This window comes from Nitrosomonas sp. Nm34, assembly GCF_900113925.1.
Classification (GTDB): Bacteria; Pseudomonadota; Gammaproteobacteria; order Burkholderiales; family Nitrosomonadaceae; genus Nitrosomonas.
The window spans coordinates 1-89,244 of the sequence record NZ_FORD01000013.1 but is presented as its reverse complement, the minus strand read 5'-3'; the positions used below and the strand labels follow the sequence as shown (position 1 = coordinate 89,244).

The following is an 89,244-nucleotide window of genomic DNA, read 5'->3' as shown; positions in this document are numbered from 1 at the left end:
CGTACTGATAAGCATCAGGATAATCGCGAACATCCTGGCGCAATACCTCAAGATCAATCTTGCGTTGGCGAAACCCTTGAGGTTTACGATGGATGCTCTTAACCCAGCGCGTCACGCTTGCCACGCCAACATCAAACCGGGCCGCCACCTCGGCTATCGTAAGTCCTTCTTTCTTTCGGACAGACAGGACTTTACGGCGGAAATCTAATGAATATGCCATCTTTACATTATAATCAAAATTATCTGGTTATGCTATAACAGGGATCGGCACAGGTTCAAAAATCCACCAGATGACGCAAAGCATTACCACTATACCTGTCCAGCAGGCTTTGGCATCCCAGCCGTAGAAACTCATGCTTGCTGCAAGCCCTGCTGCAAGCAGAGGGCCTGCAATGAAGGCCCATTGTCGGTATATGTGCATAATGACCAACTCATTATGTGAGATGAATAGGATTTAGAAATATAGAAAAAAGGAGGAATTCTATTACTTATTCCATTTCTAAATCAAACATGACATTGCCGGCAAGAAGAGCCGGCAATGTCATGTTTGATTTAGCTGGTAGGATGCAATAAGTGTAATCCATTGCACCAGATGGTAAGGTAGCATATACGGCACAATGCCCGATGGTTATTACGCCCTACCGGGTGGCCCTATCGAACACAAATAGGCGCTGTGCTAAACACTGCGTAAACAACTAAACCGTCGATATACTCTTTAAATGCGATACATTCTGAATCGTTCTTAACTGGTTAAGTTATAGCGTCCATGCCTTTATAAAATTGAATTGCATCTTATCGTAACGCTAGCCGACGTATTTATTTACTGCTTAAATCAATTCTCAGTTAGAGTAGCCAGACATTCTTTATTTTCTCTCTAAGCTATTCAAGTATGACTTCTAATGGAACCACGCCTTGCTACTTTTCTTTAATCACCCCATCTTCCAACTCCACTATCCGATCAGCCATATCCAGAATACGATAGTCATGCGTCACCAGCAGAATAGTGGTTTTCGACTCCTTGGCCAATCGTTCCAGTATCGTGACAGCCTCATGTCCACTTTGCTTGTCCAGCGAGGCGGTGGGTTCATCGGCCAGCACGATCTTGGGTTGCCCTACCAGAGCCCTGGCAATGGAGACACGCTGGCACTGCCCCGCCGACAGCTGATCTGGTTTGTAATTGAGCCGCGCACCGAGCCCTACCGCCCTCAGCATTTCTGCGGCATGATCAAGCCTCTGCTGCTCAGTCATGCTGTTTTGCATCTCAAGAGCCATACTGACATTTTGCTGCGCAGTGAGCGATTTAAGCAGATTATGCTGCTGAAAAATGTAGCCGATCTGCTGGCGGATGCTTACTTTAACCTGCTCGCTACTGTTAATTAATTCCTGCTCGAGCACTCTCACACTGCCGTGATAAGCCTGGCGCAGGCCACCGATAATGGTTAAGAATGTCGTTTTACCTGAACCGGAAGGACCCGTCATCAGTACAATCTCACCTTTTTGAATGGAAATGGTGACGTTTTTCAGGACAGGCTGCGTGAGCGCGCCGCTGCCAAAGCTGAAATTCAGGTCATGCACATCAATGACATGGGACATCAGAACATATCGGCTGGGTTGGCTGCTTTCAACTTATGTATTGCAAGGAACCCCGCGGTCATGCACATGGAAAGAATAAACAGGAACACGGTCACGGCTTTAGTAAAAGTCATCGGCATCGGCATAAATATCTGGGATTCAGCCAGGTGATATAAGCCGAGAGAAAAAAGATAGCCGGGAATAAAACCCAGGATAGCCAGAAAGAAGGCCGACGCAAACACCACACGGATAAAATAACCATGTTCATAGCCCATGGCTTTCAGCGTTGCAAACTCATGACGGTGATTGGTGATATCCGTGAACAGGATTTGATAGACGATGACCAGGCCCACTACCAGTCCCATCACCGTGCCAAAACCAAAAATAAAGCCAATGGGGGCCATGTTTGCCCAGTAATTCTTTTCATTTTGCAGTAACTCGTCGTAGGTAAAAATATTGACGAACTCATTCAGCTGACTGATCAGCTCGGTTTGCACCTGTTTTATCGATGCGCCAGCATATAGCTTGATGACCCCTAAATCGATATCATTGCGCGTTCTGTCTGGAAAAATACGCATAAAATTCAGATCACTCGTGACGATATTGCCGTCAGCGGCAAATGAAACGCCCAGCCGGAAAAATCCAATGACGGTGATTTTATAATCATTTACTTCTGTCACATTCCGGCCGGCTTCCAGCAATTGACGCATCGGTCCAAACTCGGGACGGGAATATTCATCAAACAGCACGGTATCTTTGAGCCGCAATGCAGTCCGCTTATTTTTAATCTCTTCGATACCAAAGATCAGGGAATCCGGATCAAAGCCGTAAACCATCAATGTTCTTTTACTACGGGTTTCGATGTTTTTAAAAGGCGCTAGCCCTAGATAGAGTGGATAAACCTCAGCAACTGCTGGATGCCCCAATGCACGCATCAGTTCGCTGCGTTTGAAGCGGACCGGACGCCACATCGCTTCACTTTGTTTATGCATCAGAAACAAATCACCATTTAACTTTACCGGAGCAGAAGCAGCGCTGGCATAGAGCGCATCTCTGAATCCCTGCTGCATGAACACTAGCACACAGGCGAATAACACGCCACAGGTAGCCGCAATCAGTTTGGTACGGTCAAAGATCAACTGCCGCCAGGCCAGGCGTGCTGGAAAATAAATCCACGCAACCAGATTCATGGTGCAATCCGCACCCAGACCTGCCGGAGAATCTGGTGCTGCAACTCAGTCACGGCTTCAGGTTCAAGCGTCAGGCGTACTTCAATGATGCGATTATCCCGGTCTGCGAGCGGATCCGTGTCATTTAAATCATTTTTCCTGACAAGGAATCCGAGTTCTCTAACTTCAGCGTGATAACTCCGCTTGAAACCAGTGGCATGGATGCAGCCTTTCTGTCCTGCCTGGACACGCAGCAGATCGGACTCATAGACTTCGGCAACGACATCGAGCTGGGTTAAATCCGCTATTTCCAGCAAGCCATTCTCTCCGATTCTTTCAGCCGGCCAGGTATGAATCTTTAAAATAGTGCCGGAAATGGGGGCATAAATCAGCATATTTTCCAGTTCTGCTTCGGCGATCTTCTTTTCCGCTTGTGCATTGGCGATTTCGGCCGCCAAGCGTTTAAGATTCGCTTCAGATTGTTCCAGTGCCAAACGTTTGGCATCGGCAAGTGAGGCACTAGCAGCAGAATCCTGCTCAAGTGACTGATAGCGCAAATGTTCCTTTTTATTGAAAGTCAACGCGACCTGCTCGACGATCCGTTGAGCTTCCAGCGACTTGACGCGTGCTCTGGCAGCTGCCACTTCGGCCTTTTTCTTACTATGATCCGAAAGTACTGCGAGCTTGTCACCCGACTTGACCTGATCAGCTTCCTGAAAAAAAAGCTGCTCCACACGAGCGCCTTCCGGGCCCGCATTATGGGAAACCTTGATTACGCGGGAGCGGGGCTCGATGCGGCCTAAAGCGCCAATCCCTGGAGTGTTATCACTAGCCAGGCATTGTGTCTCGGCAAATACGCTAGGGGTCGCACGAATAAAAACTATGATAATGAAAAGAGAATAATGGACCTTATTAAAGTACATGAATCATTTTACAATTCGAGTTAGAAAAAGGGATGGTTATTGAACGGATTCAAGAATCGAATCAGCTGGCTGCAATTCTCACTATTTAACACAAACCCTGCCTGAAAGAAGGCCATACATATATTCCTATATTCTACCTGCGATCCCATAGATTCATTCGGATTTGAAGGAAAGCCCTTCGCAGAAAATATGCAAAATGCGCCATACTGCCAAGATACCGATTACTATACCGGTCACTAAGCCGACAGACTCCTGATGCGTAGCGTACAGCTATCTATCGATAGCCCATACGGCCGGGACAGTTTGCTTTGTGTGCTAGCGCACATACTAACCACACTATTTCTGCAATACTTCAATTGGATTTTTGCGAATATTTGCCTGACTTCGTCAGCCTCCCACCTGATATCAACAAGGCAGTCGAAGTTGCTCGTAATATTATTCTATTGCCAAATCAAATATGACACGAAGGCGAGCCGTAGACAGTATCAATCATGCGACAAGGCAAAGCCGACAACGTCAATTTTGATTTGGCAATGAAATTAAGAAAGTAATATCTGTCAAGAATGTCATGTGAGTCAAGTGACGGTAGATCGCTGCATTGATTAAACGTAGCCATTTATGCACTCTTACAGGAGACTCTATGTTAGATTCTGCTTCATCAAATTGTTGGTATTGCCGGGGAATGGGCGTAAAGATTCCTATCGAAAATGGAGTCCATTTCTAAATGGAAACCAATAACCATGGTTTCTTCCGATATTTGCGCCGACTGAATACGAATTTGCGCGGCGGCATCTCGCTAAAGGATGCCTTCAATGAGCCGCCGTTACGCTCGGAATTGCTTAGCGCAGATCAGATGGAACAGCGCGGCAAGGATCTCGCTGGCATGCATAAAGTGACACAGAAACGCCCGCGCGATTACCTGATAAAGCGGTTGGCGGCAAATGAAGCGGTCCTGATCGACGTCTGCAGACGACTCACAACGGCGGTAAGAGCCAACCAGCAGATCACGCCAGCCAGCGAATGGCTGCTCGATAATTTCTATTTAGTTGAAGAACAGATCCGTACCGCCAGGCGTCATATGCCTAAAGGGTATAGCCGGGAATTACCTCGTTTATTGGATGGTCCTTCGGCCGGGTTGCCGCGTGTATATGATATCGCGCTGGAGATCATTTCGCACGGGGATGGACGAGTGGACTCGGAAAATCTCAATCGTTTCGTCACGGCTTATCAGACGGTTACCACACTCAAATTAAGCGAATTATGGGCTATCCCCATCATGTTGCGACTGGCGTTAATTGAGAACCTGCGGCGTGTTGCCATTCGCATCGCCGCCGATAGAATCGAGCGCGACCTTGCTAGCGCCTGGGCAGAGCAAATGACGGTAGCCGCAGAGACGGATCCGAAGAGTCTGGTGCTGATAATCGCGGACATGGCGCGCTCACAGCCGCCGATGTCGACTTCATTCATATCGGAATTTACGCGTCGGCTGCAAGGACACAGCCTCTCCCTGTCATTACCGTTGACCTGGATCGAGCAGGTCCTTGCCGAATCGGGGCTGACCATCGAGCAGTTGATCCAATCGGGACACCAGCGTCAGGCTGCTGACCAGGTTTCTATTAGCAACAGCATCGGCAGCTTGCGTGTTCTAAGTGGAATGGATTGGCGTGAGTTCGTCGAAAGCATGAGTATTGTCGAGCAAATATTACGCAAAGATCCGAATGGCACCTATGGCAAGATGGATTTTGCCACCCGCGACCATTATCGTCATGCTGTCGAAAAGATTACAAAGCGGAGTTACTTCACTGAAACCGAGATAGCACAAAGTGCAATCCAACTCGCACATGAAGCTCAAGCAGTGCATTCAGATGACAGAGATGACGACAAACGTGCTGCCCATGTCGGCTTCTACCTGATTGACCGAGGTCTACCTAAACTTGAGGCAAAGATACAAGCGCGCTTCTCTGTTGCTGATACCCTCGCGAAAATAGGATCACAGCACGCATTGATCGTGTATCTCGGTCTAATCACGCTGCTAACGCTGCTGTTCAGCGCCAGCCTGATGTCGATCGCTCATACTCAGAATGTGCCGGATGAACTCTCGCTGCTGATCGGTATCCTCGCACTGCTGTCCACCAGCCAGTTGGCACTTACTCTGGTGAATTGGCTGGCAACCTTGTTCGTGCCTCCGCATCTGCTGCCACGTATGGATTTTTCCAACGGCATCCCCGCACAATCGCGAACACTGATCATCGTGCCGACGATGCTCACTAGTCCGCAAAGTGTCGACGATCTGGTCGAGGCACTGGAAGTGTGCTTTCTGGCGAATCGGGACGACAATCTGTATTTCGGCTTGTTGACCGATTTTCGCGATGCACACGAAGAAACGCTCGCTGAAGACGAGCCGCTGTTGCAGTTAGCTCAAGCACAAATCGAGGGGTTGAATGCAAAATATGGCGCTGTGGAAAAGAGTATTTTCTTTCTTTTTCATCGCCCGCGCCGCTGGAATCCGCAAGAGCGCATCTGGATGGGCTATGAACGTAAGCGTGGCAAGCTTGCGGACCTGAATGCATTGCTGCGCGATATCACGCTTAGCCATGCCGGCAACCGTTTCTCACGCATTGTCGGTAATGCCACTTGCCTCACGAATATTAAGTACGTCATCACTTTGGATACAGATACGCAGCTACCGCATGATGCCGCACGGCAGCTTGTGGCTGCAATGTCTCATCCGCTGAACCGCCCGCGCTATGACGAACAACGGCAGCGCGTGCAAGAGGGCTACGGCATTCTCCAGCCGCGCGTCAGCGTAAGCGTGGAAAGGACTAATCGCTCGCATTATGCGCAATTGTATGGGGGTGAAGCCGGCATCGACCCCTATACCCGCGCCATCTCCGATGTCTACCAGGACGTGTTTGGCGAAGGCTCGTTTATCGGTAAGGGCATCTATGATGTGGATATGTTCGAGCGGGCATTAAATGAGCGCTTTCCCGAGAACAAGATTCTCAGCCACGATTTGCTGGAGGGATGTTATGCGCGTGCCGGCTTATTGAGCGATGTACATGTGTATGAGGATTACCCTGCGCACTACAGCGTGGACGTGAGCCGACGTCATCGCTGGATACGTGGCGATTGGCAATTGCTGGGCTGGTTGTTGCCGCGTGTTCCTGGTCCTGATAAACATGAACTGAAGAACCCGCTCTCGTGTCTGTCGCGATGGAAACTGTTCGACAACCTGCGGCGCAGTCTCGTGCCGACAGCCTTGATGCTGTTACTGTTGCTAGGCTGGGTGGTGCTTGCCTCACCCTTGCTCTGGACCCTGGCAGTAATCGGTATACTCCTCATTCCACCTTTGGTCACATCAGGGGCGGAGCTCTTTCACAAGCCGCGTGATGTACCATTACGACAACATCTTATCGCTACACTCGACACGGCCAGTCAACGCCTGGCGCAAGCGGCCTTTACCCTGACATGCCTTCCGTATGAAGCCTGGTTCAGCCTGGATGCAATCGTACGTACAGCGTGGCGTATGCTGTTTACCCACAGACGGCTGCTCGAATGGAACCCGTCGGGTGAAGCCGCACGTACTAGCCGTACGGATTTCGCCGCCGCTTTGCGCATGATGTGGATTGTCCCGTTGATTGCCATAGCTGTGATACTTTATCTGCTGTTATTCAAGCCTGCTGCACTCATAGTAGCAGTACCCATCCTGCTGCTATGGCTAGGTTCACCCGTGATTGTCTGGTGGACCGGCCAACCCCTCGCGCGCCGCGAGGCACGACTGGCGGCTGCGCAGATCGCCTTCTTGCGCAAGATTTCGCGCAAAACCTGGGCATTCTTTGAGACTTTTGTTGGCCCGGGAGATCATTGGCTGCCGCCGGACAACTATCAAGAGTATCGCGGCGCCTCCGTGGCACATCGTACTTCTCCGACCAATATGGGAATGGCGCTACTCGCGAATTTATCTGCATATGACTTCGGCTACATTCCAGCTGGGCAGCTCATCGAACGCACGGCGCATACTCTCGACACCATGCAAACGCTGGAGCGACATCGTGGCCACTTTTACAACTGGTACGATACGCAATCATTGAAACCGCTGCATCCAGCTTATGTTTCGACGGTGGATAGTGGAAACCTTGGCGGCCATCTGCTGACCTTGCAGTCGGGTCTGCTTACGCTTGCCGAGGATAACATCCTCAGCACGCGTTGGTTCTATGGACTCCACGATACGCTCGGAATTCTGGTGGACGCAGCAGGCAACACCCGGTCAGAGCTACTTGCTGCACTGCAGGCGGATGTCGAATCTGCCTATAGCTCCCCCCCCACTACGCTCGCATTGGCATGGCAGCGCCTCGGCCAACTGGTGAAACGCGCGGAGGAGTTTGCCGACAACATAGAAGCTGTCGCTCAGAAACCGCCTCAAACAGGTAGCGCGCTGGCAGCAACCCCAAAAAAACGGGATGCAACAACCGAAGGGTACTTGGAAACAGATGAAGAGTCCACGCACCATCCGATCTTGGATCATGCCAGCTCAGTCATCTCTGAGACAACCTCTGAGAGTGATGTGGTTTGGTGGGCGCATGCACTGGTGCGGCAATGCCGCGCGGCGCTCGACGAGTTGACCTTTCTCGCCCCCTGGCTGGCGCTGCCAGCCGCACCGAGCGGGCTTGACGATAACTTCGGCCTCACCGCAATCCCAACGCTGCAGGAATTGGCTAACATCGAAGATAAATTATTGTCGACAATTGAACATCAACTCGATGCGTCCCTTGTGGACACTATACCATCCGTAGAAAGCGAGTGGTTACACGCATTTAAGCACTGCATCACTCAAGCCAGCTGCCGCGCCACTGAACGAATTGAGACTGTCAAACGGCTTGCCATGCAGTCAAGCGAGCTCGCATGCATGACGTATGACTTTCTGTATGACAAATCATCGCGTCTGCTAGCGATTGGGTACAATGTGGATGAACTAAGGCGGGATGCAAGCTACTATGACTTGCTGGCTTCGGAAGCGAGATTGGTGAGCTTTGTCGCGATCGCACAGGGGCAGGTGCCGCAGGAGAGCTGGTTTGCCCTCGGGCGCCTGCTCACGACTGCTGGTGGCGAACCGGTGCTTTTATCGTGGAGCGGCTCAATGTTCGAGTACCTGATGCCGCTCCTGGTAATGCCCACCTTTGATAATACATTGCTTGACCAGACCTATAAGGGAGCAGTGAGACGGCAGATCGAGTATGGGCGGCAGCGCGGCATACCGTGGGGGATGTCAGAATCTGGCTACAATCTGGTCGACGTCCATCTCAACTACCAGTACCGGGCATTTGGCGTGCCTGGCCTGGGACTCAAACGCGGACTCGCTGAGGACCTGGTCGTTGCTCCGTATGCCACGGTACTGGCGTTGATGGTGGCACCCGAGGCGGCGTGTCTGAATCTGCAGCAACTCGCTGTGATAGGACTGGAAGGAAAGTTCGGCTTTTATGAAGCCATTGATTACACCCCTTCACGTCAACGACGTCGGCAATCGAGCACAGTAGTACGATCTTACATGGCACACCACCAGGGAATGAGTCTGCTCTCCCTAGCCTATCATCTGCTGGATCGTCCAATGCAGAAACGTTTCGAGTCAGTGCCGCTGTTCCAGGCGACTTTGCTGTTACTCCAAGAGCGGATTCCCAGAGCCACGCCATTTTTTCCGAGCGCAGCCCAATTTTCTGACATTCGACTGCCCCCCCAAGCCGAAGAAGCACCCATTCGTGTTTTCAACACGGCTAATACCCAAATGCCACAAGTCCAATTGTTATCCAACGGCCGCTATCATGTCATGGTCACCAACGCCGGCGGCGGCTATAGTCGATGGAAAGATCTTGCGGTCACACGCTGGCGCGAGGACACAACTTGCGACCACTGGGGGTCATTCTGTTATCTGCGCGACGAGCGCAGCGGGGAAATCTGGTCAACTGCCTATCAGCCGACATTGAAACAGCCGCAGCATTACGAAGTGATTTTCTCCGAGGGACGCGCTGAATTTCGTCGCCGCGATGCTATAGACGGTGGCAGTTTCGAAACTTATACCGAGATTGCCGTATCGCCAGAAGACGATATCGAGCTGCGCCGCGTGCGCATCACCAACCGTACCGATAGCCGCCGCACCATCACCATGACCAGTTACGCGGAAGTAGTGCTTGCCGTACCTGCCGCTGATATGCTGCATCCGGCTTTCAGCAAGTTATTCGTGCAGACTGCGATCGACGAAGAACGCCACGCGATCCTATGCACACGTCGGCCACGCTCAGCTACCGAGCAAACATGTTGGCTGTTTCATATGATGACAGGGCACGGAGCAGAAATCGATGCCATCTCTTATGAGACGGATCGCATGCAATTCATTGGACGCGGCCACACCACTGCTAACCCGCAAGCACTGAGCGGTGCATCATCAGAGGCGCTTTCCGGCAGCCAAGGCTCAGTGCTGGATCCGATTGCCGCCATCCGCTATGCCGTTACGCTCGATCCAGAACAAACTATCACTATCGATATAGTGAGCGGTATAGGGGAGGCCCGTGATACCGCATTAGGCCTGATCCAAAGATATCAGGATAGACGACTTGCGGATCGTGTCTTTGATGTTTCCTGGACACATGCCCAAGTGGTGTTACGCCAACTCAATGCGAGCGAGCCCGATGCGCAACTCTATGAGCGTCTGGCCAGTTTTGTTATTTATGCCCACAGCTTGCTTCGTGCCGAAGCCAGTATTCTGATGCAGAATCGTCGCGGGCAATCCAGTTTATGGAGCTATGCCATTTCTGGTGATTTACCTATCGTTCTGCTGCAGATTGGTGACGCAGCCAATATCGAACTGGTGCGTCAACTGGTGCAGGCACACGCCTACTGGCGTCTAAAAGGACTGGTGGTAGATCTGGTGATCTGGAACGAGGACCGTGCCGGTTACCGGCAATCGCTCCAGGATCAAATTATCGGTTTGATTGCAGCAGGCACTGAAGCACATGTCATCGATCGACCGGGTGGTATCTTCGTGCGACGCACGGAACAGATATCGAACGAAGACCGTATTCTGTTCCAATCGGTTGCGCGTGCAATCATAACGGATAACCGAGGAACGCTGGAGGAACAGGTCAACCGCCGCAGCCTGAAGGATGTACAAATACCGCGCTTACGGTCGAGCCAAAGTTACCGTGCGGATTCTCCTGATGGCAGCGTGTTGCCGCAGCGCGATCTCATTCTGTGCAATGGGTTGGGTGGGTTCACGCCGGACGGGCGTGAGTATGTCATCACCACTACAGCCGCACAAGTAACGCCCGCACCATGGGTGAATGTATTAGCAAACCCGCATTTTGGCACAGTCATTTCCGAGAGCGGCCAGGCTTATACCTGGAGTGAAAACGCACATGAGTTCCGCCTCACGCCCTGGCATAACGACCCGGTATCCGATACGAGCGGAGAAGCTTTTTATCTGCGCGATGAGGAGAGTGGTCATTTTTGGTCACCTGCCCCCCTGCCCTGCCGCGGCGCGAATGCGTATGTCAGCCGGCACGGGTTCGGCTATAGCGTGTTCGAACATACTGAAGGCGGCATCGTCTCAGAGGTATGGGTTTATGTGGCTGTGGATGCCGCAGTCAAATTCTCGGTATTGAAAGTGCGTAACGCATCAGGGCGGCCACGGCGACTCTCCGCGACCGGCTACGTGGAGTGGGTGCTGGGCGATTTGCGACCGAAATCGAACATGCACGTGATCACCGAAGTAGATCCCGGCAGCGGTGCGCTGTTTGCCCAGAACCCTTACAATACGGAATTCGCAGGCCGGGTGGCTTTCTTCGATGTGGATGAAGTCAATCGTTCGATCAGTTGCGATCGTGCTGAATTCATTGGGCGTAATGGCTCGCTCAGGAATCCGGCAGCAATGACGCGTACACGGCTTTCAGGCAAGGTAGGGGCAGCATTGGATCCTTGCGCTGCAATCCAGGTAGGCTTCGACTTGGCCGACGGTCAAGAACGCGAGATCATCTTCCGCCTGGGCCAGGCCGGCAGACGTGGGGCTGATGATGCGCGTAATCTGGTGTACCGTTTTCGAGGATCGGCCGCAGCCCATGCTGCACTCGAAGCGGTATGGCAATACTGGAACCATACCCTCGGCACGGTTCAGGTGGAAACCCCGGATCTATCTCTCAACGTACTGGCTAATGGTTGGCTTGTCTACCAAACGCTTGCCTGTCGCCTATGGGCACGTAGCGGCTATTATCAATCGGGCGGCGCCTTCGGTTTCCGCGACCAGTTGCAGGACGTAATGGCGCTGATCCATGCCGAACCGCAACGCGTGCGTGAACATTTGCTGCTGTGTGCGGCACATCAGTTTGTAGAAGGTGATGTACAGCACTGGTGGCATCCGCCGTCGAGCCGTGGCGTACGTACCCATTGCTCCGACGACTATCTCTGGCTGCCACTGGCAGTGTGCCGTTATGTGCTGAGTACCGGTGACACCGGAGTATTGGATGAATCCGTTCCATTTCTTGAAGGCCGCCCGGTCAATCCTGAGGAAGACTCGTATTATGACCTGCCAGGTCATTCTACCGAATCAGCCAGCCTGTACCAGCACTGTGTACGCGCTATCCGGCGCAGCCTGGCCTTTGGCGAGCATGGCCTGCCGCTGATGGGCTCCGGAGACTGGAACGATGGCATGAACCTGGTGGGCATACAGGGCAAGGGTGAAAGTGTCTGGCTCGGTTTCTTCCTGTATAAAGTGCTGACACGCTTCGCAGTACTGGCTCAACAGCAAGGCGACATGCCATTTGCTGAGCAGTGCCGGCACGAAGCCGAGCAATTGCGCCAACGTATCGAACAAAATGCCTGGGATGGCGCATGGTATCGCCGCGCCTATTTCGATAACGGTACCGTGCTGGGGTCGGCCACCAACACCGAATGCCAGATCGATTCGATCTCACAAAGCTGGTCAGTACTCTCCGGCGCGGGCGAGAGCAAACATTCACGCGTGAGCATGGACGCCGTATATACCCGACTGGTGCAGCACGATTATGCGTTAATCCAACTCCTGAACCCACCCTTCGATAAATCAAGTCTGGATCCAGGCTACATCAAAGGTTATGCTCCAGGCGTGCGCGAAAACGGCGGGCAATATACCCATGCCGCTATCTGGGCCGTAATGGCATTCGCAGCCTTGGGTGACAGTCAGCGCGCATGGGAATTGCTGACCATGATCAATCCGGTAAATCATGGAAAATCGGCAGCAGATGTGGCGATCTACAAAGTAGAGCCCTATGTCGTCACTGCCGATGTATATGCGGTCTCGCCGCACGCCGGTCGCGGGGGATGGAGCTGGTACACGGGTTCCGCCGGTTGGATGTACCGCCTCATTGTAGAATCTCTGCTCGGCCTGAGGCTGGATGTGGACAAGCTGCATTTTGCTCCCTGCCTGCCTGTGCCGTGGCAAACGTTCAAACTGCATTACCGGTATCGAGAGACTGTCTACCATATCACCGTGTCGCAAGCGGATGCCGGCAATGCTGCGCAGAGCAGTGTAATGCGCGTGATAGTAGATGGCATCGAACGCCCTGACAAGGTCATTCCGCTGATCGACGATCGCAAGGATCATACGGTCGAAGTAAACATCGTAACCCAGCCCCAGCCACATCAATGATACAGCAGATAAACATGAGCATAGTTCTCACTCGAGGTAATAAACTAAAAGTATTCATGCATTTTTCAGCACTCTGCTTTACTAGCGCAAGGAATTACGACGAACTACATTTTCTCTCTACCCGCTATGCAGGAGGGATGAAGCTAATATCAAATAACATTTTCTGAGGTTTGCATTATGAATAACTATCATCAGCAAGCTGTCACCAGGGCGATTTTCCCAGTCGCTGGTTTAGGAACACGTTTTTTACCAGCCACCAAGGCCTCACCGAAAGAAATGCTGGTAGTCGTGGATAAACCGCTTATTCAATACGCAGTAGAAGAGGCCTATGCTGCGGGCATACGTGAAATGATCTTTGTGACAGGCCGCCATAAACGCGCAATTGAAGATCATTTTGACACGGCTTATGAGCTGGAAGCTGAACTGGCTGCCCACGGCAAAGACGATTTACTCGCGATCGTCAATGCCGTTAAGCCTGCTGACATGGAGTGTGTCTATATCCGTCAGCCCAGGGCGCTCGGTCTGGGGCATGCCGTGTTGTGCGCCGAACACCTGGTGCACGGCGCACCCTTTGCGGTGTTATTAGCCGACGACCTGATGGTAGGCGATCCACCTATCATGCAGCAAATGACTAGCCTTTTCAGTCAACACCGGTGCAGCATTCTAGCGGTGCAGGAAGTACCACAGGATCAGACCGACCGTTATGGTATCGTTCAAGGAGAGGCGCTGACGCGCGATCTTATCAAGATCACCGGTTTGATTGAAAAACCTCACCCCAGTATTGCCCCCAGCAACCTCGCAATCGCTGGCCGCTACATTCTGACCTCAGCGGTATTTGAGCACATTCGTGCACAACTTCGCGGCACTGGAGGTGAGATTCAACTCACTGATGGCATTGCAGCCCTGCTTGGTTCAGAGCAAGTACTGGCTTATCGCTACCACGGCAAACGTTATGACTGTGGCAGCAGGCTGGGATTGCTCCAGGCCAGTGTCGATATGGCATCTGCTCATCCAGAGATGGGCAGAGAGTTCTCTGCCTGGCTGAAAGCCCGGTCAAGCGTTTAATACGGATATTTCATCAGGCTGACCTGCAACATGATGTAAAAGCTGATGAACAAGCGCTTTCAAGCAGATTTACCCAGATCCAATTTGTATCGCCGATCTCTGTGGATAATTTATAATTCCATTTCCAAATCAATCATGGCGCGAAGACGCATCGCAGACAATATCCATCATACGGCAAGATGAAGCCGACCAAGTCAGTTTGGATTTAGCAATGGTATGACAGCAACCGAGATGGTACTTGTCTATTATGCACCGCTATCCAATCCACAGCGTTTTAATATTCACGAACTCACGAATGCCATGATAGGATAACTCCCGCCCAAACCCCGATTCTCTTATACCGCCAAATGGTAAACGCGGATCACTTTTCACGATGCTATTGACGAAAACGCTGCCAGCCTGGATTTGGCGGGCGATCGCCTCACCGCGTGCCACATCGCGTGTCCAGACGCTTCCGCCCAGACCAAATGGTGATTGATTAGCCAGGCGTATCGCTTCCTCAGCATTTTTAACCCGTACCATGACTGCTACCGGACCAAACAATTCTTCATCAAAGGCGGGCATGCCAGGGCGTACCTGATCCAGGATAGTCGGTGCATAATAAGCACCTTGGGTACCGACAAATTCTCCGCCAATCACGAGGGTAGCGCCTATGGCAAGGCTACGCTCAACTTGCGCATGGAGAACGTCCCGCAGATCGGGACGCGCCATCGGCGCAAGGGTAGTCGTTTCTACCCTGGGATCGCCGCTGCGTAATTCACTCACCAACATTTTAAAGCGCTGTACGAATGCATCCGCAATAGTATCCATCAGAATAAAGCGCTTGGCAGCAATACAGCTTTGTCCCATATTCTGGAAACGGGCAGTCATTGCTTGTGCTGCTGTAAATTCAAGATCGGCATCATCAAGTACGATGAAAGGATCCGATCCGCCCAGCTCCAGCACACATTTTTTTAAATGATGACCTGCAATGGCAGCCACCTTGCGTCCGGCCGCATTGCTGCCGGTCAACGTTACCGCAGCAATGCGCTTATCAGCAATGACCGTTTCAGCCTGGTTCGCGGTAATCATCAAGGTGCGGAAAGTATGCGCAGGAAATCCAGCTTCACGAAAAGCTTCTTCCAATGCAAGCGCACAGCGCGGCACATTGGAGGCATGTTTCAGCACCACCGTATTACCCGCCATCATCGCAGGAGCAGCCGCCCGTATCAATTGCCAGAAAGGGAAATTCCACGGCATGATGCACAATAAGGTCCCCAAGGGCTGATAAACGACAAGACTACGGCTGGCATCAGATGCAATGATTTCATCCGCCAGGTAAGTACTGGCATGCTCAGCGAAATAGTCACATCCCCAGGCACATTTGTCGATCTCGGCTCTGGCTTCCTTCAGTAATTTACCCATCTCGTCGGTAATCAGATGGGCGTAAGCATCGCGACGCTGACGAAAAACCTGTGCCAGCTTTCGCATATGAACCGCTCGCTGCTCAATGTGCAGCGAGGCCCAGCCTTTCTGCGCTGATTCCACCTCGCGCAAGATGGCGTTAATAGTATCGCTCTGCCAAGTGGGAAAAGCTTGTATCGTTTGCCCGTTAACGGGATTGATTGAGAGCATGGACATAATGATATTACCCCTTAAAGACGGATTTCAAGTGTCATTTCATTGCTAAATCCAAACTGACTGGGTCGGCTTCACCTTGCCGTATTGTGGATACCGCCTGTGGCGCGCCCTGGCGCCATGTTTGATTTAGCAATGGAATTATTTATCATTATCAGGTAATGTTTTTGCATTGAGTAGAATAATTTCTTTTTACTGATGATCTCCTGGCACAATTTCTGATACATAAACACAATCTTGCTGCATCCCTTTCCAGCGGTTGGATTTTCTGTAGCTAATCCTGAGGCAGGCGGTGAGTTTGAGAGTCTCCTACCACCAAAGAATAAATTATTCTAAAGGCAGTTTCCAAGATGATGTATGCGTTTGCATTATTGCCTGACTATTTGTTATCTCTTACCATAACTGGTAACAAAACTAAACTGGGCTGAATTTTTTTCCGCACCAGCTATCTCCATGAATAGCGCTTTGATAGCGCTTTGCTAATGAGTTTCAATTTTGAAAGGATAAAGGACAGAACGACTCAATCTAACAACTCGCTTTAAGTTGAAGGAGGGACCAAATGCAAGACTCGGAATCTGCTGCCGTTATTGGTCTATTTGGCCTACTCGTACTGATCGCATTACTTTGTTTGCTGAGTCTATCACACTGGCTGGGTGGTTATCGACCACAGTGGGATAAGGAACAACCTTTTGAGTGCGGTATCCCTCCTACTGGGGATGCACGTCCTCAGATTCCAGTACGCTTCTATGTAATCGCCGTATCCTTCCTGATATTTGATATTGAAGCCATATTTCTATTTGTCTGGGCGGTAGCCTATTGGGAATTAGGCTTGACAGGAGTAATAGGTGCCAGTGTTTTTATACTGGTTCTGTTGCTTGGCCTGGCTTATGAATGGCGCAAAGGAGCTTTGTCATGGAGTCCAGACAAAACAAACAGGGATCTCTAACCGCTGCTTTCACTAAGCTAGAAGAGGCGGTGTCCTGGGGACGCCAGTATTCACTCTGGCCATTCAATTTTGGCCTCTCCTGCTGCTTCGTCGAAATGATGACGGCGTTCACGCCACGTCATGATATCGCTCGCTTTGGTGCCGAAATTATGCGCGGCTCACCACGCCAGTCGGATCTGATGATCATCTCGGGAACCGTATTTATTAAGATGGCACCGATGATTCTGCGTCTCTACCACCAGATGCTCGAACCTAAATGGGTCATTTCCATGGGCTCTTGTGCCAATTCAGGGGGAATGTATGATATCTACAGTGTAGTACAAGGAATAGACCAGATCCTGCCGGTGGATGTCTACGTACCCGGCTGCCCGCCTCGCCCCGAAGCATTATTGCAGGGATTGATAATATTACAGGAGTCCATCGGTAATGCGCAGCGGCCGCTCTCCCGCAGGGTGGAGGGATGACAAATGGCAGACAGGACTAGCCAGCAAGCGCTTATCACACAACTGCAAACGCTCTTCAACGCGGTTCCCGGCGAATTACCGCACGATAAAATCGATACCCTGTCAATACCTACCGACCGGCTCATCGAAGCGCTGACCTTTCTCAAACATAAGGCAGAGCCCCGCTTTGAGATGCTTTTTGATCTGTCTGCCATCGACGAGGCGAAACGTGGCGGTGGGCTGACTGTGTTCTATCATTTGCTCTCACTATCCGGCAATGCCGATCTGCGCCTCAAAGTAAGCCTGCCTGATGAAGATCCGCTGTTACCGAGCGTCTGCACCGTATGGTCAGCCGCCAATTGGTATGAACGCGAGCTTTATGACATGTTCGGCATCCACATTGATGGTCATCCCGATCTGAGGCGTATTCTAATGCCCGAATACTGGGAAGGCCATCCTTTGCGCAAGGCGCATCCCAATCGTGCCACCGAGATGCCCCCCTACCAGCTGCCCGAAGCACGCTATCGCACTATCATGGAAAGTTACCGTGCCGAGGATTACCGCGAACCCGGTATGAGCGCTGAAGAAATGATTCTCAATATCGGCCCTACCCATCCCGGTACACACGGTATTCTGCGTTTAGTCGTGCGGCTGCTGGGTGAGGAGATACGCGATGTAAATCCCGATATCGGCTTTCATCATCGCGGCGCGGAGAAAATGGCCGAGCGTCACACTTACCATACCTATCTCCCTTATACCGACCGCATCGATTATCTGGCTGGCGTCCAGAATGAGCTGCCGTATGTACTCGCAGTGGAACAGCTCGCTGGAATTACTGTACCGCCACGCGCTCAGGTGATGCGGGTAATGCTGTGCGAGCTTTTCCGCATTGCCAGCCATCTGGTCTGGGTAGCGAGTTATGCCCATGATACAGGGGCGTTAGCGCCACCTTTCTATGCCTTCCGTGAGCGTGAATACCTGTTCGATGTAATGGAACTCATCACGGGTGGGCGCATGCATCCAGCTTTCTTTCGCATCGGTGGCGTAGCGCTCGATCTGCCCGAGGGCTGGTCGGAAGCGTTGCAAAGTTTCTTGAAGCGCATGCCGGCTGCTGTCGATGAATACCAGGCCCTGCTCGCGCAAAATCCTGTCTTTCGCGCTCGTACCCGTGGGATCGGAGTATTGTCCACCGCAGAAGCCCTCGACTGGGGAATAAGCGGGCCTAATTTACGCGCCTGCGGCCTGGCATGGGATTTGCGCAAAAAGCGGCCTTACAGTGGTTATGAATGCTACGACTTCGAGGTTCCCACCGCCAGCGAAGGAGATGCCTTAGCCCGTACTGAAGTACGTCTGGAAGAAATTCGTCAGAGTCTGCGTATCGTCGAGCAAGCCATGCAAAATATGCCATCCGGCCCGATCTTGTCCGCAGAAGCACGCTATACCTTCCCTCGCAAGGAGGCGACATTACAAGACATTGAGACTTTGATCCATCATTTCATCAAAGTGAGTCGGGGTATGGGTTTTCCAGCCGGGGAAAGTTTTTTTGTGACCGAGGCACCCAAGGGAATGAATGGCTATTTTGTGGTCAGTGACGGTTCAGCAAATCCCTATCGCTTGCGTATCCGCACGCCATCTTTTCCACATATCCAGGCTCTGAAGCTACTAGCCAATGGTCACCTCGTGAGCGATCTGATCCCCATCCTGGGTTCCCTCGACTACGTGTTGGCTGACATAGACAGGTAGGTAGGGAAAAAATGAATGATGAGTCCAACCGACAAGCATTGCAGGAAGATCTGGCTCAACTTCCCGCCACTGACCCGCAGCGCCGTGCGGCGATCGTTCCTATGATGCAATCGTTGCAGGCTGAACGTGGCTACCTTGATGATAAGAGCATTAAAGAAGTCGCACAGGTTACCGGCCTTTCAACTACCGAAGTTGAAGAGCTCGCTACATTCTATAGCCTGATCTATCGTTATCCGGCAGGTCGACATGTGCTGCGGGTCTGCGACAGTCTCTGTTGCGGTCTAAGAGGAGCGGATCGACTGCTACAGGCAGCCGAAAAATACAGCGGGGTCTCATTAGGAAAGGTTTCCCCGGATGGAGCCTTTAGTGTATTACCTAGCATTTGTCTGGGTTTGTGTGACCAGGCACCCGCGGCACTCCTGGATGGCGAAGCAGTCGGATCATTGGACGAAGCCGCGCTGCAAGCACTGCTGCAACGTCTGCAACAGGAGGATTAAGCGCATGGAAGCCGTGTTGACCCGCCACCTTGATGCCCACGCGCCCTTAAGCTTGCAGGCTTATCAAGCTGCGGGTGGCTACCATAGCCTGGATGCCGCCTTTGATCACAAACCTGAAGAAATCATTGCGATAGTAGAAGCCGCCAATTTGCGCGGGCGAGGTGGAGCGGGTTTTTCCTGTGGGCTGAAGTGGCGCCTGCGGGGTGCAGATGCACCGCGGCCCCGTTATCTCGTTTGTAATATTGATGAATCAGAGCCGGGTACCTTTAAGGATCGCCATCTGCTCTATGGCGGGCCCCACCAGATTATTGAGGCAGTTATCGTCTCCGCCTATGCGCTGCAGGCTGAACAGGTGGTGATTTTTGTGCGGGGGGAGTATGGCAAGGGAGGACATGGCTTGAAGCGCGCCATCGAAGAGGCTGAGAAGGCTGGGCTGGTAGGATCCAATATCAAGGGCAGCGGTTTCAATCTACAGATCAAAGTGCACCTCAGTGGTGGCCGCTATATCTGCGGCGAAGAAACCGCTATGCTGAATGCCATCGAGGGCCGGCGCCCCAATCCGCGCCACAAAATTCCACGTCCCAGCGTCAAAGGTTTATGGCAGCATCCGACCACTATCAATAACGTTGAGACCCTGGTCAATGTGCCGCATATTCTGCTCAATGGTGCGGACTGGTTTCGTGCTCTGGGAATCAACGGCGGTTGTGGACCTAAGCTATTCTGTGTCAGTGGCATGGTGCAGCATCCCGGCCTGTTCGAACTTCCCTGCGGTACGCCAGCACGAGAATTGATCTTTGAACATGCTGGCGGCCTGGCGGCGGGACGTACCTTACAGGGCTTCATACCTGGCGGAGCTTCGACCGCCTTTCTGCTGCCCGAACACCTCGATGTGCCGATGGATTTTGACCCTGTCGCGAAGGCAGGATCCCGGCTCGGCACGGCTGCCATTATTGTGCTCGATGATACCACCTGTCCGGTTCAGGCCACGCTGAACCTGATGCGCTTTTTCGCCCGGGAATCCTGTGGTTTCTGTACGCCTTGCCGTGATGGTTTGCCTTATCTGGCACAAATCCTGACAGCTATCGCGGACGGAGAAGGCCGAGCAGAGGATTTGATCCTGATGGAGGAACTCTGCAATACCATCGGCCCGCAATCCTTTTGCGCCTTCGCCCCTGGTGCGGTGATGCCCCTTACCAGCAGCCTGCAATGCTTTCGCGACCATTACGAAAGCCATATCGCCACCGGCCGCTGCCCGTTTGATGCAGCTAACAAGAGCGGAGCCTAATCATGGGAACGATGCATATCGACGGTCACGAGATCCCTTTCCAGGAAAACGACAACATCCTCAAGGCTGCGTTAGCAGCGAATATAGAGATCCCCTATTTTTGTTACCATGCTGCTCTCGGTAGTCTTGGCGCCTGCCGACTGTGCGCTGTCGAGATCGCGCCGGAGGATCCAAATAAAAAACCCCGGGTCGTCATGTCATGTCTGGAACCTGCTAAAGATGGGATCAACGTTTCAGTGTCTGCGGCTGCGGCACGACAGGTACGGCAGACAGTCATCGAATTTTTGATGGTCAATCATCCGCATGATTGTCCGGTCTGCGACGAAGGAGGAGAGTGCCGCCTGCAGGACATGACGGTTGCCTGTGGCCCTCCCTATCGCCGCTATCGCGGTCGCAAACGCACCTTTACCAATCAGTACCTGGGCCCGTTGGTTCACCATGAAATGAACCGCTGCATTACTTGCTATCGCTGCACTCGCTTTTACCAGGATTATGCACTGGGCGATGACCTTGGAGCAATGCGTCTGCGCAACGAAGTCTATTTCGGTCGCTTCCAGGAGGGCCCGCTGACAAGCCCGTTTGCCGGTAATGTGATCGAGGTCTGCCCTACCGGTGTCTTCACCGATGCGGTGTTCCGGCAGCATTTTGCGCGGGTCTGGGATCTGGAAACAGCTCCTTCCATCTGTCCCCACTGCAGCGTCGGCTGCAACACTCTGCCCGGAGCACGCGACGGCACACTGCGCCGGGTGTGTAATCGCTTCCACCCCGAGATCAACCGCTGGTTCATTTGTGATCGCGGCCGCTATGGTCATCAATACAGCGAACACCCTGATCGGCCGCTGACAGCGCAGGTGTCAGGCGTGAAGGTGAGCTATCGTGAAGCGCTGGCTGCCGCTGCAGAACAGATCAAAGCTGCCAGGGATAGAACGGGCGGCCTCGGCTCAACTCGAGAAGATCTCGAAAGCAATGCGATATTACAGACCTTACTGAATAAACTGAGTGGGAGGTTCGCTACCTTTAGCGACCCCCAGCTCGAGACAGCAACCACCGCTGCTGTCGCAGCTCTCCAAAGCAGCGGTGGAGCGCCATCCCTGTCTGAAATAGAACAAGCTGACGCAGCGCTGGTGGTCGGTGACCTGACCACGCATGCGCCCATGATGGACTTAGCCTTGCGGCAGGCTTATCGGACTGGTGCCAAACTGGCCATTCTGCACAGCGGCCCCTCTCTGCTGACTCGCTTCGCAGCCACGACCTTGACAGTTGCGCCTCACGAGATAGGCGCACATCTTTTGCATTTGAATGAGCAGGCGGCTACTGCCTCTACTACCTCCAATAAGCATGAGAATGAGAAGAAGCTAGCCGATATTGCAACCTACCTGACGACGGCCCAGCGGCCGATATTGATAGGCGTGAGCGAAACTATGGCTGCACCAGAGATTACCGCCCTGGCCCAACTGGCTAATGCCTTGGGATCCCGCGCCAGACTCGCTTATGCTTTGCCTGGAGCCAACGCTTACGGAACGGCATTACTCACCCCGACAAATAGCACAACTGCGATGTTAGAGGCAATCGAATCGGGTCAGATCCAGACTTTGATTGTGATGGGCAATGATCCCCTTGGCGATACACGCCTCGGTGCACGCTGGCGTGAGGCACGCCAATGCCTCAGCACGTTTATCGTATCGGATTGTGTCGCTACCGCCACCGCCGAGGCAGCGGATATTTTACTGCCAGTAGCAGCGTGGACCGAACGAGGTGGCACTTTTGTTAATTATGAAGGCCGCGCTCAAGGATTTGCTCCTGTCTTTCAGCGTGCGGAACCCCTGCCCAACACAGCAGAGGTCCTCGCTGACCTGGCTCACTGCCTCGAACTCGCCTTACCGGATGCCGCAGCAGTACTGAGTAATATTTTCCCTGGCTACCAGGCACCCCTCCCTGGCACACTGGGATCGTCTTTATCTGCCTTCCCTCTAACCATGCAGACTGAGACCCCCATCGGCTCAGCTCCCTTAGGCCATCCCGGCCATTGGCAGGTGACACTGGCAAGCTGGTATGGAGATGATGTGCTTGCCAGCTACGCTCCGGCTTTGGTGGAGCTGGCTCCACCCGCTGCCGCGCTTATTCACCCGACAGCAGCCTTAAAGGAAAGGATCGAGGATAAGGAGCAGGTCAGATTGCGCGGTCCGGCCGGTACGGTAGTACTGTCCGTGCAGCTTAATAACGATGTGGCCGCCGATACGATTGCCCTGGCCAGAGTAACACTGGCTCAATTAGGGGTTGGTCACGGCGATCTACTTGAACTGGAGCGAATATCATGAGCTTCACGCAGTGGCTGCTTACCTTCGCCAGCATGGGATTGGTACTGCTGGGGTTGTTGCTTATTGGCGCCCTTCTGAGTTATGGCGAGCGCCGCATTCTTGCACTGCTGCAAGATCGCATTGGCCCCAACCGCGCCGGTCCCTTCGGCTTGTTACAGCCTGTGGCTGATATTCTAAAGCTGATAAGCAAGGAAGATTTCATTCCCCCCTTTGCCGATCGTATGGTCTATACCGTTGCCCCGGTCATTGTCCCAATGACCGTGTTGATGAGCTTTGCCGTGGTACCCATAAGTGAAGATGAGTGGCTGGCTGATCTCAACGTTGCCCTACTTTACGTACTGGCCCTCTCTTCGCTGCGAGTCTACGGCCTTATGCTGGGTGGCTGGGCTTCTAACAGCAAATACTCGCTACTTGGCGGTCTACGCTCTGCTGCGCAGATGATCAGTTACGAATTACCCATGGGACTCGCATTGGTGGGAATCGTGATATTAAGCGGTTCTTTCAGTCTCAGGGAAATCGTTGCTGCCCAGGAGTTGCCTTTTATCGTGCTTCAACCGCTGGGATTTATTATTTTTCTGGTGTGCGGCATCGCTGAAACCAACCGCCTGCCCTTTGATCTTCCAGAGGCGGAAAACGAGCTTGCTGCTGGCTACAACACCGAATACGGCGGGATCAGATTCGCCTTCTTCTATCTGGGTGAATACTTAGGGTTACTGCTCATCGCGGCACTTGCGACGGTGCTGTTTCTGGGTGGCTGGCACGGCCCCTGGCTGCCAGGTGTCGTCTGGTTTTCCCTTAAGACTCTGGTGCTGATATTGCTCTTCTTTTGGTTGCGAACCAGCCTGCCACGGCTGCGCTATGACCAACTGATGGCTTTTGGCTGGAAATGGATGCTACCTGCTGCGCTGCTTAATCTGCTGGTTACCGCTGTACTAGGATTGTTCTGGATGGAAGGTTAACTATGATGAGTTGCTCAACAGATGAATAAACAGATTCCAACTCTACTTATCAGGCTATGGCGTTCGCTGTGGGCGACTCTGCGCCATGCCTGGGTAAAGCGTGAGACGGTGCCTTACCCGGAAATCAAGCGATCCCTGCCCGGACGATGGCGTGGCCGCATCGTACTGACCCGCGATCCTGATGGTGAGGAACGTTGCGTAGCCTGTTATTTATGTTCAGCGGTATGTCCGGTGGACTGCATCCACTTGCAAGCTGCGCAGCTGGACAACGGCCGGCGTTATCCTGAAACATTTCGTATCGATTTCAGCCGTTGTATCTTTTGTGGCTTTTGTGAAGAGGCCTGCCCGACGCTGGCGATACAGCTTACGCCGGATTTCGAGATGTGCGAGCAAAGCCATGGTGAACTGGTGTACGAGAAAAAGCAACTGCTGATTGAAGATCAGGGCAAGCACCCCGGTTACAATTTTTACCGCCATGCTGGCATCGCCATCCCTGGTAAAGCCATCGGCGGGGGTGTCAGCGATACACCACCGGTAGATCATGATACTAATTTGCCCTAGTAAGCACTAAGGGAACATAACTGGCTTGAATGTCATTCCATTTCCAAATCAAACATGACGCGGAGGTGAAGCCGACAAAGTCAATTTTGATTACAAATGGAATGAGAAGGCATCGAGTAACAGCACACAAAGATAGGAAAACGACCATGATGAGCAGCACAACCAGTTCGGCAGGATCAGCCTATGTATGAATTCATTTTTTATTGTTCTTCCGTTGTTGCAGTGGTTGCCGCAGGTGCCATCCTGGTCGTGCGTCAGCCAGTTCATGCTGTCCTCTACCTGATCGTGTCACTGCTGGCTTTGGCATTGTTGTTTTTCCTGCTTGGTGCGCCCCTGTTGGCGGCATTCCAGGTCATGCTATACGCTGGTGCGATCATGGTATTGTTCCTGTTCATGATGATGGTGATGAATTTACGCATTGAAAGAAATCGATCACTGCGAAATCGGTCACTGTTGCGCCCTGCCAGTTGGGGAGGAATCGCATTATTGGCGCTGCTACTGTGGTTGATACTCTTACTGTTATTTAGCAGATCATCATTCAATGAGATAGACAGCATTACGGTGATCGGCCCTACGGCGGTGGGGAATGCGCTGTTTGGTCCCTACCTGATGATGGTGGAAGCCGCTGCCATTTTATTGCTGGCGGCCTTGGTGGCTGCCCTCTATCTCAGTCAAAGGGGAAAACGATGATCCCGCTCAGCCACAGCCTGGCTATTGCCGCCCTATTATTTGTACTCGGTCTCGCTGTGGTGTTATTGCGGCGGGAGCTGCTGTTTATATTAATTGGACTAGAGGTGATGCTCAATGGTGTAGCCTTAACGGCGACAGCAGCAGGCCAATACTGGGGTAATGCCGATGGTCAGGTACTGGTAATCATGCTGATGACAGTCACTGCTGCAGAAGTCGCAGTGGCATTGATCCTGGTATGGCTGGCTTTTGATCACTACAGGGCAGCGCGCGTTGAAGCACTCACCCAACTCAGGGAAGAGACTGAAAGGAGGACCTCGTGAATCAATGGCTATGGCTGATTCCCGGCACACCCTTGCTTGGATCGCTCGTAATCGCCTTACTTGGAGGCCTGCTGCGGCGGGAACATATCGCCGTATTAGCCTGCCTTGCTGCAGCCGCTGCTTTCCTGGTAGTGCTGTTGGCATGGCTGGCTGGAGCTGCCAGCCAACCGTTACAGCAAACGCTTTATACCTGGGTGGCAGTGGGTGACTGGCGGCCGATGTTCGGTTTCATGCTTGATCGCCTTGCTTTGGTCATGGTGAGTATCGTCAGCGGTGTAGGCCTGTTGGTTCATCTTTATTCAGTGTCTTTTATGGCTGAAGAAACTGATCAGCGTCGTTATTATTTTTTTCTCAATCTGTTCTTAGCCGGCATGCTGTTACTGGTGCTGGCTGATAATCTGCTGCTGCTCTATCTGGGCTGGGAACTGGTTGGACTGTGCTCCTATGCCTTGATTGGTTTCTGGTATCGAGATCCCGTGTGTAGCAACGCTGGACGCAAAGCGTTTATTGTCACCCGTATTGGTGATACCGCACTGGCGCTCGGTATCTTTCTGCTATTCAGTCAATTTCACGAATTATCATTATCCGCCTTGCTCACTGATGCCGCTGCTCAGTGGGAAAAGGGCTCCGCCCTGGCTACCGTGGCAACGTTGTTAATCCTGGGTGGCGCCGTGGGTAAGTCAGCACAGTTACCTCTCCAGGTCTGGCTGCCAGATGCCATGGCCGGTCCCAGCCCGGTTTCTGCTTTGATGCACGCCGCAACCATGGTTACCGCCGGGGTTTATTTGATCGCACGCACTCATCCCTTATTTGAGCTGGCGCCTCAGACACAATGGCTGGTGGCAGCGATCGGCGCATTGACCATTGTGTATGGCGCCAGTGCTGCGTTAGCACAAATAGACTTCAAAAAGGTGTTAGCCTATTCCACTATCAGCCAGATAGGCTACATGTTCCTGGCGCTGGGCTGCGGAGCTTATGCCTTGGCACTGTTCCACCTCACGACTCATGCCTTTTTCAAGGCGTTACTGTTTCTGTCGGCAGGAGCTGTCATCCAGGCCAGCAGGGATGAGCACGATATAAATAAGTTGGGCAAGATCGGACACCACCCCCCTCTGGCTCGCTGGACATTTCTGGCTGGTGCTGCCTCATTGGCAGGCGTGCCTGTCGTCACTGCCGGCTTTTATAGCAAAGACGCGATTCTGGCCACCGCATGGTCGGCACCAGCTGGCCCGCTGCTGTGGACCTTCGCTGCCTTCGGCGCCCTGCTGACAGCGATCTACATCTTTCGCGTTTATTTAATTGTCTTCCATGGTGCAGCCCCCCAGACCTCCACTTTATCCCTCCCCTATCCCATGTCAGTGCCCCTACTTATCTTGGCATTGCTCAGTATTATTAGCGGCTTCATCGAATTACCGGAAGGCTGGCCCGGTCCTCATCTTTGGAGTCCATGGTTCGAAGAAGAGCTCGGTTTAGCGACTTTCCCTTCGCTAACCATTACCTACATGCTTCAGCTTATTGCTGCTCTGTTGCCATTTATCGGTATGGGCCTCGCCTGCGTGTTAATCCGTCGCGAACGGGCCAATCAACCGCTGCCCTTAGCGAACTTTTTACGTTGCGGCTGGAATTTTGATGCTTTCTACCAGGCTACCCTGGCGCGTCCTTACTACGCTCTTGCCAGAGGATTGCGAGGCATTGTGGAAACTCTGCTGATTGAAGGCGCACTCACCAGGATAACGTGCGGTTTGCTGGCCTTTGCCACCTTCTGCCGCAAAGGGGTGGAATACAATGTGTTAGAAGTGAGTATCTCACGCCTGGTGGCAACGCTGCGCTTCGCTTATACGCTGCTTGGCACCACCCAGAATGGTGTTCTGAGCCGCTATGCCTTGGTAATAAGTACAGGTGCCGTGTTCTTCCTGGGATATTGGTTATGGTGAGGATAACGTTATGTACTGGTTAAGCGTGTTGATATTTCTACCCGTGTTGGGTGCACTCTGGATCGGCGTAATCGGGCGTAATAAAACAGACTTTACACGTTGGGCCGCGCTAGCGGTTACCAGTACAGAGCTGTTGATTGCACTTGGCTTGTGGTGGAATGCCGCCCCCAACGCAGAAGGCTATTATTACCTCATGCGTGTTCCCTGGATCCCTGCTATGGGGATTCAGTTTTTATTGGGTATGGATGGGATCAGTCTGTTGTTAGTGCTGCTGACCGCACTGCTTGGCCCTGTGGCCGTGTTGGTCTCGTGGCACGCAATCAAGCAGAACTGGTCTGCTTTTGCCGCTCTGCTGCTCGCTACCCAGACGGGAATCATGGGAGTTTTCCTGTCACTGGACTTGGTGCTGTTCTATGTATTCTGGGAACTGATGCTCGTGCCAATGTATTTTCTGATAGGACTATGGGGCCACGAACGCAGACTCTACGCTGCTTACAAGTTTTTTCTTTTCACGCTTACCGGTTCGTTGTTGATGCTGATAGCCATCCTCGGACTGTACTTTATTCATGGCGAGCAAACCGGTATTTACACATTCGATTACTTCGAGTTGTTGCAGATTAATCTGCCAGGTAAGACCGAGCTGTGGTTGATGCTGGGGTTTTTTGTGGCTTTTGCTGTCAAGATTCCGTTGTTTCCGATCCATAGCTGGCTGCCTGATGCGCATACTGAAGCGCCAACTGCGGGCAGCATTTTTCTCGCAGGGCTCTTACTGAAGACCGGTGCTTATGGCTTGTTGCGTTTCTGTCTGCCGCTGTTTCCTGAGGCTTCCTTAGACTTTGCGCCCATTGGCATGACCCTGGGGGTAATCGGCATCCTCTACGGCGCTTTGCTGGCCTTGGTCCAGGAAGACATGAAGCGCCTCATTGCCTACTCTTCTATCAGCCACCTGGGTTTCGTAGTATTTGGCATCTATGCCTGGAATCAGGAAGGTTTGAATGGTGCCGTGCTTCTGATGCTGGCCCACGGCGTGACAACAGGCGCGATGTTTGCCATGATTGGCATGCTGCAAGAGCGCTCCGGCACCCGTTTACTCACACAGTTAGGGGGATTGTTATCGCCACTGCCCCGCCTGGCTTCGCTCCTGTTGCTCTTCACCCTTTCTGCCATGAGTATGCCAGGACTGGCCAACTTTATCGGTGAATTTCTGGTTCTTGCCGGCGTATTTCAGATCTCTGCCGGGTTTGCCTTTGCAGGTGCCCTGGGCATTATTACTGGCGTGGTTTACCTGCTGTGGATGTATCAGCGCGCCATGCTGGGGGAGATCACTGTTCAACGTCTATGGACTGACCTTAACCGTCGTGAAACTGTTCTGCTGGGAGCTTTGGCATTAGCCGTACTGTGGCTAGGTCTGTATCCTGCGCCTTTCCTTGACAACCTGCAAATTCCCGTGACTGCTCTTATCGAAGCGAAAAACGCTGTACCTACTGGATCGATTAATGCACTCCGCTGACCTGATCAATCTTCTCCCTTACTTGTTGCCAGCAACGGGTGGCCTGGTCATATTGATATTGAGTATCTGGCCAAAGCGTGTTTCCACCCGATTCTTATCGACGACCGCCCTGACTTTCCTATTGCTGGGGGCTACCGCCACCTTACTGTGGCAAGTCCCTGGCGCAGTCGGCAGCCTGCTGGTAATTGACGAAATCAGCCGTATATTTACGCTATTTTTCATGTTGGGCGCGGCAGCCATCATGCTGCTATCCTTCGGTTATGCCCCCATCCGCAATGAACTCCATGAAGAATACTTGAGTCTGATCCTCTTTGCTACCTCAGGAATGGCACTCCTTGTAAGCTCAAACAATCTTGTCAGTGCCTTTGTCGGTCTGGAAATGCTGGCTGTACCGCTTTATGCCCTCATCGCGTGGCAACCAACGAGGTACGGCGCAATCGAAGGTGGCATAAAATATGCTGTGCTTGCCAGCTTTGCCGCTGCATTTTTTCTTTACGGCGTTGCTCTGGCCTATGCCAGCGGCGGCACATTGGATCTAGCTGAGCTGAATACAATCGCTAGCAGTGCCTCTTTACTGCCAGTCGCCATTACCCTGATCCTGATTGGGATAGGATTCAAAGTGGCTTTGGCGCCATTTCATATGTGGGCGCCTGACATCTACCAAGCGGCTCCTTCTCCCATAACAGCCCTGTTCGCGAGTCTCAGCAAGGCAGCCACGCTGGTGTTCCTGATCCGGTTATTATGTTTACAATTGCCCCTTATCTGGGAGGCATTGCTGCCCTTATTATGGGGAATTGCCCTGATCAGTATGATCGTAGGTAATTTATTGGCGCTGCATCAGCAGAATTTGAAAAGGTTACTCGCCTATTCCTCTGTCGCTCATCTCGGCTATATTCTGGTAGCACTGTCAGCAGGTAATTCTGCAGGCCGCGATGCCGCTATTTATTATGCTGTTACTCTAGCTATCATGAACTTGGGCGTCTTTGCTGTCATCGTTGCGTTCACGCGCCGTGATCAGGATCGTGAAAATTTGACAGATTATCGCGGGCTGGGGCGTCGTTATCCTGTGTTAGGCATCGGCATGGGAATTTGCCTGCTCGCCCTCGCCGGGCTGCCGCCGACAGCTGGCTTTATGGCCAAGCTATTCGCCTTTGGTGCAGCGATTGAAGCCGGTAATGTCATACTGGCAATCGTAGCGGTCATCAACACAGCGCTTGCTTTTTTTTATTATTTACGAGTCATCGGGGTATTATTTAGTGAGGAAGAAACTGCTGTAGGCACCTCCCTAACGGCACAGGGCCCATTGATGGTCATCATCATAGCGATGATCCTGGTTATCGGACTTGGCATTTTCCCGCAGTGGCTACTGGGGTTGCTTGAGCCACCTTGAAATCCGGCACTCTTCCACAAATTGTCACCAGAAACCTCTGTTCATAGTAGGAGGATTACCAGAAATAGCCGTCACGGCAGAAGGCCTACGAGATGGCTTTCGATTGTAATTTATCATTACTCGATAATACCTCCGTACTCAGCAAAATAATTTCGATTTCATTGATAATCTCCTCCTGGCGCAACCTATTCGCCCTCATCCGCAATCTTGCCGTATCCTTCTCCAGATGATGGATAGCACTATCCATGTGAGCCAGCCGCTTACGATTTTCCATCATGAACGACGAATAAAATACTTCATGTAATAGCATATAAAGATACTGATCAGTCAGTTTAGTCAGAAATTGTGCTGACTTCAGATACAACAGAGGGGGATGAGAATAAGTTACTTCTGCTTCAGGTAATGACAGGGGCAATAACTGGCGTAGCCTGATTTGTTCACTTTCATCGTCAAAATAAAGCACGCTGATCTGCCCTATTTTTGAGGACGCAGCCTGCTGCAATCTGTTCAGCACTTCAATCAATCGTCGTAACGTCATCGGCACCTCTTCTGCTACACTATGGCTTTCAATCAATGTGGCCATACCAAGGTTCTCGAGTAACTTGCTCTCAAGCTTGCGTCCCACCGCCACCAGCAAAGTTTCTCTTTGGGGTTGTTGACTGTTTAAGAATGAAACTAATGCTTCATTATAATCACCGCAAAAACCGCGTTCTGAGCCAACAATAATCAACAGTTGCTGATGGTCCGGTTGAGCCTGGATTTGTGGATAAAAATGCAGGAAATCCTGTGCCGCCCTCTCAATACTAGTAGTAACTCGACGTTGTGTATCGAGAAACATTTCCAGTTTACGGATTTCAAGCAAAGCGAGGTTTTTCATCGTTTTCATGATACCGTGGATCTCGTCCAGCGTCGCCAGCCGCTCTTTTACCTGCCGTCGCTTACTCATTCCATACCTATTTTGCTCAGCCATTTATGAATCAGGATTTTCCACTGCTCGTGACCTTCCTCAATACTCAGCTTGGTACGTGCGATTTGTTCCTGCAGAAATTGCAGGCATGGTTTGACCTGATCCAGCTCAAGCTGGTCAAACATTCCTTCGTTATAAGCAACCAGCCAACTCATCTGGAATTCAATCGCTAGCGGAGTAAGCAGATCTTGCTTGAGTATCTCTCGTAATATCTGACCACGCCGTATACGTGCCTCCATCGAGGGCTCGAGCCGCGAGCCAAAGCGTGTAAATACTTCGAGCTCAAGAAACTGCAAATAATCCAGCTTCATTCGTCCGGCTTCCTTTTTAATGTTAGGATGCTGCGCATTCCCTCCAATACGTGATACCGAACGCTTGACGTCGATGGCCGGCAGGAAAGCACGGGCAAATAATGCTTGATCGAGATAAACCTGTCCATCGGTAATGGAAATCAGATTAGTGGGAATATAGGAAGCGATTTCACCCTGTTCTGTCTCTATAATCGGCAGAGCAGTCATACTGCCCCCTCCCTGTTTGGATGACAGACGGGTAGAACGCTCCAACAGGCGAGAATGCAAGAAGAAAATATCGCCGGGATAAGCCTCGCGGCCAGGCGGTCTGCGCAACAGCAAAGAAAGTTCGCGATAGCTCCTGGCATGCGTGCTTAGGTCGTCATAGACCACGAGCGTATCATAACCTTCTGCCATCCAGGCCTCTGCTACCGTGCAACCGGCAAAGGGCGCCAGATATTTTAATCCAGGCATGGCATTTGCTTCTGCCACCACCAGCACGGTATGACTCAATGCTTGATGACGCTGCAGAATTTCGATGGTATGCACCACAGTGGAACGCTTCTGGCCGATTAAGACATACACACAATAAACATTCTTGTCACGCTGATTAATAACCGTATCTATGGCGAGCGAGCTTTTACCCGTGCCATTATCCCCGATGATCAATTGACGTTGACCTTTGCCCACCGGAATCATGGTATCGATCATTTTGTTGCCGGTATACAGCGGCTGTGCCACAAAATCACGGGCAATAATGGGGGGGGAGCGCACATCCAGCAGGCGATAGTGATCGAATTGAATGGGACCGATATCATCAAGCGGCACACCCAACGGATCGATCACGCGCCCCAGTAGGGCACGACCTACTCCAATACTCAAACGTCTTCCTGTCAGAAAAACAGAGGTGCCCGCTGTCAATTGGCTGGTTTGTCGCAGCAGGATAGCGCCCACCCGATCACGGCCAAGGTGGAACACCAAGGCACTGCTCCCATCTTCCAGCTGGACCACATCCTCCATACGCGCAGAAGGTAATCCATTAATCCAGGCAATCCCATCCCCCACCGAAACGACCGTACCTTGCTCGGATAAACGAAGGCCATACCGGTACCGTGTTAACCACTCAGCTTGCCGGGTGAATAGAGAATCACCCGAAGAATTGTCAGTACTAGCTTCCTGCTGTCGCATGCTGCAAAGATCCACTAAAAAATTTTAATTCATCACGTAAATTAGCATGCAGCATCCAGGGACCTATCATTATCTGAAATCCTGCGAGCAAAGCAGGATTCACCTGAAATTCGATTGGCAACTGTCTGCCAGTGATATCAGATAAGTGATGTGTTAATTCAGCTTGTTTTTTTTCATCCAGTGGAAAGGCACTTTGGATTTTTATCTGTAACTCCGGTACTGCTGTGGCTTCGGTAATGACGTGCTTATTTTCTTTGCTCAGAGCGTGTAAATCTTCCAGTAACAATACATAAAGATTCGCCTCCAATTCAGGTGAGGCAAGGCGAGAAAGTAATTTAGTCGTAAATGAGAGGCCTTGTGCAATACCTTGTGCTTCCATCCTGCGTTCAAATTCACTTTTGGCACGCTCATCCAGCACCTTGTGCCGTTCTGCTTCTTCATTGATTTGAGCATTCAGCTCAACCAGTTTATTTTCGCGCATTGCCGCCAGCTCCGCCATCAGGCGGGCTTCAGCCTCTTCTTTTTCCCGTTCCCATTCAGCCAGAAATTTTTCATGTTGTTGCTTAAGCTTATCTGCCTCGACTTTGATCTGCTGCGCATCAGCCAGAGTCTTTTCGATACCCGCGCGACGTTTGCCAATAATCTCCAGGATAGGTTGATACAAAAAATGCTTTAAGATCCAGACAAGCACCAGAAAGTTGATAATTTCAAGGATGAAGGTTGTCCAGTCAAAATTCACGCATTCACCTGACACTCATCGGTTAATGAGATATTCGAGCAGCGGGTTACGGAACAGGATAATGAGCACAATGACCAGCACATAAATAGCCAATGATTCAATCATCGCCAGACCGATAAAAAGGGTACGCATAATAGCTTTTTCTGCTTCTGGTTGACGAGCAAGCGAATCCAGCGCCTGGCTGATTGCCCGCCCCATCGCTATCGCTGGGAACATCATGCCAATCGCAACCGCTAATGCTGCGCCAATGGTAGAAAATATCGTAAACCAGGACAAATCACTCACAAGCTATCTCCTTTTTCATTTTGTTGAGATTGCATGGCGCCAGCAACATAAATCAGGGCTAACATACCGAAAATGTAGGCCTGAACCAATGCTTCAACAATATGCAGCATTAACAGCGGTACCGGCACCAGCAGGCCAGCCACTAATAGAACCAGCAATGCCACCAGTTCGAGGCTCATAATGTTGCCAAATAAACGTACTGCTAGTGCAACTGTGCGCGTGACCTCACTGATCAAGTGAAATGGTAATAAGATGGGAGAAGGGCTGAGATAGTGCTTTAAATAACGTATTCCCTCATTACGTACCCCAAACCAATGGACTGACAAGAAAACCAATATCGCTAGACCTGCGGTTACCGATAAATTGCCAGTGGGAGCGTGGAGCTCGGGAACAATGCCGACAAGATTGGCAATGACGATATAAATCCATAACGTTCCGATAAATGGCAGCATTTGCTGCGCATAGCCCGGGGATACGGCTTCGATGCTTTCCTCAATTAACAAAATGATTCCCTCCAGCATGGTCTGTACGGGTCCAGGATCGAGTGACAACCTGCGTGTGGCAAGCCAGCAGAATACACCCAACAATAACATAATACCCCAGGTAGTCACCACAATGGAGGTAATCGCAAAAGGCCCAGCATAAAATACGACAGCAGCTTCTTCCATCAGTCGTGCTTCCGCACATATAAATAAACGTTAACCATACCCACTATAATCCCCAAAATAAGGAGTCCTATGGTCCAATGAACAGAATAGCCTTGCGCCCTATCATCCAACCAGTTACCAAGATAGACACCAACGAGGATGGGCAGTATGAATAATAAGGAAAGTGTTCCCAAAAATATGGATTGAGCAAGCAGAGTAGGACGGTCCTGCTGTGCACGTTGCATCCGTTTCACTTGGCGCTCCACTGATTTACGTAACTGTTCGTTGTTCATAATTTATTTTCAGACCGTTTGGCTACCAAGCTGCCCAATTTGCCATAAACGCCGGAACATCTCCTGCTCCAGATGAGCGAGGCTATCTTTTAGCTCTCGTAATGCTTCCTCTTCTTTGAGTAACTGCTCCAGCAAGCCCTTACTAATGCGCTGATAATCTTCATCTTGCAGGAAGTGGCGTGTACTGAGATAGAGATGATTTTTGGCGAAATAAAGGATGCCACCAGGTAGCGCAAGAAAAATCCAGCCGCCATCTTGTAGTTGGTAGCGCGCCAACCCGTAGTCCATTGCCGTCATCATACGTTCATGATTCGCAAGAATGCCAAAACTGCCAGTACTATCCTCTCCTATAAAGCTGATCACGTTGTCAGCGTATATATATTGCGTCGCACTCTGGACATGCAAATTGAAAGTCTTCATATTTTTATTGTTGCATTGATCCTCGCATATAGCATTGCTCTTCCGGGATGGCATCATAATCACCGCGCAAAAAGGTCTCGCAATCAGTCAATGTCATGTCAAGTGTCACTGACACGCCAGGCACGCCCGTGTGCGAAGCCATGACATGGAATGGCTGCGTTAAATATCGTTGCAGCTTGCGGGCACGCATCACAATACGCTGATCTTTCTGGGAGAGCGCCTCTAGACCCAGCATGGCAATAATATCTTCCAATTCCTGATAGCGCGCAAGATGTTCACGGACCCCTTCAGCCACACTATAGTGCCGATCACCGAGAAAGGTACGATTCATCATTTTGCTCACTGACTGCAAAGGATCGACTGTCGGGTAAATGCCCTTGGCTGCCTGACTTCGAGACAGGATAACAGTTGTATCCAGATGCGTTAGAATGGTGCTGACAGCGGGATCAGTCATATCATCTGCAGGCACATATACTGCCTCCACTGCGGTAATATTTCCACCACGCGTTGAGATGATACGCTCTTGCAATTCTGCCACTTCGCTCATTAAAGTAGGTTGATAACCAACCGTAGCAGGCATTCGCCCGAGTAATCCAGAAATTTCACTTCCTGCCTGGACAAACCGAAAAATGTTATCTATCATTAATAGCACTTCTTTGCCTAGGGTATCCCGCAGATATTCGGCATAGGTTAAAGCAGATAAGCCCACACGGAAACGCACACCAGGCGATTCATCCATTTGACCGAACATCATCAGTGCGCGTGGCATGACGCCGGATTCCTGCATTTGGTGCCATAATTCATGGCCTTCACGGATACGCTCCCCCACTCCCGCAAATACTGACACCCCCTGATGTAAATTAACGATGGCATGCATAAACTCCATAATCAGGACCGTCTTTCCCACACCCGCGCCACCAAACAAGCCGGTTTTTCCCCCTTTAATAAAGGGGCAAAGCAAATCAATGACTTTGATACCCGACTCGAGAATTCCGCCAGCTGGCACTGTTTCAGATAATAATGCAGGAGGAGCAATAATGCTCCGCATCTCTTCTGTTTCGAGCGGCGGCCCACCATCGAGCGGCATGCCAAACATATTCAGCATCCGATTCAGGCAATCCGGTGTTACTGGAACGCGTAAGGGAGCGCCGCTATCAAAAACAGATAAACCCCGCTTGAGACCACTTGTCGGATGCAAAGCAATGGCACGCACGCGTTGTTCGTCCAGATGGCGATAAACCTCAAAAGGATAAAATTCATGATCAGTTATGCTAAACAGCGCCTGATGCAGGGAGGGTAAACGTTTACAAAACACGTCAACCACTGGTCCATGAATTTCCTCTATTATTCCAAGTGGATCTTTTGCTGACTGCATTGATGGGATCATCTGTTCCATCGGAAAAACTCCCTCAGTTACAGTTGTACTCAATGACTGCTTTTTTTATTGCTGAATTGAAGACTAGCGACTTATATATTAGATCCGTCAGCAATAATCGTCTAGTCTGAAAGAAATTAAATGAACTACGGAAAATTATGGTTTATTCCATTTCCCAATCAAAACTGGCTTTGTCGGCTTCACCTTGCCCTACGACTGATACAGCCTGCGGTTCGCCTTCGCGTCGTGTTTGATTGGGAAATGGAATTAGATTGTTAAGTCAGTCCTTCAAAGATACCAGAGCTTATCTCTCCTTACGAAAGCATCACCAACTCACTTTGTTTTTTCATGTAATACATTGGCAAGTTCAGGCATGGGCAAAGGTCGACAAAAATAATACCCTTGCACCAGATCACAATCGTGTGTGCGTAGGAATTCAAGTTGGCCACTCGTTTCTACACCTTCTGCTGTTACTTCCATATCAAGCTTATGCGCAAGAGAAATACTCGCCTCAACGATCGCTGCATCACCCGAATGATCAGTTAAGTCAGTCATAAAAGTCTGATCAATTTTCAATGCATCCAGTGGGAAACGTTTCAAATAAGCCAGTGAAGAGTAACCTGTTCCAAAATCATCCACAGCGATCCGTACACCCAATGCATTGATTGACTCCAGTACTTCGGCCGCGCCAGCTGGATCACGCATCAAGATATTTTCGGTAATTTCCAGTTCAAGCACATGCTTGGGCATCTCTTCATCGCGTAATGCATACCGTATCTTATCAAGCAAATCGATATCATTAAATTGAGTAGCAGAAACATTAACAGAAACACGGATGTCGTTGAACCCCGCTGCTCGCCAATCGCGATGCGCTTTACAAGCTTGGCGCAAGACCCATTCACCCACTGAAATGATCATCCCTGACCTTTCCAAAAGAGGGATAAAATCAGCAGGAGGCACGAGCCCACGCACAGGATGGTGCCATCGAATCAATCCTTCGGTTCCAATCACGCGGTTATTCCGAAGATCAATTTGCGGCTGATAATGCAGCACAAATTCATTTTGTGCCAAAGCACGTCGCAGATCTGCCTCCAAAGCTAGCAGCTCGTGACCACGGATATTCATATCCGATGCATAGAAACAGTATTGATTAGGTCCCATCGATTTTGCGCGGTACATAGCAGTATCAGCATGCCTCAACAAGTCTTCTATGCGGTCACCGTCATGTGGATAAAGGGCAATGCCAATACTGAACGTGACATAGACATCGTGGTTATGAATAATCACTGGATGTTTGAAAGCATTATATAGCTTGTTTAACACATCCAGTATATTTTCAGGATCCTTTAGCTCATTGATGACAATGGTGAATTCATCGCCCCCATGACGCGCAACGGTATCATTTGACCGCATACAGCTTTGCAGGCGCTGCGCGATCTGTTCAAGCAAGATATCCCCTGCTGTATGACCGAGGCTATCATTGATTCGTTTGAAGTTATCAAGATCGATAAATAGTACGGCAATATTATAATTGTGTCGTTGAGCATTCTTTAATGCTGAGGCAAAATGTTCAAGCAATAAAAAACGGTTTGGTAAACTGGTTAAACGATCGTGAGTAGCCTGATGCTGCAGTTCGGCCTCGAAGCGCTTCCGTTCCGAGATATCGCGTGCAGTCGTTGATAAATATTCAATAGTATCATCGCTCTCCTTATGGGCAAGCACTACCTGTGAAACCGGTAGCTTTTTTTTCCCGGGAATCTGTAATAGCGTTTCGCCACTCCAGCTACCCTGCTGCCGAGCTATCGCAAGAATCTCAGCAAATGGTTGCTGGTTCTTATCCGTAGCAAATAATTCCTGGATGGTATACCGGCTGATATCTTTTTCCACACTCAGCTCCAGCAATCGACGCCCTGATTCATTTAGATAGCGTAAATGACCCTCCGGCTCAAAAATAGCGACCAAATCGGGGGTGGCATTTAATATGGCAGTTAACCGCGTGCGCTCTTCTTCTACTTTAATACGAGAAGTGATATCTCTTCCAGTAGAAACAAAGTGAGTGATATGGCCTTGTTCATCTTTCAAAGGGGTGATAACTTGTTCCTCGTAAAATAACTCCCCATTTTTATGTCGGTTAACAAAGGTGGCTTGATAAACCTGACCACTCGAGATAGTTTGCCATAGTTGCAAATAAAAATTGTCGCCATGGAGACCCGAGTAAAGAAACGCAGGTGTTTTTCCTTTAACTTCTTCAGCGCTATAACCTGTTTGCTTCTCAAAGGCTGGGTTAACATATTCGATACGACCTGCGGGGTCGGTGATAAAAATACTGTCAGTTGCTTGATTGACTGCCAGCGACAATTTACGCAGTAACTGATTGAATTGACGATGCTCCCGGCGTTTCTGAGTTTCTTGCAGCTCGCGATTGACAGCAGGGAGTAAACGGTTGAGATTTCCCTTCATGACATAATCTTGAGCGCCCAGTTTCATGGCTTCTACTGCCACATCTTCACCGATCGCACCTGAAATGAAAATAAAAGGAATATCAGCATCTTGCTGACGAACGATTTCCAGCGCCCGAATACCACTAAACCCAGGCATGGAATAATCCGAAAAGATAATATCCCACGGCTTCTGTAATTCTGCGATTACACCTTTTTCAGTGTCTACCCGTTGCCAATCAAACTTGAACCCTTGTGACTCAAAATAATCAATTAGCAACAAAGCATCATCTTCTGCATCCTCTATAAACAAGAAGCGCAAGAATGGCAATTGCAGATGTTGTTTCCGGGTAGTTGACATACCTGGCTCCTCTTCTGTACTCTGTACACAGCTAGAGTTTATAGGGTGGTTCATTCACTGACAACCAATATTGCCCAAGCTGCCCGGCTACCCTGAGAAAATCATCGTAATCCACTGGTTTGCGTACATAACTATTGGTCCCCAGGGAATACGCTTTGAGCCGATCTTCATCCTCATTGGAGGAAGTCAAGATCACAATCGGTATCAGACGTGCGTGTTCATCAGCACGAACGCGACGTAATACTTCTAATCCATCTACCTTCGGTAGTTTAAGATCGAGTAGCATAAGTACCGGTAGTTGGGTCAGCTTCCGTCCTTCATACATTCCTTGCCCAAACAGGTAATCAAGCGCCTCCACACCGTTTTTTGCTAAAAATATCTTATTACGGATATGGTTAGCTTGCAGTGCATCGATCGTGAGTGTGGCATCGTCTTGATTGTCCTCTACCAGCATTATTACTTCAGTGTTCATATATTTCCTTCTCATTTAATGTGAAATAAAAAGTCGATCCTTGATCAATAGTACTTTCCGCCCAAATATCTCCACCATGCTTATGAATTACGCGTTGCACAGTGGCAAGTCCGATACCGGTACCCGGGAATTCGTGCGGATCATGCAACCGTTGAAAAACACCAAATAATTTATCAGCATAGGTCATATCGAAACCAGCACCATTGTCTCGGACAAAATAAATGATCCTCCCTTTGGTTATGTTGCACCCAACTTCAATCAAAGCCTGTGGGTTGTGAACGGTAAATTTCCAAGCATTACTCAGCAGATTATCCAACATGATGTGCAGTAATTGCGCATCACCACGGACAATCAAACCGGATTGTACCGTATATCGTACTTTTCGATCAGGTTCCATCTGTTGCAGCGTAGCTAGTATTTCATTTGCAAGCGACGTCAAATTGACCACCTCCCACTTAAGCTCGGTACGAGTGACGCGTGATAATTTGAGCAAACTATCAATGAGCTCAGCCATGCGCTGCGCAGCCAGCCGTATTCGCTTAAGTCGGTCACGCCCGCGTTGATCGAGCCGATCAGCATACTCATCGAGCAAAGTGCGACTGAAACCATCCAATGCGCGTAAAGGGGCTCGTAAATCATGGGAAACAGAATAACTGAATGCTTCCAGTTCGTGATTGATCGCTTCCAACTCGTTGGTGCGCAACCGAAGATTCTCATTCAGCAGCTTAATCTGCCACTCACTCTCCTTGCGTACACTGATATCTTCTACAATGCCATCAAAATAGATACCAATACTTTCATCCTTTTTCATCACTGCCGTCAATCCAGCATAGAATTCCCGACCTTTTAGTGTTTTCAAGCGCACCTCTTCTCCATAAACATACCCTTGGAGTAAAACTTTACCCATTAGTGCCTTACGTTCAGCAAGATCACAATAAAATTCACCAAAAGAGTGGGCGAGCAGCTGCTCGGAGGATTCAGCCTCGAACAGATTAACCATGGTAGGGTTTATTTCGAGGAAGCTTCCTTTTGCATCAGGCAGACTGCGGAAAACGCCCACAGGCAGATTATTCAGTAGCTCACGATAACGTTCCTGCACCCGTTGCCTGGCTATTTCTGCTTCCTTACGAGCGGAAATATCACGAATAATACTGGTAATCAAGGTACCTTGCTCTGTCTCAAGGGGATTTAAACTGATTTCAATCGGAAATTCACTGCCATCCTTGCGCCTGCCATAAAGTTCCATCCCACTGCTAACTGCCTGAGTTCCTGCATCAGCGATAAATTGATGCTGGAGAAGCGGATGCGCTTGATGAAACCGTTCTGGTATAAGTTGTAGCGCTGATTGACCCATTAACTCATTACGGTTATAGCCAAACCACTTCTCGGTCTGCGAATTCATTAAAGCAATCTGTCCAGCCTGATCCACCAGAAGGATAGCCTCGGGTGCGGATTCGAGTAATCTACGAAACTGGAGTTCGCTTCTTTGCACACGGCTCTCCGCCCGCCGACGTTGTAGTGCATAATGGGCGACTATTCCACTTAACAGCACAAGTAATATCGTCAGCAGCGCGCCTACCAAAGCCAGATTACGACCATATTCAGCAACACTCGCAGCAACGATTTTTGGGGGGACGTAAGAAACTAAAATCCATGTTTCGCCATTTTCGATATTCAAATCTGACGTAGGGCTTTGTATTTTTGACAAATTTACCTTAACGTAAGTAAAAAGTCCCTTTTCATGCATCCATTGGCCGATGGGTGAATCACGCGAAATAAACGACCATATCTCTTCACCAAATTTTTTCTCAAGGTTTTCTGTTCCTTGACTTCGGAACATAAAGCCGAGTTCCCCTGCCGGATGAGGTTCTAGTAACCATCTTCCCTGGTCGTTAACTAATCCCAGCTCGCCTACGGAAATATCAGAAATGGCTCGCAGGCGTCTCATTAATCTCTCCCCTTTATAGTTAAGGACGATGAGGCCGCGTAGTTCGTTGTTATTATCAAAAACGGGGGCACTGAATCGTACCGTTGGTTTGATGGGTTGTGCAATAACGCCACGCTCGATAGTGGGTTCAAACGGCGATATATAAATGGTCTTTGCACTCAGGGCAAGCGTTTTCTGCACAAAGTCGAGTTCAAATTGGTTTTGTAGCTGCTCTTGCGGTGTTATTGTTGGCTTACCTTCATAATTATAGATACGTGTTATTTCCTGACCTTGCTTATCGATGAAACGAACCTTTCCATAGAGTTGGCGAGATTGCAAAAAAGCCATCAAATCTTCGGTCAGGCGTGAATAGGCTGCGGAGTCACCCGTATCCAGCCATTGCCGCAATGAAGAGAGCTCTGCAAGATAAAGAGCATCACCCCGTAATACACCGAATGAATAATCGATGGCCTTCTCGCCCAGTTGTACAGACAGTCGCTCGTTTGCCTCAATAATTGCATTATTTGCATCATCGTAAGCATCGAACAGAAGCGACAATACAATTGTAAGTGATAGAAGAAGGGGGATGCATATAATCAGGAAATACTTTATAAACCTGTAGCGACTTCTATCTGATTTCATAAGCACTTTTTTTATCAATCCGACATTCAGATAAGCAAATCATTCACTCTCAAAAATGAAGAATATCCATCCATCACAATACCCTACACTATATCTAAAGTAAAAATGACTTTGTCGGCTTCACCTTGCCGCATGAGTGATCCTGTCTGTAGCTCGCGCCTTCGCGTTATTTTTCGATGTGGAATGGGAATTAATCGTCCGGGCAGTAAGTAGTATCGTAATCACTCGTACCATAAATTCGTTGATATAAATCAATATTTATTTAATTCAAACAAGAGTGGTGGAGATGGTGACTTGAGCATAAGATTCCCGAGTCATCATGCGATGAGCCAGATGAGCCAGTAAACCCCATTATCAATAAAGTAAATCATAATTGATGCTCCACTTGCTTTTCCTCTATATTCCATTGACACACTCGCCTGTTTATGTTGCACGAACCATACCGCTGACCTGTACAATATACTCATATACTCAGCATTTCAATGCTCATCATCTCTTTTTTCGATATCTCAATATTTTATTGTTCTCTTCCTGCACGCTTATTTAGGTATGTTCGTATTATTATTCTCGCGGTATAGGTGAATATCCAATTGCGGGAATGCAATGTTGATTTTTTCTTCAGCAAAACGACGATTAATCTCCATGTTCAAATCATGAGCCAGATCCTGTCGATCTGAAAGCTGGCCCGCATAAACCCTCAATTCAAAATCCAGCGAGCTTGCGCCAAATCCCTGAAACAAGGCGACGGGCTCCGGTTCACGTAGAACCAAAGGATGATTTTTGGCAATTTCCAGTAGCAATGTTCTAGCCCTGTCACAATCAGATCCATAAGCAATGCCCACAGGTATTTTGATACGCGTGACCTGGTCACTGAGAGTCCAGTTTAGCAACTGCTGAGTAATAAATGTTTTATTAGGTACCACGACTTCCTTTCGATCAGCATCGATCAAAGTTGTCGCACGGATATTAATCTTGCTGACTGTACCGGTCACGTCATTCAATGTGACAAGATCGCCTATTCTGATAGGACGCTCAAATAGCAGAATAAGTCCGGAGACAAAATTAGCCACGATTTCCTGCAAACCAAAACCCAGGCCGACACCCAATGCTGCAACCAGCCATTGAATATTGGACCATTCCATACCGAGCATTTGAAATGTGACCATCACACCGATAATGATAATAGCATATCTGAGTAGTGTGGTGATCGCGTATCCGGTACCCGTATTCAAGGATAAATGTCGAAGAACCAAAAGTTCCAGCGTACCAGGTAAATTATGCGCAGCCACCATGACCAGGCTCAGAATGATCAATGCCACCAGCAATGTTTCCAACGTGATCAAGCGCACGACTGCTTCACCCTCCCTCATAATCGAGGTTCGCCAGACAACAATATTTTCCAGAAATCCCAATGCCGGTAGCATTTCATACCAGATGACACTTAAGCCACCAATCAGCAATCCCCATACACTGATTTTTAATAAAGTAGCTGATTGTGTGCTAATTGATTTGATATCAATGTAGTTGTCATCCACGAACTCAGTTTCACTTTTTCCAGCCGTTGCGCGCAGGGCCAGCATTTCTTCCCGTTTGGCAATGGCTCTTTTAAACGCAATTCTACGCTGGGCAATTAATAAACTGCGGTAGCTCAGAAAAAAAACCAGACTACACAGTATGATCAAGATGACTGATTGGAAGATCAGAATACTTTGATACAATGCAGCGAAGTAATAGCCTCTTGCCGCCATGACAATCATGTACACTTGCTGTACGAAAAGAAGTAACATCCACAGACGCGGATTCTGAATAAAAGTAAAACTTTTTCCTTGATAGAGCACTTTTCCGGAAGGTGTAATCGCCATCCAGCCTAACGCAAATACTGCCAATACTATGCAGAGCAGCATAAAAGCAATTCTTCCGATACTATTACGTACGACGTCATCCGCAAGCGCATCTGTAAAAGCAACGATGACACTTAATACCAATATGGTAGGCGCATAATACTTGATATCCCGGTACATTTTATTGACCATATCCGCATGCCATCGGAATTGCGTAATGAGTAATCCTGTTGGTTGGCAAAGCTCAAAAAGGAAATACCAGAAAAAAATAGTCACGGCAGCCACATAAAAAGCAAGAGAAAACGCATGACTCATTTCAGTGTTCATACTGTACTGTAGAACAAGATGAATCAGTAGTAACGGTAACGAAATCACTAAAGATTGAACCACTACGAACAACAACATCCCGATGGGGTAGCGTGCCTTGTCTTGATTGACTTTTCCCCAAGCCTCTTTTCCAATCTCTTCCCATTCCCGATAGCGAGACCAATAAAACCGCTTTAAAATCAATCCGATCAATAAAGAAAAAGCTAGAATGGCTATAGCTGGCAGCCATACTTTTTCACTAGTTTTTACTAGAGCGGTTTGCGTCTTATCAGAAACAAGCCAGGCGGCTGCAGCGCTGAGATCATTATTGATATTTAAATCGATTGGTTTTGCACTGCGGGTAATCAGCAGGTTTTCTTTGAGTAAAAGCTCATATTGATTGATTTTCTCAATCAATTGATTCTTAATTGAAACATAAACTTCTAAATCTTTAACATAGGAGTGCAATATTTCCTGGAATTGATCGATAATATGCAAACGGGAATCTTTAAGCTCCTGGAATCCTGTTGTGATCTCCTGATAAAAAGGTGTTTGCTCATCAATAGCATAATCCCCCGTCATTTTTTTGAAATAAGCTTTATCGTTCATCATTTCCAGCTTTTCTTGTTCAAGCTGGAATAATTCCAGTTTTGCACTACTCAGTGATTTTTGTGTTGGTCTGATATTAGGTTTGGATAATAGTTCCTTTAATTGTTTTCTGATCTCTGTTCCTAATTCTTCATCTTCTTCCTGGAATTCGAGTCTCTGCTGAAGTGCGGCATAATTTTTTGTAATAAAATTAAGCCGATTTTCGTTGTGATTCTTTTGCATCATCAATTTAGTCGCATGCGCAGCATAATTACTGAGTTTGGCGGCAAGCTCTTCATTATGTTTAATTATCTTAAGCAGCGCCGGATTCCATTTACTTTCACCTAGCAATTGCTCAGACTTCTCAACCACTTTTTTAGTCTCAGTTTTTCTTTGCAGGTTGATTTGCCTGGTTAACCATTCTACTTTCTGCACCAGCATTTGGATCTCTGGATTAAGTGTCAGCTTTTCCTGTAAGGTGGCAATTTCAATCGCTTTGGGTAACGTTAAAGCTTCCAGTTCCAGCATGCGAATCTTGTCTGTCAGCGCTCGACTCTGATATTCCTGAAGCATCTTAAAGGCATCGGCAATTTTTTCATCAGGCATGTCTGTCGCCAGAGGTGCTTTTTCGGCTAGCGATGCACGTGTCTTGCTTGTTGCGTCTATTTCTTCACGGATTTTAATGGTGCGCTGACGGAGCGTACCAATTTCGGAGGTCAGTTTCTGCTGCTGATTTTGTAGTTCTGATAATTTTGCTTGAGTAATAACGTGCTGCTGCTCCATTTCGCTTAAAGACAATCCCGCCAACGCTGTGGCATTAAATGTAAGCGAAATCGCTTTGTCTTTCTGCTTTCTCAGTATCTCAAGCTGCTGTGGATATTCCTTTAGCTGCTGCGAACAAAGTTGGGTTCTTTTGAGGTATTCCTGATGGTCATGCAATACCTGTTGAGTATCGAGATAAATCTCTTTAAGTTGCTTTTTTTGCGGGGTTTCTTCCCCACCATTCAATGTCTCAATCTTAGCCTGGATTACCCGAATTTGATTAGCGAGCTCATCTGCCTGGCTATGCTCAGCACCTGTAACGGACCAAAATAAAAAAAGGAGAATAGCAAGTAGTTTCATCATGAATAACCACGTTTCGATGGATTTATTCCATTTCCAAATCAAAGATGACGTGTAGGCGAGCCGCAGACACAGCATCAATCATACGGCAAAGTGAAGCCGACAAAGCCGGTTTTGATTTAGCAATCGAATTAAACACCATCCTGATCTGATTGTTTCAACATTTCCAAAAGAAAGAATTTAGGACAACTCACAGTTATTACTGCAAACTTGTATCTACCTGGCGATGCTGATTAGGTAAAAAAGCGGGAAAAATAAAAGCAGGTAATTAGGCATGATCTGATTGCATTGGAGCTACTCGTCTTTTTTGCTCATAGCCGGATTATTTACACTATTGACCATTTGTTGGTCTGACACCGAATTCGCAGGTTTACTCGTTAAGCCAGCAAGGAATATACCTAGTTCGTAAAGTAAATAGAGCGGTACTGCCAGCATAAACTGTGAAATCACATCAGGCGGCGTAAAAATCGCACCGATCACAAAGGCGCCGACTAAAACATAAGGGCGCACCTTTTTCATCTTTGCTAACGAGATGACCTCTGTCCGTACAAGTACGATAACGAACACAGGAACTTCAAATGTAATGCCAAAGGTTAGGAACATGGTAAGGACAAAACCGAGATATTCGCCAATATCGGTCATAACCGCCACCCCTTCAGGTGCAAAATAAACAATAAACTCAAATACCAGCGGCAATGCAACCAAATAAGCAAATGCCATCCCAATGAAAAATAATAAGCTGCTCGCGATAACAAGTGGCAAAAACAGGCGCTTCTCATGGGAATACAGTCCGGGTGCGACAAAAGCCCAAATCTGATAAAGCGTATGGGGCAAGGTCATCAAAAAAGCTGTCATCAGAGCCACTTGCATGGGTATAAAAAAAGGTGTGGTAACTGCTGTGGCAATCATTTGTCCACCTAATGGAAGCTTCTCCAGCAAAGGTTGCGCCAGGATAGTATAAAGATCGCGCGCAAAGTAAGCGCAAGGTAAAAAACCGAGTACTAACACAGAAAATATACGAATTAACCTGCTACGTAATTCCACTAAATGTGAAATAAAGGTGCTCTCGTCATTCATAGGCTCATGATGAATCAGACTGGGTGAATAGTGAGTGCTAAACTTGACAGTTACGTTATCAAGCAGCTCGTCAAGCTGAAATAGCATTGAAAAGTATAATATTTTTCAGAATACGGTATTGCTTTTATTTGATTCTGAAGTCTGTTGTGAAGGCTGAGCTTGACTCTGAACAGCTATTGTCTTTTCTGCGGAAGCGCCAGTTTGCTCGATCTCAATCAGTGCTGGTTTTGTTATATTTTCTGCAGCATTGATATCAACAGCATTCTCTATTTGATCAAATTCCTTCCTCACAGTTTGTTCGATGGAATGGGTCGTCTCCTGGACAGAATTTTTTAAACGCCTTAATTCTTCGAGTTCTATCTCGTAGCGAATATCATTCTTGACGCTATCCACATACCGTCGCGCACGTCCTAGTAAGTGCCCTATGGTACGCGCTACCCGAGGAAGTCGTTCTGGTCCGATTACAATGAGTGCCACAATCAAAATGACGAGCATTTCTGTAAAGCTGACATCAAACATGCCTCATTTCCTCCTAACCGATTACTTTGCCGAAGGAGCTATCGGGCAAAAAACTGCTAATTTGTATTCTTTACTGATAATACTTACCGATATTACCAGCCCTGCGCAACGCAATGATATCATAATTTAATTTCATTTTTCTCTTTGACACCTGCTTCGGCAGAGTGATGGGTGATCTGCGGAGACTGAGAAGAAGAAGGGGTATTATCCTCATCAGCACCTTTCATACCTTCCTTAAATCCTCTGACTGCATTTCCGAGGTCACTGCCCAAATTACGCAGTTTTTTCGTACCGAAAACCAACACGACAATCGCTAACACTACCAGCCAATGCCAAATGCTAAATGTTCCCATTGTTTATCCTTTTAATAAATGTGGATTACCCATGATGAATCATCGTGGGCAAACGGTCTTTCCCTGCAATGATATGAACATGAAGATGGAGCACTTCCTGACCGCCTACCCGTCCTGTATTGATAATGGTACGAAATCCATTGGCACACCCCTGCTCTTTTGCCAACTGGGGAATCAGCCATAACATCTTCCCCAATAGCGGCTGATCTGCTTCACTCACATCATAGAGTGAGCTGATATGTCGCTTGGGTATCAGCAGGAAATGAACGGGTGCAGCCGGATGAATATCATGGAACGCAACAAAATCCTGATCTTCAAACACTTTATTGGCAGGAATTTCTCCTTGCACAATCTTGCAAAAAATACACTCTTCCATTTATTGACCTGTTTTACGCGATAGTTTTTCTTCAATACCCGAAATACCTTCTCGTCGTTCTAATTCGCGCAGCACATCCTCTGGTTTTAATCCGTGATGGGCCAGCAATATTAAACAATGAAACCACAAATCTGCCATTTCATAAACAACATGCGCTGTATTCTTGTCCTTTGAAGCCATGATTGTTTCTGCAGCTTCTTCGGCAATTTTTTTGAGTATCTTATCCTGACCACTGGTGAGCAGTTTTACCACATAAGAATTGGAGGAATCAGTCGTTTTACGTGCCTCGATCGTTTCTGCCAGACGATGAAGTATAGATGAATCAGTCATTGCTTATAGATCTCCGTCGGATCCTTAATAATGGGCGTTACCACTACCCACTGATCTCCTTCCAATTTATTAAAAAAACAACTCAGCCTGCCTGTGTGACAGGCAATCCCCCCCATTTGCTCGATGGTAAGTAATATCACATCCTCGTCACAATCCAGGTAAATTGCTTTTACCTTTTGCACATGACCAGACTCTTCTCCTTTGCGCCAAATTTTTTTGCGGGAACGCGACCAATAAACAGCCTCACCTGTTTCCACAGTCAATTTAACAGCCTCTCGATTCATCCACGCTACCATTAATACTTTACCGCTCTTTTCATCCTGTGCAATAACAGGTATTAACCCATCTGCAGACCAGTTTATTTTATTTAGCCAAGCATCCGACATAAAAGTTCATCTTAATAAGATATTTTAAAAATGCTATTGTTTGTGTATTACAAACGTACTTCAATTCCATGCTTTGCCAAATATTGCTTGGCTTCCTGGATCGTATGCTGACCATAATGAAAAATGCTGGCCGCCAGTACTGCATCCGCATGTCCTTGTAGAATCCCCTCAACGAGGTGATCCAGACCACCTACCCCACCACTCGCAATTACCGGCAAATCGATTGCGTCTGAAATGGCGTGAGTCAGGGCCAGATCAAATCCATGGCGTGTGCCGTCTCTGTCCATACTGGTTAGTAAAATTTCACCTGCACCGAGTGTCTGCATTTTTTTAGCCCATTCAATCGCATCAAGCCCTGTTGCGTTACGACCGCCATGAGTAAATACCTCCCAACGGGGACTGGAGTGTTGATCATTCATGACATGTTTGGCATCTATCGCAACCACGATGCATTGGGAGCCGTAATGACTTGCCGCATCTGCTACCAATTGCGGATTGAGCACCGCAGAAGTATTGACGCTTACCTTGTCAGCGCCTGCATTTAACAGTCGACGGACATCCTCCACTTTACGTACTCCTCCACCGACAGTAAGTGGAATGAAGACCTGGGCTGCCACCTCTTCTACAATATGCAGAATCAAATCGCGATTATCAGAACTGGCGGTAATATCCAGAAAAACAAGCTCATCAGCGCCCTGCTCATCATAGCGGCGCGCTATTTCCACAGGATCACCTGCGTCCCGGAGTGAAATAAAATTAACTCCCTTGACAACACGTCCATTATTGACATCAAGACACGGAATAATTCGTTTGGCAAGACCCATGAATCCGGAGACCTTTATAATATCAAATAAGAAGAGGAAGGAAATATGTGAACAGGCCTGAATTCCATTCACGACATCATGTTATTTTTATCAAACCATTGCACTTAGTTCATCAGCCAGTAGTTGTGCCTTTTTAAAATCCAGCGTACCTTCATAGATAGCACGGCCAGTAATCGCCCCCATGATGCCTTCTGACTCAATTTCACAAAGTGTTTTAATATCATCCAGATTGGTAATGCCACCGCTGGCGACTACCGGAACAGTCAGTTTCCGCGCCAATGCTATTGTTGCCTCGATATTGATACCAGCCAGCATGCCGTCACGACCGATGTCAGTATAAATAATCGCCTCAACCCCATAATCTTCAAACTTTTTCGCCAGGTCGACAACATCATGGCCAGTCACTTTGGACCAGCCATCCACTGCCACTTTACCCTCCTTAGCGTCAAGACCTACCATAATCTGACCAGGGAAAGCATAGCACGCATCATGCAAAAACCCGGGTATTTTTACCGCAGCTGTTCCAATAATGATATAGCTAATGCCATTATCCAAATAACGCTCGATGGTTTCCAGATCACGAATTCCCCCACCGAGCTGGATCGGAATGCTTCCATCAATTGCCTTAACAATAGCACGAATAACTGATTCATTCTTCGGCTTGCCGGCAAAGGCACCATTTAAATCAACTAAATGTAATCGACGTGCGCCTTGTTCCAACCAGTGCCGAGCCATATCCTCAGGGTTTTCAGAGAATACGGTTGCGTCATCCATGACTCCTTGTTTAAGACGTACGCATTGCCCATCTTTAATATCTATTGCAGGAATAATCAGCATATGTTATCTGGATAAATAATTAAGAATAAAAATAGCGGACTGAAAAAAACCATAAGTAATATAAATTAGATTAGATGGTACTAACGATTTAAATGCGGCTCCCACTTGGTAAAATTACTTAATAACGTCAAACCTGCCAACTGGCTCTTTTCCGGATGAAATTGAACAGCAAAAATGTTGTCCTTAGCGATGGCACAGGTAAATGGAGTTGGATAAAGCGTATAAGCAGCTGTTATTTCCGAGTTAACTGGTTCTACATAATAGCTATGCACAAAATAAAAGCGCGCATCATTGGCAATACCCTTCCACAATGCATGCTGGGTGGTTTGATGCACCTGATTCCAGCCCATGTGAGGAATTTTGAGCTTATTTTTATCAGAATCTATCATCGCATCATGCGAGAAATGACGCACTTTCCCAGGTAAGATCCCTAAGCCTTTTACATTTCCTTCTTCACTTTCATCAAATAACATTTGCAAACCCAGGCAGATGCCAAGAAAAGGTTTATTCCTGGCTGCTTCCAGCACAGCATCCTTTAATCCATGACCCGTTAGTTCACGCATGCAATTAGGCATCGCCCCTTGACCAGGAACCACAACGCGTGACGCTTTTTGCACAACGGATGGGTCACTGGTTACGACAATGGAAGCGGTGGGCGCAACATGCTCGAGCGCTTTAGATACCGAACGTAAATTACCCATTCCGTAATCAACAATGGCGATATCAGTCATACTTGATGTGAAAAAATGAAGAAGTTTACAAAGAACCTTTTGTGGAAGGAATCAAATCAATAGCACGCGGATCGACTTCTAACGCCATGCGCAAAGCGCGCCCAAATGCCTTAAAAATAGTTTCTGCCTGATGGTGAGCATTATTACCTGAGAGATTATCGATGTGCAAGGTGATCATGGCATGATTGACTAGACCCTGAAAAAACTCATGTACCAGATCCACATCAAATTCACCAATACGCGCACGAACAAATTCAACGTGGAATGCCATACCAGGACGACCCGATAGATCAATGACTACTCTTGACAATGCCTCATCGAGCGGCACATAAGCATGTCCGTAGCGACGTATGCCTTTTTTGTTCCCGAACGCTTGGGCTAATGCCTGTCCCAAGGTGATACCAATGTCTTCCACAGTATGATGAGCATCGATATGTAAATCACCTTTCGCTTTTATTGTTAAATCAATCATGCCATGACGTGCGATCTGATCAAGCATATGATCAAGGAAAGGTACGCCGGTATCCAGTGTCGCTTGACCGCTCCCATCCAGATTCATTTCGACAGTAATTTGAGTTTCCAGCGTATTACGTGTAACTTGGGCTTGACGCATAGAGAAATTCTGGTTTGTGGTTATTGACGATCAGGCTAATTGCAGTGGTTTCTCGAGTATGCGGCGGAGTGTTTTGCAGAATAGTGTATTTTCATCAGAAGCACCTACTGTGACACGCAGGCAATTTTTTAACAATGGATGTGACCCATCAAGATTCTTGATTAATATCCTGTGTTGCTGAAGTTCCTGAAAAATCCGACTAGCCTCATTGAGACGAAATAAAACAAAATTTGCATCGGATGGAAAAACTTCCACCCCCTCCATCGTTGCCAGACGAGCTCTTAAGATAGCCCGTTCAGCTTTAATGGCTGCAGCCTGCTCCAATAATATATCATAATGCTGAAGTATTCTCTCCACCACCAATTGTGTCATGATTCCGACATTATAGGGCAAACGCAGTTTTTCCAATTGCGCCAGCCATTCAGGCCGCCCAACCAGCAATCCCAATCTTAATCCAGCCAATCCTAATTTTGAGAGGGTACGCATCAGCAATAAATTGGGATATTGAGTGAGCATATCCATAAAAGTTGCATCGGCAAATGCCTGATAGGCTTCATCGACTATGACAATGCCAGGAGTAGCCTCAATAATACGACAGATTGCCTGAGGATCAAATAAATTACCACTGGGATTATTCGGATAAGCCAAAAAAATAACGGCAGGCTGGTGTTGGGAAATCGCAGCAAGCATGGCCTCCAGGTCAATAGAAAAATCAGCGGCTAATGGCACACCGACATAATTCATGCCACAAAAAGTAGCAATAATACGAAACATGGCAAATCCTGGATCGACACCCATCAGCACCGCTCCTGGTCTAGCCGTAGCAAGTGCAATCACCTGAATGATCTCGTCTGATCCATTTCCCAGCATAATCGCCATTTCAGAAGGAATGGCCAGCGTATCTCTTAATATCGCTTTAAGTGGTGCTGCACTAGGATCAGGATAACGATTAATATGAGCCTCTTCTGCTAATTGAGAAATTTCTTCACGCAAAATCAAGGGCAAAGTATACGGATTCTCCATTGCATCCAGCTTTATCATACCCTCTGCAGAAGGAATATGATAAGCAGAAAGCGCAAGAATTTCTGGGCGGATGATACTTTCGAGTAAATTGGACATGCTATTTGATCAAGAATAACAGAAAGTTCAAGCTTATAAGGCAAGAAGTGAAGTCATGTAAAGCATTTAATCACAGCAAATTAAATTGGAGTATCGATATCGACTAACATGTTATATCAATCAAATTACTAATCTCAATGGATAGATCATCATTTAGTATTCCATTTTTTATTAGATACTCATCTTACTCATTTTATTTTATAGCTAGCCAAAAAGGATCTTGAGCTTTAATGTACAAAGTTTAACACACACGATCAGAAACCAAAGTATTAAAAAAGCTTGTATAAATTTGAATTATTCAATGATATAAATCTATCAGTTCTTTTTATAACGACTCATTATCCTTTTTCTCTTGCCACGTGAGATATAAAAAAACACCCACAATGACTGCAACAGGAAAAATGACATAATAGCCAAGCGCATAAATTGCCACCTCTGCCTCCTCCCCCGCTGGCAAGGGACTGCTGATAATCTTATAGCCATGGAATACCGCCACAAAAAATACAACTATCAGTCCTGCGATTCGCCGATTCAATAATCGCCGATCTGCTATCAGATTCAGTCCATGAATAGCAAAATATCCAAGAAAATAGATGACCGTATAAAAAATTAATGCGCCCACTGAAGTCAATAAATCTATGAGTTTATCGTACAAATCAAATAATTGGTCAAATCAATCGCTTCCTAATCTCTTTTAATCGCGATGATACCTAAACAGTCGATTATTAATCAACTTGTATTCCTCAGTTGAATGAGCTCAAACACCTGATTCGGTTAACGTCTTGCCTCGCATTTTAATCAAAATCAAAAATTTTTGTCATAAGAGAAGTCAATTCTGCATATAAATAAAATATTTACTTAAGGGCACTTCTAAAAATTCAGAGTTCTAAACAAGATAAGGCGAGAACAAAAATGTTGGCGCAGCCTATCACTAATAGGTAAGGAAATATTTTTTGTCAACAACGAAGTACTGTGGCGAAGCGGAGTAAGCAGGCAATCCGCGAAGCAGATACTCACAAATATGAATTTTTGAAGGTGTCCTTAATATATTTCATCAATTTATATTTCATCAATTCTAAATAGTCATGAATAGCTATCACACTCATCTGTCACAATCCCATCTTCAAGTTTCTTCAATTTCAATATAGTCTGCGGCTCGCCTTCGTGTCATTTTTGATGGGGAAATGGAATAATACCGGATAAGGTTGAAATTCCATTGAAATTACCTTGTCTAATTGAGTAAGAAAAGAAATTAGATCGCTACTGGACTATAGAACAAAACAAAATCACCCATTTAATCCCTATGCTATTGTCGGAAGGGGAATAATATGAATAAAAGTCAGGATCCCATTGAAACAAATGCCAGCGAAATTCACAGCAAGATAGATTTTGCCACCGAATTGCAAATACATCGGCTGGAATTAGAAAAGCAAAACAGCAAGCTTAATGATGCACAACAGCTAAAAGAAACGCCTGACCGTTATGCCGCTTTCTATGATAATGTACCAGTAGGCTACCTCATATTGGATAAAGCCGGTAACATCCTCGCAATCAATCTAAGCGGATCTACCCTGCTCGGTAAGGAACGGGCATCCCTTCTGAATGAATCTTTCTCAAGCTATATTGTTCAAGATGACCACGACAGGTTCCTCAGCCATTTGCAGCAAACATTCAATTCCTCCACCAATACTGTCACTGAGTTGAGGATCAAAGGACCGCTCAGTAAAGTAATTCACATACGATTAGAAAGTCTGGTCATAGAAGATGCTGGCATTTGCCGCACGGTCATGACCAATATTCACCCTATCAAAGAAACAGTTGACTACAATCAAGAGTTATTGCACGGACACCGTCGGCTGATGCAGAATCTATTCAAAATACAGGAAGAGGAACGACGACTTCTTGCGCGCGAACTGCATGATGAACTGGGGCAGTGGCTTACAGCTATACACGCGGAAACAGAAACGATTGCCTATTTCTCGGAAAAAGATTCAACTATCCACATCAGCGCTCAAGCTATTAAAGAATGCATAAAAAAAATGCATGACGCAATGCACGATATGCTGAGTCAGTTGCGCCCTATTCTACTGGACACCCTAGGACTGGAAGATGCCTTACTTGAACTAAAAAAACAGTGGATTTCCCACAATCCTCACATTACGCTTGAACTGGTGTTCGATGGCAAATTTGATAAACTCAGCGAGCTCATTAATATCACCATATTTCGCATTGTCCAGGAAGCGCTCAATAATGTGCGCAATCATGCCCAAGCTAGCCAGGTGCGCGTATGCTTGCATCGCAAAACGGGTGCCACCGCCACAGAGGATACTTTGTCACTAAGCGTGGAAGACAATGGCAAGGGCTATGATGCTGATCAAATACCTCATGGATTAGGAGTATTGGGAATGCGTGAACGAGCAATCGCAGCAGGTGGCAAGTTCTTTGTTCGTAGCATCCCAAACCATGGCACACAGATCCACGCAAAGTTTCCACTTGATTCCTCAAATAGAAGGAGAAAAACGGATGTACTTTAGTGATCGATGCACTGCGTTGATCAAATTGATCCCAGTCAATGATTACTTTGTCGATCTCCTGTAGCATATTCCCTCCAGCTTGTTTCTTGCTATCGAGTTGCAACATTTACAATGTTATTTATTTCATTTCCCAATCAAATATAACGCGAAGCGAGCCTTAGGCAGTATCAATAATACGGCAAGGTGAAGCCGACAACGTCAGTTTTGATTGGCAAATGGATATTAAGACTTCTTGAAACGTAAAGATTAAAATAAATATGTGCTCCTCTAAAAATTCAGAGGTCTAAACATGACGAGACGGGGTAAGCAGGCAATCCGCAAAGAGGAATTTTTAGAGGTGTGGCCATATATGATTATAAAATAAAGTGGACTAACCTCACCAAACTACCGTAGATAGCGTATAAAATTCACGTTAGCTTCCACTGAAAACAGTAGAGGGGCTCGAATTGTGAGAGAGAAACCAATTACAGTTTTATTAATTGATGACCATCCAGTAGTACGCAATGGCTATCGCCGTCTGCTCGAAAGTACGGCAGATATCCATGTAGTAGCCGATGCCGATAATGGAGAAACCGGCTGTACGCTTCATCAAGAGCATAAACCCGATGTGACCATTATTGATCTGAATCTAGACAGTCAAGGAATAGATGGGTTAGAGACTATTCACCGTATCAAGACAAAAAATCCAGCTGCAAATATTCTGGTATTCAGCATGTATAGCAATGAAATTATGGTCCAACGCGCGCTAAATATGGGAGCAACCGGCTACATCACTAAGCAAAGTAGCCTCGAACAATTACTAGAAGCGGTTCGCAAGGTAAGTCAGGGACGCGTCTATATTGACCAGGAATTGGCTTCTAATTTGCTGACTGACAAATGGAGCGGCAAACCTTCTGAAAATCCACTGGATGTGCTTTCCAAGCGTGAATTTCAGTTATTTAAACTGATAGCGGAGGGAAATTCAGTAGCGCAAATTGCAGAAATGATTTCTATCAGTCCCAAAACGGTTGGCGTCCATCAGGCAAGCATCATGAAGAAATTAAAATTAAAAAATAGCTCTCAACTTGTTCGTCTCGCTATCAACTGTCATGTCATTCAACCATAGCGTTATCCATTTCCATTGTTCCTTATTCCATTTCTAAATCAAAAATGACGCAAAGGTGAGCTGCAGACAGTATCCATCATATGGCAAGATGAAGCCAACAAAGTCGGTTTCAGTTTAGAAATGCAATACCTCGATGCTCTCTTACAGCAGCTCAAGCATTAATTTAGAAATATCCGCCTTGGGCATGCGATCGGGCAGAGTCGGCATAATCGTATGCAACACTTTTTGTGCAGTGGCCCGACATACTGTCAGCTTACCACCATAGATGCTGACGACATGTGGCTTCTGAGAAGAATCACACTGCAAATGAATTTCTCGCGAGCGATGAAATGGAGCGCCATGGCTTGCTGGCAGAACGCGCAGGCCAGAAAATTTTTCTCTGACAACCGGATTTCTTTCTGGAAAATAATGATGAAAACAATCCAATAAATAAGTCTCTTCTGTAGCTAATGGGGACGATGCTTCCGGATCGCCATTAAATAGAGTTTCGGTCGTCCCTAGCAGGATATGCTGATACCATGGCAGCACAAAGATGGCTCTTTGATCTGCAGGAGACTCCAGATAATAACATCCCTTGTTTAGCCTCCCCTCCAGTACCAGATGGGTTCCTTGCACCAAATCAATTGGATAGGCCGGTGGTTGAGGGTCAATCCGATGCAGCACCTGGTCAACCCAGGGGCCGGCAGCATTCACCAGCACCGTTGCACTGCAGTGATTGACTCTGTCCCCTTGCTGATACTCAATTTCACACATTGAAGAAGAAAGAGTGGCATGAATAAATTCAGCAGGACACTGCAATTCCGCACCCAATGATTGCGCAGAATGCATCAGCGCTTGTGTTAAAAGCCGATCATCAGTCTGTGCATCCCAATATTGAAAAACATGCTTTAATCCCTTCGTTGTCAGGCCGTCTAGTTGCTGCCATTGCGATTGGGGAACGGAACGGAAATGCGCTGAGCCACTTCCCGCAGCCAGCAAAGCATACAAACTGAGACCTGCGCGCATGACCAATGTACTGCGAGAGGTTTGCCGATAAACCGGGATATAAAATGGACTCAATCTGACCAGGGAAGGTGCTAATCTCAGCCAGTCAGTTCTCTCTCGTAAGCTTTCATAGACGAGGGCAAAATGGCCATTTTCCAGATAGCGTAGACCGCCGTGAATCAATTTACTAGAGCGGCTGGAAGTAGCGGCAGCCAATGCGTTTTTTTCCAACAACATAACAGTGTAGCCATGTGCTGCTGCAGCCTGTGCCACTGCTGCGCCCTGAATCCCGCCGCCAACGATAAGGATATCATAGTGATGGGTGACAGGCATTTCTTTTTAGTATGGGATGTTGTAACAATGTGCCGATGGTATCGGTTTCAATGAGAGGGATTCCCTCATCAGCATACTTAAGTACGGAGCGGCTATGATTGATCGTATAGACAGCCCATTGCCAAGGTCCTTGCCATCTTTTCTCGATTCTATGTGGCAGACGTTTAGCGTTACAAAATAGAAATTCTGGTGTCAGTTGCTTAGCGATAGTGGCATGGCCTTGATCCCATTTAGGGATGACCCAGCCAATCCGCTCAGCACCTTGCTTTCTTGCAAACGCCACTGCTTGTGAATCAAATGAAATCAAGACACATTGCTTGGTGTAAGGATAAATAACTTCAAGAATGATATCGATTGTTGCCATCAAACCAAATTTAGCAAGACTTTCCGCTTTTATTTCGACAAATGCGGTTACCTTCGGTCTCTCCTGTAAGAGCTGACAGAAAGTGTTTAAATCAGACAACGGTTCCGTTTCTGGTGGGCTCGTAAGATTAAAACCCGGATAAGGCACTGAAAGTGTATTAATCACTTCATCGTCAAGCTGGGTTAGCCAGTGATCACTCCCTGTCAAGCGTCTGAGGTGGTCATCATGACATAAGTAAGGGGTTCCGCGAGCGCTTAACTGGATATCGATCTCGACAAAACATGCTCCAGCCAGCATCGCAGCCTTTAACCCAGCAAGACTATTCTCTGGATAGCGCGCAGGATAACCGCGATGGGCGATGAGATAAGGAATATTTTGTTCAGCCATAGATTAGGTTTCCCTGCAAATATAATATAAATCAGAGTCTACTCTGGATTTTAAATCATAGCGATCAATCAAAATTTGACTGCAAAAATAGATGATAAAATCCCTAAAATAATATTGGAAGTTATGAACTCACCCGGAAAAATAATGCGTAAATTTGCTATCAGTTTTAATCTGCTCTTTCCTATCTTATTGGCAGCGCTACTTTTCATACCCTATACCTTAAATTTTCTTGCGCACGCTATGGTTGGAGAAAAACAATTTCCTCCTATCATCATGATGAAATTACCCGTTGAAAGTACGGCTGTCACATTACCTGCAGAAGTAGTGCAATTCACACCTTTTGATATTACGCTTCAACTAGATAGTGATGCGTTAGCCAAACGCATCAATGACATAATAGCCAAATTCCCTCAGGGTGTCGCCATGCAGGGTATTAGCGACAAGGTACTCTCTCACATGCAAGCTGAAATTGCCGGAAATGGGTTTCACATTGACAATCCAGGGCCGCAAGCGCAGCTTATTTCCACTCAGGGTGGAACGCTTTGGTCCTGGAAAATCACTCCTTTATCACCGAGCCGCCAAACACTCGCACTCCGACTTCATATCACAGCCATCGACCACGGCCAGGAAAGCCAACAAATTGTTGATCTCGCTGAGATACAAACTTTTGTACAAAAAAATCCAACTGAATGGATCAAGCGATATGGAATCTGGCTCCTGGCAGCAGGTTTGTTAATAGTAGTCAGCTGGCGAAGAATACGCCAGCCTAAAAATTAGAGAATATATAATACACCAGCACTACGTCTGCATCATTAAATACGCTCAGGTCCAATTTATTTAATCAATTGATATTTTTTCAATAAATTATAAGTTTTATCATCAGCATCAAATACGATACTGTTATGATATTCATCAAGTGAACATGGTTCATTATTTTATTGATGGTCATTACGATGGCACTGGCAAACCAAGTATGCGCACAGTCTCAATTTTCCTAATGCTGGCAAATAGTTAGTAAAATGGCTCGCCAAGTTAATCTGATTTACTGGTTTCTGCTCGCGCTGCTGGTTCTGGTGCTAGGGCTAACAGGCACATGCTGGCTACTATTACAAGGCAGCTTGCCAAAATATGAGGGAGAGGCACCTATTTCTGGTCTTTCCGCACCGGTAGTCATCGAGCGGGATGCGTTGGGAAGTGTAACGTTACATGCGCAGGATCGCCTTGATCTCGCCAGGGCACTTGGTTATGTTCATGCACAAGAGCGTTTTTTGGAAATGGATCTCATGCGTCGTAGTGCTGCTGGAGAGCTGGCTGAATTATTTGGTGCGGCAGCACTGCCAGCCGATCGTAAAGCACGGGGACATCGTATGCGCGCCCGTGCTACAGCCATGTTGTCCGAGCTACCTGAAAGACAACGTGAATTGATTGATGCTTATCGTGATGGCGTAAATGAAGGGCTGAATAAACTGGCGGTACGCCCGTTCCCTTATCTACTGACACGCATCCAACCTCACCCCTGGCATAGCGAAGATACCTTACTGGTGGTGATATCGATGTATTTTACTTTGCAAGAACCGATCTTTCAGCGCGAACTCCAACTTTCCACTTTGCGCGCGGGTTTACCTGAGACAGTTTACCAATTCTTAACCGCACCTGGGGGGGAATGGGATGCTCCGCTGACCGGCGTGCCTTTTGAGTGGCCCCAGCTGCCTTCCAGTGAAGTATTCAATTTACGAAAAAGTGGTACCAGCCTGAAACACAATCTACCGCATCATCGAAATGATCATCATGATGAAGCGCCGGGTAGCAACAGTTTCGCAGTAGCCGGCTCACTAGCGGGGGGTGCTGCGCTGATAGCCAATGATATGCACCTCACGTTACGCACACCTAATTTATGGTTTCGTACACGCATCATTTATCCGCACTCGCAACGGCCTGAGAGCTTCATTGATACCATTGGCGTGAGTTTGCCCGGCACACCTGCGATTGTGGTAGGTTCCAATCGCCATATAGCCTGGAGTTTTACCAACAGCTATGGCGACACGGCTGATTGGGTCCGAGTCATGATTGATCCGACCGATCCATCGCGTTACCGTAGTGCCAAGGACTGGAAATCGATTTCGGTCCACCGTGAAACGCTGCGTGTGCGTGGCGCACCGGATGAAACAATTGAGGTTCGTGAAACCGAATGGGGGCCAATACTGGCAAGCGACCATGATGGCATCCCGCTGGCGCTGGTCTGGGCTGCCCATCAGGCAGGTGCGATCAACATGGATTTGATCGAGCTTGAACAAGTGGAAACAGTGGACAGGGCGATTGTAGTTGCCCAGCAGGCAGGTATGCCTGCACAAAATTTCATTGTGGGTGATCGCGACGGTCATATCGCATGGACAATTGCTGGACGCATTCCATTACGTCGAGGTCATTACAATCCAACCGAACCAGCGAACTGGAGTGAAGGAAATATCAGCTGGCAAGGTTGGCTCCAAGCGGCACAATACCCGGTGATCATTAATCCACAGGAGCAGCGTTTGTGGAGTGGTAATGCGCGCATGGTCGATGGCGACATGTTGGCACAGCTTGGTGATGGTGGCTATGAACTGGGTGCACGTGCCCGGCAGATCCGTGATAGTTTGCAGAAAATGGAGCCTTTCACACCCACTGATTTTTTCTTGATTCAATTAGATGACCGCGCCTTGTTTCTTTCTCGCTGGCGGCAACTGTTTGAACAAATATTAGATCAAGCACCTTCCTCTAGCTGGCGCACAGAAATGCAAGAAGCGATGCGTGACTGGGATAGTCATGCCTCTGTCAACTCCGTCGCCTACCGCATAGTGCGCACGTTTCGTCAAGAAATCATCAGCCGCATCCTGGATAATTTTACTGCTGAAATACAAAGCCATTATCCGGATTTCTCATTTCCAAGATTAGCTCAGATCGAGCACGCTATTTGGCTGTTGATTGTGCAACGCCCTCTGCATCTGTTACCGCTGGAATATACCAGTTGGGATCAACTGCTCGAATCTTGTGCGCAACGCATCGCAGTCGAGATGCAAGCTCAACCAGGTGGGATCGCTGCGCGCACCTGGGGCGAACAGAATACTGCGGCTATCCGGCACCCATTAAGCCGTGTGCTACCGGCATTCATCGCTCAGTGGCTAGATATGCCGCGTGATCCCCTACCGGGCGATAGTTACATGCCGCGCATCCAGTCACCGAGTTTTGGCGCCTCCCAGCGTTTCGTGGTGGCACCGGGCGAGGAAGAGCATGGTTATTTTTCCATGCCCGGAGGGCAAAGCGGTCATCCGTTCTCTCCCTATTACGGCAGTGGTCATGCTGACTGGGTAGCTGGCAAAACAACGCCGTTTTTACCTGGACCGTCTGAACGCACGCTTTCTCTGCTGCCATTCAACAAAACCCGTCAATAATTTTTTGTTCGTATTGATTATTCGCTTAAAGGAGATGTCAATGAAAAAGATTTATGCGCTCGCATTGTGCCTGAGTATGACCACCGTCATGGCTAAGGATATCGATGAACGCAAAATACTCTCACTCAACGAAATGCAGCGTAATCATATTCTGACTGAAATGCGTGCCTTGCTGCAGGGGGCGCAGCAGATACTCTACGCACTTTCGGAAGAGGATATGATGGCAGTCGCTCGCCATGCACGTATGCTGGGCAAGGAGATGACGCATAAGGGAGAGGATCATTTGCGTTCTGTGCTACCGGAGAATTTCATGCAGCTTGGCATGTCGGTACATCAAAGTTTTGATCAGATTGCTGCCGATGCAGAAACTTTGAAAAACCCCAAGCATACCCTGATCCAATTAAGTCATACCATGCAGCACTGTATCACTTGCCATGCCGCCTATCAGATCCGGACGACTGAGCTCCCCGCCAAAGCTGAAAACCACCCCGCTCATCATAATTAACCATCATTGATAGAAAATCAGGCGAATGGTGGCTACTTCTGACAAAAATGCGTTACCTGACCAGATCAGCTTGCGTGAAGCCTGACTGTTCTGATTTAAACTGGGCTGGATCAGTGAAAGGCGTTTTCTGCACGCACTCAATTACTGCATGGTATTACCCGGCCCGGAAGCCCAACAGCTCGCAACCTATATCGGTTGGCTCATGCATCGAACTTGGGAAGATGTCGTCGCGGGCGTATTATTTGTATTACCTTCGCTCCTCACCCTGATTGTCTTATCCTGGTTCTACATCGCGTTTGGTTATACCTCTCTCGTGGTCGGGCTGTTTTATGGGATCAAACCGGTAGTAACTGCTATCATTCTGCAAGCGGCCTGCCGGATCGAATTGTGTATCCTCAGGAATCCAGGATTATGGGTTATTGCGGCTGCTTCCTTTGTCGCCATGGCAATTTTTCAGGTACCATTCCCGGCAATTCTGTTCGTTGCCGCGCTGATCGGCTATATCGGGGGCATATCACACCCGCTCAGTTTATAGGGAGCACAAACCATGGTAAGCTTGCTCGATCATACGGCCCTGCTATCATCGATGATACCAATCTCCTGCCCGAGCACACCCATTTCCGCTGGTCACGTCTGATTACTGTCATCACTGTCTGTACCCTTGCTTGCTATGGAGTGAGCCGATGGCATTACTCGTCAGTCAATTTGGCTGGCTTGGCACGCTGACTCAGATGGGCTGGTTCTTTACCAAGCAGCCTTCCTGACAGTCCATTCAGTGGCGCTTATGCTGTCCTGCCTTATGTCTATCAAGGCGCAGTCGAATACTAAGGATGGTTGAATGCTGCTCAAATGATCGATGGCCTGGCGCTCGGTAAACGCCCCCTGGTCTACTCATTATGGTCGTTGCTCGTTGCGTTTGTCGGCTTTATTGGTAGCTATACTAATACATTGTTTGGTGTCGACCTTGCTTTCCTGGCGGGGGCTACAGCGGCCATGACAGTAACCTGGTTTACCTTCTTACCCTCCTTTTTATTCATACTGGTCGGTGGGCCGTTAGCCGAAACTACCCACGGCAACCTTAAATTTTCTGCCCCATTGACCGCCATTACTACCGCCGTGGCAGGCGTCATTTTCAATCTAGCCCTGTTCTTTACCTATCATGGTTTATGGCCGCAAGGTTTATCTCATCATTCGAATAGCCTGCTGCACTGATTACATTCGTTGCAGCATTGCGCTATTCTATTTCAAACGCAATGTCATTTTTGTAGTTAGCGCATGTGCCGTGATGGACTTAATTTATAGTATCCTTTGGAGGTAATTCTATTTCCAAATCAAAAATGATACAAAAGCGAGTTGCAGGCAAAATATAACCAATACAGCAAGGAAAGCAGACAAAATCTGTTTCGTTTTAGAAATGGGATATCTATATAGAATGTATACAAATGCATTATTATTGATCCATTTGTAATTCTTTAGTATTAGTTTGTAATAGAACTTGGTTGCTTTAATGCATTACCTCTATCCCGCTACGGCTAAAATTTATTTTTTAAATTATTGATGAATAAGTATTAATTCCTGCCTTGGCAGTACTTGTACGTTAAATATGCTGGTATAAATTCAATTTAATAGTTAAACCTTTATCTGGCTAAATTATACTTTTAATTCAATATTATTAAAGTGTGGTAAATATGATACATTCACGCTTTATATTGTCTTTATATTGTTAAAGAAATCAGGTAGCATCGCGATGTTGTCATAGGTTTTGAATCTGCACGTGAATAGACAACTTGTGTTGAGAATTTAAAGTTTTGTCTTAATCAAATAACAGTATGGAGATGAAGATGAATAAGAAAATTAAATATGTATTTACTGTAACAACCCTAAGCGCTCTAGTTGCATTATCTGGCTGTGCAACAACAGGGCAACTCGAAGAAGTAAAATCACAGCTTAATGCTGTTCAGCAAGATGCAAATTCTGCTAAATCAGAAGCTGCTGCAGCTAGAGCAACTGCAAACGAAGCAAAAGATATTGCAAACAGAGCACTCAATACGGCCAATGACGCCAATTCACGCGCAGCGCAGACTGATGAAAAAATTGATCGTATGTTTAAAAGATCTATGTATAAATAATTTATCAGTCAAAATAAAAAAGCCCCTGATGGGGCTTTTTTATTGCCTATCACAACTTATTTTGCCTATTTTGTCTATTTTGAAATCAGCACCGGAATACCATTTTTTTCAAACACCGCCAGCTCAAGCGCCATTTCATCAATAACTATATTTTCTCTGATTTGATTTGATTTCTTACCATTGTCGCTTTTCTCAAGAAAACTGGTAATTGCTTCACGTACTTTCTGCATATAATCGTCGCCATACTCCTTCTCGTTTTCTTCTAAGGGCGGATGTAATTCTATAAACAACGAACCAGCCAGCCAGCCAAGTTTGATAGGTTGATTGACTAATTGCACCGGCGTTCCGACAGGTACCTGATCAAACAATTTTTCGATATCTTCCGGATACATGCGCAGGCACCCATGGGTGACGCGCATACCTATTCCAAAGGGCTTATCCGTGCCATGAATCAGATAACCTGCAGTACCGAGATAGAGCGCATGACGTCCTAATGGATTGGTCGGTCCAGGGGGCACGACATCCGGCAGGGGTGGATTGCCTGCTTCTATAGCCTCTTTCTTGAGTGATTGAGGTGGTATCCAGGTAGGATCTTTTTGTTTCCTGACGACAGTAGTTTTACCCATTGGCGTACTCCAATCCATTCTGCCTATGCTGATTGGATGAGTAATGACGACTGGTTTCTTCCCTTTCTCAGGTTTGGGAAAATAATAAAGGCGCATTTCAGGTATATTGATTACCAAGCCTGTACGTTCAGCCTGTGGAAGAATGTACCGACCTGGTATTACTACCTTGGTACCTTCAGAAGGGAGCCAGCGGTCAACGAAAGGATTAGCCATCAATATGGCATCCTGTCCAATACCATACTGGCGTGCAATATCAAGCAAAGTATCCTCTTGACTTGCCTCTATCACCTTTACTTGACCAACAATATCAATATCCGATGGAGGCAATGTCCAAGTCGTAGCTTGTGCCAATGTTGTTATCAAAAGGGTAAAAAGTAAAATAGCAGTGCTACGCATAACTTAGCTCACAAAAAATATATCCATTTTCCCTGACCGTCCAGGAAAAATTTGCAAATGACAAATCGCTTAACTATAACAGATACTAAGAACTCTGATTAGAGGAGATATACAAGTAAACGACCATCTTCAAGCGCCGATTGATTGATATCGGTGCGCAGCTATCCAGGCCTGACCCAAAGAAATAGCGCTGTCATCAGGGGGCAACTGTTTAGCATATAATACTTTTAGGTTATTTTCAGCAAGATGTTGGCTCAATAGTTGCAGTAATAACTCATTATGAAAACACCCCCCTCCCAGTGCAATCCGTGCACAATGGTATTTACTGGCCGCGAATGCGACCCACTTGGCAAGCCCATCAGCGAGGGTAGCATGAAATACAGCAGCACCCTTGGTGACATCAGTACATTGCATAAGCCAGGCAAGCAACGGAGAAAAATCGAGCACATTATTGGCGGTAATTTGATAACCCTCCTCAAGAGAACCCGCCTTACCATACGAGGCGGCCAATGTTTGTAACTGAACGGCAGCCTGAGCCTCATGAGATTGAATTTCATTTACCCCTAATAAGCCAGCAGCCGTATCGAATAGCCGCCCCATACTCGAAGTAGCCGGGCAATTCAAATTGCGTTGCAGCATAGTAACCACAGTATTAACTGCTGGCTGAGCTGGGAAACGCAACGCTATCTCATGAGCCTGCCCTAGATTGAATAACGCTGCCGCGGCCATACGCCAAGGCTCACGCGCTGCCCGATCACCGCCTGGCATAGCAAGAGTAGCCAGATGCCCCAGACGTTCAAAATACCCCCCTTCCACACGTAATAATTCGCCACCCCAAGGCATGTTGTCTAAACCCAACCCTACCCCATCCAAGGCCAGACCTAACACAGCTTCACTGATCCCATGTTCCGCACAAATGGCAGCAATATGGGCATGGTGATGTTGCACCGTAAGAATCGGTAAATCATGCTTTGCTGCATAAGTATGTGCAAATTGCGTACTGTAAAAATCAGGATGCAGGTCATGTGCTACCACTTTAGGCTGCACATTAAGTATCTCGCACATGTGGAGCACGGTTTCATCCAGAGTACTGCGTGCCTGTGCAGTATCAAGATCTCCAATTACCGGCGAGACTAAAGCAGTATGACTTCGTGTAACGCAAACTGTATTTTTTAACCAGGCGCCACAAGCCAGCACGGAGGGTATGGCAAAAGGAAGTTCTATCGAATAGAAAGGTAACTCAGTCCAATTGGAGCTAATCAACATGATGCTGAGAATTTTCTATTTTCTTCTTGCTGGTTACCACCTGATGATAACCAACTTTAATCCAGTCTATCCATTCCGACATTCCTTCCCCTCTTAAAGCTGAAAGTTGAATCACTCGCAGTGAAGGGTTAATGCGGCAGGCATAGTTAATTGCGAGTTCTGGATCAAAGGTCAGATAAGGCAGCAAATCGCACTTGTTAAGTAATAGCAGATCTGCGGCACGAAACATATCCGGATATTTTAGTGGCTTGTCTTCACCTTCTGTCACAGATAGGATCACTACTTTATGTGCCTCACCCAGATCAAAGCCGGCCGGGCAGACCAGATTGCCAACATTTTCAATAAATAATACACTGTCCTCCCGCACAGCAAGTCGCTGTATCCCTTGACTTACCATATAAGCATCCAGGTGACACCCCTTACCTGTGTTGATTTGCAAGGCAGAAATACCACAGGCACGAATACGCGCAGCATCATTTTCTGTCTGCTGATCGCCCTCGATCACGTACATACGCTGTTCTTCTCGCAAGGCAGCAATCGTTTGCACCAGTAAGGTCGTTTTGCCAGAACCAGGGCTGGAGACAAGATTGAGTGCAAAAATCCCGCGCTCAGTCAAGTAACAGCGATTGGCCTCAGCATGAAGATTATTCTTGGCTAGAATATCACGTTCGATTTTTACCATGCGTGCTTGACTCATGCCTGATGCATGCGCTTGCGCAGCGCCTGAACCAAAATCAATCAGGTCAGGCTTATGAACAGGATAATCAGCCGATGCCTTCAGAGAAGTTTGCCTTGGCAAGTTGGCAGGCATTCGGTAACGGATTGCTCCCGCTGGTTTACGGGAATGCTGCAATCGTTTTCCATCTATCTGGATCAAACCATGTCCGCAGCCGCATGTTGTACACATGATCATCACTCCTTCTATTCAACTTCAAGTTCTTTGACACGCAAGGTATCGCCACATAATACTTCAAGCTCAAAATTCCCACATTGTGAACAAACAGCATAAAGCGTAGCCATGGGTACTTCTTGCATACATGTTTTGCACCAGCCTAATCCTGGTATACCAATAATTTCCAGCCTCGCATGCTGAGCGACACTGCCATGCATTACGACGTCAAAACAGAAACGCAACGCTTCCGGCTCCACACAAGTCAACTGGCCAATTTCCAGCCACACCGTTTTGACGCGTGTAAAAGACTGATGATACGCTGCTTCTTCGATGATCTGTAAGACATTTTCGGCCAATGACATTTCATGCATAAACAATTCTACCCAGCATTTCAAAGGTGGTGAAAATGAATTTTCCACGTAGCTACCTACCAAGTGGATAGGTGAGGAACGCATACCATCCAACACAGCGATTGGAACACTCTTCAGGCTGATGAGCGAAACTACGTTTTCAATTATCTCTTACCCGATCAAAACCATGCTACTTCCGTACAAAATCACCCCCATTCCGGCAAGTTGTAACCATTTTACGCTTCCCTTGTGTTTAATGAAGATGCCAATACCTATACCCAAAGCATGAAGTAATGCAGTCGCAGATACAAATCCCAGCGCGTAAGTGAGTCCTGAGATATGTTGGGACATTTCTGCACCATGGGCATAACCATGACAGAACGCAAAAATACCAACGATCATGGCACTTACGGTCAGTGGTAATCGGATGGAAGCAGCAATCAACATACCGAAAACCAGCAGTGAAATAATAATTCCGACTTCAGTATATCCAAAAGGAACGGCAATGATCCCCGCTACTCCACCCAATGTCATGACAGCAACAAAAGTAAAGGGAACTAACCATATGGCACGCCCCCCCATTTGAGCTGCCCATAGACCCACAGCGATCATCGTAAGCACATGATCCAGCCCACCTATAGGATGAATAAAACCGTACACCCAGCCATTCTGAGTGTCAATACCAGTATGAGCATAAGCTAATTGGGAGTAAATCATGGGAAAAAACGCCAGAGAGGACAATAATAGTTTAATAACAAAATATTTCATCAAGGCTTCTATCTCCTTTTCTTAAGCATTTGTTTCCTATCCGATAGCAAATAGTAAAGTGCCGCTAATTCAGTATTCACCAAAAATAAAGTTGCTCATTCCATCCTTAAATTAAACATGGTACGAGGGCAAGCTGTAAACAGTCTATATAAATATGACAAGGGGAAGCTGACAAAGTCAGAATTAATTTAGAAATGGAATAAATGATCCATACTTCAGCACATTGTTGCTCTCATTAATAATTTATCTGAAGTCAGATAATAAAACAGGCTGCAAGTTTCTAGAAACTTGCAGCCTGTTCACAGCTTACTAATAGTATTTATCTTACATTAACTATTAATTCTTCTTTGCAAAATCCACGAGCTTCTGGAAGCTAAACAGGTAGTCCTGATCTTTTAAGGGAGTATGGCACTGAACACAATTCAAGTCGTTACTTTTGGGTGTGCCATCCGGGTTATACACAGCAAATCCCCAGTCGCCTGTGCGATTCTCCTGAGAAAAAATTTTGTCCCAATCACTTCTTTTTTCCATCACTGCAACGGCTGCGAGTTTTTCAATTTCAAACATACCCTCTTTATCTGAAATGATCTTGCCAGCTGCATCTTTTTTAGTTTCATATATTTCCATGACAACGACTGACCCGGGTGTTGCTTCTTCGCCTTTTTTGTAACTCGCAATAGCAATATCATTAGCATAGAATTTTGCCACCTGCGTCTGATTGGCCCGATTGGCAGTATCATATTGGGTAAAGGCTTGCTGATAACCCTCAGGAAATTTGACAAAATCAGGATTACCTCCGCTATGAGCATAAAAAGGTAAAAGTGTGCAGACCAGGGTAATGAATTTAAATCGATGTATCATTCTCTCTCCTTGCTTGTAGTATCTAATAGTTAAGAAGTTTCTCTGTAAAATCATTTATTTAACAACTATACTGAAAAGCCTTGGATGAATTGCTTGCCCTCTGCATAGCTTGAAGCATTATATGCAGAATATCCAACAATAGAAACTGGCATTACCCAGCCGTGATCAACGAATACTATCCTCCTCATGAGATACTCATTAATTTCCAGGTAACCATCCTTTTTATTTAAGAAGACGCTTAACAAGCTTGTCAGGCTGTAGAATAAGACCCTTGATTGTACGCACCGAGCTGACTGTAGAATAACTGGTAAAGCTCATCTATTACTGCCGCTATAACAAAAGGAAACTGAATGGAACATGACATCTCATTGATAACGACTCTTGCTGCTGGATTTGGTCTTGCCCTGATATTGGGCTTCATTGCTGAGCGACTCAAGATTCCCGCTTTAGTTGGTTATCTACTGGCAGGAATAGCTATGGGGCCATCCACACCAGGTTTCGTTGCTGATGTAGATATCGCCTCACAATTGTCAGAAATTGGGGTCATGCTGCTTATGTTCGGTGTGGGTTTGCATTTTTCTCTTGACGATTTACTTGCGGTTAAGCGTATCGCCCTCCCAGGCGCCGTCGTGCAAATGGGGCTGGCGACTGGACTAGGTATGCTTATAGCTTCTTGGTGGGGTTGGGATTTTGGCACCGGCCTGGTTTTTGGTCTCTCCCTGTCCTGTGCTAGTACTGTCGTATTGCTCAAAGCTCTTGAGTCAAGAGGCATACTCGAAACCATGAATGGGCGTATTGCCGTAGGTTGGCTAGTGGTGGAAGATCTCGCTACTGTGCTCATTCTGGTATTATTACCTTCATTTGCGGGTATATTAGGTGGAACAGTTGCCCCCGCCGAAGAAACTGTTCCGTTATGGCGTACGATTGGACAGACCCTTCTTGAGGTCTCGGCTTTTATCGCCCTGATGCTGATCGGCGGACGCCGTATATTGCCTTGGTTGTTATGGCAAGTCGCAAGTATCGGTTCGCGAGAGCTCTTCACTTTGTCAGTTATCGCAGCAGCGATTGGTGTCGCCTACAGTGCAGCAGCCTTGTTCAATGTGTCATTTGCACTGGGAGCTTTCTTTGCAGGAATGGTCATGCGTGAATCGGAATTCAGTCATCGCGCAGCTCAAGAATCGCTACCATTGCGCGATGCCTTTTCTGTACTGTTCTTTGTTTCTGTGGGAATGCTCTTCGATCCACAGATATTGATGGAGAAACCGATGCATGTTCTCGGCGTCGTTGCTATTATCATCGTCGGCAAATCAATCGCAGCAATGGGACTGGTACTTACCTTACGCTACCCACTCAATACTGCATTGCTGGTGGCTGCCAGCCTGGCACAGATCGGTGAATTTTCGTTTATTCTTGCTGGGCTGGGAATGTCACTTGGTTTGCTTTCTTCAGAAGGGATGGATTTGGTTCTCGCTGGGGCACTTATCTCCATAGCGCTGAATCCATTTGTGTTTGCTGCAGTTAACCCTATTATAAATTTGGTTCTCCAGCGCTCGGAATTAGCTCGCCGTCTGGAACACCGTGAGGATCCCTTCGCTGAATTGCCGTTAACTACAGAACGCAAATACCTTGAAGGACAAGTGGTGTTGGTAGGCTATGGCCGTGTAGGACGACGCATCGCCAGAGAGCTGGATAAACGCAAAATTCCTTATGTAGTTGCTGAACAAAACCGCGAACTGGTAGAGGATCTGCGTAAAACAGGTGTCGCTGCTGTATCGGGTAATGCGGCTGATCCAGCTGTGCTCATCCAGGCACATATTGCAGGTGCAGCAATGTTGGTGATCGCAACACCTGATACCCTCAACGTACGGCAGATTGCTGAAATTGCACGTACCCTTAACCCGGATATTGAGATCGTGCTCCGTACTCACAGTGAAGACGAGTCACAATTCCTGCAGAAAGAAAAGATTGGCACAGTATTCTTTGGAGAAGAGGAACTCGCTAAAGGTATGACGAACCATATACTGCAACGTTTTGCTCCATAAAAATTGCAGCGACCTAAAACGGCTATTCCCGTTGCAAACAGCGGGAATAGCCGTTTTTCTGTGCAGAACAGCCCCCTATTCCATTCCAAATCAAAAATGACGCGAAGGTGAGCTGCAGACAGCATCAATAATACGGCAAGGTAAAACCGACAAAATTACGTTTGATTTAGAAATGGAATTAGAAATGAAATAACACACCCTCAGAATGCTGCGCTATGAGCTCCTTGCCAAAGCTGGCTATATAGACAAACCAGTTAGAAATGATTCAAAGAGTATTCTCATTATTCCATCGAACACAAATGGACACAGGTCAAGACACTACGTAAATAACAAAACCGAACCGTCGAGATGCTCTTCCAGTCCTGTACATTCTGAATCATACTTAACTTGTTAGGCGATATTACCCACGAGGTCTGAAAAAAGATGATGAACCCGGCAGTTACCATGCAACAGCGTGAATGGATTCATGGTCTTTGGGACAAATCCAAAACATTTGATCTTCTCGTTAAATTCAGCCCAATACTCATCCCTTAATCGCTTGTAATGGAAAATCCAGATTAAATAAAATTCTGGAGCCCATTTTCCAATCAGTCGATTTTTTTTAACTCTGCCCGCGCTTGCCGGTAATCTGGATAGATGCTCTCGACTACTTCCCAGAATGCCGCAGAATGATTCATTTCGATCAGATGAGATAATTCATGCGCTACCACGTAATCCACCAGGGAAAGCGGTAACTGTATTAACCGCCAGTTCAGCGATACTGTCCCATTTGAACTACAGCTTCCCCAGCGCGTGCGCGCACTGGATAATCTCAGTTTTGGCAATGACACACCCAATTTGGCTGCATAGAGCGCTACCCGCTCACTCATGCACGCCCGCGCTTGTTTACGATACCAAGTCATTACGAATTTCTCGATTTGACAGGAAGTTAGCGAAGCAATTTGTCGGGTTATTTCCTGAATTTGATCTGTTTCATTATTTTGCGAAATCAGTTGCAGTTTTTCTGATTTAGTCAAGACCAATCGATAGGGATCGCCTAATAGCCAGAAAGTACTATCCAAACACCACTGAGGCTGGATAATTTTTTTCTCTTTCCATATCTCCAGACTTCTAATGACCCAGTCAGCTTTACTGTGCAGTACTTGCTCTATTCTGCTGAGAGTCGCTTGCAAAGGCACACTAACCGTTAAACCCTCTCGATTGATTTTCAGGCCAATCGTTCTCCGGTCACGACGAATCAGCGTGTAACCGATTGTCCTGTCAACCAATGTGATGGTACGTGCCTCATTTTTCAGCGTCTTTGACTGACTGGTTCGAGATCGAAATAAATTGTTCATCATCACGCCCTTCTTTTCCACCACCGCTGATATGCGACACCTCAGTTTCTATCCACGCTTGCACACGTGCATTAAGCTCATCAGGATCCATACCGGTTGGATCAATTGGTTTGCCAATGCTTACCGTAATCATGCCAGGAGATTTGATAAATGAATTTCTTCCCCAAAATTCTCCCGCATTATGTGCAACTGGCACAACCAATGTACCTGTGTGGGTGGCGAGCCATGCGCCGCCTATCTTGTATTTACCCGTCTTACCTGGAGGAATACGCGTCCCTTCCGGAAAAATGACAATCCAGAAATTCTGTTTTAATCTTTCTTTACCCTGCTCAACGATTTGCTGCAACGCCGCTTTACCCGAACTACGATCAATTGCAATCGGATTAGTCATTGCCAGTCCCCAGCCAAAAAATGGAATACGCAATAACTCTTTTTTAAGCACCCATACCTGGGGTGGAAAAATTTGTTGCAATGCCAGGGTTTCCCATGCTGATTGATGCTTGGATAACACAATACTTGGCCGATCAGGAATATTCTCCGTACCCAGCACACGATAATGCAGACCACAGATTACCCTGAGCAGAAACAGCATGATGCAGGTCCAGCCGTAGGTCACCTTATAACGATAATGGGGAGGAAGGGGATAACAGGCGAGCGTAAATAATGCGTAGGGAGGTGTGATGATGAGTTGTAATACAGTATAAAACGCTGAGCGCACGACAGCTGATATCATATTCTCTTCACCAATGTGTCCACAACAGATGCCAGATCAGCAAAAATTTGCGTGCCTTCTGGGAGATTCCCATTCGCATGAGTCATTTCACCTTTTCCAGTCAGCACTAAAATCGGAATGGCCTCTACCTCGACCGCTGCCTGCAAATCCCGCAGTGAATCACCGACAGCAGGAACGCCTTTAAGATCGGTACTATAACGTTGCATGATTTCCTGAAACATACCTGTCTCAGGTTTACGACAGTGACATTTATCCTGCTCAGTATGTGGGCAGAAGAAAAGCGCATCAATGCGTCCCCCGGCGTGATGAACCGCTTTGAACATCTTGTCGTTAATGGCATTGAAAGTCGTCATATCGAGCAATCCGCGCCCGATCCCAGACTGATTGGTTGCAATGATCACGCGATAACCGGCCTGGGTAAGTCGTGAGATTGCTTCCAGGCTACCAGGTATGGGTTTCCATTCTTCCAGTGATGTGATAAAGGTTTGACTGACCTCATTGATCACACCGTTACTATCCAGGATGATCAATTTCATTTCAGCTCGCCAGCCTGGAAATATCGGCTACCCGATTCATCACCTGCTGAAGTTTTTTAAGCAAAGCCAAACGATTGTTGCGCAACCTGTCATCATCGGTATTGACCATTACATGATCAAAAAAGGTATCAACCGGCGCTTTTAATGCTGCCAGGATTTGCAGGGCAACCGTATAATCCTTCTCCTCAAAGGCCTCATCCACTTTATCTTTCAGCTCAATTAACGCTTGATACAATGCTCGTTCGGCAGGCACCTGTAAAAGTTCAACCTCTACCTGTGGGTTGATGATAGCGCTACTCTTTTTGAGGATATTACTCACACGCTTATTGGCAGCAGCCAGACTGGCTGCCTCTGGCAAAGCGATAAAAGCACGAATAGCAGCCAGTCGTTTGGGAATATCATTTAAATGTTGAGGATGGAGTGCCAATACAGCATCTACTTCTTGGGCACTGTAACCCTGCTCACGCAGATTTACCGCCAATCGATCATAGATAAAATCTGCTAATTGCCCGCTTACCTCAGCAGATATGGTATGACGGATATGTTTCTGGTGGGCCTTCTTCCCAGTGTCAGCGAGTGTCATCTCGGCGACTGTCTGCTGTACCCATTGTTCTGCAATACGTTCATCCTGGAGAATTTCTATGGCTCGCTCAACCAGCCTATTCAGTTCAAGCGGTAAATCCTTTTCGATAAGAATACGAATCACGCCCAGAGCATGGCGGCGTAGCGCAAAGGGATCTTTATCTCCGGTGGGGAGCTGCCCGATAGCAAACAGATTGATCAAAGTCTCCAGCTTATCTGCCAAAGCCACGCAAACACCAACCAGGTTACGTGGCAGTAAGTCGCCGGCAAAGCGTGGTTTGTAGTGATCTTCTATCGCATAGGCAACCGCATCGCTCAAGCCTTCATGCTGCGCATAATAACGCCCCATGATCCCCTGCAGCTCGGGAAATTCGCCGACCATGTCTGTCAATAGATCCGTTTTAGCTAATCGCGCTGCCTGCTCCGCTTGTTCTGCCAGAATATTGCCACCCAAGATTTGCCCGATCTCGCGTGCAAGGGTACGCACATATTCAATGCGCAAACCCTGTGTGCCCAGTTGATGATGGTAAATCACCTTGTTCAGCCCAGCAATACGCGAAGCCAAAGTATGTTTTCGATCCTGATCAAAGAAGAATTTTGCATCTGCCAAACGCGAGCGCACGACGCGCTCATTGCCTTCGATGACAAAATGTGTATCGGCTGGACCAATATTCGCCACTATCAGAAAGGTACTGGCCAGTTTCCCCTCACTATCCAGCAATGGGAAATATTTCTGGTTGGCTTTCATCGTCAGAATCAGGCATTCCTGCGGTACTTCAAGAAATTCTGATGGGAATTTCCCGATTAGCACGTTGGGATGTTCCACCAATGCTGTTACCTCATCCATTAATGCTTCATCGAGAATAAGCTGCAGATTTTCTTTGGCGGCAGCAATAGAAAGCTGATTCGAGATACGGGTACGGCGCTCAGTAAAACTGGCAATAACCGCGCCTTCTGTTTCCAGTTGCTGGCTATAACTATCCGCTTCCCTGATGACGATAGGATGGTTACTGGCTTCGAAGCGATGACCTTGTGTCATATTGCCGGCAGTCAAACCCAGCACGCTCACAGGAACGACCTCGGCGCCATGCAGCGCGATCAATCCATGAGCGGGACGGACAAAATTGACGTTCTGCCAACCATCTGCGAGCTGATAAGTCATCACTTTGGGGATAGGTAATTGCGCAATTGCTTCATCCATCGCTTGTTGCAGCCCATCAACCAGAACGATGCCCGACACCACACGCTCCAGAAAAAGTGTTTCGGACTTACCTTCCATTGCCCGCGTCAGTTGTGAAACGACAAATGCCTCCACGCCTAGACCACTCAATTTCTTGACCAAAGCCGGCGTCGCTCGCCCTTCCTCATCCAGACCCACCGAAACGGGCATTAACTTGGTCGCCACAGCCTGATCAGGTGCCTGCCCCAAAACATGCGTAATATGAACCGCCAGCCTACGTGGCGTGGCGTATGCAGTCATTACCGCATCTGGCATTGCCAGATTCTGGCTTTTCAGGCTATTGAGCAATGATTCAGCAAAATAAGTACCCAGCTTATGCAGTGATTTGGGTGGCAGCTCTTCAACCAGCAGTTCTACAAGTAGGTTTCTTGGGATCATGCTCATCCTGCTTTCTTCGGTATTTGCGCTACCCATTCGCGCGGCGCCAGCGGAAAGGGAGGCTGCAATCGTTCCCGACTATCATAATAAGCCTGTGCGACTCGACGCGCCAGATTGCGAATGCGCGCGATATAGGCGGCACGTTCGGTGACCGAGATGGCTCCTCGGGCATCCAGTAAATTGAAGCTATGCGCCGCTTTCAGTACTTGTTCATAGGCAGGCAGTGGCAATTGTTGTTCCATTAGATTATTCGCTTGTTCTTCATGTTTACCGAAAGCGACGAAGAGAAATTCAGGGTCGCTGCATTCAAAATTATAAGTCGATTGCTCAACTTCATTTTGATGATACACATCACCATAGCTCAGCCCTTCAGTCCAAATTAAATCAAACACATTCTCCACCCCTTGCAGATACATAGCCAGCCGCTCGAGCCCATAAGTAATCTCACCGGTAATCGGCCTGCAATTGATCCCGCCGACTTGCTGAAAATAAGTAAACTGTGTGACTTCCATGCCATTCAACCACACTTCCCAGCCAAGCCCCCACGCCCCCAGCGTTGGGTTTTCCCAATCATCTTCCACTAATCTGACATCATTCAGTTTCAAATCCAAACCCAATGTCTGCAGCGAACCCAAATATAAATCCAGAATATTTTGCGGAGCAGGCTTTAGCACAACCTGATATTGATAATAATGCTGCAAACGATTCGGGTTGTTACCATAACGACCGTCCTTCGGACGGCGTGAGGGTTGCACATAGGCTGCACGCCACGGCTCCGGTCCCAGCGCGCGCAGAAAGGTAGCGGTATGGCTTGTGCCTGCGCCAACTTCCATGTCATAAGGCTGCAACAGCGCGCAACCTTGTTTGCTCCAATAATGCTGGAGCGTCAGAATCATATCCTGAAATATCATGATAGGTACGTAAGCGTTAGCTTGGAACGGTATTGTTGATGACGGCAAGTATTTTACAGGGTTTTACGTTTCCTATAAAAAAAGACTGATAACCAACCGGCGATCAGCAATAACCCTGCCAGCCCTAATACCAGACTATTGCCCAAGCGTACATACGGGGTAGCACCCGAATAACCTTGCGCTATCCCATGTAGACCCGCAGTGGTGAACATTTCCAATTGCTGCACGATGTTGCCGCGTTGATCAATGATGGCGGTTACTCCGGTATTGGTCGCACGCAACATGTAGCGTCCTGTTTCCAGGGCACGCATCTGTGAAATCTGCAAGTGCTGCCAAGGGCCGATAGAACGCCCAAACCAGGCATCGTTGCTCACATTGACCAGCAATGAGGCCTCAGGTAGCGGCACAATGATTTCTTCTCCGAACACATCTTCATAGCAGATATTGATGGCCACGTTTTGTCCAGCCAGATACAAAGGTTGCTGATCAAGTGAGCCGCGGGAAAAATCGGACAAAGGCATATTCAGCACTTCGATAACCCAGCCAAATACGAGCTTTAACGGGATATATTCGCCAAATGGCACAAGATGGTGTTTTCGATAACGTTGTTCAGGCGATACACCCAGGCTGAACATCGTATTGTAATATTCATTCCTATTCGATGAGACCGCTTCAGCCATGCCGATCAGTACATCCCCCTCATTTGCCCTTGCATGCGCGGCAAGCCCAGACAAGTAATCAAACGGCACATCTTCATGAAACAGCGGAATCGATATTTCTGGCGTTACTATGAGCTGACTGTTACTTTCCTGGATAAGCTTGGCGTAAGTATCCATGGTCGTGATAATGTGATCCTCTCGCCATTTTAGATCCTGCGGAATATTTCCCTGTAATAGACTCACTGTCACGGCATCACCCTCAGGTTTGGTCCACTCGATCCACTGCAATGCCAGACCGATGACCCAGACCCCACCCAGAAAAAATAAGAAGTGCCATGAACGCCTTTGCTCAAACCAGGAGGATAGCCAGCCAGCACTCAGAACCAAAAGAAGTGAAATCCCATAAACCCCCACTACTGGCGCAAAACCTATAAGCGGGCTGGATGGCGCCTGCGAATACCCAACCGCTAACCAGGGAAAACCGGTAAATAAGGTACCACGCAACCATTCTGATAATATCCATAGCGAGGCAACCATCCATGGCCAAATAGCTGGCGCAGCCATGCGCCATCTTGCCGAAATCCACCCAGTTAACGCAGGGAATAATGAGAGATAAGCACACAGCAGGATCAAAGCCAATACAGCCAGCGGCATCGGCATACTGCCAAAATCATGCAGGCTGACATAGATCCAGGTTACTCCTGCACCAAACATCCCCATGCCGAAAGAAAAACCCAGTATTGCGGCAGTTAAAGGCGTGACATTCTGACGCCAGAAATAGATGAGTAATGCCAGGGTAAGTAAAGGAATCGGAAAAAAATAAAACGGTGCAAACCCCAGAACAGTCAGCGCACCCGACAGAAAAGAGAGGATGATTTTTAAATTAATTTGATTCAATCCGGACCACTCAGCAAAAAAATCTCAAATGATTTTGAGCAATGAGAAAAATAAAATAAGAAACTGCTACTTGGCTAGCTCCATGATCAGCTTGAATGGCAAGTAAAGCAAAGACAGCACAATGAGTATATATACTACAAATAAAACAGGATTTTGCTTCATACTATCCCATATTGTTTTGTGTTTGCCTTCACTTCTAAGTCGTGCGTATTCCTCCCTTACCCGTATGGAACGTGCTTGCTGATAAGCATCAAATAATGCTTTTGCTTCCGGGAATTGATCATCATCCTTCACCCAGAGAGCGGGCATGGAAACGCCCCAATTGCCTGCTGAGGTTTCATAGTAATCAATATGATGACTGGTCAGTAATTCGCGCACTTCTTCGGCTTCATCATCTGGAACGTTCCGTAGTTTAAACAATATCTTTGCCATTATTAATGTTGATCAGTTTAATGCCATGTGTCATGAATCGAGCTATGTGATGCTATGATTATGCTTTTTTTGCGTCAAGCTCAAAACAACTATGAACAGTTTGGCAAGATAAGCTTAGTTGATGAAAAAGTCTATTTTAATTACTGGTTGCTCCAGCGGTATTGGCTATTGTGTCGCCCATGCATTGCACAAACGAGGCTATCGTGTATTCGCCACAGCGCGAAGGCAGGAAAGCGTCGAGAGGCTATTAACTGAAGGACTGGAAAGTCTTCGATTAGATTTAAATGAGCCAGATTCGATCCAGCAAGCATTCGAAGAAATCATGCACCGCACTCATGGTCAATTGTATGCCCTGTTCAATAATGGCGCCTATGGTTTACCGGGAGCAGTTGAAGATTTGAGTCGTGAGGCCTTACGCGCCCAATTCGAAACCAATGTTTTCGGCTGGCTAGAGCTGACCAATCTTGTGTTGCCCATCATGCGCAAGCAAGGTTATGGTCGAATTATCCAGAATAGTTCTGTGCTGGGTTTTGCAGCCATGCCATTTCGCGGCGCTTATAATGCTTCCAAATATGCCATCGAAGGATTGAGCGACACGCTTCGCCTTGAATTGATGGGCACCCAAATCTTTGTCAGCCTGATCGAACCGGGCCCGATTGCCACTCAATTTAGAGCCAACGCATTGAAGGCTTTACAAAAATATATCAATATTGACAATAGTTTCCATGGTGAAAAATACCGTGCGGTACTGGAGCGATTAAACAAGCAAGGGCCAGCCGTTCCTTTTACACTGCCGCCCGAGGCTGTACTCAAAAAAGTCATTCATGCCCTTGAGGCGCACCATCCTCAACCGCGTTATTATGTTACGTTCCCTACCTATTTATTTGGTTTTCTCAAACGCTTCCTGAGCATTCGTTTGTTAGATAAATTACTCGCAAAAGCGGGTAATAGCAATTAATCTGGTATTAAACAAACACGCTAGCCAGAGATTTTCTGGCTAGCGTGAGGTTATGACTACAGAAGCTTTTTAATTTTAGATTGGATACCTACCTCCCTCTATTGAATGGGATTACGCTGACTATTCGTTAGCCCTGCGCTCCATTCACTTGAGAGATTCTGTACCCAGCCATTATAGACAATGGGTAATGGCAATACGCCTTGGCCGCCAAATCCAGCCAGACTGCTGATATTATCATCTTTGGCCACACTTCCATCCGCCACCAAGGAAATCGAACCGGCAATCTCCGCATCGTTTAAATTGCCATCACCATTTGGATCGGGATCAACCACGATCACGCGGTTGGAGAATTTGCTCGCGACATACGCATAATAACCACCACCTTTTTTGGCACCAAAGTTTGCCCCATGACAGCCAGGATCACATGGCAGCATTTTAACAATCTTATCGGTAGCCGTATCCGTGATAACAATTTGCCCACCCATCGCAGCCGTTACCACTGCTTTGCCATCCGGTGACACTGGAGTTTGAATTGGAAGTACGCCAACGGCGACCGCTCCATTGCCATCTTTATCCGCGAATTCACCGGTTAATGGATCATAGTCAGCAATCAAATTAATGGTGTTTAACAGTGCGCCATTGTTGCCATCCAGCACACTAATGCTGTGATGCAGTAAATTCGCAGCATACACTTTACTGGAATCTGGCATCATACCGATAGCAATTGGGTGCGGTACAGGCGCACCGCCACCTGTCTGGGTTCTTGCTATGATTTGATCTGTTTCCGGGTCATAAATACCGGCATCACCAGTATTGACATTAGGAGTGATAATGCGTTTTCCATCAGCAGAAATCCAGTGACCATGCGGGTTAGCCGGAGCTTGTCCATGTTGTTGTGTCGGCATCATGTGACGTACTTCTGTCGTGCCGGCAGGAATCATAACGACACCATTCTCGCCATGAATTGCTACAGTAACATCATCTGTATTCGGGAGGGTCATCACATGCGAAGGCGTATCCCCAACGTGAATACTCTTGATCAACTTGCCATTCTTCTGATCAATTAATACGAGGTTGGTATCAAACCACTGAGTTTGATAAATGACTGAATGATCACGATTGGCCCACATGTTATGTGGATTATTCATATTGATCTGCGGTAATGCAATTTTCCGTTTAAGCGTCCAGTCACTGGTATTGAGAACGGTAACCGTGCCCGGTTTGGTTTTACCGGTTGTTTTCTCGAATTGGGTATTGATCCATACTTCACCTACACCCGGGGTGGCCGGTTTGACTAATGGTGCCAGTATAATATCCTGACCATATCTTGCTTCAAGAACAGATACCAATGAGAGTTTGCCCGCGTCGGTTACCACCTCCACATTGGGATAGGCGACGTGCCAAGGATTAGTAGAGGTAAAATCTTGCCAGTTTTTCGGCGTAGAGGCAACAAAGAAGGTGTGGACCAGACGTGTTGCCAAGTCACTGCTGGTAGGCAAATCTTTGACACCCGATACCAAATCAATCGTCTTACCTAGATCTAAGCCATCTGTAGCTGGGTCATCGACTATCACCGCTGCCATCATGAACGGGTGAATCTTGCAGGTAAAGACATATAAGCCAGGCACATTGAGTTGCACAATACCGCCACCACGATAAGCTTTAGTCTGCTCAAAGGGAATCATGAAATGATCTCCGCCATGATCATTTTTTCCTGCATCACTTGGCCACAGCAGATTGGTGACAGTATGTGTACCGTTGGTGTCGGACATGATGAAATGAACACTGCTGCCTGGAGGAATAATTTCCAATGATTTAGTATGCGTTACCGGACTCAAGGCATCACCACGTACACTTCTAAACCAGCTACCCGGTTCATCAGATATAATGAAAGTAACCAGGCCCGCTCCATCACCATTTTCATTTCCAAATATCTTGCCATGCGGAGAAGCACCTGCGAGGCTTTCGCCTGTTTCACCTGACCCTGCTGGAACTACATGAAATTTGCCGTTCATGTTAGATTGCATATGCGACATCACATGACAGTGATATTGCCAGACACCTGGCCCCACACCTGTTCCAGCTTTAATGGTAAAAGTATGACTGTCGAAAGGACTATTCATCAATTTCACATCAATGATATTTGATGAAGCGGCATTTCTATCTACAGAATCAGGCCAGCGATGCGCATGCAGATGGAAAGTGTGTGCATGACCTACCGCCAGCACGTGCCAACGCACAAGCTGATTCTCGATTGCACCCAGAGTTGGATTAGTCCATAGCGGTCTTTGTGTGCCATTCGCACTCATTTCGGCGCCCCAGAAGGTTGAGCCGACCATGAATAAAATGTATTCTTTATCCAGCTGAACGCGATTGACAGCAGTGAGCGTGCCATTACCATCCATAAAGCTTTGCACTTTCCCACTGGGATCATCCACTACAATGGCACCAAATAATCCGAGTAACGCTGATTTTTCATCACCATATAGAAAAGTGCCCACTGCATTAGCGTTAAATCGATAATTTTTTGTCTGTTTGGGCGAAAGAGAGGAAGTATTACCGACCGATAACCCACCCACATTGAAATCAATTTTCACATTGGTATTATTGGTCAGTTGAACTTTGACGTTATCCCCAGCCTGTAAAAATAGTGTGGGGCCAGGAATCACTGCATCAGCAGGATAAGTGGGTACCGTACCATCCGTCGTCGTATGGCTGATCATTTTATAGCCATATTGTCCATTAGGAAGGGTTTCAGCAGATAATACAATGTTATGCGAGGCTGCCAGCACCATTGAAGCAAGCAGCCATGTCGTAATAAATAATAAAATTGATGTAGTGGTTTTCATTTTCTTTCCAAAAATAGGTGAACTCATACTTCTTCTCATAAGAAGTAACCTTAATCAGCAACGACAAAATCACCTTTCATGCCGAGCAATACACTTGAGAAAGCAGTATCCATATAGCTTGAAGAATGAGTTGCTTTAACTACAAATACATGTTTTTCCAATGGGCCTATCGCTTTCGTGTGGATTTGATTAACTGATCCTGGATCCGCCCATGTGTAGTTATTAAGTTGAAATTGATGGAAATTAGTACCTAATGCAAGCACATGAAATCTCACATCGCTATTTTTTTCTGCTGTCAGGTTAGGGTTAGCCCAAAGCGGGGTGTGCTGGCCTGTCGTGTTATTGGTTTCCATTCCAACAAACGCGTCATCGATAATGTAAAGAACAAATTCCTTTTTAATGTTATCCACTGCAGCCGATGCAGGATTAACGATAAGCGCCCCGAATAGTCCTCTATCTTCAGCGCCATTATGGCTATCCATATTGTGATCATGGTAGGGCCATGTACCCGCAGTGCCGAGCGCAGCGTGCCACCGGTAAGTGTATGACAACACAGGCGTCGCACTCTCATCCTTATACAGATTGATGTATTTCAAGGTACCATCGCTGTCTTTATCGTAGTGAACCCCATGCACGTGCAAACTGACATGATTATGCTTAGAGTTTGCCTGATCGGGATTAATTTGATACATGAGCTCGATTTCAGCTTCATCTCCTTCGGTAAGGATTATGGTTGGTCCTGGAACCGTGGCCCTATCGCTATAACGGGCAGTTATATCGGTTGAGCTACCATCTTGATCAATAACTTCATATCTCATCATACGATAAGCAAAATAACCGCCGGTGATTTCTTCAGCAAACATGCCGATTCGATGAGTATTTCCTGCTAATACATTACCTCCAAAAAATAATAAAGAGATAGCAAATAGAACCATCGACCAAATAGCTGATAGTGGACGTGAGTTACCTATTTTTTCCATACGCGATGAAAAGAAGCTATCTGTAACAAGCTCTGCAGTGTGTATACTCCTCATATTTTTTTCACCCTTTTCTTGGCACAGTTAAATTAAAGTAAAGATTTGTTGACTAAACTCCATGAAAGCCAATTAATTTTTCATAATTAACTTTGGCGCAAAATTTAACAATTGAGGGTATACAAATCACCTACATATTATTTGGTAAATAAAATTGAAGGCTTACAAATGGCATACATGTTATGAAAAAAAATAATTTGATAGAGAAAGAATAAGAATGAAAATAAAAAGATATCCAACCAAAATCATGCCGCCTGCTTACACGCATGTTTTTGAGCGGACTTTCTTGTTTGAGCTCGTCAAAAAAAGAAAGTCCGCAAGGATTATCTGGGTGAATGGGTCGCCCGGTGCCGGCAAAACTGTTTTTGTCGCCAGCTTACTTAAAAAACTGCATACATCATTTTTGTGGTACCGGATCGATAGCAGCGAGAATGATGTGGCCGACATTTTTTATTTTCTGGCATTGGCTGCACAAAAGAACCATCCCAGAAAGAAACTTGATCTGCCGGTTTTTACCAGTGAATATGCTGATGATGTAGAAAACTTTGCACGCATCTTTTTTCGTAAGCTTATTGCTTCACTCACAAAAGAATCAGCCATTGTGCTGGATAATTGCCATGAACTGGAAAAGAATGCTGTTTTTCTCCGGCTGATACAGATCGTTGAAAATCAGTTGCCACAGGACATGCAATTGATCTGTATCAGCAGGAATCGTCTCCCTGCTGCACTTAAGCGGTTGTACACCAATTATCAATTGCTCGATATAGGCAATGCCGAGCTAGAGTTTAATGATAAGGAGGGTCAAGCATTCTTAAAATGGCTTGATCCCCATCTGAATGATCTCCAGATCCAGCAAATTCAGTCAAAAACACATGGCTGGGCTGCCGGGATAGTATTGATGGCGAGGGAATTTAGAGTCCTGGGTTTTACTAAAGATTTTAATGCCGAAGAAAATATTTTTGATTATCTCTCTTCGGAAATTCTTTTTCATTTACCCAAGGAATTGCATAAGTTTTTAGTAGCCAGTGCATTATTTACCCAATTAACGGCAGAAATGGGTATGCAACTGACCGGTTGCAGTCAAGCTAGGTCTTATCTCAATGAGCTTGTTTCTAAGAATTTCCTAATTAAGCGTATAGAGAAACCCAATCCGACTTATCAATTTCATCCGCTGCTCAGAGATTTACTGTTATCTCAGGCAGACGTTGTGTTTACCCCAGCCTATTGGAGGAAATTACAGCGCAAAGCTGCAATAATCCTGGTAAAGCAGGACAGCGCTCTTGAAGCCATGCTTCTTTTCCAACAATTACAGGATTGGCCATCGCTAAAAGAGTTACTATTACAGCGAGCTAGCCAGCTAATTAATTCTGGGCATCATCATACCGTTATTCAATGGATGCAAGCATTACCAAGCAAGTACCTGAATATGGATGCCTGGATAAGATATTGGTATGCCATTGCATTGAAACCAGTTAACCCCTTTTTGACTGAAGCGCATATGGAAAAATGCTATCAGCTATTTGACATCAATCATGATATTAAAGGGATTTATTCTAGCTGGGTGGCCGCAGTTGAATCAATTATAGTTAGCTGGGATGATTTTTCCAGACTGAAGGTTTGGATGAATCGCTTTGACGAAATACGCAAGCATTATCACGCCCGTCCATCAGTTGAATTAAAAATCAAATTTTATATGGCGGCGATAAATGGTCTTACTATCTATGACCCACACCATCCACGGTTAAAAACATTAATCAGAATTTGTGAACGACTGTTTCTCTTCACTTCGATAAAAACAATCAAGTTATTGTTAGGTACACAGTTAGCACAGTATTACATGTTTAACTGTCAATTAACCAAACTACATACCTCGGCTGCTTTTTTAGAGTTAGTAGTGGAAGATCAAGCTATACCTGTCATGGTAAGGATTATGAGTACTTACCTATTAGCTAATCAAAGACTATTCATGGCCGATACTGTCAAAGCGCTTGAGTATACGCAGACAGGGTTACAATTGTCAGAGTTATCAGGCATTCGTTCATTTGAAGGAGTGCTGCATGCCACTATTATTGGTTGTCATATTAATGACGGTGATCTGATTAGTGCTGAAATGGCTTTACAAAAAGCCATCAAGTATGAGGATGCGTATCAACGCATATCAACTGTAATACACTGTTCCTATGCCGTTTGGTTAGCTGCATTAGCCGGCAAGCTGCATCACGCCTTAGAGCAGAATCACAAGACTCTTCAGTTGGCAAAATCAATTCACTTTAAAATCACTTGTGTCAGCCTTTGGTCACTTGAGGTACAAATACTCGCTGAGCTGTCACAGTGGCACAAAGCGGAGCAAACACTTTCTTTACTTTCTGCAGCAGCTATAGATACCAATAATAAGCATAATCTGATCCAGTACCATATCGCTGATGCCTGGCTAGCGTACTTACAGCAAAATCAGCTTCGTACCCTCGCAGCTCTAAAAGAGCTATTGCAAATTCTGCATACTGAGGAGATTTTTGCTTTTTTCGGGTGGCGCCCCAAGGTTTTAATTTCGCTGTGCCTGCTGGCAATTGAAACCGGCATCGAGGAAGAATTTGCTGTACGCATGTTGCAGAAACATCGACTGCTGGCTTGTCCACCTACATATCTCGAGAAATGGCCCTGGCCAGTACGAATCTATAGTTTTGGATCATTGATAGTAGAAGTCAAAGGAAAACAGATAGAGCATTCTGGCAAAAGTCAGAAGAAGATACTCGAATTACTGCAGACACTAGTCATATTGGGTGGCCGTAATGTTCATTCCAGTCAACTCACTGATATATTATGGCCTGATGTTGACGGTGACCTGGCGAGGCAGTCCTTAGAAACAGCGCTGCACCGATTACGAAAGCTCCTTGGCAAGGAAGTCGTAATATTGAATTCTGGTCTGGTTTCGCTTAACAGCAGTTATTGCTGGCTAGATTTGTGGGCGTTTGAAGCGACTATAGACGAGCTGGAGCAAGCGCTTACTGATGAGCGACCGTCTAAGATCATTAAATTAACTGACCGGCTGTTGAAATTCTACCGGGGCCCATTCTTGAAAGATTCTGATTCAGGGTTAGGGATATTAAAACAATCCCAATTGTTGAATAAATTATCCCGTGCGCTGGATTTGTCCATAAGCTTCTATGAAAAAAACGGGGAATATGATCGTGTTTATCTGTTACTAAACAAGGCAGTAGAGCTAAATCCTCTGACGGAAGAAAATTATCGGCGGTTAATGTCTTATCATATCAGACAAGGACAGCCTGATCAGGCACTGCAGACATATCATCGATGCCATCGGATTTTATTTGAAGGATTTAAAATTCGGCTTTCTAATAAAATTCTTGAGCTTGCCAAGCAATTAAAAAGAGAAGAAGGTTATAATTCTAACTCCAAAATAAATAAGCTATAAAAAAGCACCTCACCGGTATACAGTGAGGTGCGAAGACTCCGTCACAGAGCCATCCATTCAATCGCACTAATCTCGTCTGAATAATGCGCCTTCCAGTCTTTGCCGTAAAATTTACCGGAATCAGACTTACGGATAGCATACAGATTGAAAAAAATCTCACAAAAGGATGACTAGTGGAATTAAAAAGATTCCGACTAAAATTATGCCACCAGTTTATGAGCGTGATCGCTTATTTATACTGTCTGAACAAAGAAAACCAGCTAATTTCATTTCTAAATCAAAGCAAAGCTGACTTTGTCGGCTTCATCTTGCCGTATTATAGTCTAACCAGTTAAGAATGATTCAGAATGTATAGGATTTGAAGAGCATCTCAACGGTCTGGTTTTGTTGTCTACGCAGTGCTTTGGCCTGTGCCCATTTATGTTCGATGAGGTTTAGATCAGGAGAATAAGCGGGCAAATATCAAGGGTGTGCCCAGCGTTTTGTATGGCCTCTTGCGTATCCTGCCTCTTATGGAAAGTGGCATTGTCCATCACAACGACGGCATGTGACGGCAATTCAGGCAACAGGTCCTGCATCGCCCATTCGTCAAACACATCCGCATTGATATTGACTGC

General features: G+C 47.2%; 72 protein-coding genes and 2 pseudogenes. 25 read left to right on the top strand and 49 right to left on the bottom strand.

Annotated features, from left to right (window positions below):
• The 5 genes from BM283_RS07715 to BM283_RS07700 all read right to left on the bottom strand — a co-directional run.
• Positions 1–220, bottom strand: a 220-nt coding sequence (locus BM283_RS07715) for an IS630 transposase-related protein (RefSeq protein ID WP_217646475.1), incomplete at its 3' end; no start/stop codon positions are given.
• Positions 221–247: 27 nt separating this feature from the next.
• Positions 248–421: a hypothetical protein gene (locus BM283_RS18030; RefSeq protein WP_175492065.1), complete on the bottom strand. Its 174-nt coding sequence runs from the start codon at positions 419–421 to the stop codon at positions 248–250.
• A 494-nt stretch (positions 422–915) separates the two neighbouring features.
• A complete protein-coding gene (locus BM283_RS07710; protein ID WP_090691673.1) occupies positions 916–1,593 on the bottom strand; it encodes an ATP-binding cassette domain-containing protein in 678 nt (225 codons plus the stop codon).
• The gene (devC, locus tag BM283_RS07705) at positions 1,593–2,762 is read right to left on the bottom strand and encodes an ABC transporter permease DevC (RefSeq protein ID WP_254776273.1); all 1,170 of its coding nucleotides are present in this window, start codon (positions 2,760–2,762) and stop codon (positions 1,593–1,595) included. The genes BM283_RS07710 and devC overlap by 1 nt, the downstream gene beginning before the upstream one ends.
• Positions 2,759–3,664 carry an HlyD family efflux transporter periplasmic adaptor subunit gene (locus tag BM283_RS07700; protein WP_090691671.1) on the bottom strand — a complete coding sequence of 302 codons (906 nt, stop codon included), beginning with the start codon at positions 3,662–3,664 and terminating at the stop codon, positions 2,759–2,761. Before BM283_RS07700 ends, devC begins: the two co-directional genes overlap by 4 nt.
• 724 nt (positions 3,665–4,388) lie before the next feature.
• Here BM283_RS07700 and BM283_RS07695 point away from each other — a divergent pair.
• Positions 4,389–13,334: a glycoside hydrolase family 94 protein gene (locus BM283_RS07695; protein WP_090691667.1), complete on the top strand. Its 8,946-nt coding sequence runs from the start codon at positions 4,389–4,391 to the stop codon at positions 13,332–13,334.
• Between the two features lie 177 nt (positions 13,335–13,511).
• Positions 13,512–14,399: a UTP--glucose-1-phosphate uridylyltransferase GalU gene (gene galU / locus BM283_RS07690; protein ID WP_090691664.1), complete on the top strand. Its 888-nt coding sequence runs from the start codon at positions 13,512–13,514 to the stop codon at positions 14,397–14,399.
• A gap of 255 nt (positions 14,400–14,654) precedes the next feature.
• On the opposite strand, the gene BM283_RS07685 is transcribed toward galU, so the two are convergent.
• The gene (locus BM283_RS07685; protein ID WP_090691661.1) at positions 14,655–16,019 is read right to left on the bottom strand and encodes an NAD-dependent succinate-semialdehyde dehydrogenase; all 1,365 of its coding nucleotides are present in this window, start codon (positions 16,017–16,019) and stop codon (positions 14,655–14,657) included.
• Between the two features lie 556 nt (positions 16,020–16,575).
• On the opposite strand from BM283_RS07685, the gene BM283_RS07680 reads away from it, so the two are divergent.
• The 13 genes from BM283_RS07680 (at position 16,576) to BM283_RS07620 (ending at position 30,612) form a co-directional block, all read left to right on the top strand.
• Positions 16,576–16,962 carry an NADH-quinone oxidoreductase subunit A gene (locus BM283_RS07680; RefSeq protein ID WP_090691658.1) on the top strand — a complete coding sequence of 129 codons (387 nt, stop codon included), beginning with the start codon at positions 16,576–16,578 and terminating at the stop codon, positions 16,960–16,962.
• Positions 16,908–17,426 carry an NADH-quinone oxidoreductase subunit B gene (locus BM283_RS07675; protein WP_090691655.1) on the top strand — a complete coding sequence of 173 codons (519 nt, stop codon included), beginning with the start codon at positions 16,908–16,910 and terminating at the stop codon, positions 17,424–17,426. Before BM283_RS07680 ends, BM283_RS07675 begins: the two co-directional genes overlap by 55 nt.
• Positions 17,427–17,429: 3 nt before the next feature.
• Entirely contained in the window at positions 17,430–19,148 is a 1,719-nt protein-coding gene (gene nuoD, locus BM283_RS07670) for an NADH dehydrogenase (quinone) subunit D (protein WP_090691652.1), read from the top strand.
• Positions 19,149–19,159: 11 nt separating this feature from the next.
• Positions 19,160–19,645, top strand: a complete 486-nt coding sequence (gene nuoE / locus BM283_RS07665; protein ID WP_090691649.1) for an NADH-quinone oxidoreductase subunit NuoE — start codon at positions 19,160–19,162, stop codon at positions 19,643–19,645.
• Positions 19,646–19,649: 4 nt separating this feature from the next.
• Entirely contained in the window at positions 19,650–20,930 is a 1,281-nt protein-coding gene (locus BM283_RS07660) for a complex I 51 kDa subunit family protein (RefSeq protein WP_090691646.1), read from the top strand.
• 2 nt (positions 20,931–20,932) lie between these two features.
• Positions 20,933–23,248, top strand: a complete 2,316-nt coding sequence (gene nuoG, locus BM283_RS07655) for an NADH-quinone oxidoreductase subunit NuoG (RefSeq protein ID WP_090691643.1) — start codon at positions 20,933–20,935, stop codon at positions 23,246–23,248.
• Positions 23,245–24,207, top strand: a complete 963-nt coding sequence (nuoH, locus tag BM283_RS07650; RefSeq protein ID WP_090691640.1) for an NADH-quinone oxidoreductase subunit NuoH — start codon at positions 23,245–23,247, stop codon at positions 24,205–24,207. Before nuoG ends, nuoH begins: the two co-directional genes overlap by 4 nt.
• 21 nt (positions 24,208–24,228) lie before the next feature.
• Positions 24,229–24,768, top strand: a complete 540-nt coding sequence (gene nuoI, locus BM283_RS07645; protein ID WP_090691637.1) for an NADH-quinone oxidoreductase subunit NuoI — start codon at positions 24,229–24,231, stop codon at positions 24,766–24,768.
• Positions 24,769–24,951: 183 nt separating this feature from the next.
• The gene (locus BM283_RS07640; RefSeq protein WP_090691633.1) at positions 24,952–25,458 is read left to right on the top strand and encodes an NADH-quinone oxidoreductase subunit J family protein; all 507 of its coding nucleotides are present in this window, start codon (positions 24,952–24,954) and stop codon (positions 25,456–25,458) included.
• Positions 25,455–25,778 (top strand): NADH-quinone oxidoreductase subunit NuoK, encoded by a 324-nt coding sequence (gene nuoK / locus BM283_RS07635; RefSeq protein ID WP_090691629.1) that lies wholly within the window; start codon positions 25,455–25,457, stop codon positions 25,776–25,778. Before BM283_RS07640 ends, nuoK begins: the two co-directional genes overlap by 4 nt.
• The gene (gene nuoL, locus BM283_RS07630) at positions 25,775–27,712 is read left to right on the top strand and encodes an NADH-quinone oxidoreductase subunit L (protein ID WP_090691627.1); all 1,938 of its coding nucleotides are present in this window, start codon (positions 25,775–25,777) and stop codon (positions 27,710–27,712) included. Before nuoK ends, nuoL begins: the two co-directional genes overlap by 4 nt.
• Before the next feature lie 10 nt (positions 27,713–27,722).
• Positions 27,723–29,222, top strand: coding sequence for a complex I subunit 4 family protein (locus BM283_RS07625; protein ID WP_090691624.1), 1,500 nt, complete (start codon positions 27,723–27,725; stop codon positions 29,220–29,222).
• Positions 29,209–30,612: an NADH-quinone oxidoreductase subunit N gene (locus tag BM283_RS07620; protein ID WP_090691619.1), complete on the top strand. Its 1,404-nt coding sequence runs from the start codon at positions 29,209–29,211 to the stop codon at positions 30,610–30,612. The genes BM283_RS07625 and BM283_RS07620 overlap by 14 nt, the downstream gene beginning before the upstream one ends.
• Positions 30,613–30,697: 85 nt before the next feature.
• Here BM283_RS07620 and BM283_RS07615 read toward each other — a convergent pair whose 3' ends face one another.
• From BM283_RS07615 to BM283_RS07500, 24 genes are all read right to left on the bottom strand, one after another.
• A complete protein-coding gene (locus BM283_RS07615) occupies positions 30,698–31,582 on the bottom strand; it encodes a F0F1 ATP synthase subunit gamma (RefSeq protein WP_090691616.1) in 885 nt (294 codons plus the stop codon).
• The gene (locus BM283_RS07610) at positions 31,555–33,057 is read right to left on the bottom strand and encodes a F0F1 ATP synthase subunit alpha (protein WP_090691613.1); all 1,503 of its coding nucleotides are present in this window, start codon (positions 33,055–33,057) and stop codon (positions 31,555–31,557) included. Before BM283_RS07610 ends, BM283_RS07615 begins: the two co-directional genes overlap by 28 nt.
• Positions 33,038–33,796 (bottom strand): F0F1 ATP synthase subunit delta, encoded by a 759-nt coding sequence (locus tag BM283_RS07605; protein WP_175492064.1) that lies wholly within the window; start codon positions 33,794–33,796, stop codon positions 33,038–33,040. The genes BM283_RS07610 and BM283_RS07605 overlap by 20 nt, the downstream gene beginning before the upstream one ends.
• Before the next feature lie 15 nt (positions 33,797–33,811).
• Positions 33,812–34,072: an ATP synthase F0 subunit C gene (gene atpE, locus BM283_RS07600; protein WP_368086411.1), complete on the bottom strand. Its 261-nt coding sequence runs from the start codon at positions 34,070–34,072 to the stop codon at positions 33,812–33,814.
• A 5-nt stretch (positions 34,073–34,077) separates the two neighbouring features.
• A complete protein-coding gene (locus BM283_RS07595; protein WP_090691608.1) occupies positions 34,078–34,749 on the bottom strand; it encodes a F0F1 ATP synthase subunit A in 672 nt (223 codons plus the stop codon).
• Positions 34,749–35,021: an AtpZ/AtpI family protein gene (locus tag BM283_RS07590; protein ID WP_074666708.1), complete on the bottom strand. Its 273-nt coding sequence runs from the start codon at positions 35,019–35,021 to the stop codon at positions 34,749–34,751. Before BM283_RS07590 ends, BM283_RS07595 begins: the two co-directional genes overlap by 1 nt.
• Positions 35,022–35,030: 9 nt before the next feature.
• Positions 35,031–35,441 carry a F0F1 ATP synthase subunit delta/epsilon gene (locus tag BM283_RS07585; protein WP_090691606.1) on the bottom strand — a complete coding sequence of 137 codons (411 nt, stop codon included), beginning with the start codon at positions 35,439–35,441 and terminating at the stop codon, positions 35,031–35,033.
• 4 nt (positions 35,442–35,445) lie between these two features.
• The gene (atpD, locus tag BM283_RS07580) at positions 35,446–36,828 is read right to left on the bottom strand and encodes a F0F1 ATP synthase subunit beta (RefSeq protein WP_254776275.1); all 1,383 of its coding nucleotides are present in this window, start codon (positions 36,826–36,828) and stop codon (positions 35,446–35,448) included.
• Between the two features lie 321 nt (positions 36,829–37,149).
• Positions 37,150–39,615: an EAL domain-containing protein gene (locus tag BM283_RS07575; RefSeq protein WP_090691605.1), complete on the bottom strand. Its 2,466-nt coding sequence runs from the start codon at positions 39,613–39,615 to the stop codon at positions 37,150–37,152.
• 31 nt (positions 39,616–39,646) lie between these two features.
• Positions 39,647–40,087, bottom strand: coding sequence for a response regulator (locus BM283_RS07570; protein WP_090691604.1), 441 nt, complete (start codon positions 40,085–40,087; stop codon positions 39,647–39,649).
• Positions 40,077–42,572: a sensor histidine kinase gene (locus BM283_RS07565; RefSeq protein ID WP_175492063.1), complete on the bottom strand. Its 2,496-nt coding sequence runs from the start codon at positions 42,570–42,572 to the stop codon at positions 40,077–40,079. The genes BM283_RS07570 and BM283_RS07565 overlap by 11 nt, the downstream gene beginning before the upstream one ends.
• A 623-nt stretch (positions 42,573–43,195) precedes the next feature.
• The gene (locus BM283_RS07560) at positions 43,196–46,516 is read right to left on the bottom strand and encodes a mechanosensitive ion channel domain-containing protein (protein ID WP_090691600.1); all 3,321 of its coding nucleotides are present in this window, start codon (positions 46,514–46,516) and stop codon (positions 43,196–43,198) included.
• Positions 46,517–46,807: 291 nt separating this feature from the next.
• On the bottom strand, positions 46,808–47,590 hold the full coding sequence (tatC, locus tag BM283_RS07555) for a twin-arginine translocase subunit TatC (protein ID WP_090691689.1): 783 nt from the start codon (positions 47,588–47,590) through the stop codon (positions 46,808–46,810).
• A 105-nt stretch (positions 47,591–47,695) separates the two neighbouring features.
• Positions 47,696–48,109 (bottom strand): Sec-independent protein translocase protein TatB, encoded by a 414-nt coding sequence (gene tatB, locus BM283_RS07550; RefSeq protein ID WP_090691599.1) that lies wholly within the window; start codon positions 48,107–48,109, stop codon positions 47,696–47,698.
• A 119-nt stretch (positions 48,110–48,228) separates the two neighbouring features.
• Positions 48,229–48,462 carry a Sec-independent protein translocase subunit TatA gene (tatA, locus tag BM283_RS07545; RefSeq protein ID WP_046851209.1) on the bottom strand — a complete coding sequence of 78 codons (234 nt, stop codon included), beginning with the start codon at positions 48,460–48,462 and terminating at the stop codon, positions 48,229–48,231.
• 25 nt (positions 48,463–48,487) lie between these two features.
• Positions 48,488–48,838: a histidine triad nucleotide-binding protein gene (locus BM283_RS07540; RefSeq protein WP_090691598.1), complete on the bottom strand. Its 351-nt coding sequence runs from the start codon at positions 48,836–48,838 to the stop codon at positions 48,488–48,490.
• Positions 48,839–49,168 carry a phosphoribosyl-ATP diphosphatase gene (locus BM283_RS07535; RefSeq protein ID WP_090691596.1) on the bottom strand — a complete coding sequence of 110 codons (330 nt, stop codon included), beginning with the start codon at positions 49,166–49,168 and terminating at the stop codon, positions 48,839–48,841. It abuts the gene before it with no gap.
• A complete protein-coding gene (hisI, locus tag BM283_RS07530; RefSeq protein WP_090691594.1) occupies positions 49,165–49,554 on the bottom strand; it encodes a phosphoribosyl-AMP cyclohydrolase in 390 nt (129 codons plus the stop codon). The genes BM283_RS07535 and hisI overlap by 4 nt, the downstream gene beginning before the upstream one ends.
• Before the next feature lie 47 nt (positions 49,555–49,601).
• The gene (hisF, locus tag BM283_RS07525) at positions 49,602–50,378 is read right to left on the bottom strand and encodes an imidazole glycerol phosphate synthase subunit HisF (RefSeq protein WP_090691592.1); all 777 of its coding nucleotides are present in this window, start codon (positions 50,376–50,378) and stop codon (positions 49,602–49,604) included.
• Positions 50,379–50,468: 90 nt separating this feature from the next.
• Positions 50,469–51,215: a 1-(5-phosphoribosyl)-5-[(5-phosphoribosylamino)methylideneamino]imidazole-4-carboxamide isomerase gene (gene hisA / locus BM283_RS07520; protein WP_046851213.1), complete on the bottom strand. Its 747-nt coding sequence runs from the start codon at positions 51,213–51,215 to the stop codon at positions 50,469–50,471.
• An 80-nt stretch (positions 51,216–51,295) separates the two neighbouring features.
• On the bottom strand, positions 51,296–51,946 hold the full coding sequence (gene hisH, locus BM283_RS07515; RefSeq protein WP_090691589.1) for an imidazole glycerol phosphate synthase subunit HisH: 651 nt from the start codon (positions 51,944–51,946) through the stop codon (positions 51,296–51,298).
• A gap of 25 nt (positions 51,947–51,971) precedes the next feature.
• Positions 51,972–52,559: an imidazoleglycerol-phosphate dehydratase HisB gene (gene hisB, locus BM283_RS07510; protein WP_090691587.1), complete on the bottom strand. Its 588-nt coding sequence runs from the start codon at positions 52,557–52,559 to the stop codon at positions 51,972–51,974.
• Between the two features lie 30 nt (positions 52,560–52,589).
• A complete protein-coding gene (gene hisC, locus BM283_RS07505; RefSeq protein ID WP_090691586.1) occupies positions 52,590–53,678 on the bottom strand; it encodes a histidinol-phosphate transaminase in 1,089 nt (362 codons plus the stop codon).
• Positions 53,679–54,003: 325 nt separating this feature from the next.
• The gene (locus tag BM283_RS07500; RefSeq protein WP_254776271.1) at positions 54,004–54,333 is read right to left on the bottom strand and encodes a hypothetical protein; all 330 of its coding nucleotides are present in this window, start codon (positions 54,331–54,333) and stop codon (positions 54,004–54,006) included.
• A 673-nt stretch (positions 54,334–55,006) separates the two neighbouring features.
• Between BM283_RS07500 and BM283_RS07495 the strand changes: the two genes are divergently transcribed.
• Together BM283_RS07495 and BM283_RS07490 are read left to right on the top strand one after the other, a co-directional pair.
• Positions 55,007–56,212 (top strand): ATP-binding protein, encoded by a 1,206-nt coding sequence (locus BM283_RS07495; protein ID WP_090691584.1) that lies wholly within the window; start codon positions 55,007–55,009, stop codon positions 56,210–56,212.
• Between the two features lie 448 nt (positions 56,213–56,660).
• Positions 56,661–57,317 (top strand): response regulator, encoded by a 657-nt coding sequence (locus BM283_RS07490; protein WP_090691582.1) that lies wholly within the window; start codon positions 56,661–56,663, stop codon positions 57,315–57,317.
• Between the two features lie 141 nt (positions 57,318–57,458).
• Here BM283_RS07490 and BM283_RS07485 read toward each other — a convergent pair whose 3' ends face one another.
• Positions 57,459–58,634, bottom strand: coding sequence for an FAD-dependent oxidoreductase (locus BM283_RS07485; protein ID WP_090691581.1), 1,176 nt, complete (start codon positions 58,632–58,634; stop codon positions 57,459–57,461).
• Positions 58,612–59,385: a glycerophosphodiester phosphodiesterase family protein gene (locus BM283_RS07480; protein ID WP_090691580.1), complete on the bottom strand. Its 774-nt coding sequence runs from the start codon at positions 59,383–59,385 to the stop codon at positions 58,612–58,614. The genes BM283_RS07485 and BM283_RS07480 overlap by 23 nt, the downstream gene beginning before the upstream one ends.
• A gap of 144 nt (positions 59,386–59,529) precedes the next feature.
• Here BM283_RS07480 and BM283_RS07475 point away from each other — a divergent pair, with 144 nt between their 5' ends.
• The 5 genes and pseudogenes from BM283_RS07475 (at position 59,530) to BM283_RS07455 (ending at position 65,447) form a co-directional block, all read left to right on the top strand.
• The gene (locus BM283_RS07475; RefSeq protein ID WP_090691579.1) at positions 59,530–60,162 is read left to right on the top strand and encodes a hypothetical protein; all 633 of its coding nucleotides are present in this window, start codon (positions 59,530–59,532) and stop codon (positions 60,160–60,162) included.
• A gap of 242 nt (positions 60,163–60,404) precedes the next feature.
• Positions 60,405–62,813: a penicillin acylase family protein gene (locus BM283_RS07470; protein WP_090691577.1), complete on the top strand. Its 2,409-nt coding sequence runs from the start codon at positions 60,405–60,407 to the stop codon at positions 62,811–62,813.
• Between the two features lie 40 nt (positions 62,814–62,853).
• Positions 62,854–63,318, top strand: a complete 465-nt coding sequence (locus tag BM283_RS07465; RefSeq protein WP_090691575.1) for a hypothetical protein — start codon at positions 62,854–62,856, stop codon at positions 63,316–63,318.
• Positions 63,319–63,403: 85 nt separating this feature from the next.
• A pseudogene (locus BM283_RS20525) lies at positions 63,404–64,636 on the top strand (chromate transporter).
• A 523-nt stretch (positions 64,637–65,159) separates the two neighbouring features.
• Complete coding sequence (locus tag BM283_RS07455) at positions 65,160–65,447, top strand: Lpp/OprI family alanine-zipper lipoprotein (protein WP_090691573.1); 288 nt, start codon at positions 65,160–65,162, stop codon at positions 65,445–65,447.
• A 74-nt stretch (positions 65,448–65,521) separates the two neighbouring features.
• On the opposite strand, the gene BM283_RS07450 is transcribed toward BM283_RS07455, so the two are convergent.
• From BM283_RS07450 to BM283_RS07425, 6 genes are all read right to left on the bottom strand, one after another.
• Positions 65,522–66,469 carry a L,D-transpeptidase family protein gene (locus BM283_RS07450; protein ID WP_090691569.1) on the bottom strand — a complete coding sequence of 316 codons (948 nt, stop codon included), beginning with the start codon at positions 66,467–66,469 and terminating at the stop codon, positions 65,522–65,524.
• A 129-nt stretch (positions 66,470–66,598) separates the two neighbouring features.
• Positions 66,599–67,735: a Kae1-like domain-containing protein gene (locus BM283_RS07445; RefSeq protein WP_090691568.1), complete on the bottom strand. Its 1,137-nt coding sequence runs from the start codon at positions 67,733–67,735 to the stop codon at positions 66,599–66,601.
• Entirely contained in the window at positions 67,725–68,642 is a 918-nt protein-coding gene (gene hypB / locus BM283_RS07440; RefSeq protein WP_090691567.1) for a hydrogenase nickel incorporation protein HypB, read from the bottom strand. The genes BM283_RS07445 and hypB overlap by 11 nt, the downstream gene beginning before the upstream one ends.
• Positions 68,643–68,656: 14 nt before the next feature.
• A complete protein-coding gene (gene hypA, locus BM283_RS07435; RefSeq protein WP_254776268.1) occupies positions 68,657–69,082 on the bottom strand; it encodes a hydrogenase maturation nickel metallochaperone HypA in 426 nt (141 codons plus the stop codon).
• Positions 69,083–69,148: 66 nt separating this feature from the next.
• A complete protein-coding gene (locus tag BM283_RS07430; protein WP_090691565.1) occupies positions 69,149–69,745 on the bottom strand; it encodes a HupE/UreJ family protein in 597 nt (198 codons plus the stop codon).
• Between the two features lie 336 nt (positions 69,746–70,081).
• Entirely contained in the window at positions 70,082–70,606 is a 525-nt protein-coding gene (locus BM283_RS07425; RefSeq protein ID WP_090691562.1) for a cytochrome P460 family protein, read from the bottom strand.
• A 350-nt stretch (positions 70,607–70,956) separates the two neighbouring features.
• Here BM283_RS07425 and ybaL point away from each other — a divergent pair, with 350 nt between their 5' ends.
• Positions 70,957–72,648 (top strand): cation:proton antiporter domain-containing protein, encoded by a 1,692-nt coding sequence (gene ybaL, locus BM283_RS07420; RefSeq protein ID WP_090691557.1) that lies wholly within the window; start codon positions 70,957–70,959, stop codon positions 72,646–72,648.
• Positions 72,649–73,235: 587 nt separating this feature from the next.
• On the opposite strand, the gene BM283_RS07415 is transcribed toward ybaL, so the two are convergent.
• The 7 genes from BM283_RS07415 to BM283_RS07385 all read right to left on the bottom strand — a co-directional run bounded on the left by BM283_RS07415 (position 73,236) and on the right by BM283_RS07385 (position 80,341).
• The gene (locus BM283_RS07415) at positions 73,236–73,988 is read right to left on the bottom strand and encodes a M48 family metallopeptidase (protein ID WP_254776267.1); all 753 of its coding nucleotides are present in this window, start codon (positions 73,986–73,988) and stop codon (positions 73,236–73,238) included.
• Positions 73,933–74,718, bottom strand: a complete 786-nt coding sequence (locus BM283_RS07410; protein ID WP_090691553.1) for a lysophospholipid acyltransferase family protein — start codon at positions 74,716–74,718, stop codon at positions 73,933–73,935. The genes BM283_RS07415 and BM283_RS07410 overlap by 56 nt, the downstream gene beginning before the upstream one ends.
• Positions 74,715–75,254 carry a D-glycero-beta-D-manno-heptose 1,7-bisphosphate 7-phosphatase gene (gene gmhB, locus BM283_RS07405; RefSeq protein ID WP_090691550.1) on the bottom strand — a complete coding sequence of 180 codons (540 nt, stop codon included), beginning with the start codon at positions 75,252–75,254 and terminating at the stop codon, positions 74,715–74,717. The genes BM283_RS07410 and gmhB overlap by 4 nt, the downstream gene beginning before the upstream one ends.
• A 1-nt stretch (position 75,255) precedes the next feature.
• Positions 75,256–77,454 carry a glycine--tRNA ligase subunit beta gene (gene glyS, locus BM283_RS07400; RefSeq protein ID WP_175492062.1) on the bottom strand — a complete coding sequence of 733 codons (2,199 nt, stop codon included), beginning with the start codon at positions 77,452–77,454 and terminating at the stop codon, positions 75,256–75,258.
• 2 nt (positions 77,455–77,456) lie between these two features.
• Positions 77,457–78,350: a glycine--tRNA ligase subunit alpha gene (gene glyQ / locus BM283_RS07395; RefSeq protein ID WP_254776266.1), complete on the bottom strand. Its 894-nt coding sequence runs from the start codon at positions 78,348–78,350 to the stop codon at positions 77,457–77,459.
• A 68-nt stretch (positions 78,351–78,418) separates the two neighbouring features.
• On the bottom strand, positions 78,419–79,912 hold the full coding sequence (gene lnt / locus BM283_RS07390) for an apolipoprotein N-acyltransferase (RefSeq protein WP_254776274.1): 1,494 nt from the start codon (positions 79,910–79,912) through the stop codon (positions 78,419–78,421).
• Positions 79,913–79,987: 75 nt separating this feature from the next.
• Positions 79,988–80,341 (bottom strand): DUF6164 family protein, encoded by a 354-nt coding sequence (locus BM283_RS07385; RefSeq protein ID WP_254776265.1) that lies wholly within the window; start codon positions 80,339–80,341, stop codon positions 79,988–79,990.
• A 133-nt stretch (positions 80,342–80,474) separates the two neighbouring features.
• Between BM283_RS07385 and BM283_RS07380 the strand changes: the two genes are divergently transcribed.
• Positions 80,475–81,311 carry an SDR family oxidoreductase gene (locus BM283_RS07380; protein WP_090691537.1) on the top strand — a complete coding sequence of 279 codons (837 nt, stop codon included), beginning with the start codon at positions 80,475–80,477 and terminating at the stop codon, positions 81,309–81,311.
• A 98-nt stretch (positions 81,312–81,409) separates the two neighbouring features.
• Here the strand turns inward: BM283_RS07380 and BM283_RS07375 are convergent, their stop codons facing one another.
• Together BM283_RS07375 and BM283_RS07370 are read right to left on the bottom strand one after the other, a co-directional pair.
• Entirely contained in the window at positions 81,410–84,187 is a 2,778-nt protein-coding gene (locus tag BM283_RS07375; RefSeq protein ID WP_254776264.1) for a multicopper oxidase domain-containing protein, read from the bottom strand.
• 23 nt (positions 84,188–84,210) lie between these two features.
• Entirely contained in the window at positions 84,211–85,194 is a 984-nt protein-coding gene (locus BM283_RS07370) for a multicopper oxidase domain-containing protein (RefSeq protein WP_090691536.1), read from the bottom strand.
• A 217-nt stretch (positions 85,195–85,411) separates the two neighbouring features.
• Between BM283_RS07370 and BM283_RS07365 the strand changes: the two genes are divergently transcribed.
• The gene (locus tag BM283_RS07365) at positions 85,412–88,627 is read left to right on the top strand and encodes an AfsR/SARP family transcriptional regulator (RefSeq protein ID WP_090691534.1); all 3,216 of its coding nucleotides are present in this window, start codon (positions 85,412–85,414) and stop codon (positions 88,625–88,627) included.
• A 342-nt stretch (positions 88,628–88,969) separates the two neighbouring features.
• Here BM283_RS07365 and BM283_RS20520 read toward each other — a convergent pair whose 3' ends face one another.
• On the bottom strand, positions 88,970–89,086 hold the full coding sequence (locus BM283_RS20520; RefSeq protein ID WP_368086409.1) for a hypothetical protein: 117 nt from the start codon (positions 89,084–89,086) through the stop codon (positions 88,970–88,972).
• A pseudogene (locus BM283_RS07360) lies at positions 89,062–89,244 on the bottom strand (hypothetical protein); the annotation flags it as partial. The gene BM283_RS20520 and the pseudogene BM283_RS07360, both read right to left, overlap by 25 nt.

Excerpts from the sequence above, each read along its gene's own strand:
- atpD (WP_254776275.1), bottom strand. The coding sequence starts at position 36,828 with ATGATCCCATCAATGCAGTCAGCAAAAGATCCACTTGGAATAATAGAG.
- BM283_RS07610 (WP_090691613.1), bottom strand. The coding sequence starts at position 33,057 with ATGCGACAGCAGGAAGCTAGTACTGACAATTCTTCGGGTGATTCTCTA.
- BM283_RS07365 (WP_090691534.1), top strand. The coding sequence starts at position 85,412 with ATGAAAATAAAAAGATATCCAACCAAAATCATGCCGCCTGCTTACACG.
- BM283_RS07535 (WP_090691596.1), bottom strand. The coding sequence starts at position 49,168 with ATGACTGATTCATCTATACTTCATCGTCTGGCAGAAACGATCGAGGCA.
- BM283_RS07590 (WP_074666708.1), bottom strand. The coding sequence starts at position 35,021 with ATGAACAACGAACAGTTACGTAAATCAGTGGAGCGCCAAGTGAAACGG.
- nuoG (WP_090691643.1), top strand. The coding sequence starts at position 20,933 with ATGGGAACGATGCATATCGACGGTCACGAGATCCCTTTCCAGGAAAAC.
- BM283_RS07445 (WP_090691568.1), bottom strand. The coding sequence starts at position 67,735 with ATGTTGATTAGCTCCAATTGGACTGAGTTACCTTTCTATTCGATAGAA.
- hisF (WP_090691592.1), bottom strand. The coding sequence starts at position 50,378 with ATGGGTCTTGCCAAACGAATTATTCCGTGTCTTGATGTCAATAATGGA.
- BM283_RS07700 (WP_090691671.1), bottom strand. The coding sequence starts at position 3,664 with ATGTACTTTAATAAGGTCCATTATTCTCTTTTCATTATCATAGTTTTT.
- BM283_RS07620 (WP_090691619.1), top strand. The coding sequence starts at position 29,209 with ATGCACTCCGCTGACCTGATCAATCTTCTCCCTTACTTGTTGCCAGCA.
- BM283_RS07480 (WP_090691580.1), bottom strand. The coding sequence starts at position 59,385 with ATGGCTGAACAAAATATTCCTTATCTCATCGCCCATCGCGGTTATCCT.
- BM283_RS18030 (WP_175492065.1), bottom strand. The coding sequence starts at position 421 with ATGCACATATACCGACAATGGGCCTTCATTGCAGGCCCTCTGCTTGCA.
- hypA (WP_254776268.1), bottom strand. The coding sequence starts at position 69,082 with ATGCGTTCCTCACCTATCCACTTGGTAGGTAGCTACGTGGAAAATTCA.
- BM283_RS07450 (WP_090691569.1), bottom strand. The coding sequence starts at position 66,469 with ATGCGTAGCACTGCTATTTTACTTTTTACCCTTTTGATAACAACATTG.
- BM283_RS07640 (WP_090691633.1), top strand. The coding sequence starts at position 24,952 with ATGTATGAATTCATTTTTTATTGTTCTTCCGTTGTTGCAGTGGTTGCC.
- galU (WP_090691664.1), top strand. The coding sequence starts at position 13,512 with ATGAATAACTATCATCAGCAAGCTGTCACCAGGGCGATTTTCCCAGTC.
- BM283_RS07540 (WP_090691598.1), bottom strand. The coding sequence starts at position 48,838 with ATGGAAGAGTGTATTTTTTGCAAGATTGTGCAAGGAGAAATTCCTGCC.
- hisA (WP_046851213.1), bottom strand. The coding sequence starts at position 51,215 with ATGCTGATTATTCCTGCAATAGATATTAAAGATGGGCAATGCGTACGT.
- BM283_RS07410 (WP_090691553.1), bottom strand. The coding sequence starts at position 74,718 with ATGATATCAGCTGTCGTGCGCTCAGCGTTTTATACTGTATTACAACTC.
- BM283_RS07380 (WP_090691537.1), top strand. The coding sequence starts at position 80,475 with ATGAAAAAGTCTATTTTAATTACTGGTTGCTCCAGCGGTATTGGCTAT.
- hypB (WP_090691567.1), bottom strand. The coding sequence starts at position 68,642 with ATGTGTACAACATGCGGCTGCGGACATGGTTTGATCCAGATAGATGGA.
- BM283_RS07475 (WP_090691579.1), top strand. The coding sequence starts at position 59,530 with ATGCGTAAATTTGCTATCAGTTTTAATCTGCTCTTTCCTATCTTATTG.
- BM283_RS07680 (WP_090691658.1), top strand. The coding sequence starts at position 16,576 with ATGCAAGACTCGGAATCTGCTGCCGTTATTGGTCTATTTGGCCTACTC.
- BM283_RS07695 (WP_090691667.1), top strand. The coding sequence starts at position 4,389 with ATGGAAACCAATAACCATGGTTTCTTCCGATATTTGCGCCGACTGAAT.
- tatA (WP_046851209.1), bottom strand. The coding sequence starts at position 48,462 with ATGGGAACATTTAGCATTTGGCATTGGCTGGTAGTGTTAGCGATTGTC.
- BM283_RS07625 (WP_090691624.1), top strand. The coding sequence starts at position 27,723 with ATGTACTGGTTAAGCGTGTTGATATTTCTACCCGTGTTGGGTGCACTC.
- BM283_RS07375 (WP_254776264.1), bottom strand. The coding sequence starts at position 84,187 with ATGAGTTCACCTATTTTTGGAAAGAAAATGAAAACCACTACATCAATT.
- hisH (WP_090691589.1), bottom strand. The coding sequence starts at position 51,946 with ATGACTGATATCGCCATTGTTGATTACGGAATGGGTAATTTACGTTCG.
- nuoD (WP_090691652.1), top strand. The coding sequence starts at position 17,430 with ATGGCAGACAGGACTAGCCAGCAAGCGCTTATCACACAACTGCAAACG.
- BM283_RS07470 (WP_090691577.1), top strand. The coding sequence starts at position 60,405 with ATGGCTCGCCAAGTTAATCTGATTTACTGGTTTCTGCTCGCGCTGCTG.
- nuoK (WP_090691629.1), top strand. The coding sequence starts at position 25,455 with ATGATCCCGCTCAGCCACAGCCTGGCTATTGCCGCCCTATTATTTGTA.
- BM283_RS07425 (WP_090691562.1), bottom strand. The coding sequence starts at position 70,606 with ATGATACATCGATTTAAATTCATTACCCTGGTCTGCACACTTTTACCT.
- devC (WP_254776273.1), bottom strand. The coding sequence starts at position 2,762 with ATGAATCTGGTTGCGTGGATTTATTTTCCAGCACGCCTGGCCTGGCGG.
- BM283_RS07660 (WP_090691646.1), top strand. The coding sequence starts at position 19,650 with ATGGAAGCCGTGTTGACCCGCCACCTTGATGCCCACGCGCCCTTAAGC.
- BM283_RS07675 (WP_090691655.1), top strand. The coding sequence starts at position 16,908 with ATGGCGCAAAGGAGCTTTGTCATGGAGTCCAGACAAAACAAACAGGGA.
- BM283_RS07685 (WP_090691661.1), bottom strand. The coding sequence starts at position 16,019 with ATGTCCATGCTCTCAATCAATCCCGTTAACGGGCAAACGATACAAGCT.
- BM283_RS07430 (WP_090691565.1), bottom strand. The coding sequence starts at position 69,745 with ATGAAATATTTTGTTATTAAACTATTATTGTCCTCTCTGGCGTTTTTT.
- hisC (WP_090691586.1), bottom strand. The coding sequence starts at position 53,678 with ATGTCCAATTTACTCGAAAGTATCATCCGCCCAGAAATTCTTGCGCTT.
- BM283_RS07495 (WP_090691584.1), top strand. The coding sequence starts at position 55,007 with ATGAATAAAAGTCAGGATCCCATTGAAACAAATGCCAGCGAAATTCAC.
- BM283_RS07455 (WP_090691573.1), top strand. The coding sequence starts at position 65,160 with ATGAATAAGAAAATTAAATATGTATTTACTGTAACAACCCTAAGCGCT.
- BM283_RS07560 (WP_090691600.1), bottom strand. The coding sequence starts at position 46,516 with ATGATGAAACTACTTGCTATTCTCCTTTTTTTATTTTGGTCCGTTACA.
- ybaL (WP_090691557.1), top strand. The coding sequence starts at position 70,957 with ATGGAACATGACATCTCATTGATAACGACTCTTGCTGCTGGATTTGGT.
- BM283_RS07575 (WP_090691605.1), bottom strand. The coding sequence starts at position 39,615 with ATGTCAACTACCCGGAAACAACATCTGCAATTGCCATTCTTGCGCTTC.
- glyQ (WP_254776266.1), bottom strand. The coding sequence starts at position 78,350 with ATGATTCTGACGCTCCAGCATTATTGGAGCAAACAAGGTTGCGCGCTG.
- glyS (WP_175492062.1), bottom strand. The coding sequence starts at position 77,454 with ATGATCCCAAGAAACCTACTTGTAGAACTGCTGGTTGAAGAGCTGCCA.
- gmhB (WP_090691550.1), bottom strand. The coding sequence starts at position 75,254 with ATGAAATTGATCATCCTGGATAGTAACGGTGTGATCAATGAGGTCAGT.
- BM283_RS07485 (WP_090691581.1), bottom strand. The coding sequence starts at position 58,634 with ATGCCTGTCACCCATCACTATGATATCCTTATCGTTGGCGGCGGGATT.
- BM283_RS07595 (WP_090691608.1), bottom strand. The coding sequence starts at position 34,749 with ATGGAAGAAGCTGCTGTCGTATTTTATGCTGGGCCTTTTGCGATTACC.
- hisI (WP_090691594.1), bottom strand. The coding sequence starts at position 49,554 with ATGTCGGATGCTTGGCTAAATAAAATAAACTGGTCTGCAGATGGGTTA.
- BM283_RS07710 (WP_090691673.1), bottom strand. The coding sequence starts at position 1,593 with ATGTCCCATGTCATTGATGTGCATGACCTGAATTTCAGCTTTGGCAGC.
- nuoI (WP_090691637.1), top strand. The coding sequence starts at position 24,229 with ATGAATAAACAGATTCCAACTCTACTTATCAGGCTATGGCGTTCGCTG.
- BM283_RS07570 (WP_090691604.1), bottom strand. The coding sequence starts at position 40,087 with ATGAACACTGAAGTAATAATGCTGGTAGAGGACAATCAAGACGATGCC.
- BM283_RS07370 (WP_090691536.1), bottom strand. The coding sequence starts at position 85,194 with ATGAGGAGTATACACACTGCAGAGCTTGTTACAGATAGCTTCTTTTCA.
- BM283_RS07585 (WP_090691606.1), bottom strand. The coding sequence starts at position 35,441 with ATGAAGACTTTCAATTTGCATGTCCAGAGTGCGACGCAATATATATAC.
- hisB (WP_090691587.1), bottom strand. The coding sequence starts at position 52,559 with ATGCGTCAAGCCCAAGTTACACGTAATACGCTGGAAACTCAAATTACT.
- nuoE (WP_090691649.1), top strand. The coding sequence starts at position 19,160 with ATGAATGATGAGTCCAACCGACAAGCATTGCAGGAAGATCTGGCTCAA.
- BM283_RS07615 (WP_090691616.1), bottom strand. The coding sequence starts at position 31,582 with ATGGCTGAGCAAAATAGGTATGGAATGAGTAAGCGACGGCAGGTAAAA.
- tatC (WP_090691689.1), bottom strand. The coding sequence starts at position 47,590 with ATGAATGACGAGAGCACCTTTATTTCACATTTAGTGGAATTACGTAGC.
- BM283_RS07465 (WP_090691575.1), top strand. The coding sequence starts at position 62,854 with ATGAAAAAGATTTATGCGCTCGCATTGTGCCTGAGTATGACCACCGTC.
- tatB (WP_090691599.1), bottom strand. The coding sequence starts at position 48,109 with ATGTTTGATGTCAGCTTTACAGAAATGCTCGTCATTTTGATTGTGGCA.
- nuoH (WP_090691640.1), top strand. The coding sequence starts at position 23,245 with ATGAGCTTCACGCAGTGGCTGCTTACCTTCGCCAGCATGGGATTGGTA.
- BM283_RS07415 (WP_254776267.1), bottom strand. The coding sequence starts at position 73,988 with ATGATGAACAATTTATTTCGATCTCGAACCAGTCAGTCAAAGACGCTG.